This window comes from Klenkia soli, from assembly GCF_900103975.1.
GTDB lineage: Bacteria > Actinomycetota > Actinomycetes > Mycobacteriales > Geodermatophilaceae > Klenkia > Klenkia soli.
This window is the reverse complement of the sequence record NZ_FNIR01000004.1, coordinates 57121-170488: the sequence shown is the minus strand read 5'-3', so window position 1 is coordinate 170488 and position 113368 is coordinate 57121. Positions and strand designations below refer to the sequence as shown.

The 113368-nt window shown below is 75.0% G+C and carries 112 protein-coding genes, 3 tRNA genes and 2 pseudogenes (2 of these 117 running past the window's edge); 51 read left to right on the top strand and 66 right to left on the bottom strand.

Going from position 1 to position 113368, the window contains the following annotated elements; all coding sequences use genetic code 11:
• From BLS67_RS07620 to BLS67_RS07585, 8 genes are all read right to left on the bottom strand, one after another.
• Positions 1–266 carry the start of a F0F1 ATP synthase subunit delta gene (locus BLS67_RS07620; protein ID WP_091242465.1) on the bottom strand. The gene continues 568 nt to the left of window position 1, outside the view, so 266 of the gene's 834 nt are visible here — the first part of the coding sequence; the start codon lies at positions 264–266; its stop codon lies off the left edge, out of view.
• Positions 266–808, bottom strand: coding sequence for a F0F1 ATP synthase subunit B (locus tag BLS67_RS07615; RefSeq protein ID WP_091242461.1), 543 nt, complete (start codon positions 806–808; stop codon positions 266–268). Before BLS67_RS07615 ends, BLS67_RS07620 begins: the two co-directional genes overlap by 1 nt.
• Before the next feature lie 52 nt (positions 809–860).
• The gene (gene atpE, locus BLS67_RS07610; RefSeq protein WP_091242456.1) at positions 861–1094 is read right to left on the bottom strand and encodes an ATP synthase F0 subunit C; all 234 of its coding nucleotides are present in this window, start codon (positions 1092–1094) and stop codon (positions 861–863) included.
• Positions 1095–1175: 81 nt separating this feature from the next.
• Entirely contained in the window at positions 1176–2009 is an 834-nt protein-coding gene (atpB, locus tag BLS67_RS07605) for a F0F1 ATP synthase subunit A (RefSeq protein ID WP_091242453.1), read from the bottom strand.
• Positions 2006–2389 (bottom strand): AtpZ/AtpI family protein, encoded by a 384-nt coding sequence (locus BLS67_RS07600; RefSeq protein WP_091242451.1) that lies wholly within the window; start codon positions 2387–2389, stop codon positions 2006–2008. Before BLS67_RS07600 ends, atpB begins: the two co-directional genes overlap by 4 nt.
• A 14-nt stretch (positions 2390–2403) precedes the next feature.
• Complete coding sequence (locus tag BLS67_RS07595) at positions 2404–2916, bottom strand: Cg1360 family ATP-synthase-associated protein (protein ID WP_091242448.1); 513 nt, start codon at positions 2914–2916, stop codon at positions 2404–2406.
• A complete protein-coding gene (locus BLS67_RS07590; protein WP_091242445.1) occupies positions 2913–4193 on the bottom strand; it encodes a glycosyltransferase family 4 protein in 1281 nt (426 codons plus the stop codon). The genes BLS67_RS07595 and BLS67_RS07590 overlap by 4 nt, the downstream gene beginning before the upstream one ends.
• A gap of 43 nt (positions 4194–4236) precedes the next feature.
• Entirely contained in the window at positions 4237–4878 is a 642-nt protein-coding gene (locus BLS67_RS07585; protein WP_091243109.1) for an L-threonylcarbamoyladenylate synthase, read from the bottom strand.
• 33 nt (positions 4879–4911) lie between these two features.
• On the opposite strand from BLS67_RS07585, the gene BLS67_RS07580 reads away from it, so the two are divergent.
• Positions 4912–5676, top strand: coding sequence for an endo alpha-1,4 polygalactosaminidase (locus BLS67_RS07580; RefSeq protein WP_207500407.1), 765 nt, complete (start codon positions 4912–4914; stop codon positions 5674–5676).
• Here the strand turns inward: BLS67_RS07580 and prmC are convergent.
• The 9 genes from prmC to argS all read right to left on the bottom strand — a co-directional run bounded on the left by prmC (position 5652) and on the right by argS (position 17015).
• Complete coding sequence (gene prmC / locus BLS67_RS07575; protein ID WP_242653934.1) at positions 5652–6488, bottom strand: peptide chain release factor N(5)-glutamine methyltransferase; 837 nt, start codon at positions 6486–6488, stop codon at positions 5652–5654. The genes BLS67_RS07580 and prmC overlap by 25 nt on opposite strands.
• A 14-nt stretch (positions 6489–6502) precedes the next feature.
• Positions 6503–7573 (bottom strand): peptide chain release factor 1, encoded by a 1071-nt coding sequence (gene prfA, locus BLS67_RS07570; RefSeq protein ID WP_091242442.1) that lies wholly within the window; start codon positions 7571–7573, stop codon positions 6503–6505.
• Positions 7574–7654: 81 nt separating this feature from the next.
• The gene (rpmE, locus tag BLS67_RS07565) at positions 7655–7879 is read right to left on the bottom strand and encodes a 50S ribosomal protein L31 (RefSeq protein WP_091242440.1); all 225 of its coding nucleotides are present in this window, start codon (positions 7877–7879) and stop codon (positions 7655–7657) included.
• 127 nt (positions 7880–8006) lie between these two features.
• Positions 8007–10388: a transcription termination factor Rho gene (gene rho, locus BLS67_RS07560; RefSeq protein ID WP_242653900.1), complete on the bottom strand. Its 2382-nt coding sequence runs from the start codon at positions 10386–10388 to the stop codon at positions 8007–8009.
• Between the two features lie 253 nt (positions 10389–10641).
• Positions 10642–11562 carry a homoserine kinase gene (thrB, locus tag BLS67_RS07555; RefSeq protein WP_091242437.1) on the bottom strand — a complete coding sequence of 307 codons (921 nt, stop codon included), beginning with the start codon at positions 11560–11562 and terminating at the stop codon, positions 10642–10644.
• A complete protein-coding gene (gene thrC / locus BLS67_RS07550; RefSeq protein WP_091242434.1) occupies positions 11559–12623 on the bottom strand; it encodes a threonine synthase in 1065 nt (354 codons plus the stop codon). The genes thrB and thrC overlap by 4 nt, the downstream gene beginning before the upstream one ends.
• Positions 12620–13912, bottom strand: coding sequence for a homoserine dehydrogenase (locus tag BLS67_RS07545; protein WP_091242430.1), 1293 nt, complete (start codon positions 13910–13912; stop codon positions 12620–12622). Before BLS67_RS07545 ends, thrC begins: the two co-directional genes overlap by 4 nt.
• Positions 13909–15357, bottom strand: a complete 1449-nt coding sequence (lysA, locus tag BLS67_RS07540; RefSeq protein ID WP_091242427.1) for a diaminopimelate decarboxylase — start codon at positions 15355–15357, stop codon at positions 13909–13911. The genes BLS67_RS07545 and lysA overlap by 4 nt, the downstream gene beginning before the upstream one ends.
• Entirely contained in the window at positions 15354–17015 is a 1662-nt protein-coding gene (gene argS / locus BLS67_RS07535; protein WP_091242423.1) for an arginine--tRNA ligase, read from the bottom strand. The genes lysA and argS overlap by 4 nt, the downstream gene beginning before the upstream one ends.
• 189 nt (positions 17016–17204) lie before the next feature.
• Between argS and BLS67_RS07530 the strand changes: the two genes are divergently transcribed.
• From BLS67_RS07530 to BLS67_RS07505, 6 genes are all read left to right on the top strand, one after another.
• Positions 17205–18170 carry a DUF3105 domain-containing protein gene (locus BLS67_RS07530; RefSeq protein ID WP_242653899.1) on the top strand — a complete coding sequence of 322 codons (966 nt, stop codon included), beginning with the start codon at positions 17205–17207 and terminating at the stop codon, positions 18168–18170.
• Positions 18171–18243: 73 nt separating this feature from the next.
• A complete protein-coding gene (locus tag BLS67_RS07525) occupies positions 18244–18933 on the top strand; it encodes a DUF305 domain-containing protein (RefSeq protein ID WP_091243093.1) in 690 nt (229 codons plus the stop codon).
• Positions 18934–18976: 43 nt separating this feature from the next.
• Positions 18977–19051, top strand: a tRNA-Arg gene (locus tag BLS67_RS07520).
• An 86-nt stretch (positions 19052–19137) separates the two neighbouring features.
• The gene (locus BLS67_RS07515; RefSeq protein ID WP_242653898.1) at positions 19138–19647 is read left to right on the top strand and encodes an SRPBCC family protein; all 510 of its coding nucleotides are present in this window, start codon (positions 19138–19140) and stop codon (positions 19645–19647) included.
• Positions 19644–20840 carry an MFS transporter gene (locus BLS67_RS07510; protein WP_207500405.1) on the top strand — a complete coding sequence of 399 codons (1197 nt, stop codon included), beginning with the start codon at positions 19644–19646 and terminating at the stop codon, positions 20838–20840. The genes BLS67_RS07515 and BLS67_RS07510 overlap by 4 nt, the downstream gene beginning before the upstream one ends.
• Positions 20841–20912: 72 nt before the next feature.
• Entirely contained in the window at positions 20913–21698 is a 786-nt protein-coding gene (locus BLS67_RS07505; protein WP_091242416.1) for a lysophospholipid acyltransferase family protein, read from the top strand.
• Here BLS67_RS07505 and BLS67_RS07500 read toward each other — a convergent pair.
• The 3 genes from BLS67_RS07500 to BLS67_RS07490 are packed head-to-tail and all read right to left on the bottom strand — an operon-like array spanning position 21670 to position 24819.
• The gene (locus tag BLS67_RS07500; RefSeq protein WP_091242413.1) at positions 21670–23301 is read right to left on the bottom strand and encodes an ABC-F family ATP-binding cassette domain-containing protein; all 1632 of its coding nucleotides are present in this window, start codon (positions 23299–23301) and stop codon (positions 21670–21672) included. The two genes, BLS67_RS07505 and BLS67_RS07500, sit on opposite strands and share 29 nt — an antisense overlap.
• Positions 23298–24347: an adenylate/guanylate cyclase domain-containing protein gene (locus tag BLS67_RS07495; protein WP_242653897.1), complete on the bottom strand. Its 1050-nt coding sequence runs from the start codon at positions 24345–24347 to the stop codon at positions 23298–23300. The genes BLS67_RS07500 and BLS67_RS07495 overlap by 4 nt, the downstream gene beginning before the upstream one ends.
• A gap of 13 nt (positions 24348–24360) precedes the next feature.
• On the bottom strand, positions 24361–24819 hold the full coding sequence (locus BLS67_RS07490) for a universal stress protein (protein WP_091242405.1): 459 nt from the start codon (positions 24817–24819) through the stop codon (positions 24361–24363).
• A gap of 196 nt (positions 24820–25015) precedes the next feature.
• On the opposite strand from BLS67_RS07490, the gene BLS67_RS07485 reads away from it, so the two are divergent.
• From BLS67_RS07485 to BLS67_RS07445, 9 genes are all read left to right on the top strand, one after another.
• Positions 25016–25891 (top strand): ABC transporter ATP-binding protein, encoded by an 876-nt coding sequence (locus tag BLS67_RS07485; protein WP_091242402.1) that lies wholly within the window; start codon positions 25016–25018, stop codon positions 25889–25891.
• Complete coding sequence (locus BLS67_RS07480; protein ID WP_091242400.1) at positions 25888–26637, top strand: ABC transporter permease; 750 nt, start codon at positions 25888–25890, stop codon at positions 26635–26637. The genes BLS67_RS07485 and BLS67_RS07480 overlap by 4 nt, the downstream gene beginning before the upstream one ends.
• A gap of 67 nt (positions 26638–26704) precedes the next feature.
• A complete protein-coding gene (locus BLS67_RS07475; protein ID WP_091242396.1) occupies positions 26705–27556 on the top strand; it encodes an ankyrin repeat domain-containing protein in 852 nt (283 codons plus the stop codon).
• A gap of 152 nt (positions 27557–27708) precedes the next feature.
• A complete protein-coding gene (locus BLS67_RS07470; protein WP_242653896.1) occupies positions 27709–31536 on the top strand; it encodes a multifunctional oxoglutarate decarboxylase/oxoglutarate dehydrogenase thiamine pyrophosphate-binding subunit/dihydrolipoyllysine-residue succinyltransferase subunit in 3828 nt (1275 codons plus the stop codon).
• A 6-nt stretch (positions 31537–31542) separates the two neighbouring features.
• Entirely contained in the window at positions 31543–31728 is a 186-nt protein-coding gene (locus BLS67_RS07465) for a DUF6104 family protein (RefSeq protein ID WP_091242389.1), read from the top strand.
• 16 nt (positions 31729–31744) lie between these two features.
• Positions 31745–32953: a multidrug effflux MFS transporter gene (locus BLS67_RS07460; RefSeq protein ID WP_207500403.1), complete on the top strand. Its 1209-nt coding sequence runs from the start codon at positions 31745–31747 to the stop codon at positions 32951–32953.
• Positions 32950–34281 (top strand): MFS transporter, encoded by a 1332-nt coding sequence (locus BLS67_RS07455; protein ID WP_091242385.1) that lies wholly within the window; start codon positions 32950–32952, stop codon positions 34279–34281. The genes BLS67_RS07460 and BLS67_RS07455 overlap by 4 nt, the downstream gene beginning before the upstream one ends.
• The gene (locus BLS67_RS07450) at positions 34278–35717 is read left to right on the top strand and encodes a pyridoxal phosphate-dependent decarboxylase family protein (RefSeq protein WP_207500401.1); all 1440 of its coding nucleotides are present in this window, start codon (positions 34278–34280) and stop codon (positions 35715–35717) included. Before BLS67_RS07455 ends, BLS67_RS07450 begins: the two co-directional genes overlap by 4 nt.
• Positions 35718–35811: 94 nt before the next feature.
• Positions 35812–36525 carry a metal-dependent hydrolase gene (locus tag BLS67_RS07445; protein ID WP_242653895.1) on the top strand — a complete coding sequence of 238 codons (714 nt, stop codon included), beginning with the start codon at positions 35812–35814 and terminating at the stop codon, positions 36523–36525.
• A 2-nt stretch (positions 36526–36527) separates the two neighbouring features.
• Here BLS67_RS07445 and BLS67_RS07440 read toward each other — a convergent pair whose 3' ends face one another.
• Entirely contained in the window at positions 36528–37703 is a 1176-nt protein-coding gene (locus BLS67_RS07440) for an NAD(P)-dependent malic enzyme (RefSeq protein ID WP_207500398.1), read from the bottom strand.
• A gap of 51 nt (positions 37704–37754) precedes the next feature.
• Complete coding sequence (locus tag BLS67_RS07435; protein ID WP_242653894.1) at positions 37755–38129, bottom strand: S26 family signal peptidase; 375 nt, start codon at positions 38127–38129, stop codon at positions 37755–37757.
• A gap of 51 nt (positions 38130–38180) precedes the next feature.
• Between BLS67_RS07435 and sodN the strand changes: the two genes are divergently transcribed.
• The 6 genes from sodN (at position 38181) to BLS67_RS07405 (ending at position 42737) form a co-directional block, all read left to right on the top strand.
• On the top strand, positions 38181–38585 hold the full coding sequence (sodN, locus tag BLS67_RS07430) for a superoxide dismutase, Ni (protein ID WP_091242375.1): 405 nt from the start codon (positions 38181–38183) through the stop codon (positions 38583–38585).
• A 91-nt stretch (positions 38586–38676) separates the two neighbouring features.
• On the top strand, positions 38677–39915 hold the full coding sequence (locus BLS67_RS07425) for a PP2C family protein-serine/threonine phosphatase (RefSeq protein ID WP_091242371.1): 1239 nt from the start codon (positions 38677–38679) through the stop codon (positions 39913–39915).
• Positions 39916–39968: 53 nt separating this feature from the next.
• Positions 39969–40673, top strand: a complete 705-nt coding sequence (locus BLS67_RS07420; protein ID WP_091242368.1) for a phosphatidylserine decarboxylase — start codon at positions 39969–39971, stop codon at positions 40671–40673.
• Positions 40670–41476, top strand: a complete 807-nt coding sequence (gene pssA, locus BLS67_RS07415; RefSeq protein WP_091242365.1) for a CDP-diacylglycerol--serine O-phosphatidyltransferase — start codon at positions 40670–40672, stop codon at positions 41474–41476. Before BLS67_RS07420 ends, pssA begins: the two co-directional genes overlap by 4 nt.
• The gene (locus BLS67_RS07410; RefSeq protein ID WP_091242363.1) at positions 41473–41961 is read left to right on the top strand and encodes a GNAT family N-acetyltransferase; all 489 of its coding nucleotides are present in this window, start codon (positions 41473–41475) and stop codon (positions 41959–41961) included. Before pssA ends, BLS67_RS07410 begins: the two co-directional genes overlap by 4 nt.
• Positions 41958–42737 carry an HAD-IIA family hydrolase gene (locus tag BLS67_RS07405; protein ID WP_091242360.1) on the top strand — a complete coding sequence of 260 codons (780 nt, stop codon included), beginning with the start codon at positions 41958–41960 and terminating at the stop codon, positions 42735–42737. The genes BLS67_RS07410 and BLS67_RS07405 overlap by 4 nt, the downstream gene beginning before the upstream one ends.
• Here BLS67_RS07405 and BLS67_RS07400 read toward each other — a convergent pair.
• The gene (locus BLS67_RS07400; RefSeq protein ID WP_242653893.1) at positions 42734–43210 is read right to left on the bottom strand and encodes a hypothetical protein; all 477 of its coding nucleotides are present in this window, start codon (positions 43208–43210) and stop codon (positions 42734–42736) included. The two genes, BLS67_RS07405 and BLS67_RS07400, sit on opposite strands and share 4 nt — an antisense overlap.
• Before the next feature lie 51 nt (positions 43211–43261).
• Here BLS67_RS07400 and BLS67_RS07395 point away from each other — a divergent pair, with 51 nt between their 5' ends.
• Both BLS67_RS07395 and BLS67_RS07390 read left to right on the top strand, forming a co-directional pair.
• Positions 43262–44236 carry a diacylglycerol/lipid kinase family protein gene (locus BLS67_RS07395; protein ID WP_091242357.1) on the top strand — a complete coding sequence of 325 codons (975 nt, stop codon included), beginning with the start codon at positions 43262–43264 and terminating at the stop codon, positions 44234–44236.
• Positions 44237–44535: 299 nt separating this feature from the next.
• The gene (locus BLS67_RS07390) at positions 44536–44787 is read left to right on the top strand and encodes a WhiB family transcriptional regulator (protein WP_091243071.1); all 252 of its coding nucleotides are present in this window, start codon (positions 44536–44538) and stop codon (positions 44785–44787) included.
• A gap of 90 nt (positions 44788–44877) precedes the next feature.
• Here BLS67_RS07390 and BLS67_RS07385 read toward each other — a convergent pair whose 3' ends face one another.
• The 3 genes from BLS67_RS07385 to BLS67_RS07375 all read right to left on the bottom strand — a co-directional run bounded on the left by BLS67_RS07385 (position 44878) and on the right by BLS67_RS07375 (position 47699).
• On the bottom strand, positions 44878–46365 hold the full coding sequence (locus BLS67_RS07385; RefSeq protein WP_091242354.1) for a sensor histidine kinase: 1488 nt from the start codon (positions 46363–46365) through the stop codon (positions 44878–44880).
• Between the two features lie 6 nt (positions 46366–46371).
• The gene (locus tag BLS67_RS07380; protein WP_091242349.1) at positions 46372–46593 is read right to left on the bottom strand and encodes a biotin/lipoyl-binding carrier protein; all 222 of its coding nucleotides are present in this window, start codon (positions 46591–46593) and stop codon (positions 46372–46374) included.
• 74 nt (positions 46594–46667) lie between these two features.
• Positions 46668–47699 (bottom strand): biotin carboxylase N-terminal domain-containing protein, encoded by a 1032-nt coding sequence (locus tag BLS67_RS07375; RefSeq protein WP_242653892.1) that lies wholly within the window; start codon positions 47697–47699, stop codon positions 46668–46670.
• A gap of 186 nt (positions 47700–47885) precedes the next feature.
• Between BLS67_RS07375 and BLS67_RS24955 the strand changes: the two genes are divergently transcribed.
• Positions 47886–47960 (top strand): 50S ribosomal protein bL37, encoded by a 75-nt coding sequence (locus BLS67_RS24955; protein WP_014742531.1) that lies wholly within the window; start codon positions 47886–47888, stop codon positions 47958–47960.
• Positions 47961–48035: 75 nt separating this feature from the next.
• Here BLS67_RS24955 and rsrA read toward each other — a convergent pair whose 3' ends face one another.
• Both rsrA and BLS67_RS07365 read right to left on the bottom strand, forming a co-directional pair.
• A complete protein-coding gene (gene rsrA / locus BLS67_RS07370; RefSeq protein ID WP_242653891.1) occupies positions 48036–48359 on the bottom strand; it encodes a mycothiol system anti-sigma-R factor in 324 nt (107 codons plus the stop codon).
• Positions 48356–49057, bottom strand: coding sequence for a sigma-70 family RNA polymerase sigma factor (locus BLS67_RS07365; protein WP_242653890.1), 702 nt, complete (start codon positions 49055–49057; stop codon positions 48356–48358). Before BLS67_RS07365 ends, rsrA begins: the two co-directional genes overlap by 4 nt.
• A 211-nt stretch (positions 49058–49268) precedes the next feature.
• Between BLS67_RS07365 and ybaK the strand changes: the two genes are divergently transcribed.
• Positions 49269–49745 (top strand): Cys-tRNA(Pro) deacylase, encoded by a 477-nt coding sequence (ybaK, locus tag BLS67_RS07360; RefSeq protein ID WP_091242341.1) that lies wholly within the window; start codon positions 49269–49271, stop codon positions 49743–49745.
• Between the two features lie 3 nt (positions 49746–49748).
• On the opposite strand, the gene BLS67_RS07355 is transcribed toward ybaK, so the two are convergent.
• Entirely contained in the window at positions 49749–51266 is a 1518-nt protein-coding gene (locus BLS67_RS07355; protein WP_091242338.1) for a fused MFS/spermidine synthase, read from the bottom strand.
• Positions 51267–52037: an SOS response-associated peptidase gene (locus tag BLS67_RS07350; RefSeq protein WP_242653889.1), complete on the bottom strand. Its 771-nt coding sequence runs from the start codon at positions 52035–52037 to the stop codon at positions 51267–51269. It lies immediately after the preceding gene.
• Between the two features lie 143 nt (positions 52038–52180).
• Between BLS67_RS07350 and BLS67_RS07345 the strand changes: the two genes are divergently transcribed.
• Genes BLS67_RS07345 through rsgA form a run of 3 tightly spaced genes read left to right on the top strand, consistent with a single transcriptional unit; the run spans position 52181 to position 55921 of the window.
• Positions 52181–53590, top strand: coding sequence for an NAD-dependent succinate-semialdehyde dehydrogenase (locus BLS67_RS07345; protein ID WP_091242335.1), 1410 nt, complete (start codon positions 52181–52183; stop codon positions 53588–53590).
• Positions 53591–53633: 43 nt separating this feature from the next.
• Positions 53634–54911 (top strand): 3-phosphoshikimate 1-carboxyvinyltransferase, encoded by a 1278-nt coding sequence (aroA, locus tag BLS67_RS07340; protein WP_091242332.1) that lies wholly within the window; start codon positions 53634–53636, stop codon positions 54909–54911.
• A 44-nt stretch (positions 54912–54955) separates the two neighbouring features.
• Positions 54956–55921 carry a ribosome small subunit-dependent GTPase A gene (gene rsgA / locus BLS67_RS07335; protein ID WP_242653888.1) on the top strand — a complete coding sequence of 322 codons (966 nt, stop codon included), beginning with the start codon at positions 54956–54958 and terminating at the stop codon, positions 55919–55921.
• 7 nt (positions 55922–55928) lie between these two features.
• Here the strand turns inward: rsgA and BLS67_RS07330 are convergent, their stop codons facing one another.
• Positions 55929–56477 carry a DUF2087 domain-containing protein gene (locus tag BLS67_RS07330; protein WP_207500396.1) on the bottom strand — a complete coding sequence of 183 codons (549 nt, stop codon included), beginning with the start codon at positions 56475–56477 and terminating at the stop codon, positions 55929–55931.
• Positions 56478–56500: 23 nt separating this feature from the next.
• Here BLS67_RS07330 and hisN point away from each other — a divergent pair, with 23 nt between their 5' ends.
• A complete protein-coding gene (gene hisN / locus BLS67_RS07325) occupies positions 56501–57292 on the top strand; it encodes a histidinol-phosphatase (protein ID WP_091242325.1) in 792 nt (263 codons plus the stop codon).
• Here hisN and BLS67_RS23720 read toward each other — a convergent pair whose 3' ends face one another.
• The 4 genes from BLS67_RS23720 to BLS67_RS07310 form a co-directional block, all read right to left on the bottom strand.
• Positions 57293–57466 carry a hypothetical protein gene (locus tag BLS67_RS23720; RefSeq protein ID WP_165617508.1) on the bottom strand — a complete coding sequence of 58 codons (174 nt, stop codon included), beginning with the start codon at positions 57464–57466 and terminating at the stop codon, positions 57293–57295.
• A 72-nt stretch (positions 57467–57538) separates the two neighbouring features.
• Complete coding sequence (locus BLS67_RS07320) at positions 57539–58048, bottom strand: XdhC family protein (protein WP_207500395.1); 510 nt, start codon at positions 58046–58048, stop codon at positions 57539–57541.
• A complete protein-coding gene (locus tag BLS67_RS07315) occupies positions 58045–59046 on the bottom strand; it encodes an aldo/keto reductase (RefSeq protein ID WP_091242322.1) in 1002 nt (333 codons plus the stop codon). Before BLS67_RS07315 ends, BLS67_RS07320 begins: the two co-directional genes overlap by 4 nt.
• A gap of 13 nt (positions 59047–59059) precedes the next feature.
• Positions 59060–59833, bottom strand: coding sequence for an aldo/keto reductase (locus tag BLS67_RS07310; protein ID WP_091243047.1), 774 nt, complete (start codon positions 59831–59833; stop codon positions 59060–59062).
• A 98-nt stretch (positions 59834–59931) separates the two neighbouring features.
• Between BLS67_RS07310 and BLS67_RS07305 the strand changes: the two genes are divergently transcribed.
• From BLS67_RS07305 to nhaA, 5 genes and pseudogenes are all read left to right on the top strand, one after another.
• Positions 59932–61332, top strand: a complete 1401-nt coding sequence (locus tag BLS67_RS07305; protein ID WP_091242319.1) for a cystathionine beta-synthase — start codon at positions 59932–59934, stop codon at positions 61330–61332.
• Positions 61329–62477, top strand: coding sequence for a cystathionine gamma-synthase (locus BLS67_RS07300; RefSeq protein WP_091242316.1), 1149 nt, complete (start codon positions 61329–61331; stop codon positions 62475–62477). The genes BLS67_RS07305 and BLS67_RS07300 overlap by 4 nt, the downstream gene beginning before the upstream one ends.
• A gap of 274 nt (positions 62478–62751) precedes the next feature.
• Positions 62752–63243, top strand: a complete 492-nt coding sequence (locus BLS67_RS07295) for a hypothetical protein (protein ID WP_091242312.1) — start codon at positions 62752–62754, stop codon at positions 63241–63243.
• A 102-nt stretch (positions 63244–63345) separates the two neighbouring features.
• Complete coding sequence (locus BLS67_RS07290) at positions 63346–63840, top strand: VOC family protein (RefSeq protein ID WP_091242309.1); 495 nt, start codon at positions 63346–63348, stop codon at positions 63838–63840.
• A 48-nt stretch (positions 63841–63888) separates the two neighbouring features.
• Positions 63889–65109: pseudogene (gene nhaA, locus BLS67_RS07285) on the top strand (Na+/H+ antiporter NhaA); the annotation flags it as partial.
• A 24-nt stretch (positions 65110–65133) separates the two neighbouring features.
• Here nhaA and BLS67_RS24365 read toward each other — a convergent pair.
• The 5 genes from BLS67_RS24365 to BLS67_RS07260 form a co-directional block, all read right to left on the bottom strand.
• Complete coding sequence (locus BLS67_RS24365; protein WP_341350142.1) at positions 65134–65787, bottom strand: DsbA family protein; 654 nt, start codon at positions 65785–65787, stop codon at positions 65134–65136.
• Between the two features lie 90 nt (positions 65788–65877).
• Positions 65878–65954: transfer RNA gene (locus BLS67_RS07275), tRNA-Met, on the bottom strand.
• A 162-nt stretch (positions 65955–66116) separates the two neighbouring features.
• Positions 66117–66193: transfer RNA gene (locus tag BLS67_RS07270), tRNA-Met, on the bottom strand.
• Positions 66194–66240: 47 nt separating this feature from the next.
• Complete coding sequence (locus BLS67_RS07265) at positions 66241–69222, bottom strand: UPF0182 family membrane protein (RefSeq protein ID WP_242653933.1); 2982 nt, start codon at positions 69220–69222, stop codon at positions 66241–66243.
• Positions 69223–69441: 219 nt separating this feature from the next.
• The gene (locus tag BLS67_RS07260) at positions 69442–70476 is read right to left on the bottom strand and encodes a YlbL family protein (protein WP_207500393.1); all 1035 of its coding nucleotides are present in this window, start codon (positions 70474–70476) and stop codon (positions 69442–69444) included.
• A gap of 108 nt (positions 70477–70584) precedes the next feature.
• Between BLS67_RS07260 and BLS67_RS07255 the strand changes: the two genes are divergently transcribed.
• Complete coding sequence (locus tag BLS67_RS07255) at positions 70585–72015, top strand: zinc-dependent metalloprotease (RefSeq protein WP_091242296.1); 1431 nt, start codon at positions 70585–70587, stop codon at positions 72013–72015.
• Here BLS67_RS07255 and BLS67_RS07250 read toward each other — a convergent pair whose 3' ends face one another.
• Positions 72016–72579 carry a M48 metallopeptidase family protein gene (locus BLS67_RS07250; RefSeq protein ID WP_242653887.1) on the bottom strand — a complete coding sequence of 188 codons (564 nt, stop codon included), beginning with the start codon at positions 72577–72579 and terminating at the stop codon, positions 72016–72018.
• A gap of 269 nt (positions 72580–72848) precedes the next feature.
• On the opposite strand from BLS67_RS07250, the gene BLS67_RS07245 reads away from it, so the two are divergent.
• The gene (locus BLS67_RS07245) at positions 72849–73985 is read left to right on the top strand and encodes a ThiF family adenylyltransferase (RefSeq protein ID WP_091242292.1); all 1137 of its coding nucleotides are present in this window, start codon (positions 72849–72851) and stop codon (positions 73983–73985) included.
• Entirely contained in the window at positions 73982–75304 is a 1323-nt protein-coding gene (locus BLS67_RS07240; RefSeq protein ID WP_091242290.1) for an ABC1 kinase family protein, read from the top strand. Before BLS67_RS07245 ends, BLS67_RS07240 begins: the two co-directional genes overlap by 4 nt.
• A 142-nt stretch (positions 75305–75446) precedes the next feature.
• Here BLS67_RS07240 and BLS67_RS07235 read toward each other — a convergent pair whose 3' ends face one another.
• From BLS67_RS07235 to BLS67_RS07220, 4 genes are all read right to left on the bottom strand, one after another.
• The gene (locus tag BLS67_RS07235; protein WP_091242286.1) at positions 75447–75677 is read right to left on the bottom strand and encodes a hypothetical protein; all 231 of its coding nucleotides are present in this window, start codon (positions 75675–75677) and stop codon (positions 75447–75449) included.
• Positions 75674–75967, bottom strand: coding sequence for a WhiB family transcriptional regulator (locus BLS67_RS07230; RefSeq protein ID WP_091242282.1), 294 nt, complete (start codon positions 75965–75967; stop codon positions 75674–75676). The genes BLS67_RS07235 and BLS67_RS07230 overlap by 4 nt, the downstream gene beginning before the upstream one ends.
• Positions 75968–76108: 141 nt before the next feature.
• Positions 76109–76351: a hypothetical protein gene (locus tag BLS67_RS07225; RefSeq protein ID WP_091242280.1), complete on the bottom strand. Its 243-nt coding sequence runs from the start codon at positions 76349–76351 to the stop codon at positions 76109–76111.
• A gap of 109 nt (positions 76352–76460) precedes the next feature.
• Positions 76461–78479 carry an ATP-dependent DNA helicase UvrD2 gene (locus BLS67_RS07220; RefSeq protein ID WP_091242278.1) on the bottom strand — a complete coding sequence of 673 codons (2019 nt, stop codon included), beginning with the start codon at positions 78477–78479 and terminating at the stop codon, positions 76461–76463.
• 124 nt (positions 78480–78603) lie between these two features.
• Here BLS67_RS07220 and BLS67_RS07215 point away from each other — a divergent pair, with 124 nt between their 5' ends.
• The 3 genes from BLS67_RS07215 to BLS67_RS07205 all read left to right on the top strand — a co-directional run bounded on the left by BLS67_RS07215 (position 78604) and on the right by BLS67_RS07205 (position 80218).
• The gene (locus tag BLS67_RS07215) at positions 78604–78867 is read left to right on the top strand and encodes a mycoredoxin (RefSeq protein WP_091242275.1); all 264 of its coding nucleotides are present in this window, start codon (positions 78604–78606) and stop codon (positions 78865–78867) included.
• A gap of 107 nt (positions 78868–78974) precedes the next feature.
• The gene (locus BLS67_RS07210; RefSeq protein ID WP_242653886.1) at positions 78975–79574 is read left to right on the top strand and encodes an ANTAR domain-containing protein; all 600 of its coding nucleotides are present in this window, start codon (positions 78975–78977) and stop codon (positions 79572–79574) included.
• A gap of 146 nt (positions 79575–79720) precedes the next feature.
• Positions 79721–80218 (top strand): nucleoside/nucleotide kinase family protein, encoded by a 498-nt coding sequence (locus tag BLS67_RS07205; RefSeq protein ID WP_242653885.1) that lies wholly within the window; start codon positions 79721–79723, stop codon positions 80216–80218.
• Between the two features lie 28 nt (positions 80219–80246).
• Here BLS67_RS07205 and nudC read toward each other — a convergent pair whose 3' ends face one another.
• Genes nudC through BLS67_RS07175 form a run of 6 tightly spaced genes read right to left on the bottom strand, consistent with a single transcriptional unit; the run spans position 80247 to position 88062 of the window.
• Positions 80247–81242 (bottom strand): NAD(+) diphosphatase, encoded by a 996-nt coding sequence (nudC, locus tag BLS67_RS07200; RefSeq protein ID WP_091242270.1) that lies wholly within the window; start codon positions 81240–81242, stop codon positions 80247–80249.
• Complete coding sequence (locus BLS67_RS07195) at positions 81239–82585, bottom strand: M16 family metallopeptidase (protein WP_091242267.1); 1347 nt, start codon at positions 82583–82585, stop codon at positions 81239–81241. The genes nudC and BLS67_RS07195 overlap by 4 nt, the downstream gene beginning before the upstream one ends.
• On the bottom strand, positions 82582–83898 hold the full coding sequence (locus tag BLS67_RS07190) for a M16 family metallopeptidase (protein WP_091242264.1): 1317 nt from the start codon (positions 83896–83898) through the stop codon (positions 82582–82584). Before BLS67_RS07190 ends, BLS67_RS07195 begins: the two co-directional genes overlap by 4 nt.
• A gap of 44 nt (positions 83899–83942) precedes the next feature.
• Positions 83943–84800: a DUF2510 domain-containing protein gene (locus tag BLS67_RS07185; protein WP_091242260.1), complete on the bottom strand. Its 858-nt coding sequence runs from the start codon at positions 84798–84800 to the stop codon at positions 83943–83945.
• A gap of 13 nt (positions 84801–84813) precedes the next feature.
• Positions 84814–86535, bottom strand: coding sequence for a serine/threonine-protein kinase (locus BLS67_RS24045; RefSeq protein WP_278247118.1), 1722 nt, complete (start codon positions 86533–86535; stop codon positions 84814–84816).
• A 15-nt stretch (positions 86536–86550) separates the two neighbouring features.
• A complete protein-coding gene (locus BLS67_RS07175) occupies positions 86551–88062 on the bottom strand; it encodes a M20/M25/M40 family metallo-hydrolase (RefSeq protein ID WP_242653884.1) in 1512 nt (503 codons plus the stop codon).
• Between the two features lie 50 nt (positions 88063–88112).
• Here BLS67_RS07175 and BLS67_RS07170 point away from each other — a divergent pair, with 50 nt between their 5' ends.
• A complete protein-coding gene (locus BLS67_RS07170; RefSeq protein WP_091242257.1) occupies positions 88113–88946 on the top strand; it encodes an alpha/beta fold hydrolase in 834 nt (277 codons plus the stop codon).
• A 67-nt stretch (positions 88947–89013) separates the two neighbouring features.
• Here the strand turns inward: BLS67_RS07170 and BLS67_RS07165 are convergent, their stop codons facing one another.
• The 8 genes from BLS67_RS07165 to BLS67_RS07130 form a co-directional block, all read right to left on the bottom strand.
• Positions 89014–92394, bottom strand: coding sequence for an ATP-dependent DNA helicase (locus tag BLS67_RS07165; protein WP_091242253.1), 3381 nt, complete (start codon positions 92392–92394; stop codon positions 89014–89016).
• A complete protein-coding gene (locus BLS67_RS07160; RefSeq protein ID WP_091242250.1) occupies positions 92391–95657 on the bottom strand; it encodes an ATP-dependent helicase in 3267 nt (1088 codons plus the stop codon). Before BLS67_RS07160 ends, BLS67_RS07165 begins: the two co-directional genes overlap by 4 nt.
• Before the next feature lie 42 nt (positions 95658–95699).
• Positions 95700–95999: an MGMT family protein gene (locus tag BLS67_RS07155; protein WP_091242247.1), complete on the bottom strand. Its 300-nt coding sequence runs from the start codon at positions 95997–95999 to the stop codon at positions 95700–95702.
• Positions 96000–96009: 10 nt separating this feature from the next.
• Complete coding sequence (locus BLS67_RS23715; RefSeq protein WP_091242245.1) at positions 96010–97038, bottom strand: hypothetical protein; 1029 nt, start codon at positions 97036–97038, stop codon at positions 96010–96012.
• A gap of 90 nt (positions 97039–97128) precedes the next feature.
• Complete coding sequence (locus tag BLS67_RS07145) at positions 97129–97692, bottom strand: TIGR03086 family metal-binding protein (RefSeq protein ID WP_091242242.1); 564 nt, start codon at positions 97690–97692, stop codon at positions 97129–97131.
• Positions 97693–97916: 224 nt separating this feature from the next.
• Entirely contained in the window at positions 97917–99077 is a 1161-nt protein-coding gene (gene moeZ, locus BLS67_RS07140; RefSeq protein WP_091242238.1) for an adenylyltransferase/sulfurtransferase MoeZ, read from the bottom strand.
• A gap of 84 nt (positions 99078–99161) precedes the next feature.
• Complete coding sequence (locus BLS67_RS07135) at positions 99162–100220, bottom strand: DUF3152 domain-containing protein (protein ID WP_242653883.1); 1059 nt, start codon at positions 100218–100220, stop codon at positions 99162–99164.
• 105 nt (positions 100221–100325) lie between these two features.
• A complete protein-coding gene (locus BLS67_RS07130) occupies positions 100326–101354 on the bottom strand; it encodes an alpha/beta fold hydrolase (protein WP_242653882.1) in 1029 nt (342 codons plus the stop codon).
• Positions 101355–101425: 71 nt separating this feature from the next.
• Here BLS67_RS07130 and BLS67_RS07125 point away from each other — a divergent pair, with 71 nt between their 5' ends.
• Positions 101426–102088: a TetR/AcrR family transcriptional regulator gene (locus tag BLS67_RS07125; RefSeq protein ID WP_091242231.1), complete on the top strand. Its 663-nt coding sequence runs from the start codon at positions 101426–101428 to the stop codon at positions 102086–102088.
• A 107-nt stretch (positions 102089–102195) separates the two neighbouring features.
• Positions 102196–102432, top strand: coding sequence for a DUF3107 domain-containing protein (locus tag BLS67_RS07120; protein WP_091242228.1), 237 nt, complete (start codon positions 102196–102198; stop codon positions 102430–102432).
• A 138-nt stretch (positions 102433–102570) separates the two neighbouring features.
• Here BLS67_RS07120 and BLS67_RS07115 read toward each other — a convergent pair whose 3' ends face one another.
• Positions 102571–103227 carry a ferritin-like fold-containing protein gene (locus tag BLS67_RS07115; protein WP_091242224.1) on the bottom strand — a complete coding sequence of 219 codons (657 nt, stop codon included), beginning with the start codon at positions 103225–103227 and terminating at the stop codon, positions 102571–102573.
• Positions 103228–103439: 212 nt separating this feature from the next.
• Between BLS67_RS07115 and BLS67_RS07110 the strand changes: the two genes are divergently transcribed.
• From BLS67_RS07110 to BLS67_RS07095, 4 genes are all read left to right on the top strand, one after another.
• A complete protein-coding gene (locus BLS67_RS07110; RefSeq protein ID WP_242653881.1) occupies positions 103440–105284 on the top strand; it encodes a DEAD/DEAH box helicase in 1845 nt (614 codons plus the stop codon).
• A gap of 34 nt (positions 105285–105318) precedes the next feature.
• Entirely contained in the window at positions 105319–106452 is a 1134-nt protein-coding gene (locus BLS67_RS07105; RefSeq protein WP_091243029.1) for an outer membrane protein assembly factor BamB family protein, read from the top strand.
• 79 nt (positions 106453–106531) lie between these two features.
• Complete coding sequence (locus BLS67_RS07100; RefSeq protein ID WP_242653880.1) at positions 106532–107428, top strand: alpha/beta fold hydrolase; 897 nt, start codon at positions 106532–106534, stop codon at positions 107426–107428.
• Positions 107425–108291, top strand: a complete 867-nt coding sequence (locus BLS67_RS07095; protein ID WP_091242214.1) for an oxygenase MpaB family protein — start codon at positions 107425–107427, stop codon at positions 108289–108291. The genes BLS67_RS07100 and BLS67_RS07095 overlap by 4 nt, the downstream gene beginning before the upstream one ends.
• 35 nt (positions 108292–108326) lie before the next feature.
• Here the strand turns inward: BLS67_RS07095 and BLS67_RS07090 are convergent, their stop codons facing one another.
• The 5 genes from BLS67_RS07090 to BLS67_RS07075 form a co-directional block, all read right to left on the bottom strand.
• The gene (locus BLS67_RS07090; RefSeq protein WP_091242210.1) at positions 108327–109163 is read right to left on the bottom strand and encodes a RecB family exonuclease; all 837 of its coding nucleotides are present in this window, start codon (positions 109161–109163) and stop codon (positions 108327–108329) included.
• 33 nt (positions 109164–109196) lie between these two features.
• Positions 109197–110054, bottom strand: coding sequence for a PHP domain-containing protein (locus BLS67_RS07085; RefSeq protein ID WP_091242207.1), 858 nt, complete (start codon positions 110052–110054; stop codon positions 109197–109199).
• A gap of 23 nt (positions 110055–110077) precedes the next feature.
• The gene (locus tag BLS67_RS07080) at positions 110078–110743 is read right to left on the bottom strand and encodes a PH domain-containing protein (RefSeq protein ID WP_091242204.1); all 666 of its coding nucleotides are present in this window, start codon (positions 110741–110743) and stop codon (positions 110078–110080) included.
• Between the two features lie 22 nt (positions 110744–110765).
• Positions 110766–110924 carry a hypothetical protein gene (locus BLS67_RS23710; protein WP_165617507.1) on the bottom strand — a complete coding sequence of 53 codons (159 nt, stop codon included), beginning with the start codon at positions 110922–110924 and terminating at the stop codon, positions 110766–110768.
• Positions 110925–111013: 89 nt separating this feature from the next.
• On the bottom strand, positions 111014–111634 hold the full coding sequence (locus BLS67_RS07075) for a DUF6758 family protein (RefSeq protein ID WP_091242200.1): 621 nt from the start codon (positions 111632–111634) through the stop codon (positions 111014–111016).
• Positions 111635–111684: 50 nt separating this feature from the next.
• On the opposite strand from BLS67_RS07075, the gene BLS67_RS07070 reads away from it, so the two are divergent.
• Positions 111685–112089 (top strand): NUDIX domain-containing protein, encoded by a 405-nt coding sequence (locus tag BLS67_RS07070; protein ID WP_207500391.1) that lies wholly within the window; start codon positions 111685–111687, stop codon positions 112087–112089.
• Between the two features lie 31 nt (positions 112090–112120).
• Here the strand turns inward: BLS67_RS07070 and BLS67_RS07065 are convergent.
• A pseudogene (locus BLS67_RS07065) lies at positions 112121–112630 on the bottom strand (MaoC family dehydratase); the annotation flags it as partial.
• Between the two features lie 79 nt (positions 112631–112709).
• Here BLS67_RS07065 and BLS67_RS07060 point away from each other — a divergent pair.
• Entirely contained in the window at positions 112710–113198 is a 489-nt protein-coding gene (locus BLS67_RS07060) for a hypothetical protein (RefSeq protein ID WP_091242193.1), read from the top strand.
• On the top strand, positions 113195–113368 hold the start of the coding sequence (locus BLS67_RS07055; RefSeq protein WP_242653878.1) for an MFS transporter permease. Its footprint extends 744 nt past the window's final position; 174 of the gene's 918 nt are visible here — the first part of the coding sequence; its start codon is at positions 113195–113197; its stop codon lies beyond the right edge, outside the window. Before BLS67_RS07060 ends, BLS67_RS07055 begins: the two co-directional genes overlap by 4 nt.

Sequence of the window (113368 nt, the reverse complement as noted above, 5' to 3'; positions counted from 1 at the left end):
GTCGCGACGACGTCGAGGGCGCCGTCACCGATCTTGCCGCGCAGCAGGCGCTCGGCCAGCCCGGCCCGGTCGTCGGGGCGCACCGACGCGTCGGCCAGGGCCCGCCGGAGCGAGACCTGACCGTCGAGCACGTGCGCGACCGAGAACAGGTCGTCGGCCAGGGCGAGGAGCACCTGGCCGTCGGCCCGGCTCCCCTGCGGGGACCCGGTCTGCTGACCGAGGTGCTCGCGCGAGGTGGCGAGCGCCTCGCGGCTGGCGGCCTGCATCAGCGGTCGCCCTGGGTGGACGACGACATGGCGTCCAGCTCGTCGAGGAACCGGTCGACGGTGCCGCGACGACGGGCGTCGTCCTCGAGGGACTCCCCCACCACGCGGCCGGCGAGCGTGACGGCCATGGAGCCGATCTGCCCGCGCAGCTCGTTGACCACCTGCTGGCGGGAGGCAGCGAGCTGCTCCTCGCCACGGGCGACGATGCGCGCGGACTCCTCCTGGGCCTGGGTGCGCAGCTCCTCGAGGATCTGCTGGCCCTCGGCGCGGGCGGCGTCGCGGATCTGCGCGGCCTCGGTGCGGGCCTCGGCGAGCTGGGCGCGGTACTGCTCCAGCGCGGCCTTGGCCTCGGCCTGGGCGGCCTCGGCACGCTCGATGCCGCCCTCGATCGCGTTGCGCCGCTCCTGGAACGTCTTCTCGATGATCGGGAAGACGAACTTGATGACGACGAACGCCAGGATCGCGAACGTGATCGTGCCGACGACGATCTCGCCGACCGGCGGGATCAGCGGGTTCTGGGACTCAGCTGCGAACAAGTCCATGTCTGGAGCACCTCCTCCGAGCTCGGGCGACCGGTGACCTGGGTCCGAGGACTCAGTTGCCGGTGCCGAAGATGAAGGGGACGACCAGGCCGATGAGCGCGAGCGCCTCGGACAGGGCGGCGCCCAGGAAGGCGTAGGTACGGGTGAGACCGGCCGACTCGGGCTGGCGGGCGGTCGCCTGGATGTAGGCGGCCCACACGATGCCCACACCGATACCGGGGCCGATGGCGGCGAGGCCGTAGCCGACCGAACCGATGCTGCCGACCAGCTCTGCCATGACGTCCATGCGTGGTGTTCCTCCTGTGTCGGTCACCCGGGATGGTCCCGGGTGGCTGGCGGGGGTGGTGCGAATGTGGGTCGAGCGGGCCTAGTGGCCCTTCTCGACCGCTCCGTTGAGGTACGTGGCGGTGAGGACGGTGAAGACGTAGGCCTGCAGCACGATCACCAGCACCTCGAAGAAGGTCATGAACAGCGCCATCAGGAACGACAGCGGCGCGAACACGAAGGAGAAGTTCTCCCCGACCTTGCCCAGCAGGTAGACGGTGCCCAGGGAGAAGACCACGAGCAGCATGTGACCGGCGAACAGGTTCGCGAACAGACGCACGGCGAGGGTGAACGGCCGGATGATGAACATCTGCAGCAGCTCGATCGGGGTCACCAGGATCAGGAAGACCGGCGGCACGCCCGGGGGGACCGCGACCTCCTTGAGGTAGCCGCCGAGGCCCTTGTTCTTGATGGAGACCACGTTGTAGAGGACGTAGACCATGATCGCGAGGACCAGGGGCAGCGCGAACTTGCTCATCGGCGAGATCTGGAAGAACGGGATGATGCTCATCGCGTTGTTCGCCAGGATGAAGAAGAACAGCGCGCCCAGGAACGGCACGAACGGCTTGTACCGCGGGCCGATGACGTCGCGCCCGATGTTGTCGCGGACGAGCGAGTAACCGCCCTCCATCAGCCACTGCGACTTGCGCGGCACGATGGTCGGGCGGCGGGTGGCCAGCACCATGAACAGCAGGATCGCCGCCGTGGCGATGAACGAGATGATCGTGATGCGCGTGATCACGAAGTCGATGCCGAAGATCGAGAACTCCGCGATCGACGGCGGGTAGAACTCGGCGATGCTCGGGGCGACGAAGCCGCCACCCGAGTCGCTCTCGACTGCGAGCACGCTCGCGAGCGCGGAGGCGCTGGAGGTCACCGTGTTCCCTTCTGCGTCACTTCTTGCGCCCGTGGCCGGCTCCGTCGTCCGCCCGGGGTCCTGCGGTAGGTCGTGTAGCTGGTGGAGCTGATCTTGCTGTAGCTCGTGGTGCTGATCGGCACGGGCTGGTCGGTGGCACCGCCGTACTTCTTGACCACCAGGTAGATGGCCGAGGCGAGCCCGAGCAGCATGCCGATCACGATGAACGCACGGGTGTCCCACCACCGGTCCAGCAGCCAGCCGGCGCCACCCCAGACGATCAACCCGGACAGCAGGGTCCCGGTGATCCCCCACCCGATGTCCGCACCGCTGGGGTGGGACTCGTCGGACGAGGAGGGGTGACGGCCGCGGCCACCGTTCTTCGTGGAGGCGTTGTCCATCGATTCGGACACTATCAGCCGTCTGTGCGGCTCTGACCCGGGTGTTCTACAGCTCGTCGCAGAACTGCCGGATCGGGTGACGGGGCAGGGGGCGCCGGCGGGGTCGTGTAGTAGAGCTGCCGGGTCCAGACCCACCGGGCCTGCACCCCGCTCCACAGCAGCGCGCCGGCCACGACCGCCCAGGCGGTCGCCGTGCGGTCGGGCCACCCGTCGGCGGGCAGGGCCTGGAGCAGGGCGAAGAAGCCGATGATCTTCACCATGAACGCGCCCAGGGCGGCCGGCAGCGTGAACGAGTCGTCGATCTTGCCCGCCCAGGCGATCGCGTAGCCCGACAGGCAGAAGAACGCGGTGGTGATGGCGGCGCCGAGCACCACCCCCAGTGCCTCCGCCCACCCGGCGGCCAGGCCCACGACGGGCACCGCGACGACCGTGAGGCCGGCCGTCACCAGCGCCCCGACGCGGAGGAAGGAGAGGTCCCAGGGGCCGGCAGCGCTGCGCGGCCCGGTGCGGGCGGCGGGCTGGGTCATCGTGGGGCTCCGGTCGGGTCGGCGGTGCGGGCGGGTGTTCCTCCCCGTGACGGTACGGCGGGCACCGGGCCGGACCGGCCCGGACGTCCCCACCGGCTCCGCGCCCCTGCCCCGCGACCCCACCCGCGGCCGGCCCGGGCCACCCGGGTCTCCGACGCCGTGACCGACGCCGCCGTGCGCTCGGCCCGGCGGGCACGCGGGCTGAGCACCACGACCACCCCGACCACCAGCAGGGCACCCACAACCACCAGCACCTCGACCGTGCCACCGGAGATCGACAGCGCGATGACGCCGAAGCTGAGCAGCGCCGCCCAGAAGTACATGATCAGCACCGCGCGCCGGTGGGAGTGCCCGATCGACAGCAACCGGTGGTGCAGGTGCATCTTGTCCGGGCTGAAGGGCGACTGGCCCTTGCGGGTGCGCCGGACCACGGCCAGCACCAGGTCGGTGAACGGGATGAAGAGCACCGCCAGCGGCACCAGCAGCGGCAGCGCCAGCGGCAGCACGCTGGCGGCGGAGTCGAAGCTCTGGGTGTCGACCCGCCCGGTGGCCGAGACCGCCGCCGCCGAGAGCATCAACCCGACCATCATCGAGCCGGAGTCGCCCATGAAGATCCGGGCCGGGGAGAAGTTGTGCGGCAGGAACCCCAGGCAGGCACCGGCCAGCACGGCGGTGATCAGGGCCGGGGCCGACGCGGTGTCGTCGTAGCCGACCAGGCCCAGGTTGTAGCTGTAGGCGAACAGGGCCAGCGCCGCGATGGCCGAGACGCCCGCGGCCAGGCCGTCCAGGCCGTCGATGAAGTTCAGCGCGTTGACCACCAGGACGGTGACCAGGATCGTCAGCGGCACCCCGACGTCGCCCAGGGACAGCGTGCCGATGCCGGCGAAGGGCAGGAACACGAACAGGAACTGCACACCCAGCAGCACCATGACCCCGGCGCAGGCGATCTGGCCGGTGAGCTTGGTGAGCGCGTCGATCTCGAAGCGGTCGTCGAGCACCCCGAGCAGGCAGATCAGGCCGCCGGCGACCAGCACCGCGTAGGTCTGGGAGTCCTCGAAGGTGCGCTGCAGGGCGGGCAGCCGGCTGGCCACCAGCACGGCGGCGGCCACGCCGGCGTACATCGCGACCCCCCCGCCGCGCGGGGTGGGGATGACGTGGACGTCGCGCTCGCGGACGGCGGAGACCACCTTGAGGCGCATCGCGAGCACCCGCACCACCGGCGTGGTCAGGAAGGTGACCAGCGCCGCGGTGAGGCAGACGACGGCGTACTCGCGCACGAGGGAGGGCTCCTGGGGTCGGGGGACGCCACGACGGTAGTTGCTAGTCGGTCACCGAGGGCACGACCTCGCGGAGGCGGTCGACCTCGATCGCCCCGACCCGGAGCACCCGGGGCCGGGCCCCCGTGCAGTCGACGATGGTGCTCGGCGCGCCCACCTCGCGCGGGCCGTCGTCGAGGACGACCGCCGCGTGCTCGCCGAGCTGGTACTCCGCCTGCGCCGCGGAGGTGGCGGCCGGGCGGCCGGAGCGGTTGGCGCTGGAGACCGCCAGGGGGCCCGTGCGGCGGAGCAGGTCGCGGGTGACGTCGTCGTCCGGGAGACGGACGGCGACCGTGCCCTCGGACTCGCCGAGGTCCCAGGACAGGGTGGCCGTGTGCTCGAGGACGAGGGTCAACCCACCGGGCCAGAACTCCCGGGCCAGGGCGTGCGCGTCCGGCGGCACGACGGTGACCAGGCCGGACAGCGTCGAGGCCTCGGCGATCAGCACCGGCACCGGCATGTGCCGGCCCCGGTTCTTGGCCGCGAGCAGGCGGCCGACGGCCTCGGGGGTGAAGGCGTCGGCCGCCACCCCGTACACGGTGTCGGTGGGCAGCAGGACCAGCTCACCGCGGGAGAGCGCGGCAGCGGCGGCGGTGAGACCCGCGGCGCGCTGCTCGTCGTCGGTGCAGTCGTAGACGTCGGCCACGACCGCCAGTCTCCTCCACCTAGAGTGCCGGTCGTGCGGGGGTCGCTGCTGGTGGTGGGTGCGCTGGTGCTGGCCGCGTGCAGCTCGCCGGCGGAGTCGGACGCACCGTGGGGTCTGCGGGTGGACTACCAGCTCGGGGGTGCGTACGAGCCGGCCGACGGCGTGACCGGGGTGGTCCGAGACCGCACCGACTCCCCCGCGCCCGGGCTGTGGTCGGCCTGCTACGTGAACGCCTTCCAGACCCAACCGGGCACCGACGACGTCCCCGAGGACCTGCTCCTGCACGACGCGGACGGGAACCGGGTCGAGGACCCCGACTGGCCCGGGGAGTTCCTGCTCGACATCGGCAGCGCGGACCAGCGCTCCCGGGTGCTCGACCTGGTCGGCGGCTGGATCGACGGGTGCGCGGACGACGGCTTCGACGCCGTCGAGCCCGACAACCTGGACAGCTGGACCCGCTCCCAGGACCTGCTGGGCGAGGACGACGCGGAGTACATGGCCGAGCTGCTCGTCGAGCGGGCGCACGACGCCGGCCTGGACATCGCGCAGAAGAACGCCGCCGACCTGGACGGCCGGTCCCTGGGCTTCGACTACGCGGTCACCGAGCAGTGCCAGGTCTACGACGAGTGCGCGGTCTACACCGACGCCTACGGCGACGCGGTCGTCGAGATCGAGTACACCGACGACGCCTTCGACGCCGCGTGCGACGCCCGGGGCGGGCACGTCGCCGTGCAGCGGCGCGACCGCGACGTGTCGGTGCCCGGCACCGAGGGCTACGTGTCGCGCTTCTGCGACTGAGCCGTCGTGTACCGGGGCCGCCCGGCGAGGTCGGGGTGGTCGGCGACGTCGGTGAACCCGCCGTGCGCCCGCACCAGCGCCGGCAGCGAGGTGCCCTGCACGTCGGCGTGCTCGACCGCCAACCACCCGCCGGGGCGGAGCAGCCGGTGCGCGGTGCGCAGCAGCCCGCGGACGACGTCCAGACCGTCCGGGCCACCCCACAACGCCAGCGGCGGGTCGTGGTCGGCGACCTCGCGCGGGAGCCGGGCGTCGTCGGGCACGTAGGGCGGGTTGGAGACGACCACGTCGACCGTGCCGTCGAGCTCGGTCAGCAGCTGCGGGTCGGTCATGTCCCCGGCCAGCACGGTGACCGGGGTGTCCCCGGCCGCGGCCCGGGCGTCGGCGTTGAGCCGGGTCCAGGCGATGGCGTCGGCGTCCTTCTCGACCGCGGTGACCCGGGCGCCCGGGTGCTCCTGGACGACGGCCAGCGCGATGGCCCCGGAGCCCGTGCCCAGGTCGACGACGACCGGATCGGGGCCGAGCCGGGAGAGCACCCAGCCGGCGATCTGCTCGGTCTCGGGCCGCGGCACGAAGACCCCGGGCCCGACCGACAGCTCCAGGTGCCGGAAGGCGGCCCGCCCGGTCAGGTGCTGCAGCGGCACCCGGGCCACCCGCTGCTCGAGCAGCGCCTCGAAGCGGGCGGTGTCGGCGACGTCGTCCAGGGTGATCAGCCGGGACCGCGGGACCCCGAGGGCGTGGGCGAGCAGCAGCTCGGCGTCGACCCGGGGGGACTCGACGCCGGCCTCGGCGAGCCGGGCGGCCGCTGCGGTCAGCAGCGTGCGGGGGTTCAGCTGCCGGCCTCGAGCAGCTCGGCGGTGTGCGCGGTCGTGAGCGCGTCGATGACGGCGTCGAGCTCGCCGTCGAGGACGGCGTCCAGGTTGTGCGCCTTGAAGCCCACCCGGTGGTCGGAGATCCGGTTCTCGGGGTAGTTGTAGGTGCGCACCCGCTCGCTGCGGTCGACCGTGCGCACCTGGCTGCGCCGGGCGTCGCTGGCGGTGGCGGCGGCCTCGTCCCGGGCGGCGGCCAGCAGCCGGGACCGCAGCACGCGCAGCGCGGACTCCCGGTTCTGCAGCTGGCTCTTCTCGTTCTGCGAGGTCACCACCGTGCCGGTGGGCAGGTGCGTGATGCGGACGGCGGAGTCGGTGGTGTTCACGCTCTGCCCGCCCGGCCCCGACGAGCGGAACACGTCGATGCGCAGGTCGTTCGGGTCGACGGTGACGTCGACCTCCTCGGCCTCGGGCAGCACCAGGACTCCGACGGCGGAGGTGTGGATGCGGCCCTGGCTCTCGGTGACCGGCACCCGCTGCACGCGGTGCACGCCGCCCTCGAACTTCAGCCGGGACCAGATGCCCTCGTCGCCGCGGGCCTTGACCGCCACGGCGACGTCCTTGTAGCCACCCAGCTCGGCGTCGACGGCCTCGAGCACCTGGGTGGCCCAGCCGCGGCGCTCGGCGTAGCGCAGGTACATGCGCAGCAGGTCGCCGACGAACAGCGCGGACTCCGCACCGCCCTCCCCCGCCTTGATCTCGAGGATGACGTCCTTGTCGTCGTCGGGGTCCTTGGGCAGCAGCTGCTCGCGGAGCCGGTCCTCGAGACGGGCGATCTGGTCGGCCAGCGCCGTGGCCTCGGCGGCGAACGCGGCGTCCTCGGCGGCCAGCTCCAGGGCGGCCTCGCGGTCGGCGCGGGCGGCCTCGAGCGCGCGGGAGGTCTCGACCAGCGGGGCCAACGACGCGTAGCGGCGGGCCAGCCGGCGGGCGCGGGACTGGTCGGCGTGCACGCCCGGGTCGGCCAGCTCCAGCTCCAGGGAGGCGTGCTCGGCAAGCAGGTCGGCGAGACCGCCGTCCGGTGTTCCGCTCACTGCAGGCCTCTCCTCGGGGTGGACACGACGACGGCGCCCGCCCCGCTCCTGGTGGGAGCGGTGCGGGCGCCGTCGGTGGTGCTACTTGCTGGCTGCGGTCTCGCGCTTGCCGAAGCGCTTCTCGAACCGGGCCACGCGGCCGCCGGTGTCCAGGACGCGCTGCTTGCCCGTGTAGAACGGGTGGCAGGCCGAGCACATCTCGACCGACAGCGTGCCGCCGGGGATGGTGCTGCGGGTGGTGAAGGAGTTGCCGCAACCGCAGGTCACAGCGGTCTCGTGGTACTCGGGGTGGATGTCGGGCTTCATGTCCCTGGCCCTCTCTCTAGGTCTGGCGGGCCGAGGTCGGTCGGCCTGTGCATGGGGATGAACGTCGTCGGTGGGCTGGGATGTTCCTCGCCGCACCGGGGCTCGGTCGGCAAGTCTCCCACACCTGTCAGTCGTCGCGGTTGGCGCCCAGGGTGGTCTTCTGGACCTGCATGAGGAACTCGATGTTGTTGCGGGTCTTCTTGAGCTGACCCAGCAGCAGCTCGAGCGCCTGCTGCGGCTCCAGCGCCGCGAGCACCCGGCGGAGCTTGATGACGATGGCCTGCTCGTCCGGGCTCATCAGCAGCTCCTCCTTGCGGGTGCTGGAGGCGTTGACGTCGACGGCGGGGAAGACCCGCTTGTCGGCCAACCGGCGGTCGAGCTTGATCTCGGCGTTCCCGGTGCCCTTGAACTCCTCGAAGATGACCGTGTCCATCGTGGAGCCGGTCTCCACCAGCGCCGAGGCGATGATGGTCAGCGAGCCGCCGTTCTCGATGTTTCGGGCGGCACCGAGGAAGCGCTTGGGCGGGTAGAGCGCCGTGGAGTCGACGCCGCCGGACAGGATGCGCCCGCTGGCGGGGGCCGCCAGGTTGTAGGCGCGGCCCAGCCGGGTGATGGAGTCCAGCAGGACGACGACGTCGTGGCCCATCTCGACCAGCCGCTTGGCCCGCTCGATGGACAGCTCCGCCACCGTGGTGTGGTCGGTGGCCGGCCGGTCGAAGGTCGAGGCGATGACCTCGCCCTTCACCGAGCGCTGCATGTCGGTGACCTCTTCGGGCCGCTCGTCGACGAGCACGACCATGAGGTGGCACTCGGGGTTGTTCGTGGTGATCGCGTTGGCGATCGCCTGCAGCACCATCGTCTTGCCGGCCTTGGGCGGCGAGACGATGAGCGCCCGCTGCCCCTTGCCGATGGGCATGACGAGGTCCAGCACCCGGGTGGTGAGGGTCGTGGAGTCGGTCTCCATCCGCAGGCGCTCCTGCGGGTAGAGCGGCACCAGCTTGGTGAACTCGGGCCGGGTGCGGGCCTGCTCGGGGTCCAGGCCGTTGACGGAGTCCAGCCGGACCAGCGCGTTGTACTTGTCCTTGCGCTCGCCCTCGCGCGGCTGGCGCACGGCGCCGGTGATGGCGTCGCCGCGGCGGAGGCCGTAGCGGCGCACCTGGGACAACGAGACGTAGACGTCGTTGGGCCCGGTCAGGTAGCCCGACGTGCGGACGAAGGCGTAGTTGTCCAGGACGTCGAGGATGCCGGCCACGGGCAGCAGGACGTCGTCCTCGGCCACGGCCGGCTCGCCCTGGTCGTAGCGGTCGCGGCCGCCGCCCTGGGTGCCGGTGCTGCCACCGCGCCGGTTGCGGTCGCGGTAGCGGCGACCACGCCGACGACCGTTGCCGTCGAACTCGTCGTCGTCCTCGTCGTCCCGGCCGTCGTTGCGGGCATCACCGCGGGTGTCGGGGCGGCCGTCGGGGCGGTTGCCGCCCGGGCGATCGTTGCGGCCGCGGTCGGGGCCGTTCTGGCCCTGCCGGTCACCGCGCTGGTCGCCGCGGTCGGGACCGTCGACCTGGTCGCGGTCGTCGTCCCGGCCGCGGTTGCGCGTGCGACCGCCCCGGTCGGTGGTGTCGTCGCGGTCGTCGCGGTCGTCTCGGTCGCCACGGACATCACCACGGACATCGCCCCGGTTGCGGGTGCGCTGGCGCCCGCCGCGGTCCTCGGACCCGGCCTGGTCGCGGTCGTCGTCCCGGCCGCGGTTGCGGGTGCGCCCGTTCCGGTCCTGGCCGTCGGCCTGGTCGCGGTCGTCGCGGTCGTCGCGCTCGTCGGCGCCGTGGGCGTCGCGTCCGCGCTGGTTGCCCTGACCGCCCTGGTTGCCCTGGCCGCGGTCGTCCTGGCCCTCGGCCCGGTCGCCGCCGGTGCGGCCGGCCCGCTCGGCCCGGCTGCGGTCACGGCTGCGCTGCGGGCGCTCCGGGCGGCCGTCGGCCTGGTCGGCCTGGTCGCCCCGGGCGGGGGCGTCCTCGACGGTGGTGGACCGCGGCTGCTCGGCCTGCACGGGGGCGGGCGACCCGGCGGTCGGGACACCGGCGTCCGGCACGTCGGCCGAGGGCGCTCCGGCCGGGCGGCTGGCCGCCCGGCGCCGACGGGCGGTCGGCGCCTGCGCCGCGGCCTCGGTCGGCCCGGGGTCGGCGGGTGCCTGCCCGGCCGGGGCCTCGGTGGCCGGGGCCGGCTCGGCGGGGGCCGCTGCTGCCGGGGCCGCTGCTGCCGGGGCTGCCGGGGCTGCTGCTGCCGGGGCCGCCGCAGCGGCCCGCGCCGGGGCGTCGACCTGGCGCTCGGAGATGGCGGCGACGAGGTCGCTCTTGCGCATCCGGCCGGTGCCGGGGATGCCCAGCTCCCCCGCCAGTCGCTGGAGCTCGGGCAGCAGCATGGCCGACAGCCCGTTGCCGCGGCGGCGCTTGCCGGCGGCCTCGGTCGCGACGTCCGCACCGGAGGCGGCGCCGTCGACCAGAGAGGTGGTCTCGCTCACGTACAGGTCCTTCCCTGCGGTGACCTGCGCCTACTGGCGCAGGGGGTGACCCGGGGCCCTCTCGGGTTCGCCGCGACGAGGCCGCGGCGGGACCGAGGAGGGGGAACGGGTCTGTGGGAGCGGGACGAAGGACGGCAGTCGCGCGTCGTCGACGTCTCGCGATGAGGCTCGCCCGAGGGCGGCTGTGGGACCAGCCTGGACACCGGGTGGAGGAGCCGACCACGCCGGCTGCCCCGGGTGTCCTCCCAGGCGTTCAGGACGATACAGCACGGTCTCCGTACCGGACACGTGCGCCGGCCGCCTCCACGGCCACGTCGAGGACCTGCCAGTCCTCGGGAACGACGGTGCGCACCAGCGCGGCGTCCTCGGGCCGGGCGTCCAGCACGAGCACGCTCGGGCCGGCACCGGACACGACGGCCGCGTGGCCGGCGTCGCGCAGGTCGGCGACCAGCGCGGCGGTGCCGGGCATCGCGGCGGCCCGCTGGTCCTGGTGCAGCCGGTCCTCCGTCGCGTCCAGCAGCAGCTGCGGCGCGGCGGTGAGGGCGTGCACGAGCAGGGCGGAGCGGCCCGCGTTGAAGGCGGCGTCGCCGTGCGGGACGACGGCGGGCAGCAGCTCGCGGGCGACGTGGGTGGACAGCGTCGTGGTGGGCACGCACACCAGCGGGGTGACCTGCGGGGACACGGCCAGCGACGCCGCCCGCACGCCCTCGGCGCCCGTCCAGGACAGCGTCAGCCCCCCGAGCAGGCAGGCGGCGACGTTGTCGGGGTGGCCCTCGATGGCGTCGGCCAGCGCCAGCACGCGGTCGTCGTCGACGCCCACGACGGCCGGGCACAGGGCCCAGGCGGCCAGGATGCCGGCGACCACCGCCGAGGCGGAGGACCCGAGGCCCCGGCCCTGCGGGATGCCGTTGCGGGCGACCAGCCGCAGGCCCGGCGGCGACCAGCCCAGGTCGGCGCAGGCGGCCCGGAAGGCGCGGACCACGAGGTGGGTCTCGTCGCGGGGCAGGTCGTCGGCGCCGAAGCCCTCGACGACCACCTCGAGCCCGTCGACGACGGACACCTCGAGCTCGTCGTACAGGCTCAGCGCGAGACCCGCGCTGTCGAAGGCGGGCCCGAGGTTGGCGCTGGTGGCCGGCACCCGGATGCGGACCGGCTGGCCCGGCGCGGCGGTCACAGGCCCAGCTGCGCGGCGGCGGCAGCGGCGTCGACGGGGATGGTGACCGGCGCCGGAGCACCGGAGATGGCCCACTCGGGGTCCTTGAGGCCGTTGCCGGTCACCGTGCACACGATGCGCTGGCCCGGCTCCAGCTCGCCGGCTGCGGCGACCTGCAGCAGACCGGCGACCGAGGCCGCCGACGCCGGCTCGACGAAGACCGCCTCGGTGCGGGCCAGCAGCCGGTAGGCGGCCAGGATGGCCCGGTCGGTGACGGCGTCGATGCGCCCCCCGGACTCGTCGCGCGCGGCCAGCGCCTTGGTCCACGACGCCGGGTTGCCGATCCGGATGGCGGTGGCGATCGTGCTGGGGTTCTCGACCACGGCACCGTCCACGATGGGCGCGGACCCGGCGGCCTGGAAGCCGAACATCCGTGGCCGCTTGGTGGCCGGGCCGTTGTCGCAGTACTCCCGGTAGCCCTGCCAGTACGCGGTGATGTTGCCGGCGTTGCCGACCGGCAGGCAGTGGATGTCCGGCGCATCGCCGAGCACGTCGACGATCTCGAACGAGGCGGTCTTCTGCCCCTCGATGCGGTACTGGTTCACGCTGTTGACCAGGCTGACCGGGTAGTCGATGGCCAGCTTGGAGGCCAGGGCCAGGCAGTCGTCGAAGTTGCCCTGCACCTGCAGCAGCTTCGCGCCGTGCACCAGCGCCTGGGCCAGCTTGCCGGTGGCGATCTTGCCCTGCGGCACGAGGACGGCGCAGACCAACCCGGCCCGGGCGGCGTAGGCCGCCGCACTGGCCGAGGTGTTGCCGGTGGAGGCGCAGATGACCGCCTGCGCGCCCTCCTCGACGGCCTTGGTGATCGCCATGGTCATGCCGCGGTCCTTGAACGACCCGGTCGGGTTGGCGCCCTCGACCTTGAGGTGCACGTCGCAGCCGGTGCGGCGGGACAGCTCGGGCGCGGGCACCAGCGGGGTGGCGCCCTCCTGCAGCGTCACCACCGGGGTCGTCGCGCTCACCGGCAGCCGGTCGCGGTAGGCCTCGATCAGCCCCGGCCAGAACGGCGATGCGGTGGTCATGAGAGTCCTTCCACGCGGAGCACGCTGGTCACGGCCCGGACGGCCGGCATCCCGCGCAGCCGGGAGATCGTGGCAGACAGGGCCGAGTCGGGGGCCAGGTGGGTGACGATCACCAGGGTGGCGGCCTCGCCGGAGCCGTCCTGGCGGACGGTGGAGATGCTCACGCCCTGGGCGGCGAACTCCTGCGCGACGGTGGCCAGCACCCCCGGCTTGTCCGCGACGTCGAGGCTCACGTGGTACCGCGTGGGGGTGTCGGCCATCGGGGCCACCGGGAGGCCGGCGTAGGCCGTCGTGCCCGGCCCGGCGACCCCGGCCACCCGGTTGCGGGCCACGGCGACCAGGTCGCCCAGCACCGCCGAGGCGGTGGGCTCACCCCCCGCGCCCTGGCCGTAGAACATCAGCTGACCGGCCGCCTCGGCCTCGACGAAGACCGCGTTGAACGCCCCGCCCACCGACGCCAGCGGGTGCGTGGTCGGGATCATCGCCGGGTGCACCCGGACGGCGATCGCGTCGCCGTGCTCGCCGGTGACCTTCTCGCAGATCGCCAGCAGCTTGACGGTGCAGCCGATCTCGGCGGCCCGGGCGACGTCGGTCGAGGAGACCGCGGAGATGCCCTCGCGGTACACGTCGCCGGCCACCACCGGGGAGTGGAACGCCAGCGAGGCCAGGATGGCGGCCTTGGCGGCGGCGTCGAAGCCGTCGACGTCGGCGGTGGGGTCGGCCTCGGCGTAGCCCAGCTCGGTGGCCTCGGCCAGCGCCTCGGCGAACCCGGCGCCGGTCTCGGCCATGCGGGAGAGGATGTAGTTCGTCGTCCCGTTGACGATGCCGACCACCCGGGTGAGCTGGTCACCGGCCAGGGACTCGCGCAGCGGCCTCAGCAACGGAATCGCGCCGGCGACGGCGGCCTCGTAGTAGAGGTCGACGCCGGCCTCGGCGGCCGCGGCGTGCAGCGCCACGCCGTCGTCGGCCAGCAGCGCCTTGTTCGCGCTGACCACGCCCTTGCCCGCGGCGAACGCGGCCAGCATCAGCTCGCGGGCCGGCTCGATCCCGCCGATGACCTCGACCACCAGGTCGACGTCGGGCGAGGTCACCAGCGCGTGCGCGTCGGTGGTCAGCAGGTCGGCGGGCACCTCGGGGTGCCGGTCGGGACGCCGGACGGCAACCCCGGCGACCTGCACGGGGCAACCGACCCGGGCGGTGATGTCGGCGGCCTGGTCGGTGAGCAGGCGCAGCACCGCCGAGCCGACGGTGCCGCAGCCCAGCAGCGCCACCCGGAGCGGGGCGCTCACGAGAGGACCTCGGCGGAGGAGGACAGGACGGCGTCGAGGGCGAACACGTCGGACAGTGTCTGCCGTCGCACGATCGTCGCCGACACCCCGTCCCGGACGGCCACCACCGGCGGCTTGAGCAGGTAGTTGTAGTTCGAGGCCATCGACCAGCAGTAGGCCCCGGTGGCGGCCACCGCGAGCAGGTCGCCGGGGACGACGTCCGAGGGCAGCCACAGGTCGCGGACCAGCACGTCGCCGCTCTCGCAGTGCTTGCCCACCACCCGGCACAGCGCCGGCGGGGCGTCGGAGACCCGGTTGGCCAGCACGCACGTGTAGGCGGCGTCGTAGAGGGCGGTGCGGATGTTGTCGCTCATGCCGCCGTCCACCGAGACGTAGTTGCGGACCGCCGGGGTGCCCGGTGCGCCCGAGGAGCCCAACCGCACCGGCTTGATGGTGCCGATCTCGTAGAGGGTGACCGTGCCGGGCCCCGCGATCGCCCGGCCGGGCTCGACCGCGAGCCGGGGCACCGGCAGACCCAGCGCGGCGCACTCGGAGGCCACCACGTGCCGCATGCGCGCGGCGACGTCGGCCGGGGTGATCGGGTCGTCGTCGGCGAGGTAGGCGATGCCGAACCCGCCGCCGAGGTTGAGCTGGCCCAGGACGACGCCGGTGGCCTGCTCGACCTGCGCCATCAGCCCGACCACCCGGTGCGCCGCGGCCTCGAAGCCCTGGGTGTCGAAGATCTGCGAGCCGATGTGGCTGTGCAGGCCGGCGAGGTCCAGCGCGGGCTCGCGGATCACCCGGACCGCGGCGGTCAGCGCGTCGCCGGTGGCCAGGGAGAAGCCGAACTTCTGGTCCTCGTGCGCGGTCGCGATGAACTCGTGGGTGTGCGCCTCGATGCCCACCGTCGTGCGCACCAGCACGGCGACCGGCGCTCCCCCGGCGGCCACCCGCGCGGCGGCGAGCGGCACCAGGCGGTCGATCTCGTCGAAGGAGTCCAGCACCACGTGCCCGACCCCGGCGTCGACGGCGAGCGCCAGCTCGACCAGGGACTTGTTGTTGCCGTGCAGCGCGATCCGCTCGGCGGGGAACCCGGCGGCCAGCGCCACCGACAGCTCGTTGCCGCTGCAGACGTCCAGGTGCAGGTCGTCCTCGGCCACCCAGCGGGCGACCTGGCCGCACAGGAACGCCTTCGAGGCGTAGTGGACGTCGGCGCCGGCGAAGCCCTCGCGGAAGTCGGCCGCGCGGCCGCGGAAGTCGGCCTCGTCCAGGACGAACAGCGGGGTGCCGTGCTCGCGCACCAGGTCCGTCACCGACCGGCCGGCCAGGTGCAGCTCGCCGTCGACCCGCGCGGCGCCGCGGGGCCACACCTGGCCGTCGAGGTCGCCGAGGGACACCGGCGGGGCGCCGGCCGCGCTGGGCGGGGTGATGTTCCCGTGCAGCGGACCTGCGGGGTGCGCCCTCACATCCGCTCCGGGGCCTGCACGCCGAGCACGGCCAGGCCGTTGCGCAGCACCTGGGCGGTGGCCGCGCACAGCCACAGCCGGGCGACGGTCGTCGGGGTGACCTCGTCGTCGCCGCGGGGCAGCACCCGGCAGACGTCGTAGAACCGGTGGTAGGTGCCGGCGAGCTCCTCCAGGTAGCGGGCGACCCGGTGCGGCGCGCGCAGCTCGGCGGCCGCGGTGACCACCCGGGGGAACTCGGCGACCGCGCGCAGCAGGTCGACCTCCCGCGGGTGGGCCAGCGGGGTGGCGTCGACCGTGGCGGCCGTGCCCAGGTCGATGCCCAGGTCGGCCGCGCCGCGCAGCAGCGAGGCGATGCGGGCGTGGGCGTACTGGACGTAGAAGACCGGGTTGTCGCTGGCCGCCCGACTCCACAGGTCGAGGTCCAGGTCGATCTGCTGGTCGACCGAGGCCCGCGCCAGCGCGTAGCGGGCGGCGTCGGCGCCGACGGCCTCGACCAGGTCGGCGAGGGTGATGACCGTGCCGGCCCGCTTGCTCATGCGCAGCGGCTGGCCGTCGCGGACGAGGTTGACCAGCTGGCCGAGCAGGATCTCGAGGTTCGCGGCCGGGTCGTCACCCAGCGCCGCGACCAGCGCCTTGTAGCGGCCGACGTACCCGGCGTGGTCGGCGCCGAGCATGATCACCACGCGGTCGAAGCCCCGGGACCGCTTGTCCTGGTAGTAGGCGCAGTCGGCGGCGAAGTAGGTGTAGTCGCCGTCGCTCTTGACCAGCGGGCGGTCCTTGTCGTCGCCGAAGTCGGTGGTGCGCAGCCAGGTCGCGCCGTCGGCCTCGTAGACGTGCCCCCGCTCGCGCAGCGTGCCGATCACCTTCTCCAGCGCGCCGCTGGCGTGCAGGGTCGCCTCGGAGAAGTAGGTGTCGAACACGACGCCGAAGTCGGCCAGCGAGGCCTTGATCTCGCCGAACATCAGGTCGACGCCGCGCACCCGGAACCGCTCCTGCTCCTGCTCGGCGGGCAGCTCGGTCACCCCGGGCTCGGCGGCCACCACCGAGGCGGCGATCTCGCCGATGTAGTCGCCGGCGTAGCCGTCCTCGGGCGCCGGGCGCCCGTGCGCGGCGGCCACCAGGCTGCGGGCGAACCGGTCGATCTGGGAGCCGGCGTCGTTGAAGTAGTACTCGCGGCTGACGTCGGCCCCGCTGGCGGTGAGCAACCGGCCCAGCGCGTCGCCGACCGCGGCCCAGCGGGTGCCGCCGATGTGCACCGGACCCGTCGGGTTCGCCGAGACGAACTCGAGGTTCACCCGCTGCCCGGCCAGGGCGTCGGTGCGGCCGTAGGCCTCGCCGGCGGTGACCGCGTCGACGGCGATCTGGCCCAGCGCACCCTGCGCGAAGGTCACGTTGAGGAAACCGGGGCCCGCGACGTCCACCCGGGCGATGCCCGGCTGCTCGCGCAGGTCGGCGGCCAGCACCTCGGCCACCTCGCGCGGGGGCCGGCCGGCCTGCTTGGCCAGCTTCAGCGCCACGGTGGTGGCGTAGTCGCCGTGCTCGGGGTTGCGGGGGCGCTCGACCACGACGTCGTCGGGGACGGCGACCGCGAGCGTGCCGCGCTCGACGGCCCCGGCGACGACGGCGCGGACGAGGGCACTGAGCTGCTCGGGCGTCACCGGGTGATCCTAGAAGAGCGGAACCACCGACTTCCCCGCGCCGTTGACCAGCAGGGACGGCGCGTGAGCGTCGTCACGACCGACGGTGCGCACAGGTGCGGCACCTAGACTCGCCCGCCGGACCAGCCGGCCGCCCCCGAGGCGTCGACCCCGCCGCCGCCTGCGCCCACGACCTGAACTGGAGAGGCCTTGCCCGAGGACCCGAAGCCCGACACGAACGCCGAGAAGCCGACGGGCGGGTCGTCCGCGGCCAGGCGCACGCCCGGCAAGGGGGCCGGCGGGCGTCAGGCGACCCCGGCCGGCAAGGGCCTGGGCGGCGGCAAGGGGGCCGGCAAGGGCGCCGCGAAGGCCGGCAGCCGGCCCGCCGGCAAGGGCGGACGCACCCGCCCGCAGCAGGCCGTCGTCGCCAAGCCCAAGCCCTGGGGGCTCATCGCCGCCGCGGTCGCGGTCGTCGTGTTCGCCGGCGCGGTCATCGGCTACGCGGTGCACGCGGTGAACGAGAAGAACGAGAACCGCATCACCGCGGCCGACCAGATCCAGGGCGTGCAGGTCTTCGAGTACGCCGCCGGTCAGCAGCACGTCACCGAGAACGTGACCTACACCGAGAACCCGCCCGTCGGCGGCCCGCACGACCCGTACTGGGCCGACTGCACGGGCACCGTCTACGACATCGACATCCGGCACGAGAACGCCGTGCACTCCCTGGAGCACGGCGCCGTCTGGATCACCTACGACCCCGACGTGCTCAGCAGCGACGACGTCGCGACGCTGTCGTCGCTGGTGTCGGACAACGGCAGCTACCTCCTGATGTCCCCCTACGCCGGGCTGGCCACCACGTCGGACCTGCAGAGCCCGATCAGCCTGGAGTCCTGGAACCACCGGTTGGCCGTGGACTCGGTCGACGACCCCCGGATCCAGCAGTACATCGACTTCTTCCGCCGCGGCACGGACGCCGACGGCACCTCGCTCTACCCGGAGGTCGGCGCCAGCTGCGAGAACCCGGACTTCGCGGCCAACCCCCTGCCGGCCGACGCCAGCAGCGAGCCGGTCGGCAACAGCGACGCGCCGACCACGGACTCCGCCGCCCCCGGCACCGCGTCCACCGAGCCCACCACCGAGCCCACCACCGAGCCCAGCGCGACGACGGCCCCCTGACCGGCCCCCTGAGCACGAACCGGTGCCCGGCCGACCACCGGCCGGGCACCGCGCGAACCCCGAGGTGATCCCCGTGCAGACCCAGAGCCCCACCCGTCCGGTCGAGCCCGTCGACGAGCCCGACGGCGCCCCCCGGCAGCCCCGGCGCTGGCTGGCCGCCGGGCTGGTGGCGGTCATCGCGGCCGGGCTGGTCCTGATCGGTGGGGGGCTCGCGGTCGCCCTCGGCCTGGGGCGCACCGAGACCCCGGTAGCCGGTTCGGTCGACGCCGGGTTCTCGCTGGACATGTCCGACCACCACCTGCAGGCCGTCCAGATGGCCAACCTGGCCACCGGCCGCAGCACCGATCCCGAGGTGCTGTCGCTGGCCTTCGACATCTCGCAGACCCAGCTCAACCAGGTCGGCCGGATGCAGGGCTGGTTGTCGCTGTGGGGCCTCCCGGTCACCGGCACCCACGACATGGCCTGGATGGGGGCGGAGGGGCACGACCACATGTCCGGTGGCCTCATGCCCGGCATGGCCACCGACGCCGAGCTCACCCAGCTGCGCGCGGCGACGGGGAACGACTTCGACGTGCTGTTCCTGCAGCTGATGATCCGGCACCACCAGGGCGGTCTGGAGATGGCCGAGTACGGCGAGGCGCACGCGTCCGAGGCCGCCGTCCGGGGCCTGGCGCGGTCGATCGCGGCGACCCAGACCGCCGAGGCCACGACCATGGCCGCGATGCTCGCCGCCCGCGGGGGGTCCCCCCTCCCGGCCCCCTGAGCGGTGCGATAACGTTCCCGTCGCTTCCCCAGCACCACCACGAGCCCCCGTAGCTCAGGGGATAGAGCACTGCCCTCCGGAGGCAGGGGCGCAGGTTCGAATCCTGCCGGGGGCACCAGCGCACCGGGCCGGATCCACGAGGATCCGGCCCTTCGTGCGTCCGGACCGGTCCACGAAGGGGACGACGTGCCACGACTGCGCACCGTGACCGACTCGATCCTGGTGGCCGCGGCGCCGGCCGCGGTCTACGCCGTCGTCAGCGACCCGACCCGCACCCCGGAGTTCAGCCCCGAGAACCGCGGGGCCCGCACGGGCAGCACCGGCTCGCTCCCGGTCGGCGCGGTGTTCACCGGCGACAACGAGCGCCGCGGGTTCCGCTGGATCACCGAGTGCGTCGTCACCGCGGCCGACCCCGGTGCCCGGTTCGCCTTCCGGGTGCGGGCCATCGGCGGCGCCCGCCGCCGGCTGCGCACCGGCATCGCCAGCTGGGAGCACCGGCTGGAGCCGGTCACCCTGCCCGACGGCACCGCCGGCACCCGGGTGACCCAGACGTGGACCGACGAGCGCCGCATGCCCGACCCGGTGGCCACCGTCTTCGACGCCGTCGCCACCCGCGGCCCGTTCGCCGACTTCCAGCGCCGCAACCTGGCCACGAGCCTGCACCGGCTCAAGACCCTGCTCGAGGGGCCCGCGGCGGCCGAGCCCACCGCGTGACCGCACCGGCCGCACCCCGACCCCGGGCGTGGATCCCGGTCGCGGTGACGATGTTCGCCATCGGCTGGGGCGCCAACCAGTTCGTGAGCCTGCTGGTGGCCTACCGGCGCGACGAGGGGCTGTCCGAGGTCGACGTGTCGGCCCTGGTCGGGGTCTACGCGCTGGGCCTGATCCCGGCGCTGCTCGTGCTGGGGCCGGTGTCCGACGCGCGGGGCCGCGGGCCCGTGCTGCGCGCCGCCGCGGTGGTGTCGGTGCTGGCCACCGCCGTGCTGCTGCTGGACCAGCTGTGGGCGCTCTACGCCGGGCGGTTGCTGGCCGGGGTGGCCAGCGGGGCCGCGTTCGCCGCGGGCAGCGCCTGGGTGCGCGAGCTCTCCGGCCCCGCGTGGGACCCCACCACCGTCCCCGGCACCGGTGCCCGGCGGGCCGCCACCGCGCTGTCGGCCGGGTTCGGGCTCGGGCCGCTGGTCGCGGGGCTGGTGGCCCAGTGGGCCCCGCACCCGCTGACCGTGGCCTACCTGCCGCACCTGGTGCTCGCCGTCGCCGTCCTCGTGCCGCTGTGGCGGAGCCCGGAGACCGTGCCGCGCAGCGACACGCGGGTGCCGCTGCGGACCGCCGTCCGGGTGCGCTCGGTGCGGCACCCGCGCTTCCTGCGGCTGGTCACCCCGGTCGCGCCCTGGGTGTTCACCGCGGCCACCGTCTCCCTCGCCGTCCTCCCGGGGTTGCTCGCCGACGGCGGCGGGGCGGCGGCGGAGTACGCGGTGGCGGTCAACGCCGTGGTGGCCGGGCTGACCCTGGGCACCGGCGTCCTCGTGCAGCCGCTGGCCCGCCGGCTGGCCGCCGACGACACCCGCCCGGCTGCGCGGCTGGGCACGACCGCCGTCCTGGCCGGTCTCCTCGTGGCGGTCGGGTACGCCGTGTCGCCCACGCCGTGGCTGCTGCTGCCCACCGCCCTGCTGCTCGGCGCCGGCTACGGGTGCTGCCTGGTGGCCGGCCTGCTCGAGACCCAACGGGTGGCCGCCGCGCACGAGCTGGCCGGGTTGACGGGGGTCTTCTACGCGCTGACCTACGTCGGCTTCGCCGCCCCCCTGGTGCTGGCCGCCCTCACCGCGGTCGCCCCCTACCCCGTGCTGCTGGCCGTCCTCGCCGGCGTCGCCGCCCTGACCCTGGCCTGGACGTCGGTCGACCGCTCCTGATTCCGGCACCCGACGTGTCGTCGTGGGCCGGCGGACACCCGGCGGCCACCTGCGGACCCGACCGTGGTGCCCATGAGCGCGCAGCCCTGCTCGACCGCCTGCCTCGCCGACGTCTCCCCCACCGCGACCAGCGCGACCCGGCGCCGCCGCGCGGTCGCCCTGGCCGCCGCGCTGGCCCGCGCCTCCACCCGCCCACCGGCCGGCGACGGCCGGCGGCACGCCGTCTGCACCGCCGCCCGGTTGCTGACCGCCGCCGGCATCCGCGTCGTCGTGGTCCAGCCCGCCACCCCCTGGCCCACCGGCGCGAAGCTCGTCGTGGCCAACCGGATCTCCTGGGTCGACGACCTGGCCCTGCGCACCGCTGTGGCCGCCCTGCCCGAGGACGACGGGACCATCTGGCCGGGGCTGGCCAGCATCCGGGCCGACCAGGTCGAGGCCGAGCTGCTGCGCGGTCGCAGCGTGCTGGTGCGCCCCGAGGTCGCCACCACCTGCGGCACCGAGATCGGCCGGTTCGTCCCCGGACGCTTCGCCCCGGCACTGGCCGCCGGGGTCCCGGTCTGCCCGGTCGCCGTCCGGGCCCGGGTGGCCGGCCGGCCGACGACGGCGACCGCGCAGCTGGACGGCGAGACCTGGTGGCGCAGCGCCGCGCGGGTGCTGGGCACGGCGGACCTGGTCCTGGAGGTCCACCTCCTCCCCGCCATCGCCCCCCGACGGGGGACCACGGCGGAGGTGGCCGCGCTCGCCGAGTACGCGGTCGCCGGCGTGCTCGAGGCCGACCCGCCGCGGACCATCACCCACCCGCCGCGCCCGCGCACCCACGCCGTCGGGCTCAGCCCTCGGACACCTGCCCCGCGCTGACCGCCAGCCGGCGGGTGACCGCCACGGCGTCGAGCATCCGGCGGTCGTGCGTGACCAGCAGGAGCGTGCCCGTGTAGTCGGCCAACGCCTGCTCCAGCTGCTCGATGGCGGGCAGGTCGAGGTGGTTGGTGGGCTCGTCGAGGACCAGGACGTTCACCCCGCGGGCCTGCAGCAGGGCCAGCGCCGCGCGGGTGCGCTCCCCCGGGCTCAGCGAGCCGGCCGGACGCAGCACGTGGCCCGCCCGCAGCCCGAACTTGGCCAGCAGCGTGCGCACCTCGGCGTCGGGCAGGTCCGGCACCTCGGCACCGAACGCGGCCGACAGCGGCAGGTCGCCGAGGAAGCTGCGCCGGGCCTGGTCCACCTCGCCCAGCCGCACCCCCGACCCCAGGGACGCCGAGCCCGCGGTCAGCTCGACCCGGCCCAGCAGCGCCGCCAGCAGCGTGGACTTGCCCGCCCCGTTGCCGCCGGTGATGGCCAGCCGGTCCCCCCAGTCGACCTGGAGGTCCACCGGGCCCAGCCGGAACCCGCCCCGGTCGACCACCGCGCCGCGCAGGGTGGCGACGACCGCGCCGGCCCGCGGCGCCGCGGCGATCTCCATGCGCAGCTCCCACTCCTTGCGGGGCTCCTCGACGACCTCCAGCCGCTCGATCCGGCGCTGGGTCTGCTTGGCCTTCGCCGCCTGCTTCTCGGACGAGGCCCGCTGGGCGGCCTTGATGTGCTTGTCGCCGTCCTTGCTCTTCTTGATGGAGTCGCGGACGCCCTTGGCCATCCAGTTCTTCTGCATGCGGGCGCGGGCCTCGAGACCGGCCTTCGTGTCGGCGAACTCCTCGTACTCCTCGCGGGCGTGCCGGCGGTCGACCTCCCGCTCGGTCAGGTAGGCCTCGTAGCCGCCGTCGTGCACCCGGACCAGCTGCTGCGCGAGGTCCAGCTCGACCACGCGGGTGACGGTGCGGGCCAGGAACTCGCGGTCGTGGCTGACCAGCACCACCCCGGTGCGCAGGCCCTGCACGAAGGTCTCGAGCTGGTCCAGCCCGGCGAGGTCCAGGTCGTTGGTGGGCTCGTCGAGCAGCAGGACGTCGTAGCGGGACAGCAGCAGCGACGCCAACCCGACCCGGGCCGCCTGACCACCGGACAGGCCGGTCGTCGCGGCGTCCGCGGCCACCCCCGGCGCGACCTGGGCGAGCACCTCGTCGGCGCGGTCCTCGAGGTCCGCCCCGCCCAGGGCCAACCACCGCTCCAGGGCGTCGGCGTAGCCGTCGTCGGGGGTGCCGGCGGTGAGCGCGGCCAGCGCGTCGTCCATCTGCAGCTGCGCGTCGGCCACCCCGGTGCGGCGGGCCAGGGCGCCCAGCACCGTCTCGCCCTCCCGGCGCTCGTGCTCCTGCGGCAGGTAGCCGACCGTGGCCGAGGGCGGGGAGAGGCTGATCGCGCCGTCCTCGGCCGGCAGCAGGCCGGCCAGGGTGCGCAGCAGCGTGGACTTGCCCGCCCCGTTCACCCCGACCAGGCCGACGACGTCGCCGGGGGCCACCACCAGGTCCAGGTCGGCGAAGAGGACCGAGGCGCCGTGCCCGGCGGCCAGCCCGCGGGCGACCAGGGTTGCTGTCACGTGGGAGGAGTGTCCAGGACGTCGTCGGCGTAGTCGTCGAGGAAGTCCTCGAAGGGGCCGGTGTCCTCGCCGGGGACGGGGGTGCCGGGGCGGCGGCGGACCAGCCAGGGCTGCAGGTGGTCGTAGCCGCGGACCGAGACCCGGCGCAGCGGGCGCACCCGGTAGGCGCGCAGCCCGCGCAGCAGCCGGGCGAGGTCCTGGTCGACCAGGACCGTGCCCGGCCGCGCCAGGGAGGTCAGCCGGCTGGCCAGGTTGACCACCGGCGAGTAGACGTCGCCCAGCCGGGTCAGCACGGGGCCGTGGGCCGCGCCCACCCGCAGCGGCGGCCGGTCGCTCGCGGCCCACTCCTCGGGCAGCCGGAGACCGATCTCGACCGCGTCGACCGCCGAGGTGCAGGTGAACAGGACGCCGTCGCCCACCGTCTTCACCACCCGGCCGTGGTGCCGGGCCACCAGGTCGGCGGTGAGGCCCTCGAAGTCCTCGACCATCGCGCCGAGCTCGCGTCCGCCCATGCCGCGGCTGCGCGAGGTGTAGCCGACCAGGTCGGCGAACCCCACGGCCAGCTCGCGCCGGTCGGTGGCCTCGTCGGGCCCGGCAGCCAGCAGCCGCTCGGCGTTGGCGGACAGGTGCCGGCGCCAGACGTAGTCCTGCACCTCGCGCATCAGCGGGAGCAGCATCTCGGCCGCGCGGACGGCGTCCACCGGCTCGTCGGGGTGCTCGCGCAGCAGGGCGGCGAGCATGTCGGTCTGCCAGTCGGCGAGCCGGGACAGCGACTGACCCATCGCCCGGGCGATCGACGCCTCGGTGTCCAGGTCGACGAACCCCGAGTCGATCAGCGCCCCGAGCGTGCGCAGGGCCTCGACGTCGTCGTCGGTGAACACCTCGTCGTCGTCGCCGACGTCGGCGAACCCCAGCGCCCGCCACAGCCGCTGGGTGCGCTCGGGGTCGACCCCGGACCGGCGGGCGACCTCCGCGCGGGTCCAGCGGCGCGGTCCGCCCAGCAGCAGGCGGTCCATCGCCTCCCGCGCGTCCGGGACGGCGTCCACGGCTGGGCCCCGATCAGTCCGTGGTGTGCACGACGAGCACGTCGACCGCCGAGCGACGGGTCGCGTCGGCCGGCACCGACCCGAGCAACCGGCCCTTGATCCCGGCCAGCCCGCGGTTGCCGACCACCAGCAGGTCGGCGGACTCCCGCTTCACGACGTCCAGCAGCGCCTCGACCGGGGACCCCACCACGGCCACCGTGCGCACGTCCCCCGCGCCGGCGCCCGAGGCCCGCTCGTGGGCGGTGCGCACGGTCTCCTCGGCCGGCGAGGAGCCCATGACCTGGTAGGCCTCGTCCTTGAGGACGTCGGCCGCGCCGCGCACGTCGCGGTCGTCGGGATCGGTGGGCAGGTAGGCGCAGGCGATGACCAGGGTGGCCCCGCACGCCCCCGCGAGGGCTCCGGCCCGGGCCACCGCGCGCAGCGAGGACTCCGAGCCGTCCGTACCGACGACGACGGTCCGATAGGCAGTCACAGGGCGGAACCTAGCGGACGCCGGACGGCCGCGCGCGGCAGGTGTGTCCAGGGGTCACAGGTGGTTGCCCACGGCCCCGGTGCGGTTGGATGGGAGCACGCCACGGGGGACCACCGAGGAGGCTTCCATCACGAGCAGCCCAGCAGCCGTCAGCGGCCGGGTTGAGGTCCGCGACCTCACCAAGACCTTCGGCTCCGTGACCGCGGTGGACTCCTTGAGCTTCTCCGTCGAACCCGGCCAGGTGACCGGCTTCCTGGGCCCCAACGGTGCCGGGAAGACCACCACGCTGCGCATGGCCCTGGGCCTGATCACCCCCGACCGCGGGACGACGACGATCGGCGGCACGCCCTACGCCGCGCTCACCGACCCCACCCGGCACGTCGGAGCGGTGCTGGAGACCGCCTTCCACCCGGGCCGCACCGGCCGCGACCACCTGCGGGTGTACTGCCGGGCCGCGGGTCTGCCCGGTGCACGCGCCGACGAGGTGCTGGCCCAGGTCGGGCTCACCCCGGCCGGGAAGCGCAAGGCCGGCAACTACTCCCTCGGCATGCGCCAGCGGCTGGGCCTGGCCACCGCGCTGCTGGGCGACCCGCAGGTGCTCGTGCTCGACGAACCGGCCAACGGCCTGGACCCCGAGGGCATCCAGTGGCTGCGGGGTTTCCTCCGGCACCTGGCGCACGACCAGGGGCGCACGGTGCTCATCTCCTCGCACCTGCTGGCCGAGGTCGAGCAGACCGCCGACCGGGTCGTCATCGTCGGCGCGGGCAAGCTGGTCCGCGAGGGCACCCTGGACGAGCTGCGCGACGAGTCCGCGGGCACCGTGCTGGTGCGCACCCCGGCCGCCGACCAGCTGGCCGCGGCGCTGGCGGGGCCTGACGTCGTCGTCGAGACCACCGCCCCGGGTGCGCTGACCATCACCGGGCTGACCACCGACGAGGTGGGGCACCGCGCGTTCACGGCCGGGGTCGAGCTGCACGAGCTGCGGGCCCGCACCTCCGGTCTCGAAGAGGTGTACTTCCGGCTCACCAGCGGGGCCGAGCAGTACGCCGCGGCCCCGGGGAGCGCCTCGTGAACCTGGTCCGGTCCGAGTGGACCAAGCTGCTCACCACCAAGGTGGGGTTCTGGCTGCTGCTGGTCGGCTGCCTCATGGCCGGGGGCTTCACGGCCCTGTTCACCGCTCTGGCCGGCGCGCAGAACGGGCTGCCGCCGGTGGGCTCGGCGGCGTTCAGCCAGACCATCGCCGGCGTGCCCGCCCAGGTCACCGTCATCACCCTCGTGCTGGGCGTGATCGGCATGACCCAGGAGTACCGGCACCGCACCGCCACCCCGACCTTCCTGGCCAGCCCGCACCGCGGCCGGGTGGTCGTGGCGAAGCTGCTGGCCTACGCGGTCGCCGGGCTGGTCGTCGCGGTCGCCGTCGTCGCGGTGACGGCAGCGGTGGCCGGCGTCTACGGCGGCGCCCGCGGCGCGGCGCCGGACTGGTCCGGCGACGCCCTGGGCGTGCTGGCCCGGTCGGGCCTGGCGCTGGTGGTCTACGCCGTCATCGGGGTCGGCATCGGGGCCCTGGTGCGCAACCAGGTGGGGGCCGTCGTGGGTGCCCTCGTCTACCTGTTCGTCGTCGAGCCGATCATCGGCAGCATCCCGGCGACGTCCTCGGCCTACGAGTACCTGCCCGGTGGTGCGCTCGCCGCGATGACCGCCGCCGACCGCGGCACCGAGCTCCTGGGAGCCTGGCAGGGCGGGCTGCTCCTACTCGGCTACGGTCTGGTCGCCGCCGTGCTGGGGACCGTCCTGGCCGTGCGCCGCGACGTCGTCTGACCCACCCCGCACCTGCACCCGACGACCACCCGCGACACCGCGACCGACGAGCGAACGAGGCAACGCGATGACCGATCGGACACCCTCCGGCCCGAGCACCGGCGAGCTCCGCGCGCTGCGCATGACCGCCCAGCGCCTCGCCGGGTTCGTCGAGGCCGGCGACGCCGCCGCGGTGCGCAGCGCCGTCGAGGGCCAACCGCACCTGCTGGCCACGACCACCGAGCGGGCCGGGCAGGACGGCTGGACCCCGCTGCACGTCGCCGTCGCCCACGGGCACGCCGAGCTGGTCGACCTGCTGCTGGACGCCGGGGCCGACCTCGAGGCCAGCACCGAGCACGGGCGCACGCCGCTGCACGTCGCGCTGGAGTTCGCGCCCCAGCTGGTCGACCCGCTGCTGGCCCGCGGAGCCGAGCCCGACGGCGCGGCCGCCGCCTACCTCGGCGACCGCGAGCGGCTGGCCGCCCGGCTGGACGCCGGGGAGTCCTCCGTGCACGACGACGCCGAGATCTCGCTGCTGGGCTTCGCCGCGCTGGGCGGGTCGATCGACGCCGTCCAGCTGCTGCTCGACCGCGGTGCCCACGCCGACGACGGGTCGCTGCGGGCCGCCGCGGCGGCCGGGCACCCCGAGGTGGTCCGCGTGCTGCTGGCCGCCGGCGCCCAGGTCGACCACCGCGACCCCGACACCGGGCGCACCGCCCTGCACGCCGCCGTGGCGGCCGGACCCGGCGGGGGGCGCGAGGAGGTCGTCGGGCTGCTGCTCGCCGCGGGGGCCGACGTCGAGGCGACCACCTCCGACGGCGCCAGCGCGCTGGACATCGCCCGGGTCGCGGCCGCCCGGGACCGCCCCGGCACCGACGGCTCCCCCACCCCGCAGGACGCCCTGGTCGACCTGCTCGAGGGCGCGCCGCAGGCGGGCTGACCGCCCCGGCCGGGCCGCACGACGGGGCAGGGTGAGCCGTACCACTCGCCGCGGGTGCCCTGGGCCCCGCGACACGACCTCCCGGCCGGTAGCATCGGCAACCGGTCCAACGACGTCCACAGACGAAGAAGGCACTCGACCCCGTGTCAAGCGTGAACTCATCCCAGCCCTCCCCCACCGCCTCCGCCGCGGCCGGCGGATTCGGAACCAACGAGTGGCTGGTCGAGGAGATGTACCAGCAGTACCTCGCCGACCCGGGGAGCGTCGACCAGGCCTGGCACGACTTCTTCGACGACTACGCCCCGGGCACCTCCTCGGCCTCCGGTGACGCCGCGGACGTCGACGACGCAGCCGACGACGCACCCGACGAGCCGGCGGCGAAGCCGGCACCCGCCGACGCCGAGGCGTCGGCGACCCGGCCCAGCACCACCGGCACCTCCTCGGCGCCCCCGGCCCCCAAGGCCGTCCCGGTCGAGCCGAAGGCCGCCGCGCCGGTGGTCGCGCAGCCCGCGGACAAGGCCGCCGACCAGCGCCCCGCCGCACCCGCGGCGAAGCCCGCCGCCGCACCAACCGCGAAGCCCGCCGCCAAGCCCGCCGCCGGGGCCGCCCCGGCCGACGACAGCGCCGGCCCGAAGCGGACCGTGCTGCGCGGCGCCGCGGCCAGCGTCGTGAAGAACATGAACGCGTCGCTGACCGTGCCCACGGCCACCAGCGTCCGCGCGGTCCCGGCCAAGATGCTGGTCGACAACCGCATCGTGATCAACAACCACCTGGCCCGCTCCCGCGGCGGCAAGGTCTCCTTCACGCACCTCATCGGCTACGCGCTGGTCCGGGCGCTGGACGACTTCCCCGAGATGAACGCGGCCTTCGCCGAGGTCGACGGCAAGCCCACCCTGGTGCAGCCCGAGCACGTCAACTTCGGGCTGGCCATCGACCTGCCCAAGCCCGACGGCACCCGCTCGCTCGTGGTCGCCAACATCAAGGGCTCCGAGGAGATGGACTTCGCCGCCTTCTGGGGCGCCTACGAGGACGTCATCCGGCGGGCCCGCGGCGGCAAGCTGACCATGGACGACTTCACCGGCACGACGGTCAGCCTGACCAACCCGGGCACCGTCGGCACCAACCACTCGGTGCCCCGGCTGACCACCGGGCAGGGCACGATCGTCGGCGTCGGCGCCATGGACTACCCGGCCGAGTTCCAGGGCATGAGCCCCGAGACGCTCACCGACCTGGCGGTCGCCAAGACCATCACGCTGACCTCGACCTACGACCACCGGATCATCCAGGGCGCCCAGTCCGGCGACTTCCTGCGCCGGCTGCACGGCCTGCTGCTGGGCGAGGACGGCTTCTACGACGGCATCTTCGCCTCGCTGCGCATCCCCTACGAGCCGGTCCGCTGGGTCCCCGACGTCACCGTCCGGCACGAGGGCCAGATCGACAAGGGCGCCCGGGTCGTCGAGCTGATCGAGGCCTACCGGCGCAACGGCCACCTGATGGCCGACACCGACCCGCTCGAGTTCAAGGTGCGCACGCACCCCGACCTCGACATCACCCAGCACGGCCTGACGCTGTGGGACCTCGACCGGCAGTTCCCGGTCGGCGGGTTCGCCGGCGAGAAGGTGATGCCGCTGCGCGACGTCCTCGGCGTCCTGCGCAACTCGTACTGCCGCACCGTGGGCATCGAGTACATGCACATCACCGACCCCGAGGAGCGCGAGTGGCTCCAGAAGCGCATCGAGGTCAAGCACGACGCCCCCAACCGCGACAAGCAGAAGCACGTCCTGGGCCGGCTGAACGCCGCCGAGGCGTTCGAGACCTTCCTGCAGACCAAGTACGTCGGGCAGAAGCGGTTCTCCCTCGAGGGCGGCGAGTCCGTCATCCCGCTGCTGGACGAGGTGCTGCTGGCCTCCACCGAGTACGAGCTCGACGAGGTCGCCATCGGCATGCCGCACCGCGGCCGGCTGAACGTGCTGGCCAACGTGCTGCACAAGCCCTACTCGAAGATCTTCGGCGAGTTCGAGGGCAACATCGACCCGGGCACCGTGCAGGGCTCCGGCGACGTCAAGTACCACTTGGGCGCCACCGGGCACTTCCAGCACCCGGCCCGCGACGCCGGCATCACCGTGTCGCTGACCTCCAACCCCAGCCACCTGGAGGCGGTCAACCCCGTCCTCGAGGGCATCGTCCGCGCCAAGCAGGACATGATCGACAAGGGCGAGCAGGGCTTCACCGTGCTGCCGGTCCTGCTGCACGGCGACAGCGCGTTCGCCGGCCAGGGCGTGGTCGCCGAGACGCTCAACCTGTCGCAGCTGCGCGGCTACCGCACCGGCGGCACCGTGCACGTGGTCGTCAACAACCAGGTCGGGTTCACCACCAGCCCGGCGGCGGCCCGCTCCAGCCTGTACTCCACCGACGTCGCGCGGATGATCGGTGCGCCGGTCTTCCACGTCAACGGCGACGACCCCGAGGCCTGCGTCCGCGTGGCCCGGCTGGCCGTGGACTACCGCCAGGCGTTCCGCAAGGACGTCGTCGTCGACCTGGTCTGCTACCGCCGGCGCGGGCACAACGAGGGCGACGACCCCTCGATGACCCAGCCGCTGATGTACGACATCATCGACCGCAAGCGCTCGGTCCGGAAGCTGTACACCGAGGCCCTGGTCGGCCGGGGCGACATCACCCTGGCCGAGGCCGAGGAGGCGCTCAAGGACTACCGCGGGCAGCTCGAGCGGGCCTTCAGCGAGACCCACGACGCGCAGGAGACCTCCAAGCAGGTCCGCCCGGTCGACCAGCGGCCCTCCGAGTCGGCGAAGACCGCGATCACCACCGAGGTGCTCAAGGCCATCGGCGACGCCCACGTCTCGCTGCCCGAGGACTTCACCGTCCACCCGAAGCTGCAGAAGATGCTCGAGCGGCGCGCGGCGATGGTCAGCGAGGGCGGCGTCGACTGGGCCATGGGCGAGCTGCTGGCCTTCGGGTCGCTGCTCATGCAGGGCGTCCCGGTGCGGTTGGCCGGCCAGGACTCCCGCCGCGGCACGTTCGTGCAGCGCCACTCGGTGCTCATCGACCGGGAGGACGCGAAGGAGTACACGCCGATCGCGAACCTCGCCGACGACCAGGCGAAGTTCTTCGTCTACGACTCCCTGCTCAGCGAGTACGCCGCGCTGGGCTTCGAGTACGGCTACTCGGTGGCCCGCAAGGACGCCCTGGTGCTCTGGGAGGCCCAGTTCGGCGACTTCGTCGACGGTGCCCAGCTGATCATCGACGAGTTCATCTCCTCCGGCGAGGCCAAGTGGGGCCAGCGGTCGGGCGTCGTCCTGCTGCTGCCGCACGGCCTGGAGGGCCAGGGCCCCGACCACTCCAGCGGTCGGCCCGAGCGCTTCCTGCAGATGTGCGCCGAGAACAACATGACGGTCGCCAACTGCTCGACGCCGGCGAACTACTTCCACCTGCTGCGCCGCCAGGCGCTGTCCGAGACCCACCGCCCGCTGGTGGTCTTCACGCCGAAGTCGCTGCTGCGGGCCAAGGCCGCGGTCAGCGCCGTCGAGGACTTCACCGACCAGGGCTTCCGGCCGGTGCTGCCCGACCCGGGTGTCGGTGGGGAGCCGCTGGACGACCAGGCCGTGCGCCGGGTCCTGCTGTGCAGCGGCAAGGTCGCCTACGACCTGCTCGCCTCCCGCGAGGCCGAGGGCACCGACGACGTCGCCGTGCTGCGGGTGGAGCAGCTCTACCCCCTCCCGACCAGCGAGCTGGTGCAGGCCCTCGACCGCTACCCGAACGCCGCCGAGGTGGTCTGGGTGCAGGAGGAGCCGGCCAACATGGGGGCCTGGCAGTTCATGGCGGTCAACCTGCCCGCCGAGCTGCCGGCCGGGAAGACCCTGTCGGTGGTCAGCCGCAAGGCCTCGGCCAGCCCCGCGGTGGGGTCGGCCAAGATCCACGAGGCCGAGCAGAAGGACCTGGTCACCCGCTCGTTCGCGCAGTAGCCACCCGTGTACTTCACCGACCGCGGGATCGAGGAGCTGGTCACCCGCCGGGGCGAGGAGGAGATCTCCTTCGCCTGGCTGGGTGACCAGCTGCAGGCCTTCGTCGACGCGCACCCCGACTTCGAGGTACCGGTCGAGCGCCTGGCCACCTGGCTGGCCCGCGGCGGCACGGACGACGACGACGAGGACTGAGCGCCGCGGCACGACGGTGCTGCTGGGGGCGTTGTCGGCGTTCGGTCCGCTGTCGATGGACCTCTACCTGCCGGCGCTGCCCTCGCTGGAGGCCGAGTTCGGCGCCGGCCAGGGTGCTGCGCAGCTGACCCTGACGTCGGTGGCGGTCGGCCTGGCCGCCGGCCAGCTCGTGGCCGGGCCGCTGTCGGACCGGTTCGGCCGCCGGGTGCCGGTCCTCGTCGGGGTGGCGGCGTACACCGCGGCGTCGGTGCTCTGCGCGCTGTCGCCGTCGGTCTGGGTCCTGGTCGGCGTCCGCCTGCTGCAGGGCCTGGCCGGAGCGGCCGGGATCGTGCTCGCCAGGGCCGTCGTCCGCGACACCACCGAGGGCGTCGCGGCCGCCCGGGCCTTCGCCCTGCTGGCCTCGATCGGCGGGGCCGCCCCGGTGCTGGCACCTGTCCTGGGCGGGCAGCTGCTGCGGTTCACCACCTGGCGCGGCGTCTTCGGCGTGCTGGCGCTCATCGGCGTCGTGCTGCTGGTCGCGGCCGCGCGGCGGTTGCCGGAGACGCTGCCGGCCGACCGCCGTGTGCGGGGCGGGGCCCGGGCGACGCTCCGCAACGCCCGCGAGCTGCTCGGCCACCGTGCCTTCCGGACCGCGGTCCTGGCCCAGGGCCTCGGGTTCGGCGCCCTGTTCACCTACATCTCGACGTCGTCGTTCGTTCTGCAGAGCGGGTACGGGCTCACCCCGGTGCAGTTCAGCCTGGTGTTCGCCGGCAACGGCGTCGGCATCGTGCTGGCCGGTCAGCTCTCCCGCGCGGTGGTGGCCAGGACCGGGTCCCGCGCACTGCTGCGCACCGGCACCGCGCTGCAGCTGGTCGGCGGCGGGGGGCTGGTGGTCGCCGCGCTCGGCGGGGCCGGGCTGCCCGTCGTGCTGCCGCTGGTCGGCCTGGCGGTGGCCGCGACCGGCTTGGTGCTCCCCAACGCCACCGCCCTCGCCATGGCCGGCGCCGCCCGGAGCGCGGGCACCGCCTCGGCCCTGGTCGGTGCGGCGCAGTTCGCGATCGCCGGGGTCGGGGCCCCGCTGGCCGGCCTGGGCGCGGCCGGGACCCTGCTGCCGATGGCTGCGGTGATGACCGGGTTCGCCGTCCTGGGCACGACCGCAGCCCTGCGCGTACCGCCACCGGCTGCGCCCGGCACCGCGGCGCCCGGGGACACCAGCGGGGAGGACCGGCTACCTTCCGCCTCGTGACCGGCCTCCCCCTCACGGCGGCGCCCGGGCTGACCCGCGGCACGCACCTCGGGTACGCCCTGGGCTCGATCGGCACGGCGGCGTTCGGCACGGTGCCGGGGCTGCTGCTGCTCTACTACCTCACCGACGTCCTCGGGGTCGGGGCCGGGGTGGCCGGTCTGGTGGTGTTCGCACCGAAGGCGTGGGACGTCGTCCTCAACCCCTGGGTGGGTGCCCGGTCGGACGCGACGACGAGCCGGTGGGGTCCGCGCCGGCCGTGGATGCTGGCCGGCGGCCTGGCCCTGCCGCCGCTGTTCGTGCTGGTGTTCGCCGGGCCGGGCGGGCCGCCGTGGCTGGCCGCCACCTGGGTGGCGGTCGCCTTCCTGCTCGCCGCGACCGCCTACGGGCTCTTCCAGGTGCCCTACGTGGCCCAGCCCGCCGAGATCACCCTCGACCCCGGCGAGCGGTCGACCCTGGTGTCGTGGCGGGTGGCCGCGCTGGCGGTCGGCATCCTGCTCGCCGGGGCCGGCGCACCGGCCGTGGTCGACCTGGCCGGCGGGGGCCGGGCGGGGCACCTGGCCATGGCGGCGTTCGTGGCGGTGCTGCTGGCCGGGGGGATGCTCGGGGCGGTGGTCGGCACCCGGTCGGCGCGCACGCTGACCCGGGTGCAGAGCGAGGGCCGGCCGCTCGCGACGCTGCGGGTCGCGGTGCGGGTGCGTCCGTTCCGGCTGCTGCTGGGCGCCTTCGTCGTCCAGGCGCTGGGCATCGGGGTGATGCTGGCCGGGGTGCCGTACTACGCGCGGCAGGTGCTCGGCGACCCCGCGGCCGGCACCCTGCTGTTCGTCGCGCTGGTCGGCCCGGCGATCGTGGTGATGCCGCTGTGGCTGCGGCTGGGCCGCCGCCTGGGCAAGCGGACCGGTCTGCTGGCCGCCGGCACCGTGTTCGCCGCCGGTGCCGCCGGGCTGGCGCTGGGCGCCCCGGGGCGCACCGCGCTGGTGCTCGCCCTGGTCGTGGTCGTCGGCGTGGGCTACGCCGGGCTGCAGATGTTCCCGCTGGCGATGCTGCCCGACGTCGTGGCGGCCGACGAGGCGTCCTCCGGCCGACGCCGGGCCGGGGTCTTCACCGGCGTCTGGACGGCGGCCGAGGCCCTCGGGCTGGCCGTCGGGCCCGGGGTGCTCGGCGGGCTGCTCGCGCTGGCCGGCTACCGCTCGTCGTCGGGCACCGCCGTGGTCGCCCAGACCGCGGCGGCCGACACCACGGTGCTGCTGGGCTTCAGCCTGCTGCCCGCCCTGCTCGTGCTCGCCTCGCTGCCGCTGGTCGCCCGCTACCGCCTGGAGCCCACCCCGTGACACCCGAGCAGGTGCTGGCCGAGCTCACTGCCCTGGCCACCGACGACGTCCCCACCCACGGCGGCGCCACCATGGCCTACGTCTACGACTCCGGGCTGGCCGAGGTCGACGCCCTGGCCGCGGCCGCGCAGGCCGCGTACCAGTGGACCAACGCGCTGGACCCCACCGCCTTCCCCAGCGTCGCCCGCATCGAGGGCGACCTGGTCGGGGCCGCCCTCGGGCTGCTGGGCGGCGGCCCGGGTGCGGTCGGCACGGTGACCTCCGGCGGGACCGAGAGCTGCCTGCTGGCCGTCCTGGCCGCCCGCACCCGGTGGCGCGCGGCGCACCCCGGCGACGAGCGCCGCCCGCAGCTGCTGCTACCGGTCACCGCGCACGCGGCGTTCCGCAAGGCCGCGCACCTGTTCGACCTCGCCGTGGTCGACGTGGGCGTGGACCCGGAGACCTGCCGGGTCCGGCCGGACGACGTCGCGCAGCTGCTCTCGACCCGCACCGCGCTGGTGGTGGTGAGCGCGCCCTCCTACCCGCACGGCGTGCTGGACCCGGTGGCCGAGGTGGCGGCGGTGGCCGCCGCGGCCGGGGCGCCCTGCCACGTGGACGCCTGCATCGGCGGGTGGCTGCTCCCCCACCTCGACGGCGACACCGGCACCGCACCGTTCGACCTGTCGGTGCCCGGCGTGACCAGCCTGTCGGTGGACCTGCACAAGTACGGCTACGCCCCCAAGGGCGTGTCCCTCCTGCTGACCGGCGATCCGGAGTTCCGGCTGGGCCACTGGTTCGCGACCGCCGGCTGGCCGGGGTACCCGGTGGTCAACCCGACCCTGGCCGGCACCCGACCTGCCGGGCCCATGGCGGCGGCCTGGGCGGTGCACCGCTGGCTGGGGGTCGAGGGCTACCGGCGGCTGGCCCGCCGGGCCCGGGAGGCGACGACGGCGCTGGTGGCCGGGCTGGGCGGCGTCCCCGGGGTGCGGGTGGTCGGCGACCCGGCGACGACGCTGGTGGCGCTGGCCGGCACCGACGGCCTGGATGTGCTGCACCTGGCCGACGAGATGACCGCCCGCGGCTGGTTGCTGCAGCCGCAGCCGCCGTTCACCCAGCCCGACGGCACGACCCTGCCGGCCACGCTGCACCTGACCGTCACCGCGGCCACCGCCGACCGGGTGCCCGCCCTGCTGACCGACCTGGCCGACGCCGCCCGGGCCGCGCTCGAGCTGCCTCCCCCGGTGCCCGACCCCGGCCTGGTCGCCGCGGCGCAGGGTCTGGACCCGGCCGCGCTCACCGTCGCCGAGGTCGACGGCCTGCTGGCCTTCGCCGGTCTGGACGGCGGCCCGCTGCCCGAGCGGATGGCCCCCGTGCACGCCCTGGTCGCCGCCCTCCCCCGCGAGCTGGCCGAGCGCCTGCTGGCCGGCGTCCTGGACCGCGTCCACCGCCCGCACTGATCCCGCCGTGATCATGGGGTTGTCGCCCGGTGACGCGCTGCATCCGGCGTGTCACCGGGCCAGAACCCCATGATCACCGGTCGGGGTGTCGACGATGGGCCCCGTGCTGGGTCACTCTCATGCTCTGTCCGGGCTCGCCGTCGGGGCGGCGTCCCTTCCTGTCGCTCCGCTGAGCGGGACCGTCGCGCAGCTCGGCTGGGTCGCGGCCGTGGGCGGGATGGCGATGCTGCCCGACCTGGACCAGCGCGGCTCGACGATCTCCCGCATGTGGGGGCCGCTGACCGAGGTACCGGCGGGGCTGGTCGGGAAGCTCACCGGCGGGCACCGGCACGGCACGCACGACGCCGTCCTGGCGCCCCTGGCGTTCGGCGGGCTGGCGCTGGCCGCCGCGCAGGCCACCTGGGCGTCGCTGCTGCTGCTCGCGCTGGCCATCGGGCTCGCGCTGCGCGCGCTGCACGTCGTCGTCCCCGGGCGGTTCGAGGAGACGGTGGTCGGCAACCTGGTGCTCTCGTGGGGCAGTGCCTGGTTGCTGCTGGCCCACTCGCCCTCACCCGGCTGGCTGCCGTGGGCGGTGGCGCTGGGCGTGCTGGTGCACGTCGCCGGGGACTTCCTGACCTGCGGCGGGGTCCCGGTGCCGCTGGTCTGGCTGGTGCGACCGCGGGCGACGGTGGCGTTCTCGCCGATGCGGACCGGCGGGTTCACCGAGAAGGTGCTGCTGGTGCCGGCCTTCGTGGTGGCCACCCTGGTGCTGCTGTGGCTGAACCTGCCGGCGGCGGCGGTCTGGTCGGAGCTCACCGCCGCCGGCTGAGGTCAGCCCCGCACGACTCCCTCGGCCCGCGCTGCGGCGGCGACCGCGGTGGCCACGGCCGCGGCCACGCGCCGGTCCAGCGGCGAGGGCACGATGTAGTCGGGCCGGACCTCGTCGCCCACGACGTCGGCGATCGCGGTGGCCGCGGCCAGCTTCATGCCCTCGGTGATCGCGGTCGCGCCGGCGTCGATGGCGCCCCGGAAGACGCCGGGGAAGGCCAGCACGTTGTTGATCTGGTTGGCCAGGTCGCTGCGCCCGGTGGCCACCACCGCGGCGTACCTCGCGGCCATCAGCGGGTCGACCTCGGGCGTGGGGTTCGCGAGGGAGAACACGATGCACCCCGGCGCCATGGCCGCGATCGCCTCCTCGGCCACCGACCCCCCGGACAGCCCCAGGTAGACGTCGGCGCCGGCCAGGGCCTCGACCATCGTGCCGGTGCGGCCGGTCGGGTTGGTGTGCTCGACCAGCCACTGCTTGGACCCGGAGAGCCCCTCGCGCCCGGCGTGCAGCAGACCCTTCGAGTCGGCCACCGCGATCTCCCCGATGCCCGCCTCCAGCAGGATCTTGGTGCAGGCCACGCCGGCCGCGCCGGCACCGGAGACCACCACGCGCAGGTCGGCGAGCTGCCGCCCGGTGACCTTCGCGGCGTTGCGCAGCGCAGCGAGGACGACGATCGCGGTGCCGTGCTGGTCGTCGTGCATGACCGGGATGTGCAGCTGCTCCTTGAGCCGGGCCTCGACCTCGAAGCAGCGCGGCGCGCTGATGTCCTCGAGGTTGATGCCGCCGAACGAGGGCGCGATGGCCAGCACGGTGGCCACGATCTCGTCGACGTCGGTGGTGGACAGCACGATCGGCACGGAGTCCAGGTCGGCGAACTCGCGGAACAGGCAGGCCTTGCCCTCCATCACCGGCAGCGCGGCGGCGGGCCCGATGTCACCCAGACCCAGGACGGCGGTGCCGTCGGAGACGACCGCGACGACGCGGGGGGCCCAGGTGAAGCGCCGGGCGAGCTCGGGCTCGGCGGCGATGGCGCTGGAGACACGGGCTACACCCGGGGTGTAGGTGAGGGCGAGGTCGGCGATCGACGTGATGGCGCCCTTGGTGCGCACCGAGAGCTTGCCGCCCTCGTGCACCGCGAAGGCGGGGTCGTCGGCGAACCGGTCGGTCGAGCTGGTCATGACACTCTCCGTTGAGCCCATGGACCGGGGAGCGTAGAGCAGCGACCCACGTCACTGCGGCGCAGCGGGCAACCATCCCGGCCGGGGCCGCACCCTCAGCAGCACGCGGCCGACGACCACGGCCACCCCGTAGGCCCGGCTGTCGTCGGCGACCGACGGGTTGTCGCCCTGGACCCAGTGCCCACCGGGCACCGGGCGCACCACCCGCTTGACCACGAGCAGCTCGGGCCGCGCGGGGAACCGGGCGAGGACGACGTCGCCGGGGCGCGGGGGCGAGCCGGGCCGGGCGCGGGCCACCAGCAGCCGGTCGCCGTCCTTGAGGGTCGGGGACATCGAGGGCCCGCGGACCCGCGCCAGCACCCAGCGGGTGGCCAACCCCGGGACGTCGTCCGGTGGTCCCGTCTCCGACATGTCTGCCCTGATCACCGCGGGTAGGGTCCCAGACGACCCATCCCCACGAACTCCGGAGGAACTCCCATGCGGCTGTTCAGCCTGTTCTCCGCCGTGGAGGCCACCGCGCACTGCGACCTCCCCTGCGGCGTGTACGACCCCGCCCAGGCCCGCATCGAGGCCGAGTCGGTCAAGGCCCTGCAGGAGAAGTACCAGGGCAGCGACGACGAGGTGTTCAAGACCCGTGCGCTGATCATCAAGGAGCAGCGGGCCGACCTGGTCAAGCACCACCTGTGGGTGCTGTGGACCGACTACTTCAAGCCGCCGCACTTCGAGAAGTACCCGCAGCTGCACGAGCTGTTCAACAAGGCCACCAAGCAGGCCGGCGCCTCGGGTGCCAAGCAGTCCGTCGACCCCGCCGAGGGCCAGAAGCTGCTGGACTACATCGCCGAGATCGACACGATCTTCTGGGAGACCAAGGCCGCGGCCTGAAGCCCTGCTCGACCGACGACGCCGGGTCGCCCCTCCGCGGGCGGCCCGGCGTCGTCGTCCCTGCTCCTCCGCCCCCCTCCCCGAGGTGACCGTGACCGACCGCTCCCGGCTGGACCTGCGCGCCCTGCTGGAGCAGGTCGAGGCCGCCGCCCCCGTCGACGCCGTGACCGTGGTGGCCGCCGAGCTGTCGGCCGCCGTGGCGGCACGGGCGGTCTCCTTCCTCATCGCCGACTTCTCGGGGCACTCCCTGGTCCGGCTGGGCACCGTCACCCCGTCGGGTGCGGCCACCCGCACCACCGGGACCGAGAGCGCCGACACCCTCGACCTGGCCGGCAGCGACCACGGCGAGGTGCTGCGCACCCAGCGGCCCCTGGTCACCCCGGGCCCCGAGGGCACCCGGGTGCTGGTCCCGGTGACCGACCGCGGTGACGCGCTGGGCGTGCTCGAGCTGGTGCTGCCCGACGAGCCGGGCCCCGAGGTGCTCGCCGACGTCGCCGCGGCCGGCCACGCGCTGGCGTACGTGCTCATCGCCAACCGCCGGCACACCGACCTGTTCGAGTGGGGGCAGCGCACGACGCCGTTCTCGCTGGCCGCCGAGATCCAGCGGCGCCTGCTCCCGGCGTCCTTCACCTGCGAGGCCGGCCAGTTCACCGTGTCGGGCTGGCTGGAGCCCGCGGCCACCGTCGGCGGGGACACCTTCGACTGGTCGCTGGACCGGCACAGCCTGCAGGTGTCGATCACCGACGCGGTCGGCCACGACGTGGCCGCCGCCCTGCTCGCCACCCTGCTGGTCGGCTGCCTGCGCAACGAGCGCCGGCGCGGGGCGGACCTCGCCGCGCAGACCCGGGCGGCCAACGACGCGGTCGCCCAGCACGGCAGCCACGGCCAGTTCGTCACCGGCCAGGTGCTGCGGGTCGACCTGACCACCGGGGCCGCCCTGCTGGTCAACGCCGGCCACCCGGCGCCGCTGCGGCTGCGCGACGGCGTGGTCGAGGAGCTGGAGCTGCTGGTGGACCTGCCCTTCGGGGTCCAGCGGGGCCGGGACTTCCGGCTGCAGGAGTTCGAGCTGCGGCCCGGCGACCGGCTGGTGTTCCTCACCGACGGCATGCAGGAGCGCGACGCCGCCGCGGTCGACGTCGTCGCGGCGGTCAGCAGCAGTGCCGGCGCGCACCCGCGCCAGGTGGTGCACGCGCTCGGCTCGGCCGTCGTCCGGGCCGTCGGGCAGGAGCTCTCCGACGACGCGACCGTCGTCTGCCTCGACTGGTACGGCGGTGAGCTCCGCCCCCGCAGCAGCGACAGCGGGGCCAGCGCCGAGCACGCCTCGACGTGAGCCCGCGGCGAGCAGCAGCCACCGCGGCCACCCACCGGTAGCCTCGGACCCCGATGCGCATCGACCGGGCCGGCTGGCCCTTCATCACCGTCCCGCTCGCCCCGGCGGTCGCCCTCGGGGTGCTCGGGCGGCTGACCGGCACCCGGTCGGCGCGGGCTGCGGCTCGGGCTGCGACGTGGCCCCTGCTCGGGCTGTCGGCCTACATGGCGTTGTTCTTCCGCGACCCGCAGCGCCGGTGCGACACCACCCCGCCGGGCACCGACGACGTGCTCTCCCCCGCCGACGGCATGGTGATGGTGGCCGGTCCCGCCCAGGAGGGTGTCGCCCCCGAGCCGGTGCCCGAGGGGGGCTGGCAGCAGGTCAGCATCTTCCTGTCCGTCGTCGACGTGCACGTCAACCGCTCGCCCTACCGCGGCACGGTCACCAGCAGCACCTACACGCCGGGCAGCTTCCTGGCCGCCTACCGGGCCGAGAGCGCGCACCGCAACGAGCGCAGCGAGATCTGGTTGGCCGACGGCGACCGCACCGTGGTCTTCCGGCAGCTGGTCGGCGTGCTGGCCCGTCGCATCGTCACCCGCACCGGCCCCGGCGAGCAGCTGGCCGCCGGCGAGCGCATGGGCCTGATGAAGTTCGGCTCCCGCATGGACGTCTTCCTCCCCGCCGACGCCACCCTGGCCGTGACGAAGGGGCAGCGGGTGCGCGGCGGCGAGACCGTCATCGCCCGCTGGGGCACCCCGGACGACGGCGGCGGACGGTGACCCGCGAGACCACCCGGCGCACCCAGACCGTCGAGTTCGTCCGCGCCTCGTCGCGCCGGGGACGCAGCCGGGCCCGCTCGTGGCTGCCCAGCCTGTTCACCCTGGGCAACATGCTGTGCGGGTTCGCCGCGATCCTGGTGGCCTTCCGGGGGCAGTACGCGCTGGCCTGCGTGCTCATCGGCGCCTCGGTCATCCTCGACATCGCCGACGGCGCGGTCGCCCGCATGGTGGGTGCGGTCTCCCCCTTCGGCCTGCAGTTCGACTCCCTGGCCGACCTGGTGTCCTTCGGCCTGGCCCCCTCGCTGCTGACCTTCGCGCTGTTCTCCGCGGGCCGCGACGGCTTCGACCCGCTGGGCTGGATCGCCTGCTTCGTGTGGGTGGCGTGCGCGGCGATCCGGCTGGCCCGGTTCAACACCACCGTCGACCCCACCGCCGACAAGCGGTTCTTCGTCGGCCTGCCCAGCCCCGGTGCCGCCGGCGTCGTCATGGCCAGCGTGTTCGCCTTCTCCGACGTCCTCGAGGGCCGCGACCGGTTGTGGGTGCTCCTGGTCGTCCTGGTCCCCGGACTGCTGATGATCTCCACGATCCGGTGGCGCTCGTTCCGGTCGCTGGTCAGCCCGAAGAGCCGGCGCCCCTACGGCCTGGTCACCGCGGCCGTGCTCGTGGCCGTCGGCCTGGCCACGGTCCCCGTGCTCACCTTCTGCGTGGTGGCCTACGGCTACCTGCTGTCGCCGCTGCTGGTGCCGGTGGTCTCGCCGCTGGGCCGGCTGGTGCCGACCCGGGTCAAGGACCTGCTGTCGTGAGCGTGCGGCCGGTCGAGCCCGCCGACGTGCCCGTCGTCCTCGGCCTGGTCCGCGAGCTCGCCGACTACGAGAAGAGCCTCGACGAGGCGCGGATGACCGCCGAGCAGCTGCACGCCGCGCTCTTCGGCGACTCCCCCGCCCTCTTCGGGCACGTCGCCGTGGACGCCGGGGGCGCGGTCGCCGGGTTCGCGCTGTGGTTCCTGAACTTCTCGACCTGGCGCGGCACCCACGGGGTGCACCTCGAGGACCTCTACGTCTCCCCCGCCCACCGCGGCACGGGCCTGGGCCGCGAGCTGCTGCGCACGCTGGCCGCGGTGTGCGTCGAGCGCGGCTACGCGCGGCTGGAGTGGTCGGTGCTGGACTGGAACACGCCCTCGATCGAGTTCTACCGCGCCGCCGGTGCCCGCCCGCAGGAGGGCTGGTCGGTCTACCGGCTCACCGACGACGCACTGACCGACTTCGCCGGCACCGAGAGGACCTCATGAGCGAGCGCAGGCCCAGCGAGTGCTGGTTGACCGACATGGACGGCGTGCTGGTGCACGAGGGCCAGGCGCTGCCCGGCGCGGCCGACTTCCTGCAGCGGCTGGTCGACCGCGAGCGCCGGTTCCTGGTGCTCACCAACAACTCGATCTTCACCCCGCGCGACCTCGCCGCCCGCCTGGCCCGCTCGGGTCTGCACGTGCCCGAGGAGGCCATCTGGACCTCCGCCCTGGCCACCGCCGACTTCCTGGCCACCCAGCTGCCCGGCGGGTCGGCCTACGTCATCGGCGAGGCCGGGCTGACCACCGCCCTGCACGAGGCCGGCTACACGATCACCGACACCGACCCCGACTACGTGGTGCTGGGCGAGACCCGCACCTACAGCTTCGAGGCGATCACCCGGGCCATCCGGCTGGTCGAGGCCGGGGCGCGGTTCATCGCCACCAACCCCGACGTCACCGGGCCCTCGGCCGAGGGCTCGCTGCCCGCCACCGGCTCCGTGGCGGCGCTCATCACCAAGGCCACCGGGGCCGAGCCCTACTTCGTCGGCAAGCCGAACCCCATGATGTTCCGCTCGGCGCTGAACCGGATCGACGGCCACTCCGAGTCCACCACGATGATCGGCGACCGCATGGACACCGACATCGTGGCCGGCATCGAGGCCGGGCTGGAGACGGTGCTGGTGCTCACCGGTTCGACCCGGGCGTCGGACGTCTCGCGCTTCCCGTTCCGCCCCAGCCGGGTCCTCGACTCCATCGCCGACGTGATCGACCTGGTCTAGCGGTCGGAGTAGGCCAGCCGGGCCTCGGGGGTGGCCAGGAACCAGCACACACCCGCGACGCAGGCCAGCACGGGGACGCCCAGCAGCGGCCGCTCCGCCTCGAAGGCGGTCACGTAGCCGAACGCCCCGAGCAGGAGCTGCAGCACCACCACGGGACCCCGGGCCCACGCCGCGACCCGCCGCATCCCGACCGCGCACGCCGCCAGCGCAGCGGCACCGAGCAGCACGTACACCACCTCGGCCAGGGCCCGGCCGACGCTGTCGGGGTCGCCGGTGACGGTCAGCCACAGCACGACGCCGGCGACCACCACCGCGGCGAGGGCCTCCAGCCCGACGAGCAGCGCGGCCAACCGCACCGCACGGGGGGCCTCGGTGGTCGGCCGCGGCGGCCGCGGGGCCGTCTCGCGGGCGCTGCCGCCCAGCAGCCGCTCGGTCCACCGACGACCGCCGGGGTCCTGCGAGCGCGCTGCCACGGGGGCGAGGCTACGCGGGCCCTCGTCGGCGGGCTGGCTACTGTCGAGGGCATGCGCGCGCTCCTGGTGGCCAACCCGGCGGCGACGACCACCACCGCGAAGGTCCGCGACGTCCTGGTCCGGGCCCTGTCCAGCGACCTGAAGGTCGACGTCGCCGAGACCACCCACCGCGGGCACGCCCACGAGCTCGGCGCGCAGGCGACGGCCGACGGGGTGGACGTCGTCGTCACCCTCGGTGGCGACGGCACGGTCAACGAGACGGTCAACGGCATGCTCGCCGACGGCCCGGGGGCCCACGTGCCCACCCTCGCCGTCGTGCCCGGCGGGTCCACCAACGTCGTCGCCCGCGCCCTGGGCCGCTCCCGCGACCCGGTCGAGGCCACCGCCGAGATCCTCGACTCCCTCCGCGCCGGGCGCACCCGTCGGATCTCGCTGGGCACGGCCAGCGCCCGGGTGGCCACCGAGACCGACATCGCCTGGGGCCCGGGCTGGACCGCCCCCCGGTACTTCGTCTTCTCCGCGGGCCTCGGCTTCGACGCCGACGTCATCCGCCGGGTCGAGGAGCAGCGGGCGCGGGGTCGGCGGTCCACCGGCGGCCTCTACGTGCGTGCCGGTACCCGGGCCTTCCTGCTCGGCCCCGACCGGCGCCGGCCGTCGATGACGCTGCACGTGCCGGGACGGGCCCCCGTCGAGCACCTGTTCCTGTGCCTGGTCGCCAACGTCAACCCCTGGACCTACCTCGGCGACCGACCCATCAGCCCCAGCCCCGAGGCCGGCTTCGACGGCGGCCTGGCCACGTTCGCGATGGGCCGGGTCGGCCCGGTCCGCATGCTGGCCACCCTGCGCGCCACGATGTCCGACCGCCCGCACACCTCCGGCCGGCGGGTGCACCGCGAGCACGACCTGGCCGAGCTCGAGGTGACGTCGAGCCGACCGCAGGAGTGGCAGCTCGACGGCGACCACCTGGGGCCGGCGACCGCCCTGCGGGTCCGCGGCGTGCCGGCCGCCCTGGACGTCGTCGTCTGATCCCCTCGGCAGCCAGCACCCAGGTCGTCGACAGCTCCGTGGGGCACCCGCCGACCCACTGGGGTGGCAGACCTGGTAGAGGCGTGGTGAGGTTGCTCATACGAGGGGATGGCGAGCGGCTGAACTGCTTGACAGCTCCCCGTCGCGTGAAACGATCGACCACGAACGCAACCCGCTGGTAACACCAGCGTGCGGGTGCCGCCGACAGCGATCCAGCCGTCGTCGGCCGACCAGGGTCCGGCCTCGTGCCGGACCCGGGGTACGGGCACACCGTAGACGACACCGAGGAGCACACCGACATGGACTGGCGCCACCGCGCCCTCTGCCGGGACGAGGACCCCGAGCTCTTCTTCCCCATCGGGACGACGGGCCCTGCGGTCACCCAGATCGACCAGGCCAAGGCTGTGTGCCACCACTGTCCGGTGGTGCAGTCCTGCCTCGAGTGGGCGCTGACCTCCGGCCAGGACTCCGGTGTCTGGGGCGGGCTCTCCGAGGACGAGCGCCGGGCGCTCAAGCGGCGCACCCAGCGCGCCCGCGTCCGCACCGCCTGACGTCCCCGCCGACGCACCGAACGACCTCGAGGACCCCGCTCCTCGTCGCCCCGAGCAGGACCGGGCCGACGAGGGCGGGGTCCTCCGTCGTCAGCGGCGGGAGCGGCCGGCCCCCGGCAGGGTGAGGACGGCGACCGTACCCGGACCCTCGGCCGGCGCGGTGATCTCCAGCCGGCCGTGCAGCTCGCTGGTGACCAGGGTGCGCACGATCTGCAGACCCAGGCCCTTGCTGGCCGTGACGTCGAAGCCGGGGGGCAGCCCCCGTCCGTCGTCGGCGATGCGCACCACGAGGTCGTGGCCGTCCCGCTCGGCGACGAGCTCGATGCGGCCGGCGGCGGCCCCGACGAACGCGTGCTCGACGGCGTTGTGCATCAGCTCGGTGACCGCCAGCACCAGCGGGGTGGCGTTCACCGCCGGCAGCTCGCCGAACCGGCCCGTGCGGCCGATCCTCGCCGCGGGCCCCACCGAGGCGACGTCGCCCAGCATCGGCAGCACCTGGTCGAGCACCTCGTCCACGTCGACGACGTCCTCCCGGCTGCCGGCCAGCGTGTCGTGCACGACCGCGATCGACGCCACCCGGCGCACCGCCTCCAGCAGGGCGTCCCGGGCCGCGGGCTCGGCCACCCGCCGGGCCTGCAGCCGCAGCAGCGCGGCCACCGTCTGCAGGTTGTTCTTCACCCGGTGGTGGATCTCGCGGATGGTGGCGTCCTTGGTCATCAGCGCCCGGTCGCGCCGGCGCACGTCGGTCACGTCGCGCACCAGCACCAGGGCGCCGTGCTCACCGCCGGGTGCCTGCAGCGGCAGGGCGCGGACCAGCATCGTGGCTCCGTCGCCCTCGACGTCCAGCGGGTCGGGGTACCGCCCGGCGACCGCGGCCGCGATGTGCGCCGCGACGACCTCGCCGACGACCCGGTCGGTCGCCGAGCGACGGGTCAGCTCGGCGAGGTCGGCGCCGACGACGTCGCCGGACAACCCCATCCGGCGGTAGGCCGACAGCGCGTTGGGGCTGGCGTAGACCGCCCGCCCGTCGCCGTCCAGGCGCACCAGGCCGTCGCCGACCCGGGGACTCATCTCGGCGTCCTCGAGCATGCGCGGCGGGAAGGTGCCCGCCGAGACCATCTGGCCGAGCTCCGCGGCGATGTCGAGGTAGGTGAGCTCGAGCTCCGACGGCGGGCGGGTCGCCGAGATGCGGGTGTCCCGCGCGAGCACCGCGACGACGGCGCCCTCGTGCCGCACCGGCAGCACCTCGCGGCGCCGAGGGGCCGACCCGGTGCCGTCGGGTTCCTCGACGACCGGCTCGCCCTCCTGGTGCACCTGCACGAAGGAGCCCGCCTCGGCGGCGGCCACCTCGACACCCACGAGGTCCTCGGGCTGGGTGGTCGACGCGGTCAGCGGGCGCACCTGCGCGACGCACCACCAGGCACCGCCCGGCAGCGGCACCCACAGCGTCAGGTCGGCGAAGGACAGGTCGGCCAGCAGCTGCCAGTCGGCGACCAGGCGGCGGGCGTGGTCGGCCTGCGACGGGCTGACCGCGGGCGCACGGGAGAGCCGCTCGGACAGGCTGCTGCGCTGGGTCACCTGCGACTAGGCGGTGACGGTCGCGATGAGGTCGCCCTCCTGGAGGACCTCGCCCTCGACCACGTGCAGCTCGGTGACGGTGCCCGCCCGCTCGGTCAGCACCGGGATCTCCATCTTCATGGACTCGAGGATGACCAGCGTGTCGCCGGCGGCCACCTCGGCGCCGGGGGCGACCAGCACCTTCCACACGCTGGAGACCATCTCGGCGTGGATCTCCTCGACCGCCACCGGCGGACCTCCTCGTGCTCGTGGGTGTCTCGGGTGTGTCGGGACCATCCAACCACCCCGCGACGGGCGCCGGATCAGGCTGCGGCGAGCTGGCGCAGCACCTCGCGCACCGCGTCGCCGTCGTGCGGCACCCCGGTGGCGGGCAGCCCGGAGAGGACGTCGACCACCCGGCCGGCCGCCGCGGCGGTGTCCGGTCCGCTGGCGCTCACCGTGGCGAGGAGCGCGTCGTACCAGCCGTCCAGCCGGTCGCCGGGTGCGTAGCCGCCGACCGCCACGACCTCGGCGTCGACCGGGCCCACGAGGTCGGGCAGCCGGCCGGTGACCCGCCCCGGTGTGCCGGGCGGCAGCGTGGCGCGCAGCTGGGCGACCACCGCCGGGCGGGGCGGGGTGCGCCGGTCGGGACGCAGCCGGCCGGAGGCGCAGCGCAGCGCGAGGTCGACGGCGTCGACCGCGTGCGCCCGCTCGAGGACGGCGAGGTCCAGGGAGAACCCGGCGGCCACCTCGGCGAGCTCGCCGTCGGGGTCGATGCCCACGGTGACCAGCCCCCGCCAGCCGACCTCGGCGAGCCGGCGGGCGGCCCGGGGCAGCTCGAGCCCCCCACCCGCCGGCCACCCGGCCGGTGTCCAGGAGACCCGCGCGGTGCCGGCGTCCCGGTCCCGCCGGACCGGGGTCACGTGCCGGAGTCCGTCGGGGGTGACGACGGCGAGGAAACCCTGCGCGCTGGCCGGCTCGACGCCGTCGCCGCCCAGCCGCTCCAGCACCCCGGCCGCCGGTCCGACCCAGGTCAGCCCGGCCGCCACGACCGCCGCGGCCAGCTCGGCGTTCCCGGCCAGCGCCGGGGGCACCGGCAGGACCGCGTCGACCCCGCTGCGCCGGGCGGCCTCGACCAGGCGGGGCACCGACAGGTAGGACTCCGCGGCCGGCGCCGGGCCGAGCCACACCGAGTCGTCGGCCAGCCGTACGTGCCGGGCGTCGCGCTCGCTGGCCGAGTGCACGGCGACCGTCTTCACCCCGAGCACCTCGGCGGCCCGGATCACCGCGCACGCCATGGGCCCGCGCCCCGCCACCAGGACGCTCCCGATGCCCGTCCCGCCGGTGTCCGCCACTGCCCGCCCCCGTCCTGCCCGGAGCTCGTCCCCCGCGCTCCCCCCGGTCCATGCCCGGATGACGTCCCCGCACACCCTCCACCACCCGGCGGGTCGAGGACGTCCGGCGCGCGGGCCGGGGCTCGTGAGACCCTGGACGGCCGGTGCCCGAGGAGCTCGGGACCCCGTGAGGAGAGGAGGGCAGCGATGTCCAAGCGTGGACGCAAGCGGCGCGCCCGCAAGAAGAGCGGCGCCAACCACGGCAAGCGCCCCAACGCCTGAACCAGGCGAGCGCAGGAGGGCCCGGACGACGTCGTCGTCCGGGCCCTCCGTCGTCCGTGCTCAGCGCGTCCGTGCTCAGCGTTCGGCGGTGCGCTCCACCGTGACCTGCTCGACGGTGACCGTGGTGCCGTTCTCCTCGAAGGCGACCTGGGTCAGCTGGAGCTTGATCCGGTCCTTGAGCCCCATCGGCGTGGGGTCGCCACCGCAGCGCTTGCGCACCAGGGCCTTGAACTCCTGCTCGATGCCGAACTCCCGCAGGCACGGGGAGCAGTCCTCGAGGTGCTCGGCGATGACGGCACGACGCTCGTCGCCGGTCTCGTGGTCGAGGAACTCGAAGACGTGGCTGAGCACGTCGTCGCAGCTGTTGATCTGGGTGTCGCCGGTGTTCGTGTCGCTCACGATGCCGATCCCTCCTCGAAGGCACCCGCCCGGGCGAACCCGCGCTCCCGGGCGTAGCCGGCCAGCAGCTTCTGCAGCCCGCGCCGCCCGCGGTGCAGCCGGGACATCACCGTGCCGATGGGCGTGCCCATGATCTCGGCGATCTCCTTGTAGGCGAAGCCCTCGACGTCGGCCAGGTAGACCGCGAGCCGGAAGTCCTCGGGCAGCTGCTGCAGGGCGTCCTTGATGTCGGTGTCGGGGAGGTGGTCCAGCGCCTCCATCTCGGCCGACCGCAGACCGCTGGAGCTGTGCTCCTCGGCGGCGAACAGCTGCCAGTCCTGCACCTGGTCGGTGGGGTACTGCTGCGGCTGCCGCTGCTTCTTGCGGTAGTTGTTGATGTAGGTGTTGGTCAGGATCCGGTACAGCCAGGCCTTGAGGTTCGTGCCCTCGGCGAACTGGTGGAACGCGGAGTAGGCCTTGACGAACGTCTCCTGCACGAGGTCCTCGGCGTCGGCCGGGTTGCGGGTCATCCGCAGCGCCGCCGGGTACAGCTGGTCCAGGAAGGGCAGGGCGTCGCGCTCGAAGCGGGCGTCGCGCTGGGCGCGGGTCTCGGTCTGCTCGCTGCGGCTGCCGTCGGCCCGGGCCTCGGGGGTCTCGACCGCCGCGGGGGTGGTCGACCCGGTGTCGTCCGTGGTGTCTTCCGTGCTGTCGTCGGGCACCGACCGTCCTCTCTGCGGCGCCCGCAGACGGGACACCACGTCGGACGATCCTAGTCGCGCGGGCACCGCGCGGCCGGGCGGACGACGGGTCGCCGAGGGGACCACGGCCGGGCGGGCCCTCGTCGGTAGCGCTGCACTGGTCACGGTCCCTGCAGCGTCGTGGCCCCCCGTCGCATTCCCCGCCGGCCCGGGTCGGCCCTAGGGTCACGGCATGGCGGCGACCCCCGCGCTGCGGGTGCTGGAGAAGGCGGGTGTCGCCTTCGAGGTGCGCAGCTACGACCCCGACGACCACGAGACCGGCCAGGGCTACGGCGAGGCCGCCGTGCACGCCCTGGGCCAGGACCCCGCCCGGGTGTTCAAGACCCTGGTCGCCCGGGTCGACGGCGTGCTCACCGTGGCGGTGGTGCCCGTCGGCGGGCAGCTGGACCTCAAGGCCCTGGCCGCCGCGGTGGGCGGCCGCAGGGCGGTGATGGCCGACCCCGGCGACGCCGAGCGCAGCAGCGGGTACGTGCGCGGCGGCATCAGCCCCCTGGGCCAGCGGAGGGCGCTGCCCACCGTCGTGGACGCGAGCGCGCTGGGCCTGCCGACGGTGTGCGTCAGCGGCGGCCGCCGCGGCCTGCAGGTGGAGCTGGCACCGGCCGACCTGGTAGGGCTGACCCGGGCCCGCACCGCGCCGATCGGCCGGTGAGGGTCAGCCGTACGGGGTGAGCAGCTGGTCGACGGGGGCGAAGTCGTCGGTGAGCACCGGGGCGCTGCCGACGAAGGCGGTGAGGTCGGCGCCGGCCACGATCTCCCAGGGCAGCGCCCGCCCGGTCAGCGCCGCCGCGATCGCCGCGGTGTCCAGGGGGCTGCGCGAGGCGACCGCGACCACGTTGCCGCCCTCCCGCCCCTCGACCACCGGACCGCGGGCGAGCAGGGCGACGTGCGGGAAGACCTGCTGCATCGTGGCCAGCTCGGCCCGCAGGAAGGACAGCGGGCCGTGGTCGATGAGGTTCACCGCGTAGACGCCGTCGTCGGTCAGCGCCCCGTCGACCAGCTCGAGGGCCTCGACGGTGGCCAGCTGCCAGGGCACCGCCAACCCCCCGAAGGCGTCGCCGACGACCAGGTCGCGGGTGCCACCGGGCTCCTGCGCGAGGCCGGTGCGGGCGTCGCCGACGTCGACCCGCAGCTGCGCGGAGGTCTCCAGCCCCAGCTCGTCGCGGTCGACGGCCAGCACGCCGGCGTCGACCTCCAGCACCCGGCTGGTGGTGCCCGGGCGGACGTCGGCCAGGTAGCGCGGCAGGGTCAGCCCGCCCCCGCCGACGTGCAGCGCCGAGATCGCCTCGCCGGGCCGGGCGAGGGTGTCGGTGACCGACGCGATCGTGCGCACGTAGCCGAACTCGAGGTGGGTCGGGTCGTCGAGGTCGACGTAGGAGTGCCGCAGGGTGTCGAGCACCAGGGTGCGGCCGCCCTCGCGGGCGGGGTCGGCCACCACCCGCGCGCAGTGGTAGGTCGTCTCGACCTGGCACGGGCTGGGGGCGACGACGGCCAGGCCGGTGCCCGCGAGCGCGGCCACGAGCAGGGCGCCGGGCAACCGCACGGCCACCGTGCGGCGCAGCAGCAGCTGCAGACCGATCCCGGTGGCGACCACCACGAGGCCGGTGCCGACCAGGATGACGCTGGTCGGCAGGACGGCGACGAGCACGAACCCGGTGCCGAAGGTGGCCGCGATGCCGCCCAGGGTGCCGATGCCCGACAGCTTGCCGACCACCGAACCGGTCTCGCGCAGGCTCCCCAGCTGGAGGGCGACGACCATCGGCGGCACCGCCGACAGCAGCGCGGCGGGCAGCACGACGGCGACCGCGGCCAGCAGCAGCACGCTGCCGGCGTCCGCCCCGGACAGCAGTGCCCCGGCGAACCGGACCACCGGCACGACGGCGACCACCAGCGCCCCGCCGGCGACCAGCAGCGGGGCGAGCAGGCCGCGGGGGTCGCGTCGGTCGGCCACCGCTCCCCCGGCCCAGGCACCCACCGCGATCGCGGCCAGCGCGAACCCGATCACGGCGGTGTTGGTCTGCAGCGTGATGCCGACGTAGGGGGCGATCAGCCGGAGGCCGGCGATCTCGAGCACCAGCACCGCGCCGGAGGCCAGGAACGTGACCACGGCCGCGACCCAGCCGGGCAGCGCGCGCGACCCGGGCTCGACGGCGGGCTCCTCGGTGCGGGCCACTCAGAACAGCGCCGGTTGGTCGGCCGGCTCGGCCACCGACTCCTGCCGGGCGGTCAGCTGCTCGCCGCCGTTGGCCACGTTGCCCACGGCTGGGCCGACGGGGCGGATCTCGAGGCCCTCGACGACCGCCGGCGGGGTCGGCTCGACCAGCGCCTCGACGTCGTCGCGGCCCAGGTCCAGCCAGTCGGCCCACCGGTCGCGGGGCAGCACCAACGGCATGCGGTCGTGGATGCGCGTCAGCGCACCGACGGCCGGTGCCGTGATCACGGTGCACGAGTAGACCCGGTCGTCGCCCCGCCCCCAGACCTCCCACAACCCGGCGAAGGCCAGCCCGGAACCGTCCTCGGGGGTGACGTACCAGGGCTGCTTGCCCGGCGCGTGCTCCCGCGGCGACCACTCGTACCAGCCGTCGGCGGGAACCAGGCACCGGCGGGCCCGGGCCGCCTTGGCGAACGCCGGCTTGCTGGTCAGCGACTCGACCCGGGCGTTGAGCATGCGGTTGCCGACCGAGACGTCCTTGGCCCACGAGGGCACCAGACCCCACCGGACGACGCGCAGCTCGCGGTGGCTGGCCCCGGTCGGCGCGCCCTCGGCGTCCCGCTCCCTCGCCTGCCGGACGACGTACACGTCCTTCGTCGGCGCGACGTTGTAGTCGGCGGCCAACGGCGCCTGGTCCGGTGCCGGCACCGCCTCGAACTCGACGGTCAGGTCCTCGGGGCGGCGACTGGCCGCATAGCGCCCGCACACGGTGGCCTCCAGCTGCTGCGACATCGGCGGTGGTGCTGCCCGGAACTGTAGGTGCGGGGTCCGACAGGAGGCTCGTCCGCGTGCTGCTCCGTGTGCTGCTCCGTGTGCCGTCGGACCGACCGGGTAGGGGTGACCCGACCCCATCAGCGACGAGAGGCCGCATCGACGTGACGAGCACGCAGGACAGCACCACCGCGAACCGCACCTACGCCACCGTGAACCCGTTCACCGGCGAGACCGAGCGGGAGTTCGACGCCCTCCCCGGCGACCAGGTGACCGCGGTCGTCGACCGGGCGCACACCGCGTTCCTGGACTGGCGCACCCGCAGCGTCGCCGACCGCGCCGCCGTGGTCGGCAGGGCCGCGGACCTCATGCTCGAGCGCACCGACGCCTTCGCCGCGCTCATCACCACGGAGATGGGCAAGCGCATCCAGGAGGCGGCGGGCGAGGTGCAGCTGGCCGCGAGCATCCTGCGGTACTACGCCGACCACGCCGAGGAGTTCCTCGCCGAGCGCACGATCCAGGTGATGAAGGGCGAGGCCGTCGTCGTCAACGAACCGACCGGCGTGCTGCTGGCCATCGAGCCCTGGAACTACCCGCTCTACCAGGTCGTCCGGGTGGCCGGCCCGAACCTGACCCTGGGCAACACCGTGCTGCTCAAGCACGCCGAGAACAACCCGCAGTGCGCGCTGGCGCTCGAGGAGCTCTTCCGCGACGCCGGCGCCCCCGAGGGCGTCTACACCAACTTGTTCCTGAACATCTCCGACGTCGAGACCGTCATCGCGCACCCGGCGGTGCAGGGCGTCACCCTCACCGGCAGCGAGAAGGCCGGTTCGGCGGTCGCCTCGCTGGCCGGCAAGCACCTGAAGAAGTCGGTGCTCGAGCTCGGCGGCAGCGACCCGTTCGTCGTCCTCGACACCCCCGACCTGGGCCGCACCGTCAAGGCCGCGACGATGGGCCGCATGGCCAACACCGGCCAGGCCTGCATCGCCGCCAAGCGCATCATCGTGCTCGCCGACGTGTACGACGACTTCGTCGCCGGCATGCAGCAGGCCTTCTCCGGCTTCACCCCCGGCGACCCCGCCGACCCGGCCACCACGCTGGGCCCGCTGTCCACCGAGAAGGCCGCGCAGGAGCTGCACGCCCAGATCCAGGACGCCGTCGAGAAGGGCGCCACGGTGCTCGCCGGCGGTGGCCGCCCCGAGCACGCCGGCGCCTTCGTCGAGGCCACCCTGCTCGCCGACGTCACCCCGGACATGCGCGCCTACTCGGAGGAGCTCTTCGGGCCGGCCGCGGTGATCTACAAGGTGCAGACCGAGGACGACGCCGTCGCGCTGGCCAACGACAGCAGCTACGGGCTGTCGGCCGTCGTCTACTCCGGGGACGCCGAGCGCGCCCGCGGGGTCGCCGACCGGCTGGAGTCGGGCATGGTCTGGATCAACCAGCCCTCGGGCTCCTCCCCCGAGCTGCCCTTCGGCGGCGTCAAGCGCTCGGGCTACGGCCGCGAGCTCTCCGAGCTGGGCATGTTCGAGTTCGCGAACCGGCGCCTGGTGCGCACCCTGCCGGCGACCAGGTGAGCACCGGGCAGGGGCGGCGGCCCGACCGGGCAGGATGCACGGCATGAGCAGCTGGTCGATCCCCACCGCGTCGCAGCCGGTCGACGCCGTCGTCACCCTGCCCGGCTCGAAGTCGATCACCGCCCGCGCCCTCGTCCTGGCCGCGCTGGCCGCGGGCCCCTCCCGGCTGGTGCGCCCGCTGCGGGCCCGCGACACCGACCTCATGGCCGCCGCCCTGCGGGCCCTGGGGGTCGGGATCGAGGTCGAGGAGGACGACTGGCTGGTCTCCCCCGGCCGGCTGCACGGGTCGGCCACCGTGGACGCCGGGCTGGCCGGCACCGTGCTCCGCTTCCTCCCCCCGGTGGCCGCCCTGGCCGACGGCCCGGTGACCGTCGACGGCGACCCCCGGCTGCACGAGCGCCCCAACGCCGGCCTGCTGGACGGGCTGCGCGCGTGCGGGGTGCGGATCGACGACGGCGGCCGCGGCAAGGCGCCGTTCACCGTGCACGGCACCGGCGCCGTGCGGGGCGGTGCGGTCACCGTCGACGCCAGCGAGTCCAGCCAGGTGGTCAGCGGCCTGCTGCTCGCGGCGGCCCGGTTCGCCGAGGGCCTGGACCTGTCGCTGGCCGGCGGGGTGCCGTCGATGCCGCACGTGCAGATGACCGTCGAGACCCTCGCCGAGCACGGGGTGCAGGTCGAGCGCACCGCCACCGGCTGGCGGGTGCACCCCGGGCCGATCGCCCCGGTCGACCGGGTGGTCGAGCCCGACCTGTCCAACGCCGCACCGTTCCTGGCAGCGGCCCTGGTCACCGGGGGCCGGGTGACCGTGCGGGACTGGCCGTCGCGCACCACGCAGCCCGGCGCGCACCTCGAGCAGCTGCTGCCGGTCATGGGTGCCGCCGTCGAGCGGACCGACGCCGGCCTGCAGGTGACCGGGGGCCAGACCGTGCGGCCGCTGGTGGCCGACCTGTCCGAGGTGGGCGAGCTGACGCCGGTCCTCGCGGCGCTGTGCGCGCTGGCCGACGGCCCGTCCCGGTTGACCGGGGTCGCCCACCTGCGCGGCCACGAGACCGACCGGCTGCAGGCACTCGACGAGGTGCTCACCGCCGTGGGCGCCACGGTCACCCAGCTGCCCGACGGGCTCGAGATCACCCCGGGCCCGCGGCGGTCCGCCGAGGTCGACTCCTACGCCGACCACCGCATGGTCATGGCCGCCGCGGTGCTGGGTCTCGCGGTGCCCGGCGTCGTCGTCCGCGACCCGGGCACGGTGGCCAAGACGTTGCCGGACTTCGTCGACCGCTGGTCCGGCCTGCTCGGCGACCCCGTGGGAGCGGTCAGCTGAGCGGGCGCACGTTCGACAGCCGCAGCGACGAGGACGACGTCCGGGTGCGTCCCGGTCGCCGGGGCTCCCGACCGCGCACCCGCACGCGACCCAGCCACGACGACGCCGTCCCCGGGCTGGTCGTCGGGGTGGACCGCGGGCGGATGACCGTGCGCGTCCAGGCACCCGAGGGGCCCGTCGAGGTGACCGCGATGCGGGCCCGCGAGCTGGGCAAGCACGGCGTGGTGACCGGCGACCGGGTGCGCCTGGTCGGCGACACCAGCGGGCGCACCGACACCCTGGCCCGGATCGTGGTGATCGAGCCGCGGGTGACCACGCTGCGGCGCACCGCCGACGACACCGACCCCACCGAGCGGGTGGTGGTGGCCAACGCCGAGCAGCTCGTGGTGGTCTGCGCGATCACCGACCCCGAACCGCACGTCGGCTTCCTGGACCGCTGCCTGGTGGCCGCCTTCTCCGGCGGGCTCACCCCGCTGCTGTGCCTGACCAAGGCCGACCTCGGCAGCCCCGACGCGCTGCTGGCCCGGTACGCCGGGCTGGAGGTCGAGGCGATCGCGGTGTCCCAGCAGACCACCCTCGAGCAGCTGCAGCCCCGGCTGGACGGCCGCATGAGCGTCTTCGTGGGTCAGTCCGGGGTCGGCAAGTCGACCCTGGTCAACCGGCTGGTGCCCGACGCCTACCGGGCCACCGGCGGGGTCAGCAAGGTGGGCAAGGGCCGGCACACGTCGTCCTCGGCGGTGCTGCTGGACCTCCCCGGCGGCGGCATGGTGATCGACACCCCCGGCATCCGCAGCTTCGGCCTGGCCGACACCGACCCGGCCGACGTGCTGGCCGCCTTCGACGACCTGGCCGAGGTGGCGCGCGACTGCCCACCGCTGTGCGCGCACACGGCCGACGACCCCGACTGCGCACTGGACGACTGGGCCGCCGAGGGCCCGCCCACCCGGGGCGAGCGGCTGGCCAGCTTCCGCCGGTTGGTCGCCGCGGTGACCAGCACGCCCAACTACTGAGCCGGCCTCAGACCTCGACGGTGCCGCCGCTGCGCCAGTAGACCCCGGCGTCGCGGGACAGCAGGCCCTCGTCGACCAGGTAGCGGCGCAGGGCCGCGGTGTCGGGGTGCCAGACGGCGAGCAGCGCGTTGACCTCGCGCTCGGGGTAGCGCACCCCGGGCTCGAACACCCGCACCAGGTGGTCCAGCACCACCAGCCGCTTCGCCCGGTGCGCGGGGATCGAGGTCAGCCGGCCCTCGTGGACGAAGGCCTGCAGCACCGCGTCGGCCGCGGGGTCGGCCGAGAGCGGCTCGGGCGGGGGGCGGTGCTCCCCGGCCGAGCGGGCCGCGGCGGCGAACACCTCCGCGCGCAGCTCCAGGCCCGCGCCGTCGCGGCGGACCAGACCGCCCCGGCCCAGGCGGCGGGCGGCGAGGGCCACCTCGGTCTGCGAGCGGCCGGTGGCCGCGGCCACCGAGGCGATGTCGGTGGCGCCCAGCACCAGGGCGGCGACCACCGCGAGGCGGGCGTCGTCGGCGAGCAGGCCGACCAGCTTGGCGGCGTCCGGGTCCGGGTCCACGCACCCCAGGCTAGGTTGCGAGGATGACCGGGCGCGGGTGGACCGAGGACATGCAGCTGGCGCACGTGCTGGCCGACCAGGCGGACTCCATCAGCATGGAGCGCTTCAAGGCCCAGGACCTCGTGGTCGACACCAAGCCCGACCTCACGCCGGTCACCGACGCCGACCGCGCCGTCGAGCAGCAGCTGCGCAGCTCGCTGGCCCGCACCCGCACCCGGGACGCCGTCCAGGGCGAGGAGTTCGGCACCACCGGCCACGGCTCGCGGCGCTGGGTGATCGACCCCATCGACGGCACCAAGAACTTCGTCCGCGGGGTACCGGTGTGGGCCACGCTGATCGCCCTGCTGGACGGCGACACCCCCGTCGTCGGCATGGTCAGCGCCCCGGCGCTGGGCCGCCGCTGGTGGGCCGCCACGGGCGTGGGCGCCTACACCGGCCGCCGCCTGGAGTCGGCCACCCGCTGCCGGGTCTCGGGGGTCGAGTCGCTGGCCGACGCCTCGTTGTCGTACTCGTCGCTGTCGGGCTGGGAGGAGCGCCACCGGCTCGACGGCTTCCTCGACCTCACCCGCTCGGTCTGGCGCACCCGGGCCTACGGCGACTTCTGGAGCTACACGATGCTGGCCGAGGGCGCCGTCGACGTGGCCTGCGAGCCCGAGGTGTCGCTCTGGGACCTCGCGGCCCTCGACGTCGTCGTGCGCGAGGCCGGGGGCACGTTCACCGACCTGGACGGCACGCCGGGACCGGCCGGGGGCAGTGCGGTGGCCACCAACGGCCACCTGCACCCCGCCGTCCTGGACGCGCTCGCGCCGCGCTGATCAGGGGCGGCGGCCCTTGCCGCCGCCCTGCAGCTTGGCCCGGACCTGCTCGATCTTGGCCCGGTTCTTCGGGTCCTTGGCGAACTGCTGCGCCTTGTCGGTGGCGGTGCGGATCGCGCGCTGACCCTGCGGGCTCTTCGCGAACTTGGCGATCTTGTCGAACAGCGATGCCACGGGGGCTCACCTTCCGTCTGTGCGGGCGGGTCTGGTCACCGAACGGTCGCAGGCCGCCCCGCGTTCCGCAGGTCAGGAGCCGAAGGGTCCGCCTCCCCGGCCGTTGCGGTCGGCGAGCAGCCCCGCCAGCGTCGAGACGGCGATCTCGCCCGGCGCCCGGGAGCCGATGTCCAGCCCGATCGGCCGGTGCACCCGGGCCACCTCGTCGGCCGGGACGCCGAGCGCGGCCAGCGCCGCCACGTGCGGGCCCTCGTGCCGGGGGTTGCCCATCAGGCCGATCCACCGGGTCGACGTCGCCAGGGCGTCGCGGAGGACCTCGCCCAGCTCCGGGCGGTGGTGGTCGCACACGACGACGTCGGCGTGCGGCTCGTCGGGCACCGCGGCCAGCCGGGTCGTGCCGACGGGCAGGCCCTCGACCTCCCGGTCCCCGGGCTCCACCAGCACGGGCGCGTAGCCGCACTCCACGCCCAGCCGCAGCAGCGCTGCGGCGACCGGGGAGGCGAACACCGCGACGAGCACGCGGTCGGTCACCGGTGCTGCGGGGTCGCCGTGGGCGACCCCGCAGTTCGGGTCGGTGCTCACCGCGCGGGGCTGTCGCCGTAGGCGTAGCCGGCGTTGGCGTAACGGCCACCCTCGGCCGCCCCGGGCGGGGCGATCTGCTCCAGGCGGGCCAGGTCGGCGTCGCTCAGCTCGACGGCGTCGGCGCCGGCGTTCTCCGACAGGTAGGTGCGGCGCTTGGTGCCCGGGATGGGCACCACGTCGTCGCCCTGGGCGAGCACCCAGGCCAGCGCCAGCTGCCCGGCGGTGGCGCCCTTCTCCCCCGCCAGCTGCTTCACCGCGTCGACCAGCCGCAGGTTGGCGTCGAACGCCTCGCCCTGGAAGCGCGGCATGTCCTTGCGGAAGTCGTCGTCGCCGAAGTCGGCGGGGCTGGTGATGGCCCCGGTGAGGAAGCCGCGGCCCAGCGGGGAGAACGGCACGATGCCGATGCCGTGCTCGCGGGCCACGGCCAGCACGCCGGAGGACTCCAGGTCGCGGGTCCACAGCGACCACTCGCTCTGCAGCGCGGTGATCGGGTGCACCGCGGCAGCCCGGCGGACCGACTCCGCCGACGCCTCGGACAGGCCCAGGTACCGGACCTTGCCGGCCTGCACGAGCTCGGCCATCGCGCCGACGGTGTCCTCGATCGGCACCGTGGCGTCGACCCGGTGCTGGTAGTAGAGGTCGATGGTGTCCACGCCCAGGCGGCGCAGGCTGTCCTCGCAGCGGGCCCGCACGTTCTCGGGGCGGCCGTCGATCTGCATGGTCCCGGTGTCGTCCCGGGAGATCGAGAACTTGGTGGCCAGCTGGACGTCATCCCGGCGGGTGCGCAGCCGCTGCGCGAGCAGCTCCTCGTTGTGCCCATCGCCGTAGACGTCGGAGGTGTCCCAGAAGGTGATGCCCAGGTCGAGCGCCCGGTCGAGGACGGCGAGGGACTCGTCGCGGTCGGCGGCGCCGTAGGACTGGCTCATGCCCATGCAGCCCAGCCCCTGCGCGGACACGTCGAGGTCGCCGAGCCGGCGCCGGCTGATCGGTGTGGTCATGACCCGATCCTGCTCACCGGGAGGCCAGCCCGTCCACCCGGGCGCGCTCGTCGTCGGTCAGCGCGAACCCGAGGACGTCGGCGTTGGCCCGGATCCGCTCGGGCGTGGCCGACTTCGGGATGACGACGACGCCGTGGTCCAGGTGCCAGCGCAGCACGACCTGGGCCGCGGTGACCCCGTGCGCGTCGGCGATCCCGGCCAGCACCGGGTCGGCGAGGTCGGTGCTCTTGAACGGGCTGTAGCCCTCGAGCACGACGCCGCGCTGCCGGTGGCCCTCGAGCACCTCGGCGTCGAAGAGCGAGGGCGCCCAGCGCACCTGGTTGACCGCCGGGGTGACGCCGGTCGCGTCGGTGAGCTCGTCGAGCTGGGCGAGGGAGAAGTTGCTGACCCCGATGTCGCGGGCGCGGCCGGCGTCCCGGGCGGCGACGAACTCCCGCCACAGCGCGACGTCGTCCCCACCGGTGGACCAGTGCACGAGCCACAGGTCGACGGTGTCGACCCCGAGCGCGGCGAGCGAGGCGTCGAGGGTGGCCTGCGCCGCGTCGGCCCGCTCCGGCGGCAGCTTCGTGGTCACGAAGACCTCGTCGCGGGCCACCCCGGAGTCGGCCAGCCCGCGGCCGACCTCGGTCTCGTTGCGGTACATGGTGGCGGTGTCCAGGTGCCGGTACCCGGCCTCCAGGGCGGCCCGGACGGCGTCGGTGCAGTCGGTGCCGGTGATCTGCCAGGTGCCGAAGCCGAGCAGGGGCATGGCCCCGCCCCCGGGCAGGGCGGCGGTGGGTTGCGTCATGCACCCGCCCTGCCCGATCACGCCGTCGCCGACACGTGGGATCGTCGGCACGGACCGGCAACCCCGGCCGATCGTCACCCCACGCTGGAGGACCTCCCGTGCAGTACGCCGAGTCCGTCGTCGACCTGATCGGGAACACCCCGCTGGTCCGGTTGCGCAAGGTCACCGAGCACCTGGGGCCCGACGCCCCGCTGGTGCTGGCGAAGGTCGAGTACGTGAACCCGGGCGGATCGGTCAAGGACCGCATCGCCGTGCGCATGATCGACGCCGCCGAGGCCTCCGGTGCGCTGCAGCCCGGCGGCACGATCGTGGAGCCGACCAGCGGCAACACCGGCGTCGGGCTGGCCATCGTGGCGCAGCAGCGCGGATACAGCTGCATCTTCATCTGCCCCGACAAGGTCAGCGCGGACAAGGTCAACACGCTGCGTGCCTACGGCGCGCAGGTCGTCGTCTGCCCCACCGCGGTCGACCCGTCGGACCCGCGGTCCTACTACTCGGTCTCCGACCGGCTGGCCCGCGAGACCCCCGGCGGCTGGAAGCCCGACCAGTACTCCAACCCGAACAACCCGCGCAGCCACTACGAGACCACCGGCCCCGAGATCTGGGCGCAGACCGAGGGCCGGGTCACCCACTTCGTCACCGGCGCGGGCACCGGCGGCACCATCTCCGGCGTCGGCCGGTACCTGAAGGAGGCCTCCGAGGGCCGCGTGCAGGTCATCGGCGCCGACCCCGAGGGCTCGGTCTACTCCGGCGGCACCGGGCGGCCCTACCTGGTCGAGGGCGTGGGCGAGGACTTCTGGCCCTCGACCTACGACCAGACGGTCGCCGACGAGATCGTCGCGGTCTCCGACGGCGACTCCTTCGCGATGACCCGCCGGCTGGCCCGCGAGGAGGGCCTGCTGGTGGGCGGCTCCTGCGGCATGGCCGTGGTCGCCGCGCTCCGGGTCGCCGAGAAGCTGACCAAGGACGACGTCCTGGTCGTGCTGCTGCCCGACGGCGGCCGCGGCTACCTCAAGAAGATCTTCGACGACGAGTGGATGGCCGACTACGGCTTCGTCGAGGCCGCCGACGGCGAGACCGTCGGCGAGCTGCTGCGGGCCAAGTCCGGCGACGGCGACGCCCTGCCCGCCCTGGTGCACACGCACCCCACCGAGACCGTCCGCGAGGCGATCGACATCCTGCGGGAGTACGGCGTCTCGCAGATGCCGGTCGTCCGCGCCGAGCCGCCGGTCACCGCCGGCGAGGTGGTCGGGTCCGTCGAGGAGAAGGCGCTGCTGGACGCGCTGTTCTCCGGCGCCGCGGCGCTGTCGGACACCCTGGAGAAGCACATGAGCGCGCCGCTGCCGATCATCGGCTCGGGCGAGCCGGTGTCCGCCGCGGTCGCCGCGCTGGGCGGGGCCGACGCGCTGCTGGTGCACGAGGACGGGAAGCCCGCGGGCGTGGTCACCCGGCAGGACGTGCTCGGTCACCTCGCGGGGATCCCTACGGTGCAGGCATGAGCGACTCCCACGGCTTCTCCACCCGGGCCATCCACGCCGGCCAGGAGCCCGACCCGACCACCGGCGCCGTCGTCGTCCCGCTGCACCTGACCAGCACGTACAAGCAGGACGGCGTCGGCGGGCTGCGCGGGGGCTACGAGTACAGCCGCAGCGCCAACCCGACCCGCACCGCGTTGCAGGAGGCGCTGGCCTCCCTGGAGCAGGGCGCCACCGGGCTGGCGTTCGCCTCCGGGCTGGCCGCCGAGGACGCGCTGCTGCGCACCGTGCTGAACCCCGGTGACCACCTGGTCATCCCGATCGACGCCTACGGCGGCACGTTCCGGCTGATCAGCAAGGTCCTGCAGCGCTGGGGGGTCGACCACACCCCGGTCGACCTCGGCGACCTGGACGCCGTGCGGGCCGCGTTCCGGCCCACCACGAAGCTCGTCTGGTGCGAGACCCCGACCAACCCGCTGCTGGGCATCGCCGACATCGCGGCGCTGGCCCAGCTGGCGCACGAGCACGGCGCCCTGCTCGCGGTGGACAACACCTTCGCCTCGCCCTACCTGCAGCAGCCGCTGACCCTGGGCGCCGACGTCGTCGTCCACTCGACGACGAAGTACCTGGGCGGGCACTCCGACGTCGTCGGCGGCGCCTTGGTCGCCGGCACCGCCGAGCTGGGCGAGCAGCTGGCCTTCCACCAGAACGCGATGGGTGCCGTCGCCGGGCCCTTCGACGCCTGGCTGGTGCTGCGCGGCATCAAGACCCTGGGCGTGCGCATGGACCGGCACCAGGCCAACGCCGGCCGGGTCGCCGAGTTCCTGGTGGAGCACCCGGCGGTGTCGTCGGTCCTGTACCCCGGGCTGCCCGAGCACCCCGGCCACGAGGTCGCGGCGCGGCAGATGTCCGGCTTCGGCGGGATGCTGTCGTTCCGGTTGCGCGGCGGCGAGGAGGCCGCGCTGGCGGTCTGCGAGCGGGCGCAGGTGTTCACCCTGGCCGAGTCGCTGGGCGGCGTGGAGTCCCTGGTCGAGCACCCGCACCGCATGACCCACGCCTCGGTCGCCGGCAGCGCCCTGGAGGTGCCGGCCGACCTGGTCCGCCTGAGCGTCGGCATCGAGGAGATCGAGGACCTCCTCGCCGACCTGGACCAGATGCTGCGCCCCTGAGCCCACCCCTCCCGATGATCACGGACCTGCGCGCGTGACACGCCGCCCGACGGTGTCCTGGGGTCCGTGATCGTCGGGGGCCGGCTGTCCACAGGCCGATCCGGCGTCCACAGATCGCCCGTGACCGCCCCGCTACCGGTCTCCCTGGCCGAGGGTGCCGGCATGCACCTGGCCTTCTACCGCACCGTCGTCCGCCAGGTCGGCGTCCTGGTCGACGCCGACCTGCCCGGGAGCCCGGCCGTGCTGGTGCGGGCGGCGTCCCTGCTGCTGGGCGGTGACCTGGTGGCCTGCCGGACGACGGCCGCGCTACGACGCCGTCCTGGTCGCCGGGGTCTGGTGCACCCCACCGGCCCGGACGGCCTGCGAGGTCGTGCGGACGACGCTCTACCTCCGGCGGGTGCTGCCGCACGCGTCCCCCCTCCCGGACTCCCCGATGGAGTCGCGGGCACGGTGGCGGTACATCGAGGGCGGGCTGCCGGCCCCTGTGCCCCAGGTTCCGGTCGGCACCAGGTTCCTCGACCTCGGGTGGGAGGAGGAACCGGTCGCCGGCGAGCACGACGGCCTCGACGCCCACATGACCCGCGAGCAGCTGCGCGAGGACCGGCGGCGGCACAACGAGATCACCGCGCACCGCTGGGCCCTGCTGCACCTCACCGACCACGACGTCCACCGCGGCCCGGGCGCTCGGCCTCCCGGAGCCGGCCGCCGTCCGGCACCTCCGCCCGGCCCCGCTCCCCCGCCGGCTCCCCGCCGACCTCCCTGGTGATCACGGACCCCGGGACACCGGGACGAGGCATGTCCCGAACACAGGTCCGTGATCACCGGGAAGGGGAGGCGCGGCTTGACCCGGGGTGGGATGGTTGAACGCATGACCATCGATCTGGCCGCCGTCGAAGCCACCCGCCGGCGTCTGCGCGACGCCTACCTGGCCCCGGCCGGCGAGCGCCCGGCCTCGACCGCGCGCGGACTGCACCACACCGCGCTCATCAGCAGCGACGTCGAGGCCACCATCGCCTTCTACCAGGGCGTGCTGGGCTTCCCGCTGACCGAGCTGATCGACAACCGGGACTACCCGGGCAGCTCGCACTTCTTCTTCGACATCGGCAACTCCAACCTGCTGGCGTTCTTCGACTTCCCGGGCCTGGACGTCGGCCCCTACGCCGAGGTGCTCGGCGGGTTGCACCACGTGGCGATCAGCGTCGAGCCGGCCCGCTGGGAGGCCCTGGTCGAGAAGCTGACGTCGGCCGGGGTCGAGCACGTCGTCCACTCCGGTGTCTCGGTGTACTTCCGCGACCCCGACGGCGCGCGCATCGAGCTCATCGCCGACCCGCTGGGTGAGATGTACGGGGAACACGTGCTGTGATCTGCGGGTTGGCCCGCTGACCCGCCGAACCACCCGGGAGGCACCCGCATGACCCAGGCCCCCCGCCCCGGACCCGCGCTGCGCGTCTCGGTACCGACCCTGTCGCCGTCCTCGAAGCTCTACATGGGCACCGAGGCCGGTGGCTCCGCCCTGCTGCTGGTGGGCACGCTGCTGGCCCTGGCCTGGGCGAACTCGCCGTGGGCGGCCGGGTACGAGTCGTTCTGGTCGACGCCGGCCTCGCTGGGCATCGGCAGCGTCGAGCTGTCCATGGACCTGCGGCACTGGGTCAACGACGGCGCGATGGCGCTGTTCTTCCTCGTCGTCGGCCTGGAGATCACCCGCGAGGTCGCCACGGGCGAGCTGCGCGACCGGCGGGCGGTCGCCGCCCCGGCCCTCGGCGCGCTGGGCGGTCTCGCCGTCCCGGCGCTGGTCTACCTGGCGTTCAACCCCAGCGGCGAGGCGGCCTCGGGCTGGGGCATCGTGATGAGCACCGACACCGCGTTCGTCCTGGGCGTGCTGGCGCTGTTCGGGCCGCGGTGCCCGGACCGGCTGCGGATGTTCCTGCTCACCCTGGCGATCGTCGACGACATCGGCGCGATCAGCGTGATGGCGCTGTTCTACTCCGACGAGATCGTGCTGCCGGCCCTCGCCGTCGCCGGTGCCCTGGTCGTCGTCCTGCTGGTGCTGCGGTGGATCGGCGTCTGGAAGCTGACCCCCTACGTGCTCACCGGCATCGCGCTGTGGCTGGCGGTGCACGAGTCCGGTGTGCACGCCACGCTCGCCGGGGTGGTGCTCGGCCTCGTCCTGCCGGCCCGGCCCCCCTCGCGCAGGGAGATCGAGCGGACGGCGGCGTTCGGCCGAGCCCTGCGGGAGGACCCGGACGCCGCCAAGGCGCGCAGCACCAAGCTCGCCGTCGCCTCCACGGTGCCGGCCAACGCCCGGCTGCAGGAGTCCCTGCACCGGTACACGTCCTACCTGGTGGTCCCCGTCTTCGGCCTGGCCAACGCCGGGGTCGTGCTGGACGCCGAGGCGCTGCGGGCAGCGGCCACCTCGACGATCACCCTGGGCATCGCCGTCGCCCTGGTCCTGGGCAACGCCGTCGGCATCACTGCCGGTGCGTTCGTCGCCCTCAGGACCGGCTGGGGCGTGCTGCCCGGCGGGGTCCGCTGGTCGCACCTGATGGCCGGGGCGACCCTGGCCGGCATCGGGTTCACCATCTCGCTGTTCATCACCGACCTCGCCTTCGACGACGAGCTGCTGCGCGAGCAGGCCAAGATCGGGATCCTGCTGGGGTCACTGACCGCAGCGGTGGTCGGCACCCTCCTGCTGCGCACCCTCGGCGAGCGGTTCCCGCTGTGCTCGCCGGCGTCCGACGAGCCACCGTCGCTTCCCCCGTTCCCCTGGGTCGAACCCGGCGTCCGCAGCTGAGCCCTGGGCGGCGGCGCCGATCGCCCGGCGCAGCGAGGCCAGGTCCGGACGGCCGCTGAAGAGCTGGCCGTCCACGAACAGCGTCGGCGTCCCCGGCACCTCGAGCTCCACGCCGGTCTCGAAGTCGGCGACGACCTTGGCACCGAAGGGCTGCGCCGCGTCCCCGACGACCCGGGAGCCGTCGAGCCCGAGCCCGGTCGCGTAGGCGGCCAGGTCGGCGTCGGCGAGGTGGTCCTGGTTGCCGAACAGGAGTTCGTGCATCTCCCAGTACGCACCCTGCTCGCCGGCGGCCTCGGCAGCCAGCGCCGCGGTCAGCGCGTAGGGGTGCACGTCGGGCAGCGGCCAGTGCCGGAACACCAGTCGGACGCCGCCGTCGGACCCGTCGACCAGCGCCTTGAGCACCGGGGCGGCGGCCCCGCAGTACGGGCACTCGTAGTCGCCGTACTCGAGCACGGTGACCGGTGCGTCCGGCGCACCGTAGACGTGGTCGACGGGACGGACGGCGAACGGACCGGTCATGGACCAGGGCAACGCCCGCGCGGCCGGGACCTGTTCCCCGGCCGGACAACGCAGAAGGCCCGAACTCCGAGGAGTTCGGGCCTTCCGTTGTGGTAGCGGGGACAGGATTTGAACCTGTGACCTCTGGGTTATGAGCCCAGCGAGCTACCGAGCTGCTCCACCCCGCGTCGCTCCTAGAAGGTTACACGGCCCGGTGGGCGGGGTCGAGCCGGGGCACCGTGACGGCGAGCACGCCCCCGTGTCGACCGCCGCCCGACGACCGCCGCCGCTCGCCCGGGGGCCCGGGACGCGACGAAGGCCCGGACTCCGAGGAGTCCGGGCCTTCGTGGTGGTAGCGGGGGCAGGATTTGAACCTGCGACCTCTGGGTTATGAGCCCAGCGAGCTACCGAGCTGCTCCACCCCGCGTCGGTAGGACCAGCCTAACCCACCGGGTCGGGCTGGTCCCACCGGGGTCAGCCGGTCGGGCTCGCCGCCGAGCTGCTGGCCGCCGACTGCGCCGCCTCGAAGGCCGCCGTCGCCTCGGCCAGCGCCTGCTGGGCCGCGCCGATGTCGGCGAAGTTGCCCGCCTGCGTCGCCGTGCTGAGGTCCTGCAGCGCCTGCTGGATCTGGGCGATGGCCTGCGCCGTCGCCGAGTCCACCACCACGTCCCCGCCGCCCGAGGGCGGTGCGGTCGTGGTCGAGGGCGCCGTGGTCGTCGGCGGACTGGTGCTGCCGCTGCTGCCGTCGTCCGGCGTCGTCCCGGTGTCCGGTGTCGCGGCCCCGGAGCCGAACACCTGGTCCAACCCCTGCTGCAGGGTGTCGCCGTACCCGATGCGGCCCTGGTAGTTGACGATCACCTTCTGCAGCAGCGGGAAGCCGTTGTCCGACCGGCTCTGCACGTACACCGGTTCCACGTACAGCAGACCGGCGTCACCGATGGGCAGCGTGAGCAGGTTGCCGAACTGGACCGTGCTCCCCTGTCTCAGGATGTTCAGGTTCGACGCCACGCTCTCGTTCGAGGTCATCGCGTTCTGCACCTGGCTGGGGCCCTGGTAGGGCGTGTTGCCCGGCAACCTGAGCACCTGCAGCTCGCCGTACGTCGCCGGGTCCGCCGACGCCGAGATGAACGCCGACAGGTTCTGCCGGTTGAACGCGTTGAGCGCGCTGGTCAGCTGGAAGGTGGCCCCGGTGTCGCCCGGCCGCTGGCTGAGGATGTAGTACGGCGGCTGGGCCTGGTCGGTGTCCCGGGTCGGGTCGGTCGGGATCTGCCAGCGGTCGTTCTGGTTGTAGAAGTCGCCGGCGTCGCTGACGTGGTAGCGGGTCAGCACGTCACGCTGCAGCTTGAACAGGTCCTCCGGGTAGCGGACGTGGCTGATCAGGTCGTCGGACATGTCCGACTTCGGCTGCACGATGCCCGGGAAGGCCGCCATGTAGGTGGCCAGCACCGGGTCCTCGTCGTCCCAGGCGTAGAGCGTGACCGCGCCCGTCTCGGCGTCGACCGTGGCCTTCACCGAGTTGCGCACGTAGTTGAACGTCTCGTTGGGCAGCGCCGTGGTGCCGGTGCCGGTGAGCGCGTCGGTGGTGGCCTCGCCCAGCTCCATCTGCTCGGCGTAGGGGAACGCGTCGGAGGTGGTGTAGCCGTCGAGGATCCAGGTGACCCGGCCGTCGACGACCGCCGGGTACGGGTCGCCGTCCACGGTCAGGAACGGGGCAGCCTTCTCCACGCGGTCCAGCGGGTCACGCACGTAGAGCACCCGCGAGTTGTCGTTGACGGCCCCCGAGAGGATGAAGTTCCGCTCGCGGTAGTAGATGGCGAAGGTCAGCTGGCGGAAGAAGCTGCCGATCGCGACGCCGCCACCCCCGGTGTAGGTCGAGTTGACCTGGCCGTCGTCGGAGCCGGACTCGGGGCGGTCGAACTCCCGCGGGGCCTCGCCGTCGGCGGCACCGACCACCGAGTAGACGTCGGTGCCGTTGTCGTTGAGCAGCTCGCCGTAGTAGATCCGCGCCTGCTCGACGTCGATGGTCCCGGTCGTGGGCAGGTCGCTGGCGCCGCTGAAGTCCGGCTGGCCGCCGTCGCTGGAGCCGGTCTTCACCTGGTTGGCCGGTGCGGCGACGAACCCGTTGCCGTGGGTGTAGACGGTGTGCCGGTTGATCCAGCTGCTCTGGTTGTCCGACAGGTTGGACTGGTCGAGCTCGCGCGCGGCCACCACGTAGTCCTGGGTGACGCCGTCGACGGTGTACCGGTCGACGTCCAGCCGCTCGGGGAACCCGTAGACGTTGCGGATCTGCTGGAGGGCGGTGAACGTCGGCGCGAGCACGTTCGGGTCCAGCAGCCGGATGTTGTCCACCGTGGGCGACCCGGCCAGCTCGGCGGCCGCGGCCTGGGCATCGGCGCTGGTGGCGGTGTCGGTGGTCTGGTTCTGGGTGTAGTTGACGTAGTCGACGCCGCTGATGTCGTAGGCCTCACGGGTGGCGTCGATCGCCCGCGAGATGTAGGCCGCCTCCCGCTCGTCCGGGGTCGGGCGCACCACGAACTGCTGCACGATCGCCGGGTAGGCCACCCCGATGACCAGGGAGGACAGCATGAGCAGCACCAGGGACGCCGCCGGCAGCGCGAAGTTGCGCACCACGATGTTGGCGAAGAACGCCACGGCGCAGATGGCGGCGACGAACACCAGGATCGTCTTGGCCGGCAGCAGGGCGTTGACGTCGGTGTAGCTGGCGCCGGTGAACACCCCGCCGCGGTCGGAGTAGACCGTGCTGTAGCGGTCCAGCCAGTAGGCCACGGCCTTGAGGGCGACGAAGATGCCCAGCAGCACCGAGAGCTGCACCCGGGCCGCGCCCGAGAGCTTCTGCCCGGGGGTCTGCAGCCGCAGCCCCCCGAAGACGTAGTGGGTCAGCAGGGAGCCGATCAGCGCCAGGATCGCGATGGCGAACGCGAAGCCCAGCGCCAGGCGGTAGAAGGGCAGGTCGAAGACGAAGAACCCGTTGTCCAGCCCGAACTGGGGGTCGACGGTGCCGAACGGCGTGGCGTTGCGGAAGGTCAGCCAGGTCTCCCAGCTGCCCTGCGCGGTGAACCCGGCGAACAACCCGAGGACGACGGCCAGCGCGACCAGCACCAGGGTGCGGCGGGGCTCGATCGACTGGCGGTACCGCTCGAGGTTCTGCTGCTCCAGGCTCATCGGCCGGAACGTGGGCCGGAACCGGTAGGCCAGGTACACCGCCAGCGCCACCAGCCCGCCGGTGGCCACCCCGGCCACGGCGAACAGCAGCGCCCGGGTCTGGAGCTCGGTCCAGAACACCTCGGTGAACCCCGTGGAGCCGAACCACAGGTAGTCGACGTAGACGTTGGTCAGGGTGCCGATCACGGTGAACAGCACCAGCAGCACGGCGATGACGCCGATGACCAGCTTGGCGCGCCGGGACAGGGTCGGCACCGGCACGGGTGGCCGCATGGTCACGGGGCGGTCTCCTTCAGTTGCTCGAGTTCGTCGTCCTGCTGCGGCGACCGCCGGGGATCACAGCTGCCCGACCGGTGACCGACAGCCGCACGACAGGTGCGGCGGGCAGCCTGACCGGAGGCTGGGGACGACTGCTCAACTGCCGCGGACGCCCCCGGGTTCCCGGTCACCGACAAGCAGACCACGCCCACCTGAGCGGGCGGTCGCGAGCGGTCAGTCGCCGTCGGTGCAGGGGGTGGGCGTGCCGCCGTCCCGGAAGGTCTGCAGCGCGGTCAGCGCGTCCTCCAGGGTGGCCACGCGCGCCATCGGCAGACCGGGCTGCGCGTTCGCCAGGGCCTCGGCGCAGTTGTCGGCCGGGACCAGGAAGAGCTGGGCGTCGATGTCCCGGGCGGCGATCATCTTCAGCGGGATGCCGCCGATCGGGCCGACCGTGCCGTCGGCGTCGATCGTGCCGGTGCCGGCGATGACCGCACCGTCGGTGAGGTCGGTGTCGCCGACCAGGTCGATGATGCCCAGGGTCAGCATCAGGCCGGCCGAGGGTCCACCGACGTCGTCGACCCTGATCGACACGGTGAACGGGGCGGACGGGGTCTGCAGCACGCCGACCCCCAGGAACGAGCCCGAGCGGCTGTCGTCGGACCCCGTGGTGATCGAGGCCGACCCCGCCCGGCCCTGCCGCGTGTAGTCCACGGTCACCGTGCTGCCGGAGGGGATCGCGGTCAGCGCGGCGTCCAGCGCGTCGGTGTCGGGGGTCGGCGTGCCGTCGACGGCCTCGATCGCGTCGCCGGCCTCCAGCTCCCCGGCCGACGGCGAGTCGTCGCCGACCGACTGGACGACGACCTTCTCCGGGTAGCCCAGCTCGCCCAGCGCGGCGGCGTTGGCCGACTGCTCGGAGGTGAGGAACGCCTGCCGGTTCTGCTGCTGGGTCTCCTCCACCGACTGGTCCGGCGGGTAGACCGTGTCGCGGGGCACCACCGACACCTCGTCGTCGAACCAGCCCTGCACCGCCCCGACCAGGGTGAGCGGGCGCTGCGGCACGCCGACCGTGGTCAGGTTCAGGTTGCCGCTGACGTCGTTGCGCGCGCGCCCGTCGACGGTGATGATCGGGTCGCCGTCGAGGTCGCCGAGGGTGTTGTAGGTGGGTCCCGGCACCTGGGCGACGTAGGGCACCGGCACCAGCGTGCCGACGAGGCCGAACCCCAGCAGCAGCACGACACCCGCGACGAGGACGGTCACACGACGGCTCACGGGGGCCGACAGTAGGTGACCGCGCCGGGTGGACCCGTGCTGGTCACCCGCCTGGGTGTTCGCCCAGAGCGTGGTCGCGGACCCCATCTGCGCGGCTACCGTGGAGACATGAGCGACGTGCCCTTCGGATTCGGCCCCTCCGACCGCGACCCGGAGCGGCGCGACCAGAACGGTCCCGGCGGCGGCGGCAACCCCGCCGACCCCTTCGGCTTCGGGGCGCTGTTCGGCGGGGCCGGTGGCGGGTCGCCCGAGGAGCTGCTGGGCAAGATGCCGCTGTTCGCCGAGCTGCAGAAGCTCATGACCTGGTCCGGCGGGCCGGTCAACTGGGACCTCGCCCGGCAGGGGGCGATCAGCCAGCTCGCCGCCGGCCACCAGCCCACCTCGGCCGCCGAGCGGAGCGAGGTCACCGAGGCGATCCGGCTGGCTGACCTCTGGCTGGACCAGGCCACCGACCTGCCCTCGGGCGTCGAGCGCACCCTGGCCTGGTCGCGGGTCGAGTGGCTGGAGCAGACGCTGCCCGCGTGGGGCGCCCTCATCGACCCCCTCGCCGAGCGCGTCGTCGCCGCGATGACCTCCGCCCTGCCGGCCGAGGCCGCCGCGATGGCCGGCCCGCTGTCGGGCGTCATGGGCCAGATGGGCGGGGTCATGTTCGGCGCCCAGGTCGGCCAGGCGCTGGGCAAGCTCGCCGACGAGGTCGTCACCAGCACCGACGTCGGTCTCCCGCTCACCCCTGCCGGCACCGCCGCGCTGGTGCCGCAGAACATCGACGCCTTCCGCGAGGGGCTGGACCGCCCCGAGGAGGAGGTGCGGTTGTTCCTGGCGCTGCGCGAGGCGGCGCACCAGCGGTTGTTCGCCCACGTGCCGTGGTTGCGCCAGCAGCTCGCCGACGCCGTGCACGCCTACGCCCGAGGCATCCACGTCGACGCCGACGCCATCCAGCGCGGCCTCGAGGACGCCATGGGCGGCATGGACGGCGGCTTCGACCCGCAGGACCCCGAGAAGCTCCAGCAGCTGCTGGGCAGCGGGGTGCTGGAGCCGGCCGAGACCCCCGAGCAGAAGAACGCGCTGCGCCGCCTGGAGACCCTCCTGGCCCTCGTCGAGGGCTGGGTCGACGTCGTCGTGGCCGCGGCGGCCGGCCAGCGGCTCCCCGGGTACGGCGCCCTCGCCGAGACGATGCGCCGTCGGCGCGCCTCGGGGGGTCCCGCCGAGCAGACCTTCGCCACGCTGGTCGGGCTGCAGCTGCGGCCCCGTCGCCTCCGCGACGCCGCGAACGTGTGGGCCGCGATGGCCGCCCAGCACGGCACCGAGGCCCGCGACGCGCTGTGGGCGCACCCCGACCTGCTGCCCTCGGCCGAGGACCTCGACGAGCCGCTGGACTTCGTCGGCCGGCAGGGCCGGAGGTCGGCCGCCGACACCGCCGCCGAGCAGGACGAGTTCGACCGGCTCACCGCCGGGCTGGACCTCGACACCAGCACCGGGGACGACGACACCGGCACCACCGGGACCCGGGACGACGGCGACACCCCGACCCCGGCCTGATCAGCCCGCCGCGGTGCCGGTGCGCGCCTCGACGCCCTCGAGGTAGCCCAGCGCCCGCTCGGCGCGGGGGAACCGGCCCACCAGCGCCCAGAACGCGGCGTCGTGGGCCGGTTCCAGCAGGTGCGCCAGCTCGTGCACCAGCACGTAGTCCACGACGTACTCGGGCATGTCCCGCAGCCGGCTGGACAACCGGATGGTGCGGTCGGCCGGGGTGCAGGAGCCCCACCGGCGGTTCTGGTTGTCGACCCAGCGGACGCTGGCCGGCAGCACCCCGCCCAGGTAGGACTCGGACAACCCGCGGGCGCGCGCCATCAGCTCGTCGTCGCTGCCCAGGGTGCGCCGCCCGCGGTCCTCGCGGGTCTCGAGCTTGGCGACCATGCGATCGACCCAGGACCGTTCCTCCGAGCGGCTGAACGAGGCCGGGATGAGCACGACCGTGCGGCCGTCCTGCCGGTAGGCGGTCACGGTGCGCCGGCGCCGCGCGCTGCGCCGCACCTCGACCGGGCCCGGGCCGCCGGCCGCGGGGTCGCTCGAACCGGGTCGGGGCGGGGGCTGGTGCTGCACGCACGCACCGTAACCACCAGCGGGCCGTGCGCCCACCCCGCCGACACCCGGTCGGGTGCAGGTGCACACCGTCGGTGGACACCGGCGCGCATCCACAGCCACGCCCGCCCCCGACCGGGCCCGAGGACCGCTGCGGCCCGCGCCGTCCGCTCTCCGTCCCCCGGCCGTGCACAGCGCCACGCCGAGCCCTCCCCACGTGCTCCACAACCTTGTCCACAGGGTGTGGGTGGACCGGCGGGCCCCGGCGTCCCGACTGCCACCCTCGCTCCGTGACCGACAGCCACCGCCCGTTCCTGCCCCGGGCCGTCCCGGTCCTCCGGCTCGCCCCGGGGACCCTGCAGATCGGCGGGGCGGACGGCGACCCGGGACTGCGGGTCGGACCGCTCCCGGCCGACTCGTCACGGGCGCTGGCCGTCCTGCTGCGCGGGCTGGACGGCAACCGGCCGACGGCGGCCGTGGTGGCGGAGGGCGTCGCCGCCGGGCTCGACCGTGCCGTGGTGGCCGACGTGCTCGCGGCGCTGCGCGCATGCGGGCGGCTGGTGGACGTCTCCTCCACCGACCTGCTGGCCGCCGCGCACACCCCGGCCGCCCGCGCCCGCACCGAGGTCGAGCTGCCGGCCGCCCTCGGGGACGGCCGTCCCGGCACCTGGGGCCGGCGCTCGGGCTCCTCGGTGGTCGTCGACGGGGCCACCCGGGTGGGGGTCCCGCTCGCGTCGATGCTCGCCGCCAGCGGGGTCGGCCGGGTGCACGTCCGCGACCGCGGCACCGTGGGCGCGGCCGACACGGTCGTCGGTGGGCTGTCCGCCGCCGACGAGGGTCGCCCGCGCACCCTGGCCGCGGCCGACGCGGTCCGTCGGGCCGCCCCCGACGTCGACCTCCGGCCGTTGCCCCCGGGCACCGCGCCGGACCTCCTCGTCCTGACCCGGCCCTGGGCCGCGGTCGACCCGTTGCTCGCCGGGCTGCAGAGCGCCCGGGTCCCGCACCTGGTGGCCACCGTGCGCGGCGAGGTCGGCGTCGTCGGTCCGCTCGTCGTGCCGGGCCGCACCGGGTGCCTGCGCTGCGCGGAGGTCACCCGCACCGACACGGCACCCGAGTGGCCTGCGCTGGCCAGCCAGCTCCGGGAGCCGCCCACCGCCCGCACCGGCCCGCCCGTCGGACCGGTCACCGGGGGCACCGGGGTGTCCCTGGCGACCGCGGTCACGGCGCTCACCCAGGCCCTGGGCCACCTCGACGGGACGGCGGCCCCCGTCGCCCTCGACGCCACGCTGGAGCTGCGGTCCCCCGACCTGCTGCCCCGTCGGCGCCCGTGGCCGGCGCACCCGGCCTGCGCCTGCCGTGCCGGTGCGGCCGCGGCGGAGGGCCGTCCCGGCGCGGGTGGGCGCGAACAGGGACACTGGGGGGCGTGACGGACAGCGGGCGGGACATCCCACGCGGAAGCGTGTCGCGCACGGCCAAGCTGGCGTCGCTCCCGCTGGGGGTCGCCGGCCGTGCCACGCTGGGCATCGGACGCCGGCTGTCCGGCCAGTCCGCCGAGCAGGTGTCGGCAGACCTGCAGCAGCGCACCGCCGAGCAGCTGTTCGCCGTCCTGGGGCAGCTCAAGGGCGGCGCCATGAAGCTGGGCCAGACGTTGTCGGTGTTCGAGGCCGCCGTCCCCGAGGAGCTGGCCGCGCCCTACCGCGAGGCGCTGGTCAAGCTGCAGGAGGAAGCGCCGCCCATGCCGGTGCGCACCGTGCACGCGGTGCTCGCCCAGCAGCTCGGCGGCACCTGGCGCACCCGGTTCTCCTCCTTCGACGACGAGCCGGCGGCCGCGGCCAGCATCGGCCAGGTGCACCGTGCGGTCTGGCGCGACGGCCGCGACGTCGCCGTCAAGATCCAGTACCCGGGCGCGGGTCCGGCCCTGATGGCCGACCTGAACCAGCTCGCCCGCTTCGCCCGCATGTTCGCCGTCCTCTTCCCCGGCATGGACGTCAAGCCGTTGATCACCGAGCTGAAGGCCCGGGTCGCCGAGGAGCTCGACTACGCCATGGAGGCCGACTCGCAGCGGGCCTTCGCCGCCGCCTACGCCGGCGACCCGGACATCGCCGTCCCCCGGATCGTGGCCAGCGCGCCCAAGGTGATCGTGTCCGAGTGGATGGAGGGCACACCGCTCGCCCGCATCATCACCGACGGCACCCGGGAGCAGCGCGACCGCGCGGGGTTGCTGATGTCCACGTTGCACTTCTCCGGGCCCCGGCGGGCCGGGTTGCTGCACGCCGACCCGCACCCCGGGAACTTCCGGCTGCTGCCCGACGGTCGGCTGGGCGTCATCGACTTCGGCGCCGTCGCGCGGCTGCCCGGTGGCTACCCCGAGCCCATCGGCCGTCTGGTCCGCTGGGCGCTCGCGGGCCGGGCCGACGACGTGCTGGCCGACCTGCGCGCCGAGGGCTTCGTCAGGGAGTCCGTCGAGGTCGACGCCCAGGCGGTGCTGGACTACCTGCTCCCGCTGCTGGCCCCCGTGGCCACCGACCGGTTCCACTTCAGCCGCGCCTGGATGCAGGAGCAGGCCACCCGGGTCGGCGACCCGCGCAGCGAGGCCAGCCGGCTGGGCCGCCAGCTCAACCTGCCGCCGGCCTACCTGCTCATCCACCGGGTGACGATCGGGTCCATCGGGGTGCTCTGCCAGCTGGATGCCGAGGCCGACTTCCGCTCGGTCATCACCACCTGGTTGCCCGGCTTCGCCGAGTAGCTCCCCCCGCCGTCTGCTCCACGGTGATCAGGTGACCTGATCACCGGGTCGCCGACCACACGAACGGTGGTGAGGGTGGCCCCTCGGTGATCAGGTGACCTGATCACCGAGGGGCGGGTGGGCGGCGGCAGCGGGCGCAGCACTACCGGACGGCGGCGCTGGCGCGGGCCGCCCGGCGTGTGGCGCGGTCGGCCCTGCGGGCCCACCGTCGGGCTGCCGCGATCCGACGAGCCCGGGCCGCCGCATCGGCGTCGGCCAGCAGGTCGGCCTGGTGCATGCGCGCCATGTAGAGGTCGCCGGCGAGCCAGTCGTGGCGGTGCAGGTCCATCTCTCCCCCTCCCGTGGTCTCGGTGCTGCTGGTGTGGTCGGTCATGCCGCGACCTTCCGCGGGCGACCGCGGGGACGCTTGCGGGCGATCACGACCCCGTGGTCGAAGATCTGCCCACCCCAGACGCCCCAGGGCTCGGCGCGGTCCAGGGCGCCGGCCAGGCACGCGGCCTGCAGGGGGCAGGACGCGCAGAACTCCTTGGCCTGCTCGAGCTGGGCCGGGGTCTCGGCGAACCAGAGGTCGGCGTCCTCGGTCCGGCAGGGCAGCGCCGTCCGCTGGGGCCGCTCGAGCTCGGCGCGCGGGACGGACACCGGTCGCTCGATCGTGTGCTGCACGGTCGGTCCTCTCTTCCTCGTCGTGCTCCCGGTCGACGGTGGCCCCGCCGACCCGGGTGGGTCGGTGGGATCGACGGCACGGAAAAGGCCGCGGATCCCGGTTGTCCGGGTTCCGCGGCCTCGAGGGGACCGACCTGAGCGCTAGCTCAGGGGGTCTCTCGGAGGCAGGTCACCCGGGGTGTCGCTGTTCAGCTGGACGGCGGTGGCGCCGATCGGCAGGCCGGTCATGGGGACGTCGACGACCGGCCGCAGGCGGAGGTGACCGCCGACGGGCAGGCCGGTGGTGCGCTCGGCAGCGGTGACGCCGCCGGCGACGGCATCGACGCCGCGCACGGCGAAGGCCCCGGCGTAGGTCGGGGCCTTCGTGGTGGTGGTGGAGATCAACGTGACCCCTCCTCTCGGGGCTCGGGGACTCGGCCGGTGGGCCGTTCCCGGTGCGGGCGGTGCGTGTGCAGGTGAGGTTAGGGGACCCCGCCGAACGGGGTCAACGCATTTAATGCGGGTCGTCGCCGTCGACCGCGGCCAGCACGTCGGTGCCGTACAGCTCCAGCTTGCGCGCCCCGATCCCGGGCAGCGCGGACAGCTCCGTGAGCGACCCGGGGCGGGTCTCGGCGATGGCCTGCAGGGTGGCGTCGTTGAACACCACGTAGGCGGGGATCGACGCCTGCGCGGCCGTCGCCGCCCGCCAGGCCCGCAACCGCTCGAACAGCTCACCGGCCGGGCCGTCGAGCACGACCTCGACCCGCCGGGCCACCCGGGTGCGCACCGGCACCGCGGCGTCGGGGGCCACCCCGGTGAGGAACCTGCTGCGCGGCCGGGCCCGCTTGCCGCCGGGCTGGCGGGACAGCGACCAGGACAGCGTCAACTGCTCACGGGCCCGGGTGACGGCGACGTAGAGCAACCGGCGCTCCTCCTCGACGGCGTCGGGCCGGGCCAGCGACTGCGCGATCGGGAGCACGCCGTCGACCAGACCGACGACGAAGACGGCGTCCCACTCCAGGCCCTTCGCGGCGTGCATCGAGGCCAGCGTGACCCCCTGCACCGTGGGTGCGTGCTGCGCGTTGGCCCGCTCGGCCAGGTGGCCGACGAACCCGGCGAGGGTCAGCGCCGGTTGCTCGGCGACCAGGTCGACGGCGAGGTCGACCAGGGCCGACAGCGACTGCCAGCGGTCGCGGGCCGCACCGCCCGGCGGTGGTCGGTGCTCGACCCAGCCCACCGACGCCAGCACGTCGCGGACGGCGGGCACCAGCGGGCTGCCGTCGTCCCGGCCGGCGGCGGCGCCGCGGAGCAGCAGCACGGCCTCGCGCACCTCGGGCCGCTCGAAGAACCGCTCGCCGCCCTTGAGCACGTAGGGCACCCCGAGGTCGGTGAGCGCCGACTCGTAGACCTGGGACTGGGCGTTGATCCGGAACAGGACGGCGATCTCGGCCGCCGGGAGCCCGGAGTCGACCAGCTCGCGGCAGGCCGCGGCGACCGCGGCGGCCTCGGCCGGCTCGTCGGGGTGCTCCAGGAACCGCGGTTCGGGACCGGCCGCCCGCTGGCCCATCAGGCGCAGGCCCGGCAGACCGGTGCGGCGGGGCGCCATGCCGATGAGCTTGTTGGCCAGCCCGACGACCTCGGGGGTGGACCGGTAGTCGCGCTCGAGCTTCACCACCTCGGCGTCGGGGTAGCGGTCGGCGAAGCCCAGCAGGTAGTCGGGGTCGGCCCCGGTGAAGGAGTAGATCGTCTGGTGCGGGTCGCCGACCACGCACAGCTCGGCCCGCCCGCCCAGCCAGGCGTCGAGCAGCCGTTGCTGCAGCGGGTTCACGTCCTGGTACTCGTCCACCACGAAGTGCCGGTACTGCCCACGCACCTCGGTGGCGACGTCGCGGTGCTCCTCGAGCGCGTAGGCCGTGACGAGCAGGAGGTCCTCGAAGTCCAGCGTGCCGTCGCGCTGCTTGAGCTGCTCGTAGCTCTCGTAGACCGCGGCCACCGCGGCGGGCTCGAACGGCGCCTCGCGCCCGGCGGCCCGGGCCCGCGCGGGGTAGTCGTCGGGCGTGGCCAGGGTGGTCTTGGCCCACTCGATCTCACCGGCGAGGTCGCGCAGGCTGCTGCGGTCGGTGGTCAGCCGGTGCCGGGTGGCCGCCCCGGCGACCACGCGGAGCTTGTTCTCGACCAGCTCGGGCATCGGCCCGCCCAGCACGCGCGGGGCGAAGTAGCGCAGCTGACGCATGGCTGCGGCGTGGAAGGTGCGGGCCTGCACCCCGCCCACCCCCAGCCCGGACAGCCGCCCGCGGAGCTCGCCGGCCGCCCGCGCGGTGAACGTGACCGCCAGGACCTGCTCGGGGGTGTAGACGCCGGTGTGCACCCCGTAGGCGATGCGGTGGGTGATCGTGCGGGTCTTCCCGGTGCCGGCCCCGGCCAGGATGCACACCGGACCCCGGACGGCGGCGGCCGCCGCCCGCTGCTGCTCGTCCAGCCCGGCGAGCACCGCCTCGGCGCCGGTCGGCCGTTCCCGCTCCTCGACCGTCACCCCCCGAGTCTGGCAGTCGGGTACGACACCCGGGGAAGCATCCCCGGGGGGACGGCGTTCGACCGATCAGGAGCCGGACCGACCCGACTGGTCGCCGGCGTCACCACGACGGAGGATCGACTGCATGACTGCCGCCACCGCACCCGTGACCATGTACACCACCAGCTGGTGCGGGTACTGCGTGCGCCTGAAGAAGCTGATGCAGCGCGAGGGCATCGAGTGGGCCGAGGTCAACATCGAGACCGACGAGGGTGCCGCCGACCTGGTCATGAAGGCCAACGGGGGCAACCGCACCGTCCCCACGCTGATCTTCGCCGACGGCACGGCCCTCACCAACCCCAGCATCGAGCAGGTGAAGAGCCAGTTGTCGCAGACCTCCGGCGCGTGATCCCCCCGCCGCGGTCCTCCTCGGGCCATGATCACGGGGTCACCGGCCGTGGGGAGCCGGCGACGCCGGGACCACCGTGGTCCGGGCGGCCGAGGGAGGACGTGGCGGTGGGCATCCCCGTGAGCGGCGCGACACCCGACGACGTCGTGCGGACCGCGGACGGCGAACCGGCGTTCGCCATCACCCGCACGACCAGGGGGTGGGCCGTGCTCACCCCCGCCGGCACCGAGCACACCCCCGACCTGGTCGAGGCCATGAGCCTGGCCGACCTGATCGCCGAGGACCTCGGCACCTCCCCCGAGCCCGGTCGCGACGCCCGCCGGGCCGCCCGCGGCGGCGCCCCGGACGCACCCGACGCCGATCCGCGCGACGAGGAGCTGGCCGCACTGCGCCGCTCCGTCGCCCAGCTGGAGCACGCCCTCGCCGCCCGCGTGTCGGTCGAGCGGGCGATCGGCGTGCTGGCGGTGCAGCAGGGCTGCTGCCCACGTCAGGCCTTCGAGCAGCTGCGCCACCGGGCACGGTCCTCGGGCCGCCCCGTCCACGACCTGGCCCGCGAGGTCCTGGACGGTCTGGGTGCCGGTCCCGCGGTCCCGCCGCCGGCCGGTCCGTCGCAGACCGAGTCGCTGGCGGGCCCCGAGCGGCCGGCCCGGCGCCGCGTCGAGCGCAACCGGGCCCGGCAGCCGGTCCTCGTCGAGGGTGAGCGCTGAGCTCCCCGCTCCCGCTGTCCCCGGCAGCCCTGGCGCAACGGCTGGCCGGGCTGCTGGCCGACACCGCCCCGTCGGCGGGCGCAGCCGCGCTCCGGGTCGCGGTCGACGGTCCCGACGTCTCCGTCCCCGAGGAGCTCGCCGTTGCGGTGGCCGCGCTGCTGCCGTCGCTCGGCCGCCCGGCCACCGTCGTCCCGGCGGGTGGTTTCCTGCGGCCGGCCTCGGTCCGCCTGGAGCACGGCCGGACCGACGCCGACGCCCGGTACACCGACTGGCTGGACGTCTCGGCCCTGGGCCGCGAGGTGCTCGACCGGGTGGGTCCCGGTGGCCCCGGTGACGTGCTGCCCGAGCTGTGGGACGTCGAGCGGGACCGGGCGACCCGGGCCGCCCGCGTGCCGGTCAGCGGGGTGCTCCTCGTGCCCGGCGCGCTGCTGCAGGGGGTCGGGCTGGCCTTCGACGTCGTCGTCCACCTGCGGGTCTCCCCCGCCGCCCGGCGCCGGCGCACCCCGGCCGACCAGGCCTGGGAGCTGCCGGCCTTCGACCGCTACGACGACGAGGTCGACCCGGTCGCCCTGGCCGACGCGGTGGTCCTGGCCGACCACGCCGACCGCCCCGCCCTCGTCCTGCAGGGTCGATGGCAGCGGTGACCCCGGCCAGCTCGTCGGGGTCCTGCCGCTAGAGCTGGCCCTGCAGCCAGGAGTCGATGATGTGCCGGGCGATCGAGACCGGCGGCGGCAGGGCGGCCGGTCCCTCGCCGGCCAGCAGCTCGGCCCGGCTGAACCAGCGGGCCTCCTCGATCTCGTCGTGGTCGACCTGCAGGTCGGGCCGCACGGCGCGGGCGGTGAAGCCCAGCATCAGCGACTGCGGGAACGGCCAGGGCTGGCTGGAGACGTAGCGGACGTCGGTCACCTCGAGCCCGACCTCCTCGGCGACCTCGCGGACGACGGCGGCCTCGGCGGACTCCCCCGGTTCGACGAACCCGGCCAGGATGGAGAACCGCCCGGGCGGCCAGACCGCCTGGCGGCCGAGGACGACCCGGTCGGCGCCGTCGTGCACGAGCATGATCACGGCCGGGTCGGTGCGCGGGAAGACCTCCTGGCCGGTGGTGGGGTCGCGCTGGGTCCACCCGGACTTCTCGATGGTCGTGGCCGCGCCGGTGTACGGGCTGAAGCGGTTGCGCTCGTGCCACTCGACGATGCCCACCGCCTGGGCCAGCAGACCGGCGTCGCGGGCACCCAGGTCGGAGCCGATCTCGCGCAGCCCGCTCCACCCGTCGACCGGCGTGCCGCTGATCGTCAGCGACCGCTCGCCGCGCACCACCGCGTAGGCGACGTCCTCGGCGTGGCCGAGGTAGATGCCGCCGGCGGGGAACTCGGCCCGCTCGTCCCAGAGCAGCTCGGGGCCGTGGGCGCCCTCGCGCACCGGCACCTGGCGCTGCGGGTCGATGGTCAGCACCCGCACCGGCCGGCCGCGGGAGGGGTCGTCGAGGTCGCGGTCGAGGTGACCGCGGTCGTGGTCCACCCGGGACAGCACGGGGACGTCGTCGGTGGTGGGCCCGCTGTGCTCGGGCCACACCGCGACGTCGACGGGCAGCTCGGTGGGCGGCGGGTTGTCGGCCGGGCTCGCGCCGCCGGGCGGGTTCGCCGCCGGGTCGACCGGGGGGACGGTCATCGCTGCACCGGGCCCAGCGCGCCGAGCTGGTCGGCGACCCGGTCGGCGTCGCCGACCACGACGGTCGTGAGGCCGGCCGGGTGCAGCCAGCGGCGGGCGGCCGCGGTGACCTCGTCCAGCGTGACGGCGGCCAGGGCGGCCTGGTGCTCGGCGAGCCAGTCGGCGGGCAGCCCCGAGCCGATCAGGGCCGAGAGCGTGCTGGCCAGCCCGGCGTGGGTCGCCGTGGCCAGGGCGGTGGTGCCCAGGACGTAGCGGCGGGCGGCGTCCAGCTCGGCCTCGCTCATCGGGACCAGCGCGATGCGACCGAGCTCGTACTGCGTCTCCAGCAGCGCCGCGCCGGTCACCTCGGTGGCGACGTCGGCGTCGACCAGGAACGACGACCCGGCCTGCAGGTGGTCCACCGAGCTGCGCGGGCTGTAGGTGTAGCCGCGACGCTCGCGGATGTTCTCGACCAGGCGGGAGGAGAAGTAACCGCCGTAGACCATGCTGGCCAGCCGCACGGCGGGCAGCTCGGGGTCGCGGCGGCCGGGGGCCGGGCCGCCCAGGCGCAGGTTGGACTGCACGGCGCCGGGTCGGTCGACCAGCAGCAGCGGGCCGACCGGGGCCTCGACCAGCCGGGGGGCGTCGACGGCGGTGCCGCTGCCGGTCCAGCCGGCCAGGGCCGTCGCGACGGCGTCGGTGGCCGCGGCGGGGTCGACGTCGCCGACCAGGACCAGCGTGCTGCCGGCCGGCAGCACCCGCTCGCGGTGCAGCTTGCGCAGCGCGGCGGGGGTGATGGCGGCGACCTGCTCGGGGTCGGGCAGCTGCACGGCGTAGGGGTGGCTGCCGTGCCGACGGGTGGCCAGCGCGGTGCGGGCCACGACGCCGGGCTGGGAGCGGGCGATGGCGATCCGCTCGGCCACCCGGGCCTTCTCCGCGGCGACCTGGTCGGCCGGGTAGGTGGCCCGGCCCAGCAGCTCGGCCAGCACACCCAGGACGGCGGGCAGCCCCGACGGGAGCATCGTCGTCCCGAGCAGGAGGCGGTCGGGATCGGCCGAGACCGACAGCTCGGCGCCCTCGGCCTGCAGGAGCTGGGCGATCTGCACCTGGTCGTGCGCGGCGGTGCCCAGCAGCACGGCGCCGCTCAGCACGGAGGTGCGGGCCACGTGCGCGGCCGCGGCCCGGGCCGTGGCCGCGGCGAACGGGATCCGCAGCCGCAGCTCGACCAGCGGCACACCGGCCCGCGGGACGACGGCCAGCTGCAGCCCGTTGTCCAGGGTGGTGAGGTGGACCTCGGGCACCGGCTGCGGGCGGGGCTCGCCCAGCGGGGGGACCAGCGACAGGTCCAGGACGGGGGCGCTCATCGGGTGGTCCCCTTCTCGGCGGTGCGCAGCTCGAGGACGGCGGCGGTGTCGGGCACGAGCCCGCGGGCGGCGTGCTGCACGGCCTCGGGGGTGACGGCGGCCAGCCGGGCGGCCAGCTCGCCGGCCAGCTCGGCCCGGCCGTGGATCAGCTCGGCGGAGGCGAACCCCAGCGTGCGGCCGAGCACGGAGTCGGCGCCGCGGAGGAGCTGTGCGCTGGTGCGGGCCTGCACCCGGGTCAGCTCGTCGCGGCCCACGCCGTCCTGGGCGACCTTCTCGATCTCCTCGTGCACGGCGGCGAGCACCCGGTCGGGGGTGACGTCGGCCGGGTGGTGCACCTGGGTGGTCAGCGTGGTGGCGTCGCGGACGTCGAAGGGGTCGCCGAACAGGCCCACGTAGGACGACTGCGCGACGGCGAGGTGGTCGCGGTGCACCAGGCGCAGCTCGAGGCGGGAGGCGTCGCCCTCGCTGAGCAGCTCGCTGAGCAGCACGGTGCCCAGGTAGGTGTCCAGGTCGGCGACCGGGTCGGGCACCCGCCAGGCGATGGCCACCGCCGGCGCCGGGGCGAGGGCGTCGACGACGACGCCGTGCCGCGGACCCGTGGGCGAGGGCTCGCCGGTGTAGGGCGTGGGCGGGGCGGCCCGGTGCGGGACGGCGTCGAACCACCGGCGGACCAGCTTCTCGGTCTCGGTGACGTCGAGGTCGCCGCCCAGGCACAGCACGGCGTTGGCCGGGGCGTAGTAGCGGTCGAAGAAGTCCTTCGCGTCCTCGACCGTGGAGGACTCGAGGTCGACGAAGGAGCCGTACCCGTCGTGGGTGTTGGCGAAGGACTCGAAGGCGATCTGCGGCAGCTGCAGCCAGGGGAACGCGCCGTAGGGCCGGTTGAGCACGTTGACCCGGATCTCCTCCTTGACCACGTCGATCTGGTTGCGGAGGTTCTCCTCGGTGATGGCCGGGGCGGCCATGCGGTCGGCCTCGAGGAACAGCGCGCGCTCCAGGGCCTCAGCCGGCAGCGCCTCGAAGTAGTTGGTGTAGTCCTGGTGGGTCGAGCCGTTGAAGGTGCCGCCGGCGGCCTGGACCAGCCGGGCGTGCTCCATCTTCGGCACGTTCGCCGACCCCTGGAACATCACGTGCTCGAAGAGGTGGGCGAACCCGGTGCGGCCCTCGGGCTCGGAGCGCATGCCGACGTCGTAGAACACGCTCACGGCGACCACCGGGACGCTGGTGTCGGGCGCCAGGACGACGCGCAGCCCGTTGTCGAGGGTGAACCGCTCCACCGGGTGCCGCAGGGTCAGATCAGCAGCTGGTGAGCTCACCGCCCGAGGGTATGCGGGTACGCGCGCCCCGGCCCCGCGGGGCCTCACAGCACGTCGACGGCACCGATGACGCGGTCGATGACGCCGTAGAGCTCGGCGTGGGTGTTGGGGATGGACAGGTAGAGCAGGGCCGGGGCGGCCCGCCCGGTGTCGATCACCACCAGCGCGGCCCGCTCCCCGGTCGCGTCGTAGCCGGCGGTGTCCCAGCTGAGCACGAACTCGTAGACCCAGGCCGGTGCGCCGTCGACGGTGGTCGCCTCGTCGCGCAGCACCTCGCGCTCGTTGGGTCCGGGGTAGTAGTTGGCGCGCACGCTCTCGGCGAGGGTCTCGATCGTGGCCTGCTCGCTGCCGGCACCGGACCAGCCGTAGCCCTCGGCCACCGGGCCCGAGGTGATCTGGGCGATGAACTCGCCGCCGTCGGGGACGGTGTCCTGGGTGATGAAGTACTGCCCCTGCACCGACGTCGTCTCGAGCGGGGCGCCGAGCGCGTACTGGTACCAGCCGTCGCCGAGGTAGGGGTAGGCGATGCCGGCGTCCTCGTCGACGATCTGCACGGTGCCGGGCGCGAAGGTCGGGCCCGTGGGCACGGCGACGACCGTCGGGCTCGGGTTCGAGGTGCCCCGGCCGGTGGTCCCGACCACGACGGCGACCACGAGGACGACGACCGCGGTCACCACCGCACCGACCACCCACGGCGTGCGTCCGTGGCCCCGGACGGGGACGGCCGGCTGCCACGGGGACGGCGCCGGCCGGTGCGCGGTCTCCCCGCGCCCGGTGGAGACCCCGGGCCCGGCAGGGGTCAGGACGTCGGACCAGCCGCCGCCGTCCCACCACCGCACCATGCCGGGGGCGCCGTCGGGGTCCGGGTAGTAGCCCGGCGGCGCCGCGCCCGGTCCGCTCATCCCCACGCCCTCCTCACAGGTCGTCGCGGTCGGCGTTGTCCCGCCACCAGCCGAGCAGATCGGTGAGACCGTCCTGGCCGCCGCGGCCGGTGACCGACGAGTAGCCCGACCGGTCGTCCCAGGTCCAGGTGAGCACCGGGGCGCCGTCGGTGTCCAGCCCGCACGACAGCCGGCCGACGGGCTGGTCGTCGAAGTCGGCCAGCCGCACCCAGCCCTGGTCGCCGTCGGAGCTGGAGCACGCGTAGACCTCGCCGCCCTCCAGCTGGGACAGCCCCGCCTGCTGCACACCGCCGGCGAAGGCCGCGGCGGCGGCGTCCGGGGACCCCAGCAGCTGGTAGGTCTGCTCGCTGGGGCCCTCGGACGACGGGCTGACCCCGCAGTCCAGGCCGGTGAGGACGTCGCCCTCGGCGCCCGTGCGGGTGCAGTCGGCCGGCACGACGTCCGCGGGGAGTCCGTCGGCGAGCAACGCCTGCTGGGCGTCGACCGCGGCGTCGCGGGCGCCGGCGAGGCGCACCGTCGCGACCGCGGCCCAGGTGCCCAGACCGACGGCGAGCACCGCGAGGACGACGACCAGGGCCAGCGACCCGCGCCGACGCCCGGACCGCCCGCCCGGCTGGTCGCCGACCCACGGCGGCGGACCCGGGGGCGGCGGGACGGCGGACCGCGGCGACGGGCCCGGCAGCTGGCCGGGTCCTCGCTGCTGCGACGGCGCCGGCTGGACGCTGGTGGGGATCGACTGCGGCCGCACCGCCGTACCGGCCCGACCGGGATCACCACCGACGACCCCGACGGTGGTGGGCGCGGTGCCGTTCGGGCCCGGCGGGTGCTCGGCCGGGCGGGGCACCTCGATGCCGCTGACGCCGAGGGCCGCCCGCGCGGCGGCGGCCATGCCGCCGGCCGACGTCCACCGCTGACCGGGGTCCTTGGCCAACCCGCGCAGCACGACGCCGTCCAGCACGCTCAGGTCGACCCCGCCCACGCCGCCGGGCCGGACCGAGCTCGGCGGCGGCGGCACGGCGTTGACGTGGGAGTACATCTGGCTGACCGCGTCACCGGGCGGGAAGGGCCGCTGCCCGGTGAGCGCCTCGTACAGCACGCAGGCCAGCGAGTACACGTCGGTGGCCGCCGAGAGCGCGCGGCCGTGGAACCGCTCGGGGGCCATGTACTCGGTGCTGCCGATGGTCAGCCCGGTGCCGGTGAGGGACGGCCCGGTCTCGTCGCCGACCGGTCGGGCGATGCCGAAGTCGACCAGGTAGACGAAGTCGTCACCGGCCGACGAGCCGGCCAGGTCGCCGCCGTCGGGTCGGGCGACCAGCAGCACGTTGGAGGGTTTGACGTCGCGGTGGACGAGGCCGTCGGCGTGCGCGGCGTCGAGTGCGCGGGCGACCTGCCCGACCAGGTCGACGGCGCGGGCCGGGTGCAGTGCGCCGGTGCGGCGCAGCAGCGAGGCGAGGTCCTCGCCCTCGACCAGGCGCATGTCCAGGAACAACCGCCCGTCGATCTCCCCGTAGCGGTGGATGGGGACGACGTGCGGTTCGCGCAGCCGGGCCACCACCCGTGCCTCGCGGCGGAACCGCTCCCGGTAGGACTCGTCCCCGGCCCACTGCGGGTGCAGGACCTTGAGGGCCACCTCGCGCTCGTGCTCGGCGTCCAGGGCGCGCACGACCTCGCCCATGCCGCCCTGCCCGAGCACACCCAACACCCGGTAGGGGCCAAACCGGTCGCCCTCGTGCATCGTCGCCCTCCCGGCTCAGCGCTCGGCGGGGACCGCGGCGAGCTCGCGCCACAGGTGCGCGGCCGCCTCGGCGCCCCGGTGCAGCATCGGCAGCAGCACCCGCTCGTTGGGGGCGTGGATGCGGTCGGTGGGCAGGCCGGCGCCCAGGAACAGCAGCGGTGCGCCGAGGACGGCGACCAGGTCGGCCTCGGGCCCGCTGCCGCCCTCGCGGGTGAACAGCACCTCGTCGGCAGGGCGGTCGAAGGCCTGGCCTATGGCGGTGAGCAGCGCCGTCATCGCGGGGTGGTCGAGGTCGCTCGCGCACGGGCTCACCCCGCCCTCGGGCACGTGCACCTCGGCCTCGATGCCGGCCGGCACGTGGTCGGCGACCCAGCTGCGCAGCTGCTCGCCGAGGTCGGCCGGCACCTGGTCGGCGACCAGCCGGAACGTCACCTTGGCGTGCGCCTCGGCCGGGATGATCGTCTTGTGCCCGGGGCCGGTGTAGCCGCCCCACATGCCGTTGACCTCGGCGGTGGGGCGGGCACCGATGCGCTCCAGGGTGCTGAACCCGGCCTCGCCGGTCGCCGCGCGGGACGCCGCCGGCCCGGCCAGCCAGGCCGCCTCGTCGAAGGGCACCCGGCCCATCAGCTCGCGCTCGCGGTCGGTGAGCGGGCGGACCTTGTCGTAGAACCCGGGCAGGGTGACCCGCCCGTGGTCGTCGTGCAGCGCGGCCAGCAGCGCGGCCAGGGCGTGCAGGGGGTTGGGCACCGCGCCGCCGAAGGAGCCCGAGTGCAGGTCGACGCCGGGCCCGCGCAGGGTGATCTCGGCGTCGGCCAACCCCCGCATCGCGGTGACCGCGCTGGGGACGTCCGGGGCGGCCATGCCGGTGTCGCTGACCACGACCACGTCGCAGGCCAGCCGCTCGCGGCGCTCGGCGAGCAGGGCGGGGAAGTTCGGTGAGCCCGACTCCTCCTCGCCCTCGACCAGCAGCTTGACGGTCACCGCCGGGGTGTCGCGGCCGGTGGCGGCCAGGTGCGCGCGGATGCCCAGCAGGTGGAAGGCGACATTGCCCTTGTCGTCGATGGCCCCGCGGGCGTGCAGCTCGGTGCCCAGCTCGGTCTCGACCCGGGTGGGTTCGAACGGCGGGTGGGTCCAGGCCTCCTCCGGCGTCACCGGCTGCACGTCGTGGTGGCCGTAGACCAGCGCGACCGGGGCACCGGCGTCGGCCGAGGGCCACTCGGCGTAGACCGCCGGCGCACCGGCGGTGGGCCAGATCTCGACCACCGGGAACCCGACCCGCCGCAGTGCGGCGGCCAACCACTCGGCGCTGGCCGCGACGTCGCCGGCGTGCTCCGGGTCGGCGGAGATCGACGGGATGCGCAGCCAGGCGTCCAGGTCGGCGTCGAGGTCGGCGCGGTGCGCGGTGACGAAGTCGCGTTCGGGGTTGCCGGCGAGATCCGGGCGCAGGGCGGGGTCGCCGGCGGGATCCGGGCGCAGGGCGGGGTCGCCGGCGGGATCCGGGCGCAGGGCGGGGCTGTCCGTGCTCACCGGGCGACCGTAACGCGCCGGCCGCGGGCCCCCGGGCTACGTTGCCCGGCATGGGTGCTGGGCAACTGCAGGTGGACGTCGGCGACCTCGTGCTCGACGTGCGGACCGACGGCCCCGAGGACGGCCGGCCCGTGCTGCTGCTGCACGGCTTCCCGCAGACCTCGCTGTCGTGGTCGGCGGTCACCCCGCTGCTGGCCGAGGCCGGCCTGCGCACCTATGCGCCCGACCAGCTGGGCTACTCCCCCGGCGCCCGCCCCGGTGAGACCGACGCCTACGCCCTGCCGGCCCTGGCCGCGGTGACCGCGGACCTGATGACCGCGCTGGACCTGCCCACCGCCGACGTGGTGGGCCACGACTGGGGCGCGAACGTGGCCTGGGCGTTGGCCGGGTGGCACCCCGACAGGGTGCGCACGCTGACCGCGGTGTCGGTGCCGCACCCGACCGCGTACACCCTGGCCTACCGCGCGGACCCGGAGCAGAAGGAGCGCTCGGCCTACATCAAGCTGTTCTGGCAGGCCGGCAAGGCCGAGCGCGTGCTGCTCGAGGACGACGCCCGCCGGCTGCGGCGCGTGCTCGGCGACGTGCCGCCCGAGGCCGTGGACGCCTACGTGGCGCACCTGTCGGCGCCGGGCGCGCTCACCGCCGCCCTGGACTGGTACCGGGCGATGAGCTCGAGCACGCCGCTGGACCCGGTGGGGGTGCCCACCACCTACGTCTGGAGCGACGAGGACATGGCCATCGGGCGCACCGCGGCGGAGGCCTGCGCGGACCAGGTGACCGGGGACTACCGGTTCGTCGAGCTGGCCGGGGTCTCGCACTGGATCCCGGAGAGGGCACCGGAGGCCCTGGCCGCGGCGATCCTGGACCGCGTCGCCGGGGCCTGATCCCGCACTCGACCCAGGACCCGGTCCAGAGCCCGGTCCAGAACCCGGTCCGGGGCCCCGGCGGCGGCTACCCACCACCGGTCACCAAGGCCAGCAGGCCCGCCTCGTCCAGCAGGTCGACCGGTCGCACCGTGACCCCGGCGAGCACGTGGTGGAACCCGGCGCTGACCCGCTCGACCGGCACCCCGGCCAACCGGGACCACCCCAACCGGTAGGCCGCCAGCTGCACGCCGGCCGCGGTGAGCTCGGCGGCGCCGGGCACCGGGCCGGTCTTCCAGTCGATGACCTCGAACCCGCCCGCGGCGTCGGCGTAGACGGCGTCGATGCGGCCCCGCAGGGTGAGCGGCCCCAGCGGCGTCTCGAACGCCGCCTCGACCTCGGCCGGCTGCCGGTCGGCCCACTCCCCGGCCAGGAAGGCCTCCTGCAGCGCGGTCAGCGCGGCGTCGGGAGCGGCGTCGGCGTCGCCGGACCCGGGCAGCTCGTCGAGGTCGATCAGCCGGGTCGCGCCGAACCGCTGCTCGAGCCACAGGTGGAACGCCGTGCCCCGCCGGGCCAGCGGGGCGGGCGCGGCCGGCATCGGGCGGCGCAGCCGGCGGGCCAGGGCAGCGGGGTCCCGCCGCAGGGCGACCAACGAGGACACCGACAGCTGCGCCGGGAGGGTGACCTCGGTGGCGCTGCGCCCGTGCTCGGCCCGCTCGCGGAGCAGCAGCTGGGCGTCGCGCAGCCAGTCGTCGACCACCGGGTCCTCGGCCGCACCCAGGCCGGACCGGTCCAGGGGGTGTGCCCGGGTGCCCGCGACGAGCTCGGCCGCGGCGGTGAGCGCCCGCCGCCGGCCGGCCGACAGCGGGTCGGCCGGCCACACCCCGACGGGCCACTCGGCCAGCGCGGGGTTGGTCGCGTCGTCCGCCGGGGGCTCGGCCCAGGCCTCGACCCCCCCGGTGCCCGCACCCGCGAGCACCTCGACCGCCTCGCGGACGGCCAGCAGCAGGGTCGAGGGGCCGTTGGGCTTGACCCCGTCGCGCCACCAGCTGCCCGAGCACAGCAGCAGCCGCTTGGCGCGGGTCACCGCGACGTAGCCCAGCCGGACCTCCTCGGCGGACCCGAACGCCTTCCACTCCGCCACGTAGTCACCCAGGGCGTCGCGGACCACCGACTGGTCGCCGGACCCGGGCAGGGGCAGCCGGAGGGCGGGCAGGTCGTCGCGGTCGGTCAGCCGCAGCTCGGCCGGCACGGCCCCGGGGTCGTTGATCCAGGAGTCGGACGTGTCGGCCTTGCTGGGGAACTGGCCCACGGTCATGCCCGGGACCGCGACGACGTCCCACTCCAGGCCCTTGGCCGAGTGCCCGGTCAGCAGCTGCACCGCCTCGGGGTTCACCGCCACCTCGCCGGGCTCGAGACCGCGCTCGCGGACCTCGGCGTCGGACAGGTAGCCGAGGAACGCCGGCAGCGACGGCAGCTCGGCGAGGTCGGCGAACTGCGCGGCCACCGTGTGGAGGGCGTCGAGGTGGGTGCGGGCACCGCCGGGGCTGGCATCGGGGTGGCTGGCCAGCTCGGTCTCCAGGCCCAGCGTGCGGACCACCTCGTCGACCAGGTCGGGCAGCGGTTCACCCAGCCGTGCCCGTAACCCGGCCAGCTCGGCGCCCAGCCGACGGAGGCGTCGGTGCCCGTCGGCGGAGAACGCGGTGGGTGCCCCGAGGTCGTCGAGGGCCTCGACGATGCTCCCCCGCTCGGGGGCGAGCTCGACGACGGGAGCGGACGCCTCGTCGGGGCCCGCGCCGGGGCCCGCGGCGGGGGCGGTGGCCGGGTCACCGCCCGGCGTACGGCCGCGGACGAGCTGCCGGGCCCGGGCCTCGAGCGCGGCCAGGTCGCGGGGGCCGATGCGCCACCGGGCACCGGTGAGCAACCGGCCCAGTGCGTCGCCGGCGGTCGGGTCGACCAGCACGGTCAGGGTGGCGACGACGTCGGACACCTCGGGCACGTCGAGCAGCCCGCCCAGACCGACGACCTCGACCGGCAGGCCGCGCTCGCGCAGCGCCGCGGCGATGCCGGGCAGCTGGGCCCGGCGGCGGGCGAGCACCGCGATGGTGGGCCGCCGGTGGCCGGGAGCGGCCTCCGCAGCCGACGGACCGTGCCACTCGGCGGCCAGGCGGTCGGCCAGCGCCGCGGTCTCCTCGGCCACCGTCTCGTACAACCCGACCCGGACCTCCCCCGGCCCGGCCGTGGGGGCCGCGGTGAGGTCGGGCAGCGCGGCGGCGCCCTCGGGCAGCGGCAGGTCGGCCGCGACCCGGTTGGCGACGGCGAGCACCGCCTGGTCGTTGCGCCAGCTGGTGGACAGCGTCAGCCGCTCGGCCCGCCGGCCGGGCGCACCCGGGAAGGTCCGGTGGAACCGCTCGATCGTGCCGGAGGAGGCCCCGCGCCAGCCGTAGATCGACTGCCGGGGGTCGCCGACGGCGAGCACGGGGTGGTGGCTGTCACCGCCGAACAGCGCCTCGAGCATGCGCAGCTGGCCGACCGAGGTGTCCTGGTACTCGTCGAGCAGGACGGTGCGCCAGCGGGCCCGCTCGCGGCGGCCCACCTCGGGCGACCCCGTGGCGGCCCGGGCGGCGTGCGCGACCTGGTCGGCGTAGTCGATGGCACCGGCGGCGCGCTTGCGGGCCTCGAAGGCCTCGACCATGGGCAGCAGCGCCACCCGGGACCGCTGCCGGGCGAGCATCTTCAGCACGTCGGCGTAGGGCCCCTTGGTGCGGCCGGTGACCGGGTAGGCGTGCACCTGCGCCTCGAGCCGCGCGGTCCAGGCCCGGAGCCGGTCGGGGCTGATGTCGTGCTCGCCCAGCTCGGCCGCCAGCTGCAGGACGTCCTCGGTGGTGGTGACCAGGCCCAGCGCGACGTCGCTCATGTCACCGGTGTGCGCGGCGACGGCGGTGGCTGCCTGGCCCCAGCACATCGCCGGGCCCAGCACCCCGGCACCGGGCTCGACGCCGATCCGCAGCCCGTGCTCGGCGACGATGCCGGCGGCGTAGCCGTGGTAGGTGGCCACCGTGGGCGAGGCCACCTCGAGTCGTTCGCGCAGCACGGGGTCGGTGTCCGGGTGCGCGGCCAGCGCGGCCAACCGCAGCCGGATGCGCGCACCGAGCTCGCTGGCGGCCTTGCGGGTGAACGTCAGCCCCAGCACGGCCTCGGGGGCCACCAGCTGGTTGGCCACCAACCAGGCGACCCGGGCCGCCATGGTCTCGGTCTTGCCCGACCCGGCACCGGCCACGACCACCATCGGCCGGTCGACGGCGGCCTGCACCACGGCGGCCTGCTCGGCCGAGGGGGCGTAGGACAGCCCGCACCGGTGGGCCACCTCGGCCGGGGTCAGCAGCTCGGGGACCACCGCGGCCCGGGGCTCGACGAACCCCGGCAGGTCGAAGGTCAGCTGGTCCTCCGACGGTCGTCCGCGGCTCACCGGGTCACCTGCCGGCCGGACTCCTGCATGGGGCAGCTGCGGCGGAACGAGCAGCGTTCGCAGTCGGTGTCGGTGCGCGCGGCGAACGTGGCCGCACCCATGCCGTCGCCGACCGCGGCGACCAGCTCGCCCGCCCAGGTCGAGGGCGCGGGCAGGTCGACGGGGAGCGGGGGCTGCACGTGCTCCTTGGCCGCCTTCTGGGCGCCGCCCACCTGCAGCAGTGCCGCCCCGCCGGGCACCGTGCCGTGGGCGGGGAAGGCGCCCTCGGCGACGGCCACCTGGTAGGCGGCCAGCTGGCCGTGCTCCTCGACCGTGCGCGGCGCGGTCTTGCCGGTCTTGAGGTCGACGACGACCAGCCGGCCGGAGTCGTCGCGCTCGAGCCGGTCGACCTGGCCCCGCAGCCGGGCCCGCCCGACCACCACGTCGAAGTCCTCCTCGGCGGCGAGCAGCTCGCGCTCGGCACGGGCGTGCCAGCTCAGGAACTTGGCCAGCATCTCCTGGGCGCGGTCGCGCTGGCGCTGGTCGAACCAGCCCGGCCCCAGGTCCAGCTGGTCCAGCTCGGCGGCCAGCACGTCGGGGGCGTCCCCGGGTGGGAGCCCCTCGGCCACCTGCTGCGCGACGTCGTGCACGGCCGAGCCGACCGTGCGGGTGGTCTCGGGCGACGCCTCGGCGCCGACGGAGCCGAGCACCCAGCGCAACGGGCACCGCTGGAAGGTGTCGATCGCCGACGGGCGCACCCGGACCACCTCGGCCGGGTCGACGAGCGGCGCGTCGTCGGACAGCGCCGCCAGGCCCCACCACGACGTCGGGTCGGCGCCGGGCACGCGGTCCTCGGCCAGCCGGCGGAGCACGGCCGCGGCACTGGTCCGCCGCGGGGCCGGCGTGTGCGGGTCGGTGAGGGCACGGCGCAGCTCGGCCACGAGGGCGGGCAGCGTCAGGGCCCGGGGCAGCGGGGTGTGCGGCCGGCCGCCGCCCCCGTCGGCCTCGCCCTCGGCGGGGGGCGGGACGACCAGGTCGAGGAAGCGCGAGGCGTTGGCGCCCACGTCGCCGCCCTCCAGCCCGCCGTCGACGGCGGTGACGACCAGCCGCCGCCGGGCGCGGGTGACCGCGACGTAGAACAACCGGCGTTCCTCTGCCAGCGCCAGCGTGCGCCGGTCCAGGCCGGTCGCGTCGGTGCCGGCGGCGACCTCGACCAGCTCCTCGGCCCCCAGCAGGCTGGCCCGGGTCCGCAGATCGGGCCACACCCCCTCCTGCACCCCGGCCACGCAGACGACGTCCCACTCCAGACCCTTGGCGGCGTGCGCGGTGAGCAGCCGCACGGTCTCGCCGGCCGGGGCGCGCGCCGCACCGCCGTCACCGGGGAGCTCCTGGGCGCCGAAGTGGTCGACGAAGTCCTGGACCTGAGCCCCGGGCAGCCGATCGACGAACCGCGCGGCCGCGTCGAAGAGCGCGACGGCTGCGTCGAGGTCCCGGTCGGCCACGGCGCCGGCGGGGCCGCCGGCCGCGCTGGCCGTGGCCCACCGGGTGGCCAGACCGCTGGCCTGCCACATCGCCCACAGCACGTCCTCCGCGCTGCCCTCGCGCAGCAGCGCCACCCGGCCGGCTGCCAGCACCCCGGCGACCCGCGCGGCCGGGCGGGCGACGGGGGCCGGCAGGGCGTCGAGCAGCGCGGCGTCGGCGAGCAGGTCGGCCAGGGGGGCACCGCGCTCGGCGGGGTCGACGCCGCGGGAGACCAGCTCGCGGCGCACCGCCCGGCGCAGGCGGCGGAGATCGAGCACCGTGGCTCCGCCGAGCGGCGAGGCGAGCAGTGCCTCCGCTCCCGTCTCGGTGAGCCCGGCCTCGGTGGGCGGCGCTGCGGTGGCCGCGGGACCCACCTGGCCCGTCGGCTCGTACGCCACCCGGGGGATGTCGTGGGTGCGGGGCGGGGGCAGCAGGGCACGCAGCGCGGCCAGCAGCGGCTCGACGGCGGGCTGCTGGGCCAGCGCCAGGTCGTCGGCGGACACCACGACGGGGACCGCGGCCTGGCTCAGCGCGCGGCGCAGCGCACCGAGGGCGTGTGCGCTGCGGACCACCACGGCCATCTCGGACCAGGGCACCCCGTCTTGGAGGTGCGCGCGTCGCAGGGTGTCGGCGACGTGCGCCGCCTCCACCGCCGGGGTGTCGAACACGTGCACCTCGGCAGCCCCCGGTGCGGTGCCTGCCCCGGCCGACAGCCGCCGGTGCTCCCAGGGGCCGGGCAGCCCCTCGGCCACCCGACGGCTGACCCGCAGCAGCTCGGTGCCCGACCGGCGGCACACCCCGAGCGACACCCGCTCGGCCCGGCGGCCGTCGGCGTGCCGGAACCGTTCGGGGAACTCGACGATGCCCCGCGGCTCGGACCCGCGGAAGGCGTAGATGGCCTGGTCGGGGTCGCCGACGGCGACCAGGTCGCGACCTCCCCCGGACAGCAGGTGCAGCAGCTCGACCTGGGCGGGGTCGGTGTCCTGGTACTCGTCGACGAACAACCAGCTGGCCCGCTCCTGCTCGACCCGCAGCAGCGCGTCGTCCGCCCGCAGCTCGTCGATGGCCTCGCGGACGAGCTCGGCCGGGTCGTAGCCCGAGTCGTCGCCGCGGGCGAGGGTGGACCAGTACTGCACCTCGGAGTACTGCCGCATGAAGTCGGCGGCTGCGACCCAGTGGTCGTGGCCACGTTCCCGACCCCAGGACGCCAGCCGCCCCGGGCTGATGCCCCGTTCCGTCGCCCGCATCAGCAGCTCGCGCAGCTCGGCACGGAAGCCGGGCACGGGCAGGGCCTGCGCGAGGTCGTCCGGCCAGGCCACGCCGTAGCCCGGCTCGCCGTCCAGCAGATCGCGGACGACCTTGTCCTGCTCGGCCGAGGTGAGCAGCCGGGGCGGCGGGTCACCGCGCAGCGCGGCCGCCCGGTGCAGCACGCCGAAGGCGTAGGAGTGGAAGGTGCGGGCGACCGGCTCGCGCATCGTGCGCCCGACCCGGGCACTGATCCGGGTGCGCAGCTCGGCGGCGGCCTTGCGGCTGAAGGTGAGCACCAGGACGCGCTCGGGGTCCAGCCCGGCCTCGATCCGGCGCGCGACGGCCTCGACGATCGTGGTCGTCTTGCCGGTGCCGGGGCCGGCGAGCACCAGCAGTGGACCGCCCGGGTGGTCGACCACCGCCTGCTGGGTGGGGTCGAGGACCGGGGGTGCGACCACACCGACCGACGGCAGGAGGAGCCGGTACCCGGGTTCGGCGGTGCCCGACGAGCTCATGCCTGCGATAACACCACGGGGGTCCGACAGGACGGCGGCCGGTCAGGGTTCCTCGGGCCACCGCACCGCGGCGAGGTCGACGCGCTGCCGGCGGACCGGCACGCCCTCGGCGGCCAGCAGCTCGAGCTGGCGGGCCCGCACCGGTTCGGCGGCGCTGCCGTCGGCCCGCACCACGCGGTACCAGGGCACTGCGGCACCGCCCTGGGACAGCGCGCGGGCGACTCGTCGGGGTCCTACCCCGACGAGCCGCCCGACGGCGCCGTACGTGCTGACCCGCCCGACCGGGATGGACTCGACGACGTCGAACACCGCCTCGTCGACGTCCTCCGCCGGCCGGGACACCTGCTGCGGGTCAGTTGTAGTTGCTGTTGGCCTGCCACCACTGGTACAGCGAGGCGACGTCGGCCTGCGTGGTGCCGGGGGCCAGGACGTAGCCCTCGATCAGGTACTGGTCGTCGGTCCAGACGATGATCACCCCGTCGGTGGTCAGCGCGCAGCCCACCTGCCCGGTCTGGCTCTGGTCGTCGGTGGACCACGGGAAGAAACCGGTCGCGGTGGTGCAGTCCTGGTCGGGGCCCAGCTCGGTCAGCCCGCCGGTCGCGACGTCGGCGGCGAACACCTGGTCCATCGTCGACTGGTCCGGGTACCCGTAGAACGTCGCCTGCTGGGGGCCGGGCTGGGTGATGGCGCTGCCGCACGCGGCCGCGGCGAGGTCGCCGTCGCCGGCGAGGTCGGTCGACTCGCAGTCGGTGAAGTCGCTGGGCAGCGTGGCCAGGAACTCCTCGTCCAGCCCGCCCGAGCTGCTGGTGGACGACGACGAGGAGCTGCTGGAGGACGAGGAGGACGACGACGAGCTGGCCGACGACGAGGTCGTGGTGGCCGACGTGGTCGTGGGGTCCGCGGTGGTGTCGGAGTCGTCACCCCCGAGGGTGAGGAACAGGGTCACCCCGACCGCGATGACGACGACCAGCGCGGCCACCCCGGCGATGATGAGGTTCTTGTTGCCCCCGCCGGACCCCTGCGGCGGCCCGCCGTACGGTCCGCCCGGTCCCCCGGGGCCGCTCGGTCCCCCGGGGCCGCCCGGCCCGCCGTAGGAGGGTGCGCCGAAGCCTCCGGGGCCCTGGGGCTGACCGTAGCCGGGGGCACCGAACTGCTGGGTGGGCGGCGGACCCTGCTGACCGGGACCCGGCTGACCCGGCTGACCGGGCTGCCCGTACTGCTGGGTCGGCTGCTGGCCGCCCCACCCGCCCTGCTGGCCCGGGCCCTGCTGGCCGAGGACCTCGGTCGGCTGCTCGCCCGCCGGGGGCTGCTGGCCGTACGGCGGCTGCCCGCCCGACGGAGGGTTGCCGTAGGGCGGCTGGCCCTGGGGGGGCTGACTCATGGGTACGACCTCCAGCTGACTGCGGACTGTGCCGCACCGGATCGTAGGGCGCGGAACGGGGACGGGCGCACCGAGCAGGTCACGGAACGATCACGCTCGGCGGCCGAACGCGGCCAGCAGCCGGGTCAGCGGATCGGCGTCCGGGCCGACCTCGAGCGGCGGGGCGACGAGGCCCGGGATGCCGTCGGGACCCAGCCTGCGGGCGGCGTAGGTCAGCCCCGCCTCGACGAGCGCGTCGTCCGGGCGGGGGTCGGCGCCGACGGCGCGGGCGAGGTCCCAGGTGTGCACGGTGAGGTCGACGGTCAGCTCGGCGAGGTAGTCGGCGGCCGGGGTGGGGCCGGCGGACAGCAGGACCGTCCGGACGGCGTCGGGGCGGACCCAGGCGGTGAGCGCGGCGTCCGCCGCCGCCTCCCAGGAGCCGAGCGGGTCGCCCGCCACCAGCAGCTCGGTGTCGGTGGGCACCTGGTCGCCGACGGCCTCGCCGGCCAGCAGCACGGGCACCCACAGCTGCTCGCCGATCAGGTGCGCGACCAGGTCGGCGACGTCCCAACCCGGCAGCGCCACGGCGTCCCACTGCTCGCGCTCGACCGCGTCTACCCGGTCGGTGAACCCGGCCTGGGCCCGTTGGAACAGCTCCACCCCCTGCGCATCCATGCGCCCATGGTGACGGGACGGAACGGCCCCCTCGCAGGGCCCCGGGCCGCGCGGAGGTGACGGGATGGAACGGCCCCCTCCCAGGGCTCCGGGCCGCGCGGAGGTGACGGGATGGAACGGCCCCGTCGCAGGGCCCCGGGCCGCGCGGAGGTGACGGGATGGAACGGCCCCCTCGCAGGGCCCCGGGCCGCGCGGAGCGTGGCCCGGGGGGCGAGGGGGTCCTTCTAGTAGGTGGGCAGGGCCTTGTCGATGCGGGTGGCCCAGGCGGTCACGCCGCCCTGCACGTGGACGGCGTCCTTGAACCCGGCCGCCTTCACCGCGGCCAGGGCCTCGGCCGAGCGGACCCCGGTCTTGCAGTGCAGCACGATCGGCTTGTCCTGGGGCAGCGAGGACAGCGCGCGGCCGGAGAGGATCTCGTCCTTGGGCACCAGGCGGGCACCCGGGATGGAGACGATCTCGTACTCGTTGGGCTCACGGACGTCGATCAGCTCGAAGTCCTTGCCGGCGTCCATCATGTCCTTGAGCTCGTCGACGGTGATCGTCGAGCCGGCGGCGGCCTCCTGGGCCTCCTCGCTGACCACGCCGCAGAAGGCCTCGTAGTCGATCAGACCGGTGATGGGCTCGGCCTCGGGGTCCTTGCGGATCTTGATGGTGCGGAAGGTCATCTCGAGGGCGTCGTAGACCATCAGCCGGCCCAGCAGGGTGTCGCCGATGCCGGTGATCAACTTGACCGCCTCGGTCGCCTGGATGGCGCCGATGGTCGCGCAGAGCACGCCCAGCACGCCGCCCTCGGCGCAGGAGGGCACCATGCCCGGCGGCGGCGGCACCGGGTAGAGGTCGCGGTAGTTCGGGCCGTGCTCGGCCCAGAACACCGACACCTGGCCGTCGAAGCGGTAGATCGAGCCCCAGACGTAGGGCTTGCCCAGCAGCACGCAGGCGTCGTTGACCAGGTACCGGGTGGCGAAGTTGTCGGTGCCGTCCACGATGAGGTCGTAGTCGGCGAAGATCTCCTCGACGTTCGAGGAGTCCAACCGGGTCTCGTGCAGCCGGACGTCGATCAGCGGGTTGATCTCCTTGATCGAGTCGCGCGCGCTCTCGGCCTTGGACCGGCCGACGTCGGACTGGCCGTGGATGATCTGGCGCTGCAGGTTGGACTCGTCGACGGTGTCGAACTCGACGATGCCCAGGGTGCCGACACCGGCCGCGGCCAGGTACATCAGCACCGGCGAACCGAGCCCACCGGCGCCGACGGCGAGCACCTTGGCGTTCTTCAGGCGCTTCTGCCCGTCCATCCCGACGTCGGGGATGATCAGGTGACGGCTGTAGCGGCGGACCTCGTCGACGGACAGGTCGGCGGCGGGCTCCACCAGGGGTGGCAACGACACGTCGGGCTCCTTGCGTGCGGGGTAGAGCAGCTGGGTACGGCGTCCTCACGAGCCCCAACAGCCTGCCAGCCGCCCCTCTTCCCGCTAGGCCGGGTAGGGCCAGGCGTTCTTCCGGCAGCCCTCGAGCCCCAGGGTCTGCTGCTGCATGACCGGGGCGAGCTCGCCCGGGCCGGGGCAGGGCTGGTGGCCGTTGCCCAGGGCGTGGCCGACCTCGTGGTTGACGACGTACTCGCGGTAGGTGGCGATGTCGCCCTCGTAGTCGGGGACCGCGGTCTCCCAGCGCGCGAGGTTGATCACGGCGCGCTCGCCGTACCGGCAAGAGGTGTACCCACCGGTGCCCACCCCGGGGCAGTAGGTCTCCATGCTGCCCGGGCTCACCAGGCTGACGCGGAAGTCGTAGTCGCCGGCCGCGGCCTCGGCCGCCCCGACCCGCTGGAAGCTCATCGCCCCGTCGTGACCCCACGAGCGGGGGTCGCCGAGGGTGGCCTCGACCGCGGCGGCGAAGGTCGGCCCGTCCATGCCGATGCCGTCCTCGACTTCGACGACGAACCGTTCGAGCGGTCCGGCGCCGTAGACCGCCGAGGTGCCGTCGACCACGGTGACCGTGCCGGCGCCGGTCTCCACGTAGCTGGCCGCCCCGGTGGTGGGGGCCAGGTCGGTGGGGTTGGCGTCGCCCTGGGCGGGCGCGGGCTCGGCGGTCGCGGTCGCGGTCGCGGTCGTCGTCGGGGCCGAGGTCGACGCGACCGCCGCGGCCGGGGCGGCCGGCTCGGCCTGCCCGGTGCCGGTGACCGCGACGTCGACCAGGGCCAGCACGGTCAGGACGGCGAGCACGGGCAGCGCGTAGGCCCGCCACCCCCACCGCCGGGCGAACCGGTCGAAGCGGGCCGCCCCGGACGGCGCCGCCGAGGACCGCCGGCCGACCGGGTCGCGGCGGGCCACCAGGGGCCCCGAGGTGGTGCGCAACCCGGTGCCGGGGACGGGCCGCGGCAGCGGGTCGGGGGCGGGCGGGAAGGTGCTGCGGGACCGCGACCGGGTGCGCGGGCCGACCAACGGCGGCACCGGCGGCAGCGCGGGCGGCCGCCCCGTCGACCCCGGTCGGGACGGGCCCGGGGGCACGTCGGCACCGGGGCCCGGGGAATCCACGCCGGTCAGGTTCTCACGGGCCGCCGGCCGCACGACCCCGCGCGGGGTCCGCGGGCAGGCGTGTCGGACCGTCCCGTCGCAGCTGTCACCCCCGCCACCGGCCCCTCACCGGTCGGCCTCCTCCAGCATCGCCAGGACGGCCCGGGCGGTGTCCTCGGGGGCCTCCATCATCGCGACGTGCCCGACGCCGGCCTGCACCTGCAGCCGCGCGTCGGGGAGCGCCCCCGCCAGCCGGGGCGCCAGGCGCGGGTCGACCAGCTTGTCCTGGTCGCCCCACACCACCAGCGCCGGCGCCCGCACCGCCTGGGCGGCCCGCCACGCGTTGCCGCGGCCGACCCGGAGGTAGGAGGTCATCAGGCCCCGCATGCTGCGGGTGAGCGCCCGACCGGCCCAGGCCTGCTCGTCGCGCAGCCGCATCTCGGCGACCGCCTCGGCCATGCGCTCGTCCGGGACCCGACCGGGGTCGCCGAAGCACATCTCCAGCGTCATCCGGACGCGGTCCTCGGGGGCCCCGAGGCGGATCCGCTTCTCGGCCAGGCTCGGCACGCCCGGGAGCAGCAGCAGCGCGATCGCCCGGTCGAAGGCCGGCGGGACCCGGTAGACCGGCATGGCCGGGGAGATCAGCGTGAGGGTGGCCACCAGGTCGGGACGCCGCACGGCCACCAGCAGGCTGACCAGGCCCCCGAGGGAGTTGCCGACCAGGTGCACCGGTTCGCCGCGGCCGGCACCGGGCCGGCCGGCGACGTCGGCGAGCACGGCCTCGACCGCCTGCACGTGCCGGGCGATGGAGTAGCCGCCGTCCGAGGGCGGCTCGGAGCGGCCGAACCCGGGCAGGTCCAGCGCATAGCCCTCGAGCCGTACGGCCAGCAGGCCGGCGAGGTCGGTCCAGTTGGTCGAGGCCCCGCCGAGGCCGTGCACGTAGAGGCCCCGCCCGGCCGGGACGTCGCCCGCACCGGCGTAGGGCGTGTGCCGGAGGTAGACGGTGCCGCCGTCGGCCGGCACCTGCTCACCGGGCCACGGCGACCACGGCCCGGTGTCCGCCGGCAGCCGGGCAGCGGACCGTCCGGCCGGTCGGTGGTCCCCGGTGGTGGTCCCGGTGCGGGTGGGCGCAGGGGCCGGGCGGACGTCGTGCACCCGCGCGACGGTAGACCACCACCGCCTCCGGACCACGCCCGGACGAACTCGTCGGTAACATCTGCCGGGCCATGCAGCCCTCCCGTGGAACCGCACCCGCCGACGACCCCGCTCGTCGCACCTCCCGCCTGCCCCGGGGGGCGCGACGCCTCCAGCTGCTCCGCGCCGCGCAGGAGGTCTTCGTCGCCCAGGGGTTCCACGCCGCGGCCATGGACGACATCGCCGTGGCGGCCGGGGTGAGCAAGCCGGTGCTCTACCAGCACTTCCCGGGCAAGCGCGAGCTCTACCTGGCCCTGCTGGAGCAGCAGGTCGGCGAGCTGACCGAACGCATGCGGGCCGCCATGAGCGGCACCGACGACAACCGCACGCGCGTGGACGGCGCCGTCGGGGCGTACTTCGACTTCGTCGACGCCGACGGCGAGGCGTTCCGGCTGGTGTTCGAGTCCGACCTCCGCAACGACGACGAGGTCCGCCGCATCGTCGACGCCGGCACCCGCGGGTGCGTCGAGGCGATCGCCGAGGTCATCGCCGCCGACACCGGGGTCGACCACGAGCGCGCCCTGCTGCTGGCCTCCGGCATGACCGGGTTGGCCGAGACCAGCGCCCGGTGGTGGCTGCCCCGCAAGGGCACCGTGACCCGCGACGAGGCCGTCGCGCTGATGAGCTCGCTGGCCTGGCGCGGCATCTCCGGCTTCCCGCGGCTGGGCGACGCGGACCACCCCTCCCCCTCCTGAGCGTTCGCTGTCGGCGCACCCCGACGCCGCACCCGGGCCCCGCGGCTCGGCTAGCGTCGTGGCGCAGCAGCCAGAGCGGCCGCCAGACCTGAGGAGGCATCTCCAGCGTGGAAGTCAAGATCGGTGTCCAACACTCCCCCCGCGAGCTGGTCATCGACAGCCCGAAGACCCCCGACGAGATCGCGGCCGAGGTCTCCAAGGCCATGACCGGCTCGAAGGACGGGCTGCTGACCCTGGTCGACGACCGCGGTCGCCGGATCGTCGTCCCGACCGACCGGATCGCCTACGTCGAGATCGCCGAGGCCGACACCCGCCGCGTCGGCTTCATCGCCAGCGGGCAGTAGCACTGCGATCCTCCGGATCGCACCGCGGCCAACGGCCGTCCCCCTGGGGCGACGAGCGCGTCCGTGGTCGTCCGGGAGGAGGTCTCCGACCTCCGTCCCGGGCGACCACCGTGCCTGTGCCGTCCCCGGCTCAGCCCTTCACCCGTTCAAGCCCAACGCTTCCATGCGTGCCGAGTGCGCCGTCGTCAGTCTGCCCAGGAGCTCGGCGATGCCGTTGAGGTCGCCGGTGCCGGAGATGAGCAGGTCGGCCAGCTCGTCGCGCTCGGCGATGACCGCCTGCGACTGGGTCATGGCCTCGCCGACCAGCCGGCGGGCCCACAGCGCCAGCCGGCCGCCCACCCGTCGGTCCTCGGCGATCGCCGCCCGCACCTCGCGCACGGCGAAGTCGGCGTGCCCGGTGTCGGCCAGCACCTCGAGCACCAGGCCCCGGTCGGGCTCGGGCAGGAACGCAGCCACCTCGCGGTAGAAGTCGGTGGCCAGGCCGTCGCCGACGTAGGCCTTGACCAACCCCTCGAGCCAGGTGCCGGCCCGGGTGGAGTCGTGGAAGGCGTCCAGCGGCGCCACGAAGGGGGCCATGGCGTCGGCCGGGGCGACCCCCAGCTCGCGCAGCCGCTCGTCCAACCGCTGGTGGTGGGCGATCTCGGCCGCGGCCATGCGGGCCAGCGCCGCCCGGCCGTCCAGGGTGGGGGCCAGCCGGGCGTCCTCGGCCAACCGGTCGAAGGCGGTCAGCTCGGCGTAGGCGAGCACGCCCAGCAGGTCGACGACGGCCGGGCCGACCTCGTTCGGGGCACTCACCGGGGTACCTCCTCGACTGCGGTCACCGACCCCGGCAGGGGGTCGGGGGTACCCGCGACCTGCCGCGGGACCTGCACGGACCGTATCCCGCGCTAGGATGACGGCGGCGGGCCGCACGGCTCGCTCTCCGTGTGCGCTGATGACCGCTGGACGACGACCGCCGGGACCCTGGACGCGAACCTGCTCCAGCGGCACCACGGTCGGTCTCCCGGGTGAGTCTGCCCCACGACGCCCGGTCTGCTGGCCGCGTCGGCGCTGGAACTGATCGCAGCACCCCCGACCGGGGCCCGCGACGGGTCGGCGACACCGACCGCACCGCAGCCCCCCTCCAGACCGAGGCGAGAGCACTGACCACGAGCCACACCCCCCTGTCCGATCCGCAGACCCCCGAGGTCGACCACGCCGAGACCGGCGCTCCCGCACCCGAGCAGGTGGTCGAGGAGATCGACGCGCTCGGCGGCGCCCCGGTGCCCCCCGACGCCCCGCTGTTCAGCGACTTCGACGTGCACCCCGACATCGTCGCGGCGCTGGCCGACAACGGCATCACCCGCACCTTCGCCATCCAGGAGCTGACCCTCCCGCTCGCCCTGGCCGGCAACGACCTGATCGGCCAGGCGCGCACCGGCACCGGCAAGACGCTGGGCTTCGGCGTCCCCCTGCTGCAGCGGGTCACCCCGCCCTCCGAGGGTGCCGACGGCGTCCCGCAGGCGCTGGTCGTCGTCCCCACCCGCGAGCTGTGCGTGCAGGTCTCCCGCGACCTCGCCGCCGCCGGCGCGAAGCGCGGCATCCGCGTGCAGGCCATCTACGGCGGCCGGGCCTTCGAGCCGCAGGTGTCCGCGCTGCAGACCGGCGTCGAGGTCGTCGTCGGCACGCCGGGCCGGCTGCTCGACCTCGCCCAGCAGGGTCACCTGATCCTGGGCAAGGTGCGCGGCCTGGTGCTCGACGAGGCCGACGAGATGCTGGACCTGGGCTTCCTGCCCGACATCGAGCGGATCCTGGCGATGGTCCCCGACCAGCGGCAGACCATGCTGTTCTCGGCCACGATGCCCGGCCCGATCGTCACCCTGTCCCGGTCGTTCATGACCCAGCCGACCCACATCCGGGCGCACGGCAACGACGAGGGCTCGACGGTCCCGCAGACCACCCAGTTCATCTACCGCGCGCACAACCTGGACAAGCCCGAGCTGCTGTCCCGCGTGCTGCAGTCCCGCGACCGCGGCCTGGTCATGGTCTTCTGCCGCACCAAGCGCACCGCCCAGAAGGTCGCCGACGAGCTGGTCGACCGCGGGTTCGCCGCGGCCGCGGTGCACGGCGACCTGGGCCAGGGCGCCCGCGAGCAGGCCCTGCGCGCCTTCCGCGCCGGCAAGGTCGACGTCCTGGTCGCCACCGACGTCGCCGCCCGCGGCATCGACGTCACCGGCGTCAGCCACGTCGTGAACTACCAGTGCCCCGAGGACGAGAAGACCTACGTGCACCGCATCGGCCGCACCGGCCGTGCGGGCAGCACCGGTGTCGCCGTCACCCTGGTCGACTGGGACGACATCCCCCGCTGGCAGCTGATCAACAAGGCGCTGGACCTGGACTTCGCCGACCCGCCGGAGACCTACTCCACCTCGCCGTGGGTCTACACCGACCTGGACGTGCCGACCACGGCGACCGGTCGGCTGCCCCGCGCCCAGCGCACCCGCGAGGGCCTGGGCGCCGAGACCCTCGAGGACCTCGGCGAGACCGGCAAGCGCCAGAAGACCGGTGGGCGTGACGGCGGACGCGGCGACCGTGACCGCGGCGCCGACCGGGGCGGGCGTTCGGGCCCGGGCCGGGAGGCCGCCGCCGAGGACGAGCCGACCACCGTCGGCCCGCCCAAGAGCCGTCCCCGGCGCCGGACCCGGGGCAACGGCGAGGCCGCAGCCGGTGCGGCTGCCGCCGCCGACGGTCCGGGCGCCGCGCCCGCGACCGGTGGAGCAGCCGCCGAGGGCGACGGCACCCCGCGTCCGCGTCGCCGGCGTCGGCGCGGCGGCTCCGGCCGCAGCGGGGGCGGCGAGCCCGCCGCCTCGTGACGGGGCCGCGGCACGGGTCGGGCACCATCTCGGTGTGAGCCGCCTACGTCGCCCGCCCGCCCGGGTCTGGGTGTGGACGGCGGCCACCCTCGTGGTGGTCGCCGTCGCCGTGCTGGCCTGGCGGGGCTCCGACGCGGCCGCGACCTCCAGCACCACCGCGGAGGCCGCGGTGCCGGGTGCCGGGTCGCCGGCCGCGCAGGTCTCGCAGGTCTGGGACGCCCCGCTGGACGGACCGCCCGCGGCCGTGCAGTCCGGCCGGGTCGTGGTGCCGACCGCGGACGGCGTGTCGGTGCTCGACCCGGCCACCGGGGACGAGGCCTGGCACTACACCCGCACGGGCGCCCGGCTGTGCGGGTCCACCTCGGTGGACGACGTCGTGGTCGTGCTGTTCTCCACCGGCGGGCGGTGCAACGAGCTCACCGCCCTGCGCGCCGCGACCGGCGAGCGCCTCTGGTACCGGTCGGTCGGCTTCCGCCCCGACGCGACCTTGAGCAGCACCGACCGCATCGTGCTGGCGAGCAGCCCGACCGGGCTGGCCACCGTCGACCCGGTCGGCAACAACGTCCGCTGGCACCACGCCGCCCCCGCGGGCTGCCGGCTGACCTCCGCCGAGGCCGGCAGCACCGGCGTCGCCGCCGTCCAGGAGTGCCGCGACGGCAGCTCCCAGGTCGTGCTGCTCGACGGGTTCGACGGCACGCAGCTGTGGAGCCGCGACCTCGGCGGGGACCCGGCCCGGGTGGTGGGCGCCGACCGGCTGGTCGACGTCGTCGTCGGCGACCAGCTCGAGGTGCTGTCCCAGGCCGACGGGACGACGCTGCAGGCCCTCGCGCTGGCTCCGGGCGCCGCGGACGGACCGCTGCTGCAGACCGGTGCGGACACGACGGCGCTGGTGTGGGCCGGCGGCACCGCCTCCGCGCTCGACGCCACCACCGGCGCCGTCCGCTGGTCGGTCCCGGGCCTCGGGCTGCCCGCACCGGCCGACGACAAGGCCGACCCCGGCACCGTCGTCGTGCCCGAGGAGGGCGCCTTCGTGACCCGGGACCTCGCCACCGGCGCCGAGGTGTCCCGGTCCACCACCGCCGACGACGTGCCCGCGGGCGGCCGCACCGCCCTGGTCGGGTCCACCGTCGTGGTGACGACGACCGACGCGGTCGCCGCCTACCGCTGACCCGGCCGGGAGCACCACCCGTCCCCCCTGAGGGCGCGGCCAGCAGCGCGGAGCCCTGCGGGCGCGTCTAATGGTGGTCATGCTCCCCGGCGGCTCCGAACGCAGCGCACCCGACGACCTGCGGCAGCTCACCCCGCACCACGCCACCCGCACCCGGTTCGCCGGCCGCACCGGGCCCCTCGCGGCCCTCGACACGGGGCCCGGCCCCCGCGGCACGATCCTGCTGGTGGCCGGGTTCACCGGGTCCAAGGAGGACTTCGCGCCGTTGCTGGATCCGGTGGCCGCCGCCGGGTGGCGGGTCGTCGCGATCGACCAGCGGGGCCAGTTCGAGTCCCCCGGGCCCGACGACGAGGCCGCCTACACCGTCGACCAGCTCGCCGCCGACGTCCTCGCCGTGGCCACCGAGCTGCACGGCACCGGCCCGCTGCACCTGCTGGGCCACAGCTTCGGCGGGATCGTCGCCCGCGCCGCGGTCCTCGCCGACCCGGGCACCTTCGCCTCGCTGACCCTGCTCGGCAGCGGCCCGGTCGGGCTGACCGGCCCGCGCGCCGACCTGCTGGACCACCTCGCCCCGCTGCTGGCCGCCGGTGGCGTCCCCCTGGTGCACCGCACGCTCGAGGAGCTCGCGCTCACCGACCCGCTCGCCGCCGCCGTCCCCGCACCGGTGCGGGAGTTCCTGGCCCGCCGGTTCCTGGCCAACGACGCGGCCGGGCTGACCGGCATGGCCGCGGCCATGACCGGCGAGCCCGACCGGGTCGCCGAGCTGCGGGCCACCGGGGTGCCGGTGCTGGTCGCCCACGGGGTCGACGACGACGCCTGGACCCCCGCCGCCCAGGAGGACATGGCGCACCGCCTCGGCGCCCAGCACGAGGTGATCGGCGGCTCGGTGCACTCCCCCGCCATCGAGCAGCCCGTCCGCACCGTCGAGCTGCTGACCGGTTTCTGGGCCGGCGTCCCGGCCGGGGTCGACGCATGAGCGGCACGTCGGCCCGGGACTTCACCCCGGCCGAGGACCTCGCCGGGTTCTTCGGGCCCGACTCGGTGACCTGGCGCATCCACGCCGACCCCAGCTTCTCCGTCGGCGGCATCCGGGCCCTCCTGCTGCAGGCCCTGCACCCGGTCGCGATGGGGGGCGTCCACCGGTTCTCCGAGGGGTTCACCCACGAGCCCTGGGCCCGGTTGACCCGCACCGCCGAGTACGTCGCCACCCTGACCTTCGGCACCCGTCGCGACGCCCTGCGCGCCGTCCGCCGGGTGCGGGGCATGCACCGCGGCAAGTCCGACACCGAGCCGACCACCGGGCGCGCCTACTCCGTCGACGACCCCGACCTGCTGCTGTGGGTGCACGCCTGCGAGGTCGACTCGCTGCTGTCGGTGGCCCGCCGCTCCGGGGTCCCGCTCACCGACGCCGACGCCGACGCGTACGTGGCCGAGCAGGCCGTGGCGGCCGAGCTGATCGGGTGCGAGCCCGCCGACGTGCCGCGCTCGGTGACCGACCTGGCCGACTACTTCGACCGGGTCATGCCCGAGCTGGCGATGACCGGACCGGCGCGCGAGGCCGCACGCTTCGTCGTCGTCCCCCCGATGCCCGGGTGGGTGCAGCTGCTCACCCCGGCCCGGCCGGCCTGGGCCGGGCTGGCCTCGCTGGGTCTGGCCACCCTGCCGCGGTGGGCCCGGTCGATGTACGGGCTGCCGGGGCTGGCGATCACCGAACCGGCGACCACCGCCTCGCTGCGCGCCTTCCGGGCGACCACCCTGGCCGTGCCGCCCCGGGTGCGGGAGAACCCGACCCTGCGCGCGGCACGGAGAAGGACCCTGGTGCCCCCCACCCCTCGCTGACGCTCGGCGCGGGCCCCTGCACCAGGGCCGTTCCATCACGTCACCGGCAGGAAGCTCCACGGTTCGCGTGCCGGGGTGGCGGCCTGCCCGGTCGGGCAGGACCGGCGGAAGTCGCACCAGCCGCACTGCTGGCCGGGGACCGGCGGGAACGCCTCGTCGACGTCGGCGCCGTCGTCGCGGGCCTGGGTCGCCGCCGTGATGTCGGCGGCGACGTCCTCGGCCCGGCGGACGTGGTTGGCCAGCGACTTCTCGGTGTGCTCGAACGCCGCCACGGTGCCGCTGGGCAGGTGGTGCAGCTCGACCCGCGTGCAGGCCCGGCGCAGGGTGCGGCGCACGCCCAGCACGTACAGCGCCAGGGCCGGTGACCCCCGCGCCTCGTCGTCGGTGCTGGGGTGCCGGCCGGTCTTGTAGTCGACCACCACCAGCTCGTCGCCGCGGGCGTCGATCCGGTCGACCCGGCCGCTGACCGCCAGCCGCTCGGTGGTCGCCGCGACCTGGCGCTCGGTGCCCACGGGCTCGTCGGTGGGGTCCATCGTCGGCACGTAGTCGTCCAGCCACCCGGCCGCGCGGGCCCGCCAGGCGGCGGACTGCTCGTCGTCGGCGAAGCCGGTGGCCGACCAGTGCCCGTACAGCAGCTGCCGGGCCGCCCGCGGGGTGCGCTCGGGCACCGGCAGCTCCCACCACGAGCGCAGCGCGGCGTGCACCGCCGACCCGACCGTGTTGTGCGCCCACGGCGGGCCCTTGGGCGGGGTGGGCCGCTCCAGGTAGGCGAACCGGTAGCGCCGCGGGCAGTCGGAGAAGCTGGCCAGCTTGCTCGGCGTGGCGGGGAACAGCCTGCGGGGCATGCCGGGCATCTCGAGCTGTCCGGTCATGCCCGGCACCGTATCCCGCGGGTCCGACAGACCTCAGTCGGCGAACGGGACGCTGCCGGTGCCCGCCGCGACCAGTCGCTCGTACTGGTCGGGCCCGGTGGTGCAGGCCGCGATCGGGGTGCGCTTGTTGGTGCCGTGGTAGTCGCTGGAGCCGGTCACCAGCAGCCCGAGGTCGGCGGCCAGCCCGCGCAGGTGCGCCCGGTCGGCCGGGGCGTGGTCGGGGTGGTCGACCTCCAGCCCCAGCAGGCCCCCGTCGGCCATCGCGGCCAGCGCCTCGTCGCCGACCACCCGGCCGCGGGACCGGGCCAGCCCGTGCGCGAACACCGGCACCCCGCCGGCGGCCCGCACCAGCGCGATGCCGTCGAGCACGTCGGTGTCGGCCTTCGCCACGTAGTAGGGGCTGGTGTGGTGCAGCGGCCCGGCGAACGCCTCGTCCACCGACCCGACGACGCCGGCCTCGACCAGGGCGCGGGCCACGTGCGGTCGACCCACCACGCCACCGGCGCTGCGCTCGACGATCCCGTCCCACGACACGGCGTGCCCGTCGGCCACCAGGGCGGCCACGATCCGCTCGCCCCGGGTCAGCCGCTCGGCGCGCAGCCGGGCCCGCTCGGCCGCCAGCTCGGGGGCCGCCGGGTCGAACAGGTAGGCCAGCAGGTGCACGCTGATCGGCGCCCCCTGGGCGGGGAACCAGCGGCAGGACAGCTCCATGCCGGGCACCACGGTCAGCCCCGCCGGACGTGCCGCGCGGACGACGTCCCACCCGTCGGTGGTGTCGTGGTCGGTGAGGGCCACCACGTCCAGCCCGGCGGCGACCGCCGCGGCGAGCAGGTCGGCCGGGGACTCGGTGCCGTCGGACACGGCCGAGTGGGTGTGCAGGTCGATGCGCATCGGGTCCAGCCTGCCGCACCGGGTCAGCTGCTGCGCGTCGCCCGACCGCGCGGGTAGGCGCTGCGGAACCCCGGGATGGGGCCGGTGCTGTGCCGCTCCGGCGCGGCCGGCGCCGGCGTCCGCGGCTCGGGGCGTCGGGTCGGGTCCCCGCCCTCCTCGTCGTCCCCGCCGCCGCGGCCGGCGTCGCTGGGGAACAGCAGACCGCTGATGTCGTCGTAGATCTTCTTGGCGTCGGGCAGGTAGGTGATCTGGGACAGCGCCTGGTCCTGCCCGGCCGACTCGAACCGGAACCCGCCGTAGCCCAGCACCTGGCCGACCAGGGTCTCCTGGTAGGTCAGGTCGGTGATGCGGCGCAACGGCATCACCGCGACCTTGCGCACGAACACGCCCGAGCTCAGCAGCACCCGGCGCTTGGTGACCAGGAAGTGCCGGACCCACCACTCGCCGGCGGCCAACCCCAGGTAGCCCAGCGCGCCCAGGGCGATGGCCAGCCCGAGCAGCACGGTGAACCGGTTGTCCGGGTCCGCCGCCAGCACCCAGACCCCGGCCAGCAGCACGGGCACCCCGCGCACGGCCGGGCGCACCAGCGCGGCCCAGTGCCGACGCTGGTTGACCACCGCCTTCTCGCCGGGCAGCAGGTAGCGGCCGGCGTCCCGCCCGAGGGGCGCGGACGTCCGGGGACGCGTCATCGCCGTGCCACCGCCGGGCGGGTCAGAACAGGGAGCCGACGAACGTGGACAACTGCCCCGCCGCGTCGGCCAGGGCCGTCCCGGTGGTGCGGACGATGTCGGCAGACCGCTCCGGCTGCGAGATCACGTAGAACAGCACGAACGCGATGACGACGAAGCTGAGCAGCTTCTTGACGTTCACCCGACACCTCCTCCTCGACGACCCCGTGGACCGCGGACCACATGGGTAACACAGGCCGCAGCAGTCACGGGCGCGCCACGCCGCCGATGTCAGGCACCGGGCAGGAAGTGTTCACCGGGCGGCGCGAGCGGGAGGTCCGGCGGCACCCGGTCGCGCAGGTCGGTGAGCACGAGGTCCTCGGCCAGCAACCACGCGGCGGTGGCCGGCCACGTCACGAGCCACAACCAGACGCCGAAGGCCTCGCCCACGAAGGCCGACCGGTCGGCGGTGGTGGGGACCGACCACAGCGCGGCGCGCTGCCCGGCGGCCGTCACCGACGCGCTGGACGCCCCCGCGAGCAGCTCCCCCGGGTCCAACCACGGCAGGCCCGCGTACCCCGCCCCCAGCCCGGTGCCCGGCTCCTCGGCGACCAGCACCAGCTCGGCCGCTCCCCCCAGCGGCGCCGGGCCCGCGCAGTCGACGACGATGCCGCGCGCGCCGGCCTCGCCGCCCCAGGCCACCCCGGTCACCGCCCACCCCGCCGGCATGGGGTCGGGCACCCAGGCCGGCACCCGCGCGTCCAGGCAGACCGCCGCCAGCGTGTCGTGGGCGAGCACCGCGCTGTGGTGCAGCGGGGTCACGGCACCGTGCAGGTGGCACCAGGCTTCGTCGGACCCGGGGCGGGTCGGGATGTCACCACCGCACCGAGGGCACACCGGACCGACGTTCATCCCGCCCACCGTCTCGGTCCGGGCCCCCTCCTGTCAACGACACTGGGCACGTGGACCCGGTGGCGTGCGTGGGTGGGGTCGTGCACGACGCGACCGGACGACTGCTCCTGGTGCAGCGCGGCCACGACCCCGACCGGGGGGCGTGGTCGGTGCCCGGGGGCCGCGTCGAGCCCGGCGAGGACGACGCGACCGCCGTCGTCCGGGAGGTGCTGGAGGAGACCGGCCTGCACGTGGTGGCCGGCGCCGAGGTCGGCCGGGTCCTGGTGCCGGCCGGCGCGCCGGTCTACGAGGTGGTCGACCTGGCCTGCACGATGGTCGACCCCGGCGCCGTCCCCGTGGCGGGGGACGACGCCGCGGACGTGGCCTTCGTCGACCTGGCCGGGCTCGGGCAGCTGCGCTGCACCCCCGGTCTGGTCGAGGCCCTGACCCGGTGGGGCCAGCTGCCGCGCTGCTGACACAGCGGCGGACGAACCGGCGGCGGACGACCTAGCGGCGGACCGGCTCGGGACGGCCGGGCTGCTCGCCGCCCCGGGCGTCGCCGTAGGAGCGCTTGGGCACCATCACCTTGCGCCGGAAGACGCAGACGACGGTGCCGTCCTGCTTGTAGCCGATGGTCTCCACGTGCACGACGCCCCGGTCGTCCTTGGACCGGGACTCGGTCGTGTCCAGCACGGTGGTCTCGCCGTAGATCGTGTCGCCGTGGAACGTGGGGGCCACGTGCTTGAGCGACTCGACCTCCAGGTTGGCGATCGCCTTGCCGCTCACGTCGGCCACGCTCATGCCCAGCAGCAGCGAGTAGACGTAGTTGCCGACGACCACGTTCTTGCCGAACTCGGTGGTCTCGCCGGCGAAGTGCGCATCCAGGTGCAGCGGGTGGTGGTTCATGGTGATGAGGCAGAAGAGGTGGTCGTCGTACTCGGTGACCGTCTTCCCGGGCCAGTGCTTGTAGACCGCACCGACCTCGAACTCCTCGTAGTACCGGCCGAACTGCACGGATGGGCTCCTGTCGTCGTTGACCTGGACGTTCCCTGCGCGGGTGACCGCATCGGGCCGTCGGCGATCCTACGATGGGCCGGTGACCCTCCAGACCGCACCCGACGTGCAGGCCGAACCGGAGGTCGTGCGGCTCGGTGCCGCCGGACGACGGGCCCGGCTGGCCGCGGCCGCGGTCGTCCTGGCCCTCCTGCTGGCCGGCAGCGTGTGGGGCGACGACTCCGAGTTCCCGTTCGGCCCGTTCCGCATGTACTCCACCCGGGCCGACCCGGACACCCCGGTCGTCTCCACCCGGGTGGTCGGCGTGACGGCGGCCGAGGAGGAGGTGCGGCTGTCCGGCGGCGAGGTCGGCCTGCGCCGGGCCGAGTTCGAGGGCCAGCTGCCCCGGCTGGTCGACGACCCCTCGCTGCTCGGGCTGCTCGCCGAGTCCTACGAGTCGCGGCACCCCGGCGGCCCCGAGCTCGTCCGCGTCGAGGTCGTCCAGCGGCACATCGAGCTCGCCGACGGCGAGCCGACCGGGGCCTACACCGACGACGTCCTGGTGTCCTACGACCTGGACGGTGCCCCGTGAGCGCCGCGCCGCAGCTGGCCGTGCGCCCCGAGACCGAGCCCGCGGTGCCGCTGACCCCGCGCTGGTGGTTCCGCCCGGTGCCGCTGGCCCGCATCGCGGTCTTCCGGACCATCGCCTACCTGTTCGTCCCGGTCGACGTCTTCCTCACCACCGCGTGGGTCAAGGCGCAC

Excerpts from the sequence above, each read along its gene's own strand:
- BLS67_RS07170 (WP_091242257.1), top strand. The coding sequence starts at position 88,113 with ATGGGTGCTGGGCAACTGCAGGTGGACGTCGGCGACCTCGTGCTCGAC.
- BLS67_RS07085 (WP_091242207.1), bottom strand. The coding sequence starts at position 110,054 with ATGCGCATCGACCTGCACACCCACTCGGCCGTGTCCGACGGCACCGAG.
- BLS67_RS07145 (WP_091242242.1), bottom strand. The coding sequence starts at position 97,692 with ATGGATGCGCAGGGGGTGGAGCTGTTCCAACGGGCCCAGGCCGGGTTC.
- BLS67_RS07600 (WP_091242451.1), bottom strand. The coding sequence starts at position 2,389 with ATGGACAACGCCTCCACGAAGAACGGTGGCCGCGGCCGTCACCCCTCC.
- atpE (WP_091242456.1), bottom strand. The coding sequence starts at position 1,094 with ATGGACGTCATGGCAGAGCTGGTCGGCAGCATCGGTTCGGTCGGCTAC.
- BLS67_RS24365 (WP_341350142.1), bottom strand. The coding sequence starts at position 65,787 with ATGACCGGTCCGTTCGCCGTCCGTCCCGTCGACCACGTCTACGGTGCG.
- BLS67_RS07290 (WP_091242309.1), top strand. The coding sequence starts at position 63,346 with ATGACCATCGATCTGGCCGCCGTCGAAGCCACCCGCCGGCGTCTGCGC.
- BLS67_RS07405 (WP_091242360.1), top strand. The coding sequence starts at position 41,958 with ATGAGCGAGCGCAGGCCCAGCGAGTGCTGGTTGACCGACATGGACGGC.
- BLS67_RS07095 (WP_091242214.1), top strand. The coding sequence starts at position 107,425 with ATGAGCGGCACGTCGGCCCGGGACTTCACCCCGGCCGAGGACCTCGCC.
- sodN (WP_091242375.1), top strand. The coding sequence starts at position 38,181 with ATGCGGCTGTTCAGCCTGTTCTCCGCCGTGGAGGCCACCGCGCACTGC.
- BLS67_RS07310 (WP_091243047.1), bottom strand. The coding sequence starts at position 59,833 with ATGACGCAACCCACCGCCGCCCTGCCCGGGGGCGGGGCCATGCCCCTG.
- BLS67_RS07390 (WP_091243071.1), top strand. The coding sequence starts at position 44,536 with ATGGACTGGCGCCACCGCGCCCTCTGCCGGGACGAGGACCCCGAGCTC.
- BLS67_RS07185 (WP_091242260.1), bottom strand. The coding sequence starts at position 84,800 with ATGAGCGGACCGGGCGCGGCGCCGCCGGGCTACTACCCGGACCCCGAC.
- BLS67_RS07505 (WP_091242416.1), top strand. The coding sequence starts at position 20,913 with ATGAGCGCGCAGCCCTGCTCGACCGCCTGCCTCGCCGACGTCTCCCCC.
- BLS67_RS07215 (WP_091242275.1), top strand. The coding sequence starts at position 78,604 with ATGACTGCCGCCACCGCACCCGTGACCATGTACACCACCAGCTGGTGC.
- BLS67_RS07265 (WP_242653933.1), bottom strand. The coding sequence starts at position 69,222 with ATGCGGCCACCCGTGCCGGTGCCGACCCTGTCCCGGCGCGCCAAGCTG.
- ybaK (WP_091242341.1), top strand. The coding sequence starts at position 49,269 with ATGGCGGCGACCCCCGCGCTGCGGGTGCTGGAGAAGGCGGGTGTCGCC.
- BLS67_RS07395 (WP_091242357.1), top strand. The coding sequence starts at position 43,262 with ATGCGCGCGCTCCTGGTGGCCAACCCGGCGGCGACGACCACCACCGCG.
- BLS67_RS07615 (WP_091242461.1), bottom strand. The coding sequence starts at position 808 with ATGGACTTGTTCGCAGCTGAGTCCCAGAACCCGCTGATCCCGCCGGTC.
- BLS67_RS07440 (WP_207500398.1), bottom strand. The coding sequence starts at position 37,703 with ATGACCAGCTCGACCGACCGGTTCGCCGACGACCCCGCCTTCGCGGTG.
- BLS67_RS23715 (WP_091242245.1), bottom strand. The coding sequence starts at position 97,038 with ATGAGTCAGCCCCCCCAGGGCCAGCCGCCCTACGGCAACCCTCCGTCG.
- BLS67_RS07595 (WP_091242448.1), bottom strand. The coding sequence starts at position 2,916 with ATGACCCAGCCCGCCGCCCGCACCGGGCCGCGCAGCGCTGCCGGCCCC.
- BLS67_RS07160 (WP_091242250.1), bottom strand. The coding sequence starts at position 95,657 with ATGAGCTCGTCGGGCACCGCCGAACCCGGGTACCGGCTCCTCCTGCCG.
- BLS67_RS07075 (WP_091242200.1), bottom strand. The coding sequence starts at position 111,634 with ATGAACGTCGGTCCGGTGTGCCCTCGGTGCGGTGGTGACATCCCGACC.
- BLS67_RS07420 (WP_091242368.1), top strand. The coding sequence starts at position 39,969 with ATGCGCATCGACCGGGCCGGCTGGCCCTTCATCACCGTCCCGCTCGCC.
- BLS67_RS07080 (WP_091242204.1), bottom strand. The coding sequence starts at position 110,743 with ATGACGCGTCCCCGGACGTCCGCGCCCCTCGGGCGGGACGCCGGCCGC.
- BLS67_RS07255 (WP_091242296.1), top strand. The coding sequence starts at position 70,585 with ATGAGCGACGTGCCCTTCGGATTCGGCCCCTCCGACCGCGACCCGGAG.
- BLS67_RS24045 (WP_278247118.1), bottom strand. The coding sequence starts at position 86,535 with ATGCACGAGGGCGACCGGTTTGGCCCCTACCGGGTGTTGGGTGTGCTC.
- BLS67_RS07445 (WP_242653895.1), top strand. The coding sequence starts at position 35,812 with ATGGGCCCCGTGCTGGGTCACTCTCATGCTCTGTCCGGGCTCGCCGTC.
- BLS67_RS07090 (WP_091242210.1), bottom strand. The coding sequence starts at position 109,163 with ATGACCGGACAGCTCGAGATGCCCGGCATGCCCCGCAGGCTGTTCCCC.
- BLS67_RS07300 (WP_091242316.1), top strand. The coding sequence starts at position 61,329 with ATGAGCGACTCCCACGGCTTCTCCACCCGGGCCATCCACGCCGGCCAG.
- hisN (WP_091242325.1), top strand. The coding sequence starts at position 56,501 with ATGACCGGGCGCGGGTGGACCGAGGACATGCAGCTGGCGCACGTGCTG.
- nudC (WP_091242270.1), bottom strand. The coding sequence starts at position 81,242 with ATGACCGTCCCCCCGGTCGACCCGGCGGCGAACCCGCCCGGCGGCGCG.
- BLS67_RS07100 (WP_242653880.1), top strand. The coding sequence starts at position 106,532 with ATGCTCCCCGGCGGCTCCGAACGCAGCGCACCCGACGACCTGCGGCAG.
- rpmE (WP_091242440.1), bottom strand. The coding sequence starts at position 7,879 with ATGAAGCCCGACATCCACCCCGAGTACCACGAGACCGCTGTGACCTGC.
- BLS67_RS07235 (WP_091242286.1), bottom strand. The coding sequence starts at position 75,677 with ATGACCGACCACACCAGCAGCACCGAGACCACGGGAGGGGGAGAGATG.
- BLS67_RS07475 (WP_091242396.1), top strand. The coding sequence starts at position 26,705 with ATGACCGATCGGACACCCTCCGGCCCGAGCACCGGCGAGCTCCGCGCG.
- BLS67_RS07315 (WP_091242322.1), bottom strand. The coding sequence starts at position 59,046 with ATGACCACACCGATCAGCCGGCGCCGGCTCGGCGACCTCGACGTGTCC.
- BLS67_RS07195 (WP_091242267.1), bottom strand. The coding sequence starts at position 82,585 with ATGAGCGCCCCCGTCCTGGACCTGTCGCTGGTCCCCCCGCTGGGCGAG.
- aroA (WP_091242332.1), top strand. The coding sequence starts at position 53,634 with ATGAGCAGCTGGTCGATCCCCACCGCGTCGCAGCCGGTCGACGCCGTC.
- BLS67_RS07350 (WP_242653889.1), bottom strand. The coding sequence starts at position 52,037 with ATGTCGCAGCAGCTGGAGGCCACCGTGTGCGGGCGCTATGCGGCCAGT.
- BLS67_RS07125 (WP_091242231.1), top strand. The coding sequence starts at position 101,426 with ATGCAGCCCTCCCGTGGAACCGCACCCGCCGACGACCCCGCTCGTCGC.
- thrC (WP_091242434.1), bottom strand. The coding sequence starts at position 12,623 with ATGACCACCGCATCGCCGTTCTGGCCGGGGCTGATCGAGGCCTACCGC.